The organism is Ekhidna sp. (assembly GCF_040220215.1).
In the GTDB taxonomy this organism is placed as follows: domain Bacteria; phylum Bacteroidota; class Bacteroidia; order Cytophagales; family Cyclobacteriaceae; genus Ekhidna.
The window spans coordinates 57672-156028 of sequence record NZ_JAVJTR010000013.1 but is presented as its reverse complement, the minus strand read 5'-3'; the positions used below and the strand labels follow the sequence as shown (position 1 = coordinate 156028).

87 protein-coding genes (1 of these 87 only partly in view) are annotated in these 98357 nt (G+C 41.6%); 33 read left to right on the top strand and 54 right to left on the bottom strand.

Going from position 1 to position 98357, the window contains the following annotated elements; translation table 11 throughout:
* A partial coding sequence (locus RIC88_RS08225) for a hypothetical protein (RefSeq protein WP_350217055.1) occupies positions 1-3663 on the bottom strand: 3663 nt, incomplete at its 3' end.
* 173 nt (positions 3664-3836) lie between these two features.
* Positions 3837-4982, bottom strand: coding sequence for a BamA/TamA family outer membrane protein (locus RIC88_RS08220; protein WP_350217054.1), 1146 nt, complete (start codon positions 4980-4982; stop codon positions 3837-3839).
* An 88-nt stretch (positions 4983-5070) separates the two neighbouring features.
* Between RIC88_RS08220 and RIC88_RS08215 the strand changes: the two genes are divergently transcribed.
* Complete coding sequence (locus RIC88_RS08215) at positions 5071-5826, top strand: EcsC family protein (RefSeq protein ID WP_350217053.1); 756 nt, start codon at positions 5071-5073, stop codon at positions 5824-5826.
* Between the two features lie 126 nt (positions 5827-5952).
* Positions 5953-6807 carry a hypothetical protein gene (locus RIC88_RS08210; RefSeq protein WP_350217052.1) on the top strand — a complete coding sequence of 285 codons (855 nt, stop codon included), beginning with the start codon at positions 5953-5955 and terminating at the stop codon, positions 6805-6807.
* A 14-nt stretch (positions 6808-6821) separates the two neighbouring features.
* Here the strand turns inward: RIC88_RS08210 and RIC88_RS08205 are convergent, their stop codons facing one another.
* Complete coding sequence (locus tag RIC88_RS08205; protein ID WP_350217051.1) at positions 6822-9020, bottom strand: molybdopterin cofactor-binding domain-containing protein; 2199 nt, start codon at positions 9018-9020, stop codon at positions 6822-6824.
* A gap of 22 nt (positions 9021-9042) precedes the next feature.
* Positions 9043-9504, bottom strand: coding sequence for a (2Fe-2S)-binding protein (locus RIC88_RS08200; RefSeq protein WP_350217050.1), 462 nt, complete (start codon positions 9502-9504; stop codon positions 9043-9045).
* 112 nt (positions 9505-9616) lie between these two features.
* Here RIC88_RS08200 and RIC88_RS08195 point away from each other — a divergent pair, with 112 nt between their 5' ends.
* Genes RIC88_RS08195 through RIC88_RS08185 form a run of 3 tightly spaced genes read left to right on the top strand, consistent with a single transcriptional unit; the run spans position 9617 to position 12485 of the window.
* Positions 9617-10741, top strand: a complete 1125-nt coding sequence (locus RIC88_RS08195; RefSeq protein ID WP_350217049.1) for a cysteine desulfurase family protein — start codon at positions 9617-9619, stop codon at positions 10739-10741.
* Positions 10738-11895, top strand: coding sequence for an XdhC family protein (locus RIC88_RS08190; RefSeq protein WP_350217048.1), 1158 nt, complete (start codon positions 10738-10740; stop codon positions 11893-11895). The genes RIC88_RS08195 and RIC88_RS08190 overlap by 4 nt, the downstream gene beginning before the upstream one ends.
* Entirely contained in the window at positions 11892-12485 is a 594-nt protein-coding gene (locus RIC88_RS08185; RefSeq protein ID WP_350217047.1) for a nucleotidyltransferase family protein, read from the top strand. The genes RIC88_RS08190 and RIC88_RS08185 overlap by 4 nt, the downstream gene beginning before the upstream one ends.
* A gap of 275 nt (positions 12486-12760) precedes the next feature.
* Here the strand turns inward: RIC88_RS08185 and RIC88_RS08180 are convergent, their stop codons facing one another.
* From RIC88_RS08180 to RIC88_RS08135, 10 genes are all read right to left on the bottom strand, one after another.
* Entirely contained in the window at positions 12761-13072 is a 312-nt protein-coding gene (locus RIC88_RS08180) for a DUF7009 family protein (protein WP_350217046.1), read from the bottom strand.
* Positions 13073-13275: 203 nt separating this feature from the next.
* Entirely contained in the window at positions 13276-14457 is a 1182-nt protein-coding gene (locus tag RIC88_RS08175) for a molybdopterin molybdotransferase MoeA (protein WP_350217045.1), read from the bottom strand.
* Between the two features lie 255 nt (positions 14458-14712).
* Entirely contained in the window at positions 14713-15465 is a 753-nt protein-coding gene (locus tag RIC88_RS08170; RefSeq protein ID WP_350217044.1) for a sulfite exporter TauE/SafE family protein, read from the bottom strand.
* Complete coding sequence (moeB, locus tag RIC88_RS08165; protein WP_350217043.1) at positions 15462-16466, bottom strand: molybdopterin-synthase adenylyltransferase MoeB; 1005 nt, start codon at positions 16464-16466, stop codon at positions 15462-15464. The genes RIC88_RS08170 and moeB overlap by 4 nt, the downstream gene beginning before the upstream one ends.
* Positions 16463-17047 (bottom strand): molybdenum cofactor guanylyltransferase, encoded by a 585-nt coding sequence (gene mobA / locus RIC88_RS08160; RefSeq protein WP_350217042.1) that lies wholly within the window; start codon positions 17045-17047, stop codon positions 16463-16465. Before mobA ends, moeB begins: the two co-directional genes overlap by 4 nt.
* On the bottom strand, positions 17031-17501 hold the full coding sequence (gene moaC / locus RIC88_RS08155) for a cyclic pyranopterin monophosphate synthase MoaC (RefSeq protein WP_350217041.1): 471 nt from the start codon (positions 17499-17501) through the stop codon (positions 17031-17033). The genes mobA and moaC overlap by 17 nt, the downstream gene beginning before the upstream one ends.
* Positions 17498-18478: a GTP 3',8-cyclase MoaA gene (gene moaA, locus RIC88_RS08150; protein WP_350217040.1), complete on the bottom strand. Its 981-nt coding sequence runs from the start codon at positions 18476-18478 to the stop codon at positions 17498-17500. Before moaA ends, moaC begins: the two co-directional genes overlap by 4 nt.
* On the bottom strand, positions 18478-18894 hold the full coding sequence (locus RIC88_RS08145; protein ID WP_350217039.1) for a molybdenum cofactor biosynthesis protein MoaE: 417 nt from the start codon (positions 18892-18894) through the stop codon (positions 18478-18480). Before RIC88_RS08145 ends, moaA begins: the two co-directional genes overlap by 1 nt.
* A 3-nt stretch (positions 18895-18897) precedes the next feature.
* Positions 18898-19128, bottom strand: coding sequence for a MoaD/ThiS family protein (locus RIC88_RS08140; protein WP_348284750.1), 231 nt, complete (start codon positions 19126-19128; stop codon positions 18898-18900).
* Between the two features lie 474 nt (positions 19129-19602).
* Positions 19603-19902: a GIY-YIG nuclease family protein gene (locus RIC88_RS08135; RefSeq protein ID WP_350217038.1), complete on the bottom strand. Its 300-nt coding sequence runs from the start codon at positions 19900-19902 to the stop codon at positions 19603-19605.
* A 234-nt stretch (positions 19903-20136) separates the two neighbouring features.
* On the opposite strand from RIC88_RS08135, the gene RIC88_RS08130 reads away from it, so the two are divergent.
* Both RIC88_RS08130 and RIC88_RS08125 read left to right on the top strand, forming a co-directional pair.
* Positions 20137-22377, top strand: coding sequence for an FdhF/YdeP family oxidoreductase (locus tag RIC88_RS08130; protein WP_350217037.1), 2241 nt, complete (start codon positions 20137-20139; stop codon positions 22375-22377).
* A gap of 1 nt (position 22378) precedes the next feature.
* Positions 22379-22813, top strand: coding sequence for a GNAT family N-acetyltransferase (locus tag RIC88_RS08125; RefSeq protein WP_350217036.1), 435 nt, complete (start codon positions 22379-22381; stop codon positions 22811-22813).
* Position 22814: 1 nt separating this feature from the next.
* On the opposite strand, the gene RIC88_RS08120 is transcribed toward RIC88_RS08125, so the two are convergent.
* Positions 22815-23075, bottom strand: coding sequence for a hypothetical protein (locus RIC88_RS08120; RefSeq protein ID WP_350217035.1), 261 nt, complete (start codon positions 23073-23075; stop codon positions 22815-22817).
* Positions 23076-23561: 486 nt separating this feature from the next.
* On the opposite strand from RIC88_RS08120, the gene RIC88_RS08115 reads away from it, so the two are divergent.
* The 6 genes from RIC88_RS08115 (at position 23562) to RIC88_RS08090 (ending at position 30504) form a co-directional block, all read left to right on the top strand.
* Positions 23562-24380 carry a LytR/AlgR family response regulator transcription factor gene (locus tag RIC88_RS08115; RefSeq protein WP_350217034.1) on the top strand — a complete coding sequence of 273 codons (819 nt, stop codon included), beginning with the start codon at positions 23562-23564 and terminating at the stop codon, positions 24378-24380.
* Positions 24381-24486: 106 nt separating this feature from the next.
* Entirely contained in the window at positions 24487-25104 is a 618-nt protein-coding gene (locus RIC88_RS08110; RefSeq protein WP_350217033.1) for a dioxygenase family protein, read from the top strand.
* Positions 25097-25738 carry a YceI family protein gene (locus RIC88_RS08105; RefSeq protein ID WP_350217032.1) on the top strand — a complete coding sequence of 214 codons (642 nt, stop codon included), beginning with the start codon at positions 25097-25099 and terminating at the stop codon, positions 25736-25738. The genes RIC88_RS08110 and RIC88_RS08105 overlap by 8 nt, the downstream gene beginning before the upstream one ends.
* Before the next feature lie 92 nt (positions 25739-25830).
* Positions 25831-26163 carry a PadR family transcriptional regulator gene (locus RIC88_RS08100; protein ID WP_089358425.1) on the top strand — a complete coding sequence of 111 codons (333 nt, stop codon included), beginning with the start codon at positions 25831-25833 and terminating at the stop codon, positions 26161-26163.
* A gap of 2 nt (positions 26164-26165) precedes the next feature.
* Positions 26166-28796, top strand: coding sequence for an FtsX-like permease family protein (locus tag RIC88_RS08095; RefSeq protein WP_350217031.1), 2631 nt, complete (start codon positions 26166-26168; stop codon positions 28794-28796).
* A 160-nt stretch (positions 28797-28956) separates the two neighbouring features.
* Complete coding sequence (locus tag RIC88_RS08090) at positions 28957-30504, top strand: S1C family serine protease (RefSeq protein ID WP_350217030.1); 1548 nt, start codon at positions 28957-28959, stop codon at positions 30502-30504.
* A gap of 143 nt (positions 30505-30647) precedes the next feature.
* On the opposite strand, the gene RIC88_RS08085 is transcribed toward RIC88_RS08090, so the two are convergent.
* A complete protein-coding gene (locus tag RIC88_RS08085; protein WP_350217029.1) occupies positions 30648-31229 on the bottom strand; it encodes a TlpA family protein disulfide reductase in 582 nt (193 codons plus the stop codon).
* A gap of 150 nt (positions 31230-31379) precedes the next feature.
* On the opposite strand from RIC88_RS08085, the gene RIC88_RS08080 reads away from it, so the two are divergent.
* Positions 31380-31928 (top strand): hypothetical protein, encoded by a 549-nt coding sequence (locus RIC88_RS08080; RefSeq protein ID WP_350217028.1) that lies wholly within the window; start codon positions 31380-31382, stop codon positions 31926-31928.
* A gap of 78 nt (positions 31929-32006) precedes the next feature.
* The gene (locus RIC88_RS08075) at positions 32007-33059 is read left to right on the top strand and encodes a DUF4407 domain-containing protein (RefSeq protein WP_350217027.1); all 1053 of its coding nucleotides are present in this window, start codon (positions 32007-32009) and stop codon (positions 33057-33059) included.
* A gap of 14 nt (positions 33060-33073) precedes the next feature.
* Here the strand turns inward: RIC88_RS08075 and RIC88_RS08070 are convergent, their stop codons facing one another.
* Positions 33074-33589 carry a hypothetical protein gene (locus RIC88_RS08070; RefSeq protein ID WP_350217026.1) on the bottom strand — a complete coding sequence of 172 codons (516 nt, stop codon included), beginning with the start codon at positions 33587-33589 and terminating at the stop codon, positions 33074-33076.
* A 115-nt stretch (positions 33590-33704) separates the two neighbouring features.
* Here RIC88_RS08070 and RIC88_RS08065 point away from each other — a divergent pair, with 115 nt between their 5' ends.
* Genes RIC88_RS08065 through RIC88_RS08055 form a run of 3 tightly spaced genes read left to right on the top strand, consistent with a single transcriptional unit; the run spans position 33705 to position 36504 of the window.
* Positions 33705-34493, top strand: a complete 789-nt coding sequence (locus RIC88_RS08065; protein WP_350217025.1) for a CocE/NonD family hydrolase — start codon at positions 33705-33707, stop codon at positions 34491-34493.
* Between the two features lie 4 nt (positions 34494-34497).
* Entirely contained in the window at positions 34498-35595 is a 1098-nt protein-coding gene (locus tag RIC88_RS08060) for a CocE/NonD family hydrolase (RefSeq protein ID WP_350217024.1), read from the top strand.
* Between the two features lie 24 nt (positions 35596-35619).
* Complete coding sequence (locus RIC88_RS08055) at positions 35620-36504, top strand: dienelactone hydrolase family protein (RefSeq protein ID WP_350217023.1); 885 nt, start codon at positions 35620-35622, stop codon at positions 36502-36504.
* Between the two features lie 183 nt (positions 36505-36687).
* Here RIC88_RS08055 and RIC88_RS08050 read toward each other — a convergent pair whose 3' ends face one another.
* From RIC88_RS08050 to RIC88_RS08035, 4 genes are all read right to left on the bottom strand, one after another.
* Positions 36688-37377 carry a metallophosphoesterase gene (locus tag RIC88_RS08050; protein WP_350217022.1) on the bottom strand — a complete coding sequence of 230 codons (690 nt, stop codon included), beginning with the start codon at positions 37375-37377 and terminating at the stop codon, positions 36688-36690.
* A 2-nt stretch (positions 37378-37379) separates the two neighbouring features.
* On the bottom strand, positions 37380-37901 hold the full coding sequence (locus RIC88_RS08045; RefSeq protein WP_350217021.1) for a hypothetical protein: 522 nt from the start codon (positions 37899-37901) through the stop codon (positions 37380-37382).
* A 120-nt stretch (positions 37902-38021) separates the two neighbouring features.
* Complete coding sequence (locus RIC88_RS08040; protein ID WP_350217020.1) at positions 38022-40649, bottom strand: ABC transporter permease; 2628 nt, start codon at positions 40647-40649, stop codon at positions 38022-38024.
* Positions 40646-40969 (bottom strand): PadR family transcriptional regulator, encoded by a 324-nt coding sequence (locus RIC88_RS08035; protein WP_350217019.1) that lies wholly within the window; start codon positions 40967-40969, stop codon positions 40646-40648. Before RIC88_RS08035 ends, RIC88_RS08040 begins: the two co-directional genes overlap by 4 nt.
* A gap of 154 nt (positions 40970-41123) precedes the next feature.
* Here RIC88_RS08035 and RIC88_RS08030 point away from each other — a divergent pair, with 154 nt between their 5' ends.
* Positions 41124-41576, top strand: a complete 453-nt coding sequence (locus tag RIC88_RS08030; RefSeq protein WP_350217018.1) for a YybH family protein — start codon at positions 41124-41126, stop codon at positions 41574-41576.
* A 4-nt stretch (positions 41577-41580) separates the two neighbouring features.
* Here the strand turns inward: RIC88_RS08030 and RIC88_RS08025 are convergent, their stop codons facing one another.
* From RIC88_RS08025 to RIC88_RS07995, 7 genes are all read right to left on the bottom strand, one after another.
* Complete coding sequence (locus RIC88_RS08025; RefSeq protein ID WP_350217017.1) at positions 41581-42297, bottom strand: hypothetical protein; 717 nt, start codon at positions 42295-42297, stop codon at positions 41581-41583.
* 109 nt (positions 42298-42406) lie between these two features.
* Positions 42407-43735: a sensor histidine kinase gene (locus tag RIC88_RS08020; protein ID WP_350217016.1), complete on the bottom strand. Its 1329-nt coding sequence runs from the start codon at positions 43733-43735 to the stop codon at positions 42407-42409.
* Between the two features lie 24 nt (positions 43736-43759).
* Positions 43760-44437 carry a DUF6989 domain-containing protein gene (locus tag RIC88_RS08015; protein ID WP_350217015.1) on the bottom strand — a complete coding sequence of 226 codons (678 nt, stop codon included), beginning with the start codon at positions 44435-44437 and terminating at the stop codon, positions 43760-43762.
* Positions 44430-45728, bottom strand: coding sequence for an oxygenase MpaB family protein (locus tag RIC88_RS08010; protein ID WP_350217014.1), 1299 nt, complete (start codon positions 45726-45728; stop codon positions 44430-44432). The genes RIC88_RS08015 and RIC88_RS08010 overlap by 8 nt, the downstream gene beginning before the upstream one ends.
* 86 nt (positions 45729-45814) lie before the next feature.
* Complete coding sequence (locus RIC88_RS08005) at positions 45815-46183, bottom strand: response regulator (RefSeq protein ID WP_350217013.1); 369 nt, start codon at positions 46181-46183, stop codon at positions 45815-45817.
* A gap of 79 nt (positions 46184-46262) precedes the next feature.
* Positions 46263-46637, bottom strand: a complete 375-nt coding sequence (locus RIC88_RS08000; protein ID WP_350217012.1) for a response regulator — start codon at positions 46635-46637, stop codon at positions 46263-46265.
* 9 nt (positions 46638-46646) lie between these two features.
* Positions 46647-48455, bottom strand: a complete 1809-nt coding sequence (locus RIC88_RS07995; protein ID WP_350217011.1) for a YfiR/HmsC family protein — start codon at positions 48453-48455, stop codon at positions 46647-46649.
* A gap of 284 nt (positions 48456-48739) precedes the next feature.
* Between RIC88_RS07995 and dinB the strand changes: the two genes are divergently transcribed.
* The 5 genes from dinB (at position 48740) to RIC88_RS07970 (ending at position 60783) form a co-directional block, all read left to right on the top strand.
* Positions 48740-49945 (top strand): DNA polymerase IV, encoded by a 1206-nt coding sequence (dinB, locus tag RIC88_RS07990; protein ID WP_350217010.1) that lies wholly within the window; start codon positions 48740-48742, stop codon positions 49943-49945.
* 66 nt (positions 49946-50011) lie between these two features.
* Complete coding sequence (locus RIC88_RS07985) at positions 50012-52996, top strand: DNA polymerase III subunit alpha (protein WP_350217009.1); 2985 nt, start codon at positions 50012-50014, stop codon at positions 52994-52996.
* A gap of 80 nt (positions 52997-53076) precedes the next feature.
* A complete protein-coding gene (locus RIC88_RS07980; RefSeq protein ID WP_350217008.1) occupies positions 53077-57426 on the top strand; it encodes a tandem-95 repeat protein in 4350 nt (1449 codons plus the stop codon).
* Positions 57423-58340, top strand: coding sequence for a PorP/SprF family type IX secretion system membrane protein (locus tag RIC88_RS07975; RefSeq protein WP_350217007.1), 918 nt, complete (start codon positions 57423-57425; stop codon positions 58338-58340). Before RIC88_RS07980 ends, RIC88_RS07975 begins: the two co-directional genes overlap by 4 nt.
* Position 58341: 1 nt before the next feature.
* A complete protein-coding gene (locus RIC88_RS07970) occupies positions 58342-60783 on the top strand; it encodes a carboxypeptidase regulatory-like domain-containing protein (protein ID WP_350217006.1) in 2442 nt (813 codons plus the stop codon).
* A gap of 106 nt (positions 60784-60889) precedes the next feature.
* On the opposite strand, the gene RIC88_RS07965 is transcribed toward RIC88_RS07970, so the two are convergent.
* Positions 60890-61861 carry a GlxA family transcriptional regulator gene (locus RIC88_RS07965; protein WP_350217005.1) on the bottom strand — a complete coding sequence of 324 codons (972 nt, stop codon included), beginning with the start codon at positions 61859-61861 and terminating at the stop codon, positions 60890-60892.
* 147 nt (positions 61862-62008) lie between these two features.
* On the opposite strand from RIC88_RS07965, the gene RIC88_RS07960 reads away from it, so the two are divergent.
* The 4 genes from RIC88_RS07960 to RIC88_RS07945 are packed head-to-tail and all read left to right on the top strand — an operon-like array spanning position 62009 to position 63630.
* The gene (locus RIC88_RS07960) at positions 62009-62431 is read left to right on the top strand and encodes a VOC family protein (protein ID WP_350217004.1); all 423 of its coding nucleotides are present in this window, start codon (positions 62009-62011) and stop codon (positions 62429-62431) included.
* Between the two features lie 4 nt (positions 62432-62435).
* Positions 62436-62843 carry a VOC family protein gene (locus RIC88_RS07955; RefSeq protein WP_350217003.1) on the top strand — a complete coding sequence of 136 codons (408 nt, stop codon included), beginning with the start codon at positions 62436-62438 and terminating at the stop codon, positions 62841-62843.
* Positions 62844-62866: 23 nt separating this feature from the next.
* Positions 62867-63250: a DoxX family protein gene (locus tag RIC88_RS07950; protein WP_350217002.1), complete on the top strand. Its 384-nt coding sequence runs from the start codon at positions 62867-62869 to the stop codon at positions 63248-63250.
* 2 nt (positions 63251-63252) lie between these two features.
* Positions 63253-63630, top strand: a complete 378-nt coding sequence (locus tag RIC88_RS07945; RefSeq protein ID WP_350217001.1) for a nuclear transport factor 2 family protein — start codon at positions 63253-63255, stop codon at positions 63628-63630.
* An 86-nt stretch (positions 63631-63716) separates the two neighbouring features.
* On the opposite strand, the gene RIC88_RS07940 is transcribed toward RIC88_RS07945, so the two are convergent.
* Positions 63717-65378 carry a SulP family inorganic anion transporter gene (locus RIC88_RS07940; protein WP_350217000.1) on the bottom strand — a complete coding sequence of 554 codons (1662 nt, stop codon included), beginning with the start codon at positions 65376-65378 and terminating at the stop codon, positions 63717-63719.
* Between the two features lie 98 nt (positions 65379-65476).
* Entirely contained in the window at positions 65477-65803 is a 327-nt protein-coding gene (locus tag RIC88_RS07935; protein ID WP_350216999.1) for a hypothetical protein, read from the bottom strand.
* Between the two features lie 151 nt (positions 65804-65954).
* Here RIC88_RS07935 and RIC88_RS07930 point away from each other — a divergent pair, with 151 nt between their 5' ends.
* Positions 65955-66740 (top strand): DUF481 domain-containing protein, encoded by a 786-nt coding sequence (locus RIC88_RS07930; RefSeq protein ID WP_350216998.1) that lies wholly within the window; start codon positions 65955-65957, stop codon positions 66738-66740.
* A gap of 62 nt (positions 66741-66802) precedes the next feature.
* Here the strand turns inward: RIC88_RS07930 and RIC88_RS07925 are convergent, their stop codons facing one another.
* The 19 genes from RIC88_RS07925 to RIC88_RS07835 form a co-directional block, all read right to left on the bottom strand.
* The gene (locus RIC88_RS07925; RefSeq protein ID WP_350216997.1) at positions 66803-67588 is read right to left on the bottom strand and encodes a hypothetical protein; all 786 of its coding nucleotides are present in this window, start codon (positions 67586-67588) and stop codon (positions 66803-66805) included.
* A gap of 176 nt (positions 67589-67764) precedes the next feature.
* Positions 67765-68133, bottom strand: coding sequence for a LytR/AlgR family response regulator transcription factor (locus RIC88_RS07920; protein WP_350216996.1), 369 nt, complete (start codon positions 68131-68133; stop codon positions 67765-67767).
* Positions 68134-68153: 20 nt separating this feature from the next.
* Complete coding sequence (locus RIC88_RS07915) at positions 68154-68711, bottom strand: hypothetical protein (RefSeq protein ID WP_350216995.1); 558 nt, start codon at positions 68709-68711, stop codon at positions 68154-68156.
* 2 nt (positions 68712-68713) lie between these two features.
* On the bottom strand, positions 68714-69145 hold the full coding sequence (locus RIC88_RS07910; protein WP_350216994.1) for a hypothetical protein: 432 nt from the start codon (positions 69143-69145) through the stop codon (positions 68714-68716).
* A gap of 28 nt (positions 69146-69173) precedes the next feature.
* Positions 69174-69554 carry a SiaC family regulatory phosphoprotein gene (locus RIC88_RS07905; RefSeq protein WP_350216993.1) on the bottom strand — a complete coding sequence of 127 codons (381 nt, stop codon included), beginning with the start codon at positions 69552-69554 and terminating at the stop codon, positions 69174-69176.
* 74 nt (positions 69555-69628) lie between these two features.
* Positions 69629-70090 (bottom strand): hypothetical protein, encoded by a 462-nt coding sequence (locus RIC88_RS07900; protein WP_350216992.1) that lies wholly within the window; start codon positions 70088-70090, stop codon positions 69629-69631.
* A gap of 281 nt (positions 70091-70371) precedes the next feature.
* Positions 70372-70761 (bottom strand): hypothetical protein, encoded by a 390-nt coding sequence (locus RIC88_RS07895; RefSeq protein ID WP_350216991.1) that lies wholly within the window; start codon positions 70759-70761, stop codon positions 70372-70374.
* 413 nt (positions 70762-71174) lie between these two features.
* Positions 71175-72932: a response regulator gene (locus RIC88_RS07890; RefSeq protein ID WP_350216990.1), complete on the bottom strand. Its 1758-nt coding sequence runs from the start codon at positions 72930-72932 to the stop codon at positions 71175-71177.
* Between the two features lie 6 nt (positions 72933-72938).
* Entirely contained in the window at positions 72939-73397 is a 459-nt protein-coding gene (locus RIC88_RS07885) for a hypothetical protein (RefSeq protein WP_350216989.1), read from the bottom strand.
* 174 nt (positions 73398-73571) lie between these two features.
* Positions 73572-77303 carry a sigma 54-interacting transcriptional regulator gene (locus RIC88_RS07880; protein WP_350216988.1) on the bottom strand — a complete coding sequence of 1244 codons (3732 nt, stop codon included), beginning with the start codon at positions 77301-77303 and terminating at the stop codon, positions 73572-73574.
* Positions 77304-77362: 59 nt separating this feature from the next.
* Complete coding sequence (locus RIC88_RS07875; RefSeq protein ID WP_350216987.1) at positions 77363-78001, bottom strand: response regulator; 639 nt, start codon at positions 77999-78001, stop codon at positions 77363-77365.
* A gap of 10 nt (positions 78002-78011) precedes the next feature.
* Entirely contained in the window at positions 78012-79781 is a 1770-nt protein-coding gene (locus RIC88_RS07870; protein WP_350216986.1) for a hybrid sensor histidine kinase/response regulator, read from the bottom strand.
* 36 nt (positions 79782-79817) lie between these two features.
* Positions 79818-80264: a response regulator gene (locus RIC88_RS07865; RefSeq protein ID WP_350216985.1), complete on the bottom strand. Its 447-nt coding sequence runs from the start codon at positions 80262-80264 to the stop codon at positions 79818-79820.
* Between the two features lie 2 nt (positions 80265-80266).
* The gene (locus RIC88_RS07860) at positions 80267-82735 is read right to left on the bottom strand and encodes a PAS domain-containing sensor histidine kinase (protein ID WP_350216984.1); all 2469 of its coding nucleotides are present in this window, start codon (positions 82733-82735) and stop codon (positions 80267-80269) included.
* An 80-nt stretch (positions 82736-82815) separates the two neighbouring features.
* On the bottom strand, positions 82816-85137 hold the full coding sequence (locus RIC88_RS07855) for a PAS domain-containing protein (protein WP_350216983.1): 2322 nt from the start codon (positions 85135-85137) through the stop codon (positions 82816-82818).
* Positions 85138-85355: 218 nt separating this feature from the next.
* Positions 85356-86246 carry a mechanosensitive ion channel family protein gene (locus RIC88_RS07850; RefSeq protein WP_350216982.1) on the bottom strand — a complete coding sequence of 297 codons (891 nt, stop codon included), beginning with the start codon at positions 86244-86246 and terminating at the stop codon, positions 85356-85358.
* A complete protein-coding gene (locus RIC88_RS07845) occupies positions 86233-88071 on the bottom strand; it encodes a DUF8459 domain-containing protein (RefSeq protein ID WP_350216981.1) in 1839 nt (612 codons plus the stop codon). Before RIC88_RS07845 ends, RIC88_RS07850 begins: the two co-directional genes overlap by 14 nt.
* A 123-nt stretch (positions 88072-88194) precedes the next feature.
* On the bottom strand, positions 88195-88620 hold the full coding sequence (locus RIC88_RS07840; RefSeq protein ID WP_350216980.1) for an FKBP-type peptidyl-prolyl cis-trans isomerase: 426 nt from the start codon (positions 88618-88620) through the stop codon (positions 88195-88197).
* A gap of 179 nt (positions 88621-88799) precedes the next feature.
* Positions 88800-89156, bottom strand: a complete 357-nt coding sequence (locus tag RIC88_RS07835) for a hypothetical protein (RefSeq protein ID WP_350216979.1) — start codon at positions 89154-89156, stop codon at positions 88800-88802.
* 109 nt (positions 89157-89265) lie between these two features.
* Between RIC88_RS07835 and RIC88_RS07830 the strand changes: the two genes are divergently transcribed.
* The 3 genes from RIC88_RS07830 to RIC88_RS07820 are packed head-to-tail and all read left to right on the top strand — an operon-like array spanning position 89266 to position 93351.
* Positions 89266-90699, top strand: coding sequence for a pyridoxal phosphate-dependent decarboxylase family protein (locus RIC88_RS07830; protein ID WP_350216978.1), 1434 nt, complete (start codon positions 89266-89268; stop codon positions 90697-90699).
* Between the two features lie 37 nt (positions 90700-90736).
* Positions 90737-91132 carry an LIC_13387 family protein gene (locus RIC88_RS07825; protein WP_350216977.1) on the top strand — a complete coding sequence of 132 codons (396 nt, stop codon included), beginning with the start codon at positions 90737-90739 and terminating at the stop codon, positions 91130-91132.
* Between the two features lie 56 nt (positions 91133-91188).
* Positions 91189-93351 carry a B12-binding domain-containing radical SAM protein gene (locus tag RIC88_RS07820; protein WP_350216976.1) on the top strand — a complete coding sequence of 721 codons (2163 nt, stop codon included), beginning with the start codon at positions 91189-91191 and terminating at the stop codon, positions 93349-93351.
* Here the strand turns inward: RIC88_RS07820 and RIC88_RS07815 are convergent.
* From RIC88_RS07815 to RIC88_RS07800, 4 genes are all read right to left on the bottom strand, one after another.
* The gene (locus RIC88_RS07815) at positions 93348-94427 is read right to left on the bottom strand and encodes a BamA/TamA family outer membrane protein (protein ID WP_350216975.1); all 1080 of its coding nucleotides are present in this window, start codon (positions 94425-94427) and stop codon (positions 93348-93350) included. The genes RIC88_RS07820 and RIC88_RS07815 overlap by 4 nt on opposite strands.
* A gap of 14 nt (positions 94428-94441) precedes the next feature.
* Complete coding sequence (locus tag RIC88_RS07810; protein WP_350216974.1) at positions 94442-95059, bottom strand: FISUMP domain-containing protein; 618 nt, start codon at positions 95057-95059, stop codon at positions 94442-94444.
* Positions 95060-95103: 44 nt separating this feature from the next.
* Positions 95104-95676 (bottom strand): RidA family protein, encoded by a 573-nt coding sequence (locus RIC88_RS07805; RefSeq protein ID WP_350216973.1) that lies wholly within the window; start codon positions 95674-95676, stop codon positions 95104-95106.
* 69 nt (positions 95677-95745) lie between these two features.
* The gene (locus RIC88_RS07800) at positions 95746-97380 is read right to left on the bottom strand and encodes a M28 family metallopeptidase (protein WP_350216972.1); all 1635 of its coding nucleotides are present in this window, start codon (positions 97378-97380) and stop codon (positions 95746-95748) included.
* Between the two features lie 120 nt (positions 97381-97500).
* Here RIC88_RS07800 and RIC88_RS07795 point away from each other — a divergent pair, with 120 nt between their 5' ends.
* Positions 97501-98357, top strand: the 5' portion of a protein-coding gene (locus tag RIC88_RS07795; protein ID WP_350216971.1) for a DUF8614 domain-containing protein. The gene runs 781 nt beyond the window's last position; the window shows 857 of its 1638 coding nt (coding positions 1-857); its start codon is at positions 97501-97503; the stop codon falls past the right edge of the window.

Here is a 98357-nt window from a genome sequence, read left to right as displayed (position 1 = left end):
CGCGTCATTGGTCACCGTGAAGGTCAGTGTTTGACCACTCTCGTTTGCCGCACCCTTGTCGATGCTGGTCGCCCAACCATTGACCGTCTGTGCACCGGCATCTTCTAAAATACTTTCGTTCGCTCCCTTCACAAAGCTTGGTGCATCGTTTACTGCCGTTACATCAAATACAATAGCAGAAGCTGAAGCACTATTCTCCGTGCCATCGTTCACGAAGAAATTGAAGCTGGCATAGCTCGTTCCATTTTCATCTGAAGCTGGGCTGAATTTCAATAGGTTGGCATCTATGGATGCTTTGGTAATTGTTTCTCCATCAGCAACTTCTTCTCCCACATCATAACTTCCGTTTTGAGGTGTGTCATCAACATATAAAGTACCAGCAGCAGGTAAGGGTAGCTCGATCTCGATGTGTGTCATTGGATCTGCATCCCCATCTGCATAACCTAAATCTGAAAAAACAATGGTTACCTGAGTATCTTCATTGGTTGTTACAGTAGAGCCGGTGGCTGTCGGCGCAGTATTTGTAATCTCATCATCCTCATTCGTTACTGCTACATCCGGAGCATCCAGTCCATTGTAGACATCATCAAGCGATGTGGCAGGATCTGTGATAATATTGAACGCAATATCCCCATCTGATAACGCATCGTCCAGGCCAGTGATTGTGACCGTCTGAGGTGAACTCCAATCTCCAGTACCAAACGTCAATGATGTGGGTGAAACACTCCCTTCAGTGGCATCATCACTGGAAAGCGTAATAGTAACATCATCTATTGGTGCTTGGAGCAAAACCACATCAAAGGTGGCTGTAGTGCCGGTTTCATTTACCACCAGCCCTGATGTTGGGGTAACACTGATATTTCCATCCCGGTATAAGCCGAAGTTTTGAGTGACAACATTCCCCCATTGATTTGCCGGCAGATTAATGGTTTCTTTTAGATCTCCGGATTCAGAAATGTTATACCCATCTGATGGCACTAATGGAGTGATATCCGATAGAGTCTTATTATCATCAATGATGATATCATACGTTCCTGCTAAAAGCCCCATGTCTAAGTCGAAGCTCCCGTCCACTGCAGGATCAATCTCGATGGCATCTCCCGCCGTAGTTTCTCCTGAAACTATGTATTTTACAAATAGCTTGCCCCCATAGCTTAGCGGAGAAGTTTCCCCCCCATCCTTCGTGCTGTTGATATTGGTGTCTTCATATACTGAGCCGCTAATTTTCCCACCAAAACGAGGTGCAGAGGCCAGGTCGGACAAGAATGCAGGGGTTGAAGGTAAGATTAAGGTACTAGGGCCATTATTCTCTTTCAAGTCTTTCCCTTCGTATAAAAAATAAAATAACTTATCCTTGGTATCTGAAACCTGAAAAATAGTGAAAGCACCACTGTTTGGTTCGGTCAGTAATGTCGCACCCAGAATGTCAGATTGTCCTTTTGAAGTGATTTCCGTCAAGGCATAAGGAGCTCCAGCATCCAGGTCTGTCTTGCTGATTTTGTAGATTTTTAAAGATGTCAGGATTAGCATATCTCCGCTGGGACTGCTAACCAAATCACCAGCATTTCCTGATAAGGTGAGCGCCGTTGTTTCTGTAACTGCACCGGTAGCAGAATTGATTCGGAGAAAATTATTACTATCATCGAGACCAAAAAGGTTACCATCCTGATCAAAAGCTAAGCCTACTATCTCACTGGAATGACTGGTATTTCCTATTGAAGTATTTGTGCCATCAGATGGGTCGAATGAGTATAGTGCTCTCTGACCAGTCTTGTGGGTGTAATATAGGAGGTTGTCTTGATTTTTATATGCCAGGGCACTAGGTGATACACCTGATGGAGTGGATCCAAGACTCGTAACAATGCCATCATTTATACCAACCTCATAAATGAAATCATTCCCATCAATGATACCATAGAGCGCTTGCTCATCATCAATATTGGAGATGGTAACTGTTTGATCTGCCAGCGGATCAAACAAGTCGTCGCTGGAAGCGTCTCTTACGCGTACACGCACATCATAAGCGATAGCACCATCATTTAGTGCATCATCTACTCCTTCTACCGTCACGGTTTGAGCAGTAAACCAATCAGCTGACGTGAATGTCAAATCAAGTGGATCTGAAGGGGTAACCTGTCCCTCGGTTGCGTCCAGGCTTGTGATTCTGAGTACCACATTGGACAATGGCTCATCATCCAATACTACCGTAAATGTGGTTGTACCACCACCTTCAGTTGTGCTGCCGGTTGCTGAAGTATTCAATGTAAAACCTGCCACTTCATCGTCTTGGTTAGTTACTGTAACTATAGCATCAGGCACGGAATTGTAATCGCCATCTGCATTCCCCACTCCTGTATTCACAGCCAATGTCACATTGTAATCGACATCCCCATCCACAGGAGTGTCGTCGACAGGGGTAACCGTCACTGTCTGAGGAGTATCCCAGTTAAATTCATCAAAGGTCAATGAAGCCGGGCTCACCGTTCCTTCAGTCATATCACCGGAAGTCACATCGAGTTGAACCACCTTACCTGACGCTGGTTGTGATCCAATCACTGCATCGAATGTTTGGGTTGATCCATTTTCAGATGTTGTTAAGGTCGTTGCTGTGAGATCAATTCGTGGGAACTCACCATCGTTTTGATTTACAACACCTACATCCGGAGTTGGCACTCCACTGTAATCAGGCGTACTTGCAACTGGCGTAGAAGTGGTTGTGGTGATCGTATAAAATTGTGGTCCATCATCGACTCCATCATCAACGGGAGTTACTGTGACTGTTTTGGCCCCCATGTTGCCAATGTAAAATTCTACAAAGCTGGGGGAAACCGTTCCCTCACCTGTATTACCAGAGCTAAGATCTACTCTAACAGTTCCTAAGGTAATCGGTGTTGCTAACTCTACAGTAAAAGAATCGGAGGTTCCGCTTTCGGTTGTGACAGTATTTCCTCCTGTTTCAGTGATAATGACCTGTGCGCTTGACGCGGAATCAGAGCAGCTTCCGGATGCACAACTAAAATCGCCCTGATCGCCATCCCATGTTTGCGTTTCAATTGAGTTTCCTGAGCCATCAGATGTAATTGTTCCATTTGACCCATTATCAATTTTAGAAGCACCATCTACAATCTCAATGGTACTTCCATTGTACATTTCAAGTTCAGAGGAGCTGTCTGCTAATATTCCATTGCCTGAGGAAACTGTTAGATACCCCCCATTTAAAATTATTTTAGAGGAGGCCTTTATTTCAAAGCCTCCATCTACAGTCACATTACTGTAAATTTCCAGCGTGCCGCCATCTACAAGTATTCCATTGGAAATGGAGTTGATGTTACCATAAAGGATAAGGGTTCCTCCTGATTTAATGTTGATTTTATCAGAAAGGCTTGTGATATTACCATAGATAGTGAGTGTTGCGCCATCATTGATAAGAATACCACCATTTACCACACCTAGATCGTCAAATAATTCAGCACAAACACCGTTGGCAATTTCAATTCCGTCCGATTCGGCATCACTATCAGCTACTCCTCCTCCACAGGTAGGCACTTCAGTAGCCATACCTGTAACGGACAGGTAAAAAGCCAATACTGATATTACAGCACTTTTTAACATCGGATAGTTGGTTGACGCCAATGGGATAAGTTCAATTATTCCCTTTCTCACTATATACAAAGTAACACATCTAATGTTATCAATTGATAACCTTTTCTACCAAATGGGATACATTCAGGATGGAATATCCTATTAATCGGTTATAAAAAAAATGCATGGAAAGGAAAGGCTTTCCATCTTTTAAGAAACATCCAAATTGAAGAAAAATTACTTTCTAAAGCTATCTAGAATGCCTCTCCAATAAAGAAGTAATAACCTAAACCATCCTCGGAAACTGCGACATCAAACCTGGTAAAGATGTCTTTGCTACGGAAGATCAAAAATCGAACACCCGTTCCACCTGCAACCTTGAGTTTACTCATGTCCAACGATTGAACACCATCGCTGACTGTACCCACTCCTACAAAAGCTGCAGCACCCCAGCGTTCGCTAAAAGAGAAGGGCAAAAATCGATATTCAGTTTGGGCCGCTAATAGTGTCTGATCGCGAAATCTTCCAAGATAATACCCTCGCATAAGCGATTCTCCCCCCATCAACGAAAGCTGACTGAAAGGTGCATTACCCTGAACTTCAGAGAAATATACTTGAGAAGCGAATACTTGAGAGCTGGTTACCGGAAGGTAGTAGCGAGCATCAAAAAAATAAGAAGTGAACTCGAAATCACTTCCCCATCTATCATCGTATCTGAGAAAACCTGTTTCTCCAAAAAATCCTTCGCGAACATTTAGCACATTGTGTCGACTGTCATACACCAAGCCTAATCCAAGACCAATATTGCTGAATTTTTGAAGGCCAACAGGCGTTTCATATGGTTCGTTTGATAGCGAGGTTAGACTCACATTCGATAGCCGATGAAAATCTGATTCAAATCCCAGATACAGGTTTCCTTGAATCTTCCGTAACACACGTTCACGGATACTTATGCTTCCGGCATCAATCTGAGCCAGCTCCTCTCCATCAGTATCCGGACCTGTCCCAAAATAGAGTAGTGGAAATTGCTGTAGTCGAATCCGTCCAAGAAAAAACCATTTACTCTTGTCACTATACAGTGCGTGATCCATCCAGAGTCCATATTGCTGTTCCTGCGTGATAAAACTAAACGCATTGATCTCGCTCAGCCTGTTTTTGATATCCTGATTGGCGTAATACACATAAACAGCACTCAAGCCAAACTCCCATTCAGTTTCAGGTGAATATGCTACGGTTGGATAAGCTATCAGTTTAGGACGCTCAATTGAGGTGGTATCGTTGAAAACGGAGTTCCAAACACGCTTGACCAAGTTGGTTTCCTGGGCGTATATTGGCAGAATCAATCCGATACAAATGGAAAAGGTTATAATTGATCGGAGGTGGGATAAATGAATCGGCATTTTTGATGGATTGAAAACGTAAATATGATTCAATTTGTTTGACAATTTCGCTCCCTTATTTTGTTTCAATTAGCTTTATATTCAACTGATGTTAAATACCCATTCCGTTTATGAAAAGATCGTAGCAACTGAGCTACATCAATGGCAACATGCCATGCGGAAGAAACCATCCTTTTGGAACCGTACGACCAAGAAGGTTCAGAAAAAGATAAATACAATAATTCCGGAGAAAGTACATAGGGCCATTACCAAAGCGATCAAGGAAATCACTAGGGGCGTACTTTTTGGTTCGGGGTTTACTACTCGCAAACCACGAGAAGTCCATTCATTGGAGGAAACAGAAGCTAAAATCAAAGAGCGAATCAACTTCTACTCTTCCTCTGCCGCAGTTGAAGGTGCCGCTACTGGTTTTGGTGGATTCCTTCTCAGCCTGGCAGACTTTCCACTCTGGCTAACCCTGAAAATGAAGATGCTTTTTGAGATCGCCTCCCGATATGGCTATGATACCAAAGACTATAAGGAACGAGTTTACATTCTTTACATTTTCCAACTAACCTTTTCCAGTCAAGCACACCGAAATGCCATTTTCGAAAAGATGGAAAACTGGGAGCTAACCCATGAACAACTTCCGGATGACCTGAACACCTTTGACTGGCGTACCTTCCAGCTGGAATATCGGGACTACATAGATCTGGCCAAACTACTCCAACTCATCCCCGGCGTGGGAGCTATTGCAGGGGCATTTGTCAACCACAAGCTGACCAACAAACTAGGTAAAAATGCAATAAACGCCTATCGCATGCGCGATAAGCGTTTTAAGGATGTGAAATTACTGAATGGTTAGGCTATTCTGTCTTTCTGTCTCTTTTTCGAGCTATAGGTTTGATCACTCCGAATGATTAATTTCATATAAGATTTTATCGGATTCAGATTGGCATTTAATACTTAATGAGCACTTGGTGCTTTTATCATGAAGCAATACCCTATCGTTTTTACGCTGATCATTTTTCTCTGCCAACATTTTTCATTCGGACAGGAAATGGACTCCATTCCTTTTGAAAAGGTTAGCATGGTCAAAGGTGAATATGAGTTGCAAAACACTTCCATCAGAAGTATCGTTCTTACATCCAAAAAACCAGTTCCTTTTGACAAAAATGAACTGAAATCAGAAGGACGGGCAGCAAGCAGTGTATGGACCCTCCTGACCGGGATGCCTACCGGATCCATTAATGAATCTGCCTGGATTTTAAATAACCAGGTTCAAATTCAAGATGAGCAGTTTTATTTACCGGTAATGGTGAATGGAGCTTTCCATAGAGATAGGGAGCGGGTAAAAGACGAGGAGGGAAATCGTACAATAGAGACTACCGAAACTGTTGAACTATACTGGAAAGAGGGTGCATGGGGTTGGATCATCCAGGAAAACGACACGCTTGGCAAATTCCAACTCGAAATAAGAACTTCACAATCGGATCCTGAAAAACGCTGGCAAACCTATACTGATGTAAATATTAACTGGCTCAGGTCTAAATTAAAAAAGCATGGAATCTACGAAAACCCCTATGATTTCTTAATTAAAGGTAGTATAAATGGCCAGGATTTTATACTTCTATACAGTGGCCGTTTTTTTCGGGAGGCTTTGATTTCGGAAGACAAATTAGTCGGGTTATGGCAGGACAAGCCATATGTGGTCATGCTATCTAAAAAGCACCGAATCTATCCTTATGTTTTATTGCCTAAAGAAGCTTCACTCGAAAAACAGAAACAAAAACTTCTCCTGCTGGGTTTGGGGCAAACCATGGCTCGTAACCTGATGAGTTTATAAATACTCCATAAACATTACCCCACCATCTCAACCAGTACCTGCTCAGCACTTGAAAACGGCTGATGGTAGTAGCGCTGACCAGTTGCTTTGTATAAAGCATTGGCCAATGCGGCTGATATAGGTGGCAAGGATGGTTCACCCAGTCCGGTTGGATCGATTCCATTCTCTACAAAGAAGGTTTCAATTTCCAACGGAGCTTCACTGTTTCGAATAAGCTTGTAACCATTGAAGTTTTCTTGCTGAGGCTTTCCATCTTTGAATGTCAGTGTACTATACATCGCATGACCTATTCCATCAATGATACCTCCCTGGATTTGATTCAGGGCACCCTCCACATTCACAACAATACCACAATCCACCGCGCACCAAACTTTCTTGATTTTAAGGGCATTGCCGACCTTCTCGAGATCTACCACTTGTGCCACATAGGAATTGTGGCAGTAATAAGCAGACACGCCTCTAAATACTCCGGGCATCTCGGTTCCCCAGTTTGATTTCTCCCGAACGAGCTTCAACACACCCGCATATCTTTCCGGATCATAATCATTGGTTTCTCCAACCGGATCTTTAATCGCTCGATCAAATAGATTAAGTCTAAATTCTATCGGATCCTTTCCTGCAGCTTCCGCCACTTCGTCCATAAAAGATTGCTCAGCACCTGCAATGAAATTAGAACGCGGTGCTCGCCATGCTCCTGTTGAGATGTTTGTTGGTATACCTACCCGTTCGATTTTAAAATTGTCCACCGTTCCAGCCGGAAATCGATGTGGAAATAATGGATCGCTTGGGATTCCGGCACCTTTCGCCTGCCAGGAAAGCAAATTACCATTGTCATCCAAAGACGCCTTGTAAGCCACACGATAGGCCGGTCGATATGTACCCTGAGTCATGTCATCCTCACGGGTGTAGACCAATTTAATTGGGGCTTGCATTTTCTGTGATATAGCTGCTGCTTCCAATCCGAAATTTCCATACAGTCTTCTTCCAAAGCCTCCTCCCATTCGGGTCATCTGAATCGAAACCTGGTCTTCAGTCATCCCCAGAAGATCCATCGCTGAAAGCCGCAGATATTCCGGTGTTTGGACAGGTCCAACCAACTCGGCTTTATCGGCTGTTACATTGGCAAAGAAATTCATTGGCTCCATGGTATTGTGAGCCAGAAAAGGAGCACTAAAAACACTCTCCACCACTTTTGCAGCTTTCATTGAAGCCTTATCCGGGTCACCATCTTTTCTTATTTCCTCTCCGGGTTTATCCAAAGCTTCTGACAATAATCTTAAATGATCCTCAGTGTTCTCAGCAGGTGTGTCCTGCTCCCATTCTACTTTCAATGCCTTTTTAGCTTTCATCACTTGCCAGGTAGATTCTCCAACTACCGCGATCAGTTCAGTAAATGCATTGGTATCCGACCATTGCTTCTCCTTTGGTTCTGTATTGATCACAATCACATCCTTAATACCAGGCATTGCTTTGGCTTCTGAGTCGTCGTAAGACTTTATCTTCATACCAAATGCCGGTGGGTGAACAATCATAGCTATGAACATACCTTTCTGCTCATAATCCAGCCCAAAGAGTGGCTTTCCGGTTACAATTTTCTTTGCGTCAACATTCTTAATATTTCCTCCTATTAGCTTGAAGTCTGCATTGTCTTTTGTTTCTACTTCAGCAGGAATCTCCAAAGTTGCTGCCAATGAAGCCAATGCTCCATATCCAATTTTTCTATCACTTGCAGCATGGATCACTTCCCCCATACTGGTGGTTAATTCACTCACCGGCACTTCCCATTGTTTTGCGGCAGCCTCCATCATCATCCTGCGCCCGGTAGCTCCTGCCATACGAAGGCTTTGCCATCCATGACGGATCGATTGACTACCTCCGGCCAGCTGACGATTGTATTTAATGGTGTTCAAATCTGCCTGCTCTACAATGACATTTTTCCAGTCGATATCCAATTCCTCTGCTACAATGACAGGCATGGAGGTTTTTACATTTTGTCCGATCTCCGGATTGGGTGAATAAATGGTGACCGTTCCATTCTCCCCTATTTTGATATATGCATTGATATCAAACCATTCTTCAGGTATTTGTGCATATTTTTCCTTAGGTGATGAGCATGAAGCCAGCCAGCTGAATCCCAACATCATCCCGCCTCCTGCTGCTGCAGAAAGTTTCATGAATGAACGTCGATTGATTTGTGTTCTAATGAGTGTCATAATGAATTTCTTTTGAGGTGAGTTAGGACATTTTAGAGGCTGCAGTCTTTATCGCCTGATTGATACGGATATAAGTACCACATCGGCAAATATTTCCATTCATTGCCTGGGAAATTTCCTCGTCAGAAGGGTTTGAATTCTTATCAAGGAATGCTGCGGCATTCATAATCTGACCCGCCTGACAATAGCCGCATTGTGGCACGTCATGCTCCAGCCACGCTTCCTGAACCGGATGATCTCCGTCCTTTGACAATCCTTCTATGGTAGTCAATTCCATGTCTTTAACCGCCGATACGGGTAGCGAACACGAACGAATCGCATTGCCATCTGCATGAATGGTGCAGGCACCACATGAAGCGATTCCGCATCCAAATTTCGTTCCGACAAGTTTTAGATGATCTCGCAAAACCCATAAAACGGGGGTATCCGAATCTACGTCTACCTGATGAGTTTTACCGTTTACTTTAATTGAAAAAGCGGCCATGTTGATATCATTTTGGTAAGGCCATACAAATTAGTGAATTTCTATTCCAATGTCCAGACCACTTATGTGGACGGTTAATCAATTGTAGTATTTCGGTTTAATTTTAATTTCAATGATTCAAAGAGCTTATCTGGACAATAACGCAACTACTCCTACTGATCCACGCGTGGTGGAAGTAATGCTTCCTTACTTTTCTGAGAAGTTTGGGAATGCCTCCAGTCGCAACCACGCCTACGGATGGGAGGCGAAGGAAGCAGTGGATCACGCCCGGGAACAGGTAGCAGAATTGATTGGCGCCAATCCAAGTGAGATCATTTTTACCTCAGGAGCCACCGAATCCAATAATCTGGCTTTGAAAGGACTATTAAATAAAGGGGATCATTTCATCACCTGTACAACCGAGCATAAAGCCATTCTTGATCCGGCAGAATCGTTAGCAGCTAAAGGAATTGATGTTAAGGTACTCTCTATACAATCAGATGGATTGCTTGAAGTCAATGCATTTGAAAAGGCGATTTCTGAACATCCCCGATTGGTCAGCATCATGATGGCCAACAATGAAACGGGATGCATTCAACCCGTAAAGGAGCTTTCAGCTATCACTCATTCCAATCAAGGGTTGTTTCATTCCGATGCAACACAGGCAGTGGGTAAAATACCCGTTGATGTAAATGAATTAGGGATAGACCTCATGTCTTTTTCAAGTCACAAAATGTATGGCCCAAAAGGAATTGGAGCGCTTTACATTCGAAAAGGAACTAAGGTTGGGTCGCTCATCGAAGGAGGCGGACATGAACGAGGGATCCGCTCAGGCACTTCGAACGTTCCGGCTATCGTAGGGTTCGGCAAAGCATGTGAATTGTGTAAACAGGAAATGAGAGAAGAGACTAGCAAAGTTAAAAATCTAAGAGATAAACTTGAGCAATCCCTACTATCCATCGAAGGAACCCAGCTAAATGGTGGAATAGAAAACAGACTACCCAATGTTACCAATATTGCTTTCTCAGGTGTTGATGGTGAACGATTGTTGCTTTCACTCAATGGGCTGGCTGTTTCTCAGGGATCGGCATGTACGTCCGCTGTTGTTAAACCTTCACATGTATTAAAAGCCATGGGCATTCCGGATCACTTGGCAAACTCCTCCCTTCGTTTTAGTCTCGGTAGATTTACTACCGAAGAAGAAATTGATTTCGCTATTGAAAAAGTTACAGCAGCCGTCAAAAAGCTGAGCACATGAGAGAATTAAAAACCATCATCGAAGCGTACAAGAAAGCTACTTCAGAAGGAATCAAAACTGTGCTTGCAACAGTGGTTCATGTGGATGGCTCGTCATATAGAAGACCCAGCGCAAGGATGTTAGTAGACGAACATGGAATCACGACCGGAGCTATAAGTGGTGGTTGTCTGGAGGGTGATGCGCTTAGAAAAGCCTTGCATGCATTGGTTCAAAATAGAAATGTACTTATCTCGTATGACACAAGCGATGAAGCAGATGCGGTAGTTGGCGCTCAGCTTGGTTGCGAAGGAATCATTCAGGTGCTTTTTGAGCCACTTGATGCTAAAGATCCAATGAATCCGCTAAAGCTTTTGGAGCAAATCATCGATTCACAAAAACCTTATGTGATGGTCACCCTTTTTAATCTCAAAGACAAAAGAGGAGAACAACCAGGATGTACTTTACTCCTTGAGGAAGGTGAAAAAATTACCGGATCGATCGACAATGAGAAACTGTACGATTCCATTCTTAAAGACGCAAACATCGTCTTTGAAGAAAAACGATCGCTTTTCAGGGCCTACGAAGAAGACCAAACAACTCAAAACGCATTTATTGAGTACTTCGCACCAGCTGTTTCGTTAGTAATTGTTGGTGCAGGGAATGATACACAGGGGTTGGCACTCATGGCAGAAACGCTTGGATGGAATATCTATATCGTGGATGGCAGACCATCTCATGCGTCTGAATCACGCTTTGTCTCCTCCTGTCAAATCATTGTAGCCAAACCGGAAGAAGCCCTTCAAAACATCCCCATCAATGAGCAGACGGTCTTTGTGCTCATGACGCACAATTATCACTATGACCTTTCTATTCTCAAGTGCCTACTTCCATATGATCAAGTTCCTTACATAGGAATTTTAGGACCGAAGAAGAAGTTCCAGCGTATGGTGGATGAACTGAAAGAAAAAGGCATTGAAATCACACAAGAACAACAGGATCGAATATATGCGCCTATCGGCTTGGAAATCGGTGCTGAAACACCCGAGGAGATAGCTATTTCTGTGTTGGCGGAGATCAATGCAGTTTTGAATGGTACCAAAGGAACATTCCTAAGGGATAAGCAAGGACCAATCCATACGAAAGAGAATACTCAATTTGATACCCTGAAGATTTGAAAGCGAACGGAGATATCGGGCTCATGGTTTTGGCCGCCGGTGCTTCCAGTAGGTTGGGTCAGCCAAAGCAATTGGTAAAATTTGAAGATAAGCCACTACTCCAGCACATTTTAGATATCGGGCAAAAAGTCAATGTGATTGAACGAGTACTTGTCCTTGGAGCGAAAAGTGAATTGATTCAGGAAGTTATAATTCCGGGAGCATTTAGCATCATTCATAATTACGATTGGGGAAAAGGTATGAGTACTTCCATTCACGTCGGGTTGAAAAGCCTTCAAGGTAAGCTCACCGACCTTAAACATGTGATCATCATGTTATCCGATCAGCCGTATGTCACTATTGAAATCATCAATCAATTGATCGCCAGTCAGGATGCAACTGAACCATGTATAACGACTTGCTCATATGCCAATCAAATGGGTGTTCCGGCAATTTTCAGCCATCATTTCTTTAAAGATTTGATGAAGTTGACCGGAGATCAGGGAGCCAGAAAACTCATTCAGCAAAAACTAGATCATGTGCGTACGATTCCTTTCTCCAAAGGAGCCATTGATTTAGATACACCAGATGATCTTCAATATTTGGAATAGGTAGCTCATTTTTATTCGATCACTGTCCTCGAACCGGACGGGTTCTTCATTTTTGGCTTAGCCCAAAAACGAAGCAAAAAACCCAAGGCTATGAATAAATTCCTAAAATTCAGTCTGTTAGGTATCATAAATCCAAACTCGCTGCGCTCAAACAGTGGATTTATTTTTTGAGCTTTCATTAGACTGAATTTTTGACGGAATTGATTCAAATGCCATACGTAAATCTTAAAAGAAGATCTTAACAGAAAAAACAATAATCGTAGACAAGCAGAGAATTATTGTAAGTCATGCAAATCTTTCTCAACCAATAAAATCAATTCATCACCCTCATTTCGCTCTAGTTTAGTCTCTATTGCGAGTTTCTCAGAGTTTAACCAATCATCTGATTCATCCTTCGGAATGGTGACGATCAAATGGTTAGTATCTAAAGAAGCATGAAAGGACCCACCTATTTCAAGTTTGTAGGTCAGCTTTTCACCACCCGGGAAAATAAGCTCGTTTCTCACACTTCCATGTTCTTTGAGTTCCTGAATGTCCTGCTTACCTAAGCGAATACGAATGGATGAATGATTGATTCTTAGTTTCATTATGAGCTAAGCTTGCTAGCAGTTAGTCAATATCCCCTTCAGGGGATTATAGGGGTGTTTTTGAATATTCATAATGAGTAAATAAACTATAAAACACCCTCCTAACCTCCCTCAAGGGAGGAATTTCATCTTAAAATCTTTTAATGGACCTTCTGATTGTGTAGTTTCTACATTTTATTTCGTAGGGTTTACGTTTACTTATGCTAAAACAAATAAATCGGATACACTTCCCCTTCTTTAAAAATGGACTTCTCCGCTGGCAACTCAATGAAGCCATCTGCCAATGAAAGACTGACGAGATCCCCCGATCCATTGCCCTTTATGGGGGTGGCGATCAGTTCACCTAATTCGTTTTTAACAGAGACCGAGGCAAAGAATGTCAGCTCTTTTTCAAACTTGATTTCTCTACCCAATTTGGCATGCTGATTTTGGACTTTCATTTCCAATGATGATTGCAACCAATGCCTGCAGTAGACCATGAAGCAAGCAAGCGTAGACACAGGATTGCCCGGGAATCCGAATACGGTAGTGGATTCATTACTACCAAACCAAAGTGGTTTTCCCGGTCGTTGCATCACCCGATGAAAATGCTTTTTCACGCCCAGTTCTTCCAACACTTCAGGGATATAATCTCTCTTCCCTTTTGAGACCCCTCCACTCATCAGAATAAGGTTATAGGATTTCAGTATCTCACCAATCTCACGGGCGATCTCTTCCTTAGAGTCATTGATGTGGAATATGGTGAAATCAATGCCTGCTTTCTCCAATAGCATGGCGAGGGTATAAATATTTGATTTACGAATCTGATGCGGTAAGGGGGTTTCATGGGGCTCGACCAACTCATCTCCCGTAGAAATCAAGGCAGCTTTGGGCAATCGCCTGACCTTCACTTCCACTTTGCCAACAGAGGTCAAAATACCTACATCACCAATGGTGAGTTGTTTTCCGGCAGGAATCAAAATCGTTCCTGCCTCTGAATCAACCCCTTGCGGATGGATGTTTTGCCCCTGACTTACCTCTTCAATATTAACAGATGCCTTTCCATCTTCAATGGTTACATCTTCATATCTGATCACCACATCAGCTCCTTTTGGCACCACTGCTCCTGTCATGATTTCTAAACACGTTCCGGGAGTTAATTCCTGCTGAGGCGCACCTGCAAATTGCTCGCCGCTCACCGGAAACGATCGCATTCTCTTTCCCCAGTCGCTCCATGAAATCGCTATCCCATCCATGGCCGCCCGATTGAAAGGAGGAAAATCCCGATCTGCCATCACATCCTCATCCAATATCCGTCCCACGGACTCGTCAAAGGGTATCACCTCCGATCCAAAGGATCCTTTGTGTTGTTCAATGATGGCTAATGCTTCTTTTACTGGTATCATGCTTTTTAAATCATAAGTGAAAACTATAAAGTAATCCTTCGTAATGGAGGGTGGGAATGAAAGTTTGGCGGGCCAGCGAAGGCTTTAGGGCTGATAGCTTTCAAACTTTCTTGACCTTTTTGACGGTTCGCCGTTGCGATTCGTTTTTGGGTCAAGCCAAAAATGAAGACCTAAAAGAGCAATAGAGCATCTATTTAATTTACCACAGATGCTATCTAAATTCATAGAATACTTCATTCATGACCATTTTCAGTTCTAAATCACTATATCAAAACCATGTAACAATACAATCCTCACCCCCACATACAAAACAAGAATAGCCGTAAGCCTTCGAATGATGTTGAGGTTCATTTTGATGGAAAGCTGAGAACCAACTAACCCTCCTAGCATCACCGCAATGATAATTCCACCTGCGAATGAAGCATTCAACTGAAACGTATCATTCACAACTAATCCCATAATTCCGGCCAAAGAATTAACCAAAATGAAAAAAGAGGCCAGCGAAGCAACGGTAACGGCATTTTGCCATTTCATCAAATTGAGAGTGGGTGACAGAAAGATCCCTCCTCCTATTCCTACCAAACCGGATAACATGCCAATGGCTCCCCCTAAAACCATTCTTTTTGAAGCGTGGAGATTAGTTGACATTCCCTTTTTGATAATGGACTGAGCAAGTATGGCCATAGCAGCAAGGATCAAAGCGATTCCTAAAATGATAAAAAATACCTGTTCTGTCAGTCTAAGTTGAGCACCAAAGAATGCCATCGGAATGCTTAACAACAAGAACGGCCAGAATAATGACCAGTTGAATACCCGTTTCCTTAAAAATACGATCGTTCCAATGGTCACCACGAGTACATTGAGTACCAATGCCAGGGTTCTGATTTCATAGAAGTCGGTCAGCATCAAACTCAAAATAGCCAGGTAGCTGGAGCCTCCTCCAAATCCAATGGAGGAATAAAAAAGTGCGATTAGAAAGAACAACCCCAGGAGTACATACTCGTTCATCGCGTGCTGTACCCCCCTTTCATTTGAAACACTTTGATTTCCGGATTTTGAGCTGCTATCAATACTGCAGTTTGACGGGTAGCATTTCCTTTATTGCAGACCAGGATTACATCTTTTTGAGCTTTGAAAGTAGTCAGTTCATTGATTGGTCGGTTTTCAAATCGATCATCGTGGTTTTGACTGTACTCAACCTCTGAACGCACATCGATTAAATGATATTGATCCAGGTTCATTTCAGTCAACTCTTGCCAGGTCAGCCAGGAATCTTTACTGGTCTCCTTTTTTGGTTCCGGCTTGGTGATTGGAGCTAATTCAAATACATGGTGTTCCGTATTGATCGCATCCACCACCAATAATTTCCCAGCCAAAGTTTGTCCAATTCCTGTCAACACTTTCACTGCTTCCATGGCCTGGTACGTGCCAATGATTCCGGGTAACACACCCAACACGCCGATTTCGTTGCAATTATCCACTTTCGCTGAATCATCCGGATAGACATCCCGATAGCTGGGACTGCCTTGGTAGTTGAACACACTAACATGTCCCTCATGTTTGTAAAGAGCACCATAAACGAATGGAATCTCATTGGATACGCAAGCATCATTGATAATGTATCGTGTTTCAATGTTATCGGTGCAATCAATCACCAGGTCACATGCCGAAATCAAGTCTTTCGCATTGTTTCCATTGAGCATTTGAGTCGTCACTTCAATGGACACTTCAGGATTCAAAGCTTTTAACCGCTCCTTCGCCACCTCTGCTTTTTTCTTCCCCACATCAGCGGTAGAGTAAAGTACCTGACGCTGCAGGTTGCTAAGCGAAATATCATCTCCGTCAACAATTCGGATCGTGCCTACGCCCATACCCACGAGATACTGGAGCACCGGAACGCCCAGCCCCCCGGCTCCAACCACGACCACTTTGGCATCCAACAGTTTCTGTTGTCCCTCTGCTCCAAAGTCAGGGAGCACAATCTGCCGTTGGTAACGATCAGTGTTCATTGAATCAAAGACTTGGCAAACTCGTATTCGTCCGGATTATTCGCATTATATAGCTCCTGATCATCCCGTGGATGTGCCAGATGAACTTCATGATTCATCATGAATTTGCGTGGACACCTCATGTCTTGTTCAATATGAAATTCCTCCAAAACCGGACGAGCATGTGATTCCCAAATAGCTATTAAAGGCTCAGGCAATCCGGTCTCCCGAGTAGCCAGTGAAGTTCCCAGGGCAGTTTGATCACGATTTTTGATCAACTGATCTATTGTCTGCTCGGTCACAAATGGTAGATCAACTGCGAGCACCAGCCATGACTTATCCGGGTGTGCACGCATGGCACTAATAATGCCATTGATCGGACCTTTGGTATCCAGACTATCCTCAATTATACGATCAGTAAACGCAACAGATTGTCCCTTTCGAACCGAAACGAATGCCTTGGAAAGCTTAGATTGAAGTAGTTCGAACAAATACTCCACCTGTGGCTTGCCGTGATAATTGAGCGCAGACTTATCCGTCCCCATGCGGGAGCTTTGCCCGCCCATCAATACCAATCCATATAGTTCATCGCTTGAAGTCACGCTTCCCTCCTTTCTTTTCTTGCAATTGAGTTGGTCCAATGATAATGTCGTGAGACAAAGCTTTACACATATCATAAATGCACAATCCGGCAACTGAAGCTCCTGTTAAAGCTTCCATCTCCACACCGGTTTGCCCGGTCGTTTTTACTAGGCAGCTAATCTCAAATCCATTTTCAGTTGGCTGAATATCAATATCAACTTTTGAAATGGGAATGTTGTGACACAATGGGATCAAATCAGATGTTTTCTTGACAGCTCCAATCCCGGCCAATACTGCCGTCTGGATCAGGCTTCCTTTTTTGGTGTTAAACCCATTCGCTTTGATGGTTGCGAACGCTTCTATAGGAAATTCAACATGGGAAGTAGCCACAGCAATACGCTCAGTGATCTCCTTTCCACTCACATCCACCATGTGGACGTTCCCCTCTTTGTTGATATGCGTTAACTCACTCATCCTCCTAATTTGGTCATGGATAAATACTCTTTTTCATTTTCTTCCGCTGCAGCGAATCCATCTTTGGGTTTATTGGCTACCGCAACCATCAATGCCTCTTTCACTTCTTCTCTAGAAGCACCGGATCGTAATATATCTCTCAAATTCAACTGGCTATGTCCATAGAGGCAGGTGCGGATTTCTCCGGTCGCCGACATTCTTAATCGATTACAATCCCCGCAGAACGTTCGACTAAAAGATGGAATCACACCAAAAGAACCTTTAAACCCTTCAATCTGATAATTCTGAGAAGTAGAATGTGGACCATCGATCATTTTTGTAAAATCGTGTTCTTTCTCTATGACTGAAAGAATATCTTTATAATTCATTGGGGTTTCCACCTTCCCTCCTGAGCCATTAAAAGGCATTTCTTCCAGGAATCGAACAGAGACAGGATGCTCTTTTGCAAGTTCAATCAATGGGAGGATCTGATCCTCATTGACTCCCTTCATCACCACGCAGTTGACCTTCAGATTGAAGTTCCTTGCTATCATTTCATATAAAGCACCGGAAACCTCCTCATATTCATCTCTTCGGGTGATCTCTTTAAACTTCTGTCGATCCAGGCAATCCAGACTCACATTGATGTCCTTAACCCCAAGTGATTCCAGTTCATCCAAATGAGGACGAATCAATGTCAGATTAGAAGTGATACTGATTTTATCGAGATAAGACTTTTTAGACAGCTCCTTGATGAAATACATCAGGTCAGCTCTCACGAACGGCTCTCCTCCGGTCAACCTGATTTTGCTAATCCCCATTTCACCCATCACATCCACAAGCTGAAGCAACTCCTCGTAGGATAAAATATGCTCTTTGGGCTCGAACACCATTCCCCGCTCCGGCATGCAATAGGTGCACCTCAGGTTACACCGGTCGGTCACCGACAGCCGGAGATAGTTAATCTCTCTTCCGAATTTATCTTGCAGCTTTTCCATTACGGTGTAGGTGAAACCCAGTGACTACTGTCGGTAAAAAATTCTTTCTTCCAGATGGGGACTGATTTCTTCAATTCATCAATCAGAAACTGACAGGCCGGAAACGCTTCTTTCCGATGTGATGACGCTACCCCTACTGCTACCACCGGCTCTCCAACTTGCTTCTTTCCCACCACATGGATCATGACCGCTTGATGCAAACCCCATTTTTCGATGGCTTGTTGCCGGATCTTTTCCATCTCAGCCAGTGCCATTTCATCATACGCTTCAAAACGCAAATCAGTCACCTCCGCATCTTCGCGTTGCGAGGTGTGGTTTCTCACCGTACCTACGAATACACACGTACCGCCTGCTTTTGTATCAGCAAGCAGCTTATACACCTCATTGAGGTCAATATGTTCAACTAATTGTACCAATTTTTACCCTCCGGATACTGGTGGTATCAGGGCGATTTCATCGCCGGGGCTAATGGGGTCCGGGTCCTGCACATACTTCTTGTTTACAGCTATCGCAACCGTGGACCATACAATGGTGGGGTACTCGTTACCTAAGTAATCTCGCAGTGATTTTACATCGATCAACTCCCTATTTACCAACAACTCAGATCCCAATACCTCCTTCACATGACCAAAAGCTTTCACCACTATCATATAAAGTAAAAATAGGCATTAAAGAACGAAACATGCAGCCGCTGGTGTAATGATTCCTTTATAAGAAGAGAACATTTATCAAGCCTCGGATCAGGCGCTCCCGCTATCCGCTGTATCTTTTGCGCCACCCACTCCACAACCCAATGCAAAAGGATGCCACTCCTATCGGGTCTAGGTGGAAAGGGTTGTGCTTCGATCAACCCAATTCCCTTGCGACTGAGGAACGAAGGAGACTTGGGAATATTAATAAACTTTACTTCTATCCTTCAAGAGATTCCCATGACTCAAATGGCTAACGCCATTTTCCCAAGGGAATACGGAAGTAAAAAGGACACTATTTAACCACTTCCCCTATTCCCTTGCGAACGAGGTACGAGTGAGACTTGGGAATCTTATAACCATATAGACGAATCATCATATGAGATTCCCATGACTCGACCTCCTTTCAGTCGGCCTCCCAAGGGAATACGGTGCTTATTGCAGATCGCTTACCTCCTCAAAAAGATCTTTAAGAGTTGGATTGAAATCCTTAATTAATTTGTCCTTCCAGTCACGGTTCCACTTTTTGATCTTATGCTCCCGCTCCCTAGCTATTTCAATACGTTCATAAAACTGATAATAGATTAGATCTGTGCAGTTATACTTTTTTGTAAATTCTGACCCAAAGCCATTTTTATGTTGGTAGGCTCGATTATATAGATTATCCGTGGAACCGACATAAACCACACTTCGACTCTCGTTCGACATGATATAAACGTAACCACCTTTAGCCATTTGTGTCCTAAATCTAAAAATTCTTTCCTTTATTCCTTGTATGTGAGCAATGATCAAAACACCACAACACATCCCTATTCCCTTGCGAGTGAAGTATGAGCGAGACTTGGGAATCTTTTATACACAAACCCAGTAACAAGGAGATTCCCATGACTCGACCTCCTTTCAGTCGGCCTCCCAAGGGAATACGGATATTTGACAGACTCTCCCCAAGGATTCCTATCTTTATCTCCTATGCCAGCGCACAAACATCTACATATAAAAGACAAGCCCAAAGTCTCTGTCGGACCAAAATCCGTTACCAATGCCAGTCGGATGATCTTAAAAGCCATGCCACCATGGAAAGCATTGAAACTATTGCGAAAGCTGAACCAAAAAAAGGGCATTGACTGCCCGGGATGCGCCTGGCCCGATCCTGATATGCGATCCAAATTGGGCGAATTCTGCGAAAACGGGGTAAAAGCCATCGCTGAAGAAGCCCAGCATAAGTTGGCTGGAGAAGCCTTTTTCAAACAGTACACCATCGAATCACTTCGGAAACAAAGTGACTATTGGCTTGGTCAGCAAGGCAGGCTTGCCCAACCGATGATCAAAAAAGAAGGCAGTCCACGCTACGAACCGATTGAATGGATTGAAGCTTTCAAACTGATTGGTGATCATCTAAAATCTCTCCCACACCCCGATGAAGCGGTTTTCTATACCTCCGGACGGACCAGCAATGAGGCTGCTTTTCTTTATCAACTCTTCGTTCGAAAGTTTGGAACCAATAACCTCCCCGACTGCTCAAACATGTGCCACGAATCGAGCGGCGTGGGGCTGACCGAAACCCTTGGCATAGGCAAAGGATCGGTGACCCTTGAGGATTTTGAGCATGCAGAAGTCATTCTGATCTTCGGTCAAAACCCGGGTACGAATCATCCCCGAATGTTGAGCTCGCTGGAGAAAGCCAAGCGAAATGATGCCAAGATCATCGTCATCAACCCTTTAAAGGAAGTGGCATTGATGAAATTCAAAAATCCTCAGAAAATCAAGGGCTGGATTAGTAAAGGAACTGATATCGCCGACTTATATCTACAGATCAAGATTAATCAGGATGTTGCCTTACTCAAAGCCTGGCTGAAGCTGCTTTTGGTAGATGAGAGATGTCTGGATCGAAAATTCATTGCAGCTAACACCGAAGGATTTGAAGCCTTGCAAGCTGACTTAGAGAAATATTCATTGGATGATCTGATTAGCCAAACGGGCCTCTCCAAAGAAGATGTACTCTTAAGTTCACATTGGCTGGCAGCCAGCAAAAAGATCATTGCCTGCTGGGCGATGGGGCTCACCCAACATGTAAATGCAGTGGATAATATTCGTGAGATTGTTAACCTGCTCTTGCTGAAAGGAAGTATTGGTAAAAAAGGAGCAGGTACTTGTCCGGTCAGAGGGCATAGCAATGTACAGGGCGACCGTACCATGGGCATTTGGGAGCGACCTACCAAAGCCTGGACGGATAAACTGAAAGATGCTTTCAATTTTGATCCTCCAGAGTCACCCGGCTATAATGTGGTAGAAGCCATCGAAGCGATGAATGAAGGGAAAGTGAAATTCTTCATGGCACTTGGGGGAAATCTTTTGCCTGCTGCACCTGACACCTTGCTCACGGAGCAGGCCTTAAAAAAATGTGAGTTGACTGTGCATATCAGCACTAAACTCAATCGAACACATTTAGCTCCCGGTAAAACTTCGTTGATTCTGCCTTGCCTGGGTCGAACAGACAAACACATTCAGAATGGAAAGGAACAGGTAGTAACCGTTGAAAACTCCATGGGTATTGTTCATGGTTCGCATGGCAGCCTTACTCCCCCATCCAAACATTTAAAGAGTGAGCCGGAAATTGTGGCTTCTATGGCAGCAGCTACATTGGGTAACGATGATATCAACTGGTCAGGATTGATTGAAGACTATGACAACATCCGTGACTTGATAGCTAAGGCCATTCAGGGATTTGAGAACTACAATGAGCGCCTAAAAAACGATAATGGCTTTGAACTACCTAATGGTGCTCGCAATGGAGAATTTAATACGCATTCTAAAAAAGCCGTTTTCACCGTCAATCAACTAGCCGAATCCATTCCAGAAGGACATAAATATGTGATGATGACCATCAGAAGTCACGATCAGTTCAATACTACCATTTACGGGATGGATGATCGATATCGAGGCATATTTGGTGGGCGAAATGTCGTCTTCATGAACGAAGGTGATATGAAAGACGAAGGTCTTGAAAAAGAAGACGTTGTGGAACTATCTAATCATTACGGACTGGAACGAAAAGTCGCCGGATTTACCGTAGTGCCTTATGAAATACCTCAGGGTTGTGTAGCTACCTATTTCCCGGAAGCCAATCCATTGGTACCCCTGCATTTAACCGCCAGAAAAAGTCATACGCCTGCATCCAAGTCGGTGGGAGTGAATATTAAGAAGATTTGATATGGTTGAATTAGTGCTGAAGATCGCTGATGAATCTGACTTAAAAGCCATGATTGAATCTGGAGATTCGCTGTTTGATTATCCAATCAAACTCGACAGAGCAAAGGAGTTTTTACAAGACTCCAGACATCATTTAATCCTGGCATATTTTGATGAAAAGCTGGTCGGCATGGTTTCCGCTTTCGATTATGTCCATCCTGATAAGAACCCAACGCTATTTATCAATGAAGCAAGTGTAATAAAAGATTTTCAAGGACAGGGTATTGGAAGAAAACTTATTGAATCCATGTGTGAACATGCTAAATCAATCGGGTGTAATGAAGCTTGGGTTGCCACTGAAAAATCGAATATGGCAGCCAGAAAAGCTTATGTAAACGCCGGAGGAAAAGAAGATGAAGAGGATGTTGTGCTTATTGAGTTTGATCTAAATAATTGATTCAGGCTAGATTCCCATACCCTATCTGATCCCCATCATTGTCGTACAGATTATAGGTAGGCCCGTCTTTTTGCATTGCATGTGAGGTGATTTTTCCATCGAGATCATAAATGTTAAATCTATGATCATCCAATCTTTTACCATAACCCAACTGATTGCCCTCCTGATCAAAAATTTTGAAATTTTTATCATCGGTCATCCGAAGATAAGAAATGAGATTTCCTTTCAGATCATAATTATTGTATCGTTCATCTGCTTTCACTGCAATTGATTTTACGACAAAATTAAAGGCAGGATACATCCTGCCTTCAAGGTTGGTAACAGTATCTGAAATACTCCAAACCTGTATTCCAACAACGCTTTCTCTATGATGTTCTACTTAAAGAACATTGTAAATATCATCATTGATCCTAATCAAAAACATGATCAAAATCACACGAAACAATATATTTTGTCATTTGCTCTACACTTCAATCCAGAGATGGGATCTCTAGCCAACAATAAGTGTGATTGCCAATATGGTGAGGTACACCACTAGCAAAACTTGTTTAGTCTTCATTACATTGAATTTTTAGTCCTGAGTTAGTTTAATACGAAAACCACTAAAAGAGTTTCATCTTTTTGACTAAAGGTGAAAAATTGTTGTTAAAAAGTCTTTACATAACCAAAGCCTTTATACTTATTCGAAATTGTACTTCATAAAAGTATATCTTAAGGAAATGGAATCGGCATCCTTCGAAACATTATAATGGAAAGCCTCATAAAAAAGATCAACAATATCCAGGTTAACATTACAGCTTCTCAGCTATTGCGGAATCTTTATGTTCAAACCTTCTTCTGGGTCCTTATGGCACTGCTTGTATTTATTCAGGATTATGTGGATTCAAGCATGAATGAAAAAGGCTACTTTGTTTCAGACTCATTATTATTTAAAATCTTTTGGTTGCTATTCATACCCTGTTCAATGGGTTGGTTTTGGCTACACGACTTCATTAAATCAAGTTTTAAGATTAGAATTTGGATCGCCTCTATCATTCTTTCACTTGTGGTGAGTCTAGTACACCTATTAAGCTTCGCCTCATTAGTTAGTTTTTTATCCAATACGCTGACAGCTTACGGATGGAGTTTCAAAGGATTATTTTATGAGGTACTCTCAGGTAGAGCCTATATTGTCGTGATTGTTTACCTATCCTATGCCGGCATTTACCCATTACTAAAAGAAAGAGAATCCAGCTCACATTCACGCAATGAGATTAAAGTAAAATCAGGGACTAAATCCTTTATTATCCCAACTAATGAAATCTGCTGGATTGCTGTAGAAGATGCGATCACTAGAATTAAAACTACTTCACGAAAGTATATCTATAATGGTAGCCTTAAGAATGTCATCGATCAGCTTGATCCTAAGGACTTTAAGCAAATCCATCGATCCACTGTCATTAACCTTAATGAGGTCGATCAACTAACATCCCGTTTGAATGGAGATTACGATCTATTGATGAAAGACGGAACGAAGCTGCGATTGAGCAGAAACTATGTGAAGTCTGTCAAAGATCGACTACTCTAGTCCTCCACTCAGCTTATAAACTCCTCAGCTTAGCAAAAAAGCACCATTTCGTACAGAACCAATCCTGCCTGATCCGTTTAGCTTTATTAGAAATCAAAATAATAACATGAGATACATTTTTATACTCTTAAGTATATCCTGTCTGCAGGCCTGCGGACAGAAAACAAATTACAGACTAATCGATAGTGGACGGTGCGATGGATGTGAGGCTGTATTGGAATTTGGAGATCGAAAGCTAAATGCGGTTGATACCCTCCCACTATTTGAGCAGACAAATCCAAAAATAAAGGTGTTTGGTACCGTTTATCAGCCGGACGGCACTACACCTGCAGAGGGTGTAATTCTTTATTTATATCATACCAATAGAGATGGAATTTATCCCAAACGCGGAGATGAAAAGGGCTGGGCGCGAAGACACGGATACATTCGGGGCTGGGTAAAAACAGACCAAAATGGACAGTATGCCTTCTATACTTTTAGGCCGGCATCTTATCCCAGTGGTACAGAAGCTGAACACATTCATATTACTGTGCTTGAACCTGATGGTAAGTATTATTGGATCGGAAGCTACCTGTTTCATGATGACCCATTGCTGACTGATCGAGATATTGATAAGACACCTCGTGGTGGTTCAGATGGTGTACTCAAACTGACCAAAGAAGGAAATCTTTTGACAGATCGTAGAGATATTGTTTTAGGTAAAAATGTCCCTAACTATGATTAAAAACTTATTGTTTTTAGCCACTTTATCATTGGCTTGCGGGAGCCAAAGTGCAACTGAGAGCAAAGCTGTTTTTGCTACTAGTAAGAAATCTTCAGCGTTAACTCAACCGGCGGGCTCTCAGGAAATTCCTATTAACCTGAACAAATCTGTGATAGGCTGGAAGGGAACAAAAATTACCGGTAAGCACGAAGGCACTGTCAGTTTCCGGGAAGGCCATCTTACCTTTTTGGAAGGCAAACTCATTGGCGGTGAACTAATCGTAAATATGGAATCCATTGATATTTCTGACATCCCTGTGCATGAAACAACAGCTCGGAGAAACCTGCTAAACCACTTCATTGAAGAGTTTACAATCAATAAGTTTTCAAATTCATCTTTCACTTTTACTGAAGTAAATCATTCAAGTGCAGATCGAATAGAAATCGCAGGGCAGCTTAGCATTCGAGGAATTTCCAATCCGATTAAAATCTTTGCTAGTAAAACCAGGGGTGGTTATACCTCTGAGTTTTCATTTAACCGCTTCGACTGGGGAATTGGTGAAAATGGAAGTTGGTTTGAAAAGCGATTGGTAGATGAAATGATACAACTGAAAGTGAAATTGGTGCCGGTGAGTAATCAGGCCTTCACTAATTAACTCAAACACTCAATTTACAACACTTATTATCGACAAATCAGAACATTATAATTTAATCTCCGTATCATAAAGTCGACAAATCAGAATTTTATATGCGAGGAGAACATCTTGGAGAGCTTGAAGAGTTAGTACTACTCACTGTAGGATCACTTTACCCTGAAGCTTACGCCCCGGCCATCAAAAAGGAACTGGCTGAAAAAATGGATCGGAAAGTAGTGTTGAGCTCCATTCACACAGTGCTTACCCGGCTTGAAAACAAACAATTTGTGAAAAGTGCTTTCGGAGAATCTACACCTGAGAGGGGCGGAAAGCGAAAACGCTTTTTTGAGATCACACCACAGGGATTTCAGGCACTCGAGGCGCTCAAGTCCAAGCGTGATGCACTTTGGGGCAATATGCTACAACTCATGCCTAACCTTTCTTAAATATGGCATCCCCACCAAAATTTCCAACCAGGCTTCTCTCTTACCTTGTCAGCCAGGAATTCTTTGAAGAAATCTCCGGTGATCTGGCCGAGGAGTACCAAGAATATTTACAAACCAAAGGAAAACTCAAAGCCAATCTCCTATACCTGACAGAGGTCATTCGCTATGTCAGGATGTATCGTTCAGAGAGAAATTACCAATCAACAAACTCAGTAAGTATGCTTCAGAACTACATCAAAGTGGCTTTCAGAAACCTGGTCAAGCACAAGAGCTATTCCATCATCAACATCAGTGGACTTGGTATCGGGCTGGCCTGTGTATTCATGATCTTCCTGTTTATTAAGGTGGAAACCAGCTACGACAAGTTTCACGAAAATGGATCAGACATCTATCGATTACAGCATGTTTACGGATACATCAACGCGCAAGCTGCTCCCACTTATGAACGTGATTACACTGAAGTAATCAATTCTACCAGGATCAACTTTTGGAAAACGAACAAGCGAATTTCGTTACCAAATGAGGAAATCTACTATGAGGATGTGTTGCTGGCTGATTCTAACTTCTTCAGCTTTTTCTCCTTCCCATTAATTCGTGGAGATAAGAAATCTTGTCTGAACGATAAAAGCAGCATTGCCATTTCACAATCCTACGCGAAGAAGTTTTTTGGTGAAGAAGACCCAATCGGTCAGGTGATGCAGGTTCAGGACATGATTAATGGTCGGGACCTTCCATATAAAGTAGCTGCCGTTTTCGAAGATGTTCCGTTCAACTCCCACCTGCAATTTGATATGGTAGCGCCATTCTCTATCATGTACGACGACCCTTCCATCAACATCCTTGAGCTCTGGCCCAACGATTGGATTGGAAGTTACATCCAGCTGAAGCCGGGCACAAATCCTGAGTCTGTAGCAGATAAGTACCAGGAAATGTATAACAAGTATTACGATGCTGAGGCAGACTCGATCACGATCGATTTAATGCCTTTAGAAGACCTGTATTTAAAATCCTACGACCTCCGGGCAGATTACGCTGATCATGGAAATATCAATCAGGTACGCATATTCTCAGCTATAGCGATTATCATTCTTCTCATTGCATGTATCAACTTCATGAATCTTGCCACTGCCCGCTCTTCGAAACGATCCAAAGAAGTGGGTGTACGGAAAGTAATGGGTGCTTTCCGTAAGCAACTCATCATCCAGTTTTTTGCTGAGTCTACGATCATGACGGTTCTGGCACTTATTCTAGCTTCCGTGATTCTGGTAGTGGTCATCCCCCCTGTCAATCGCATTGCTGATATCAATTTGCTTTTAGGTCTGGATCAGATAGTCCCGATCATAATCGGAGTTATTTTATTAACGATTATCACCATTCTTATCGCAGGTAGTTATCCTGCTCTATTTCTTTCGTCATTTCAACCTGTTTCTATTTTATCTGGAAACGCTACCGGCAATGGCGGTAAGGGAGCCATCCGAAAAGCATTGGTCATATTTCAATTTACCATCTCCATTGCCCTTATCATTGGCGCTATGGTGGTGTACAATCAAATGCTTTTCGTGAAACAGAAAGACCTTGGCTTTGAATCCGAGAATGTGGTGGTTATGAATTTTGGAAACGCAGAGGAGTTTGGACGAAAATGGCACAGGGTTAAAAGCCAGGTACAATCCATGCCGGGAGTTAAATCCGTAATGGCCGGACGTATGGTTCCGGGAGACAATGCCTTTTATTGGGGTTATAAATTTGAGGACTTCACTGAATATGAGGATCCGTATGGTGATGCCTGGAAAGGTTTTTATATCGGCTACCATACACTGGATGGCCTGGGAGTTGAGGTGTTAATGGGACGTACATTCTCGGAAGATATCCCAACAGATAGCACCGCATTTATCTTAAATGAAAGTGGCTGGAAAAGAGCCATTGAGGAGTATGGAGAAAGCTGGAAGGAACCGATTGGAAAAACCATTGAATACTACACCACTCATAGTGGTGACTGGGCGATGGATAAGAAAGGTGTGGTCGTAGGGGTAGTAAAGGACTTTCATCACCATTCGCTGGAGCGTGAGATTGATCCGTTGGTCATTCACAATGTGCCCAGCAGAAAACTGATGGTGAAGGTGGAAGCAGACAAGACCAATGAAGTCATTGCATCTATTGAAAACCTGTGGACCGAATGGAATGTGCCAACGACTTTCAATTATCAGTTTTTAGATGAAGAATTTGAAGCGGCCTATCGGGATGAAGATCAATTCAACCAATTCATTTTGATCTTCTGCATGCTCGCAATAGCCATTGCTTGCATGGGACTTTATGGGCTTTCTTCCTTTGTGGCAGAGCATCGAATCAAGGAGATTGCGGTACGTAAGGTGTTAGGCGCATCCGAGAACAAGATTGTCGGAATGCTTTCCATGGAATTCCTGAAACTTGTCGGAATCTCCGTGCTGGTTGGAACCCCGGTTGCTTACTATTTCATCAATCAATGGCTGGCAAACTTTGCCTATCGAATTGATCTGTCATGGTATTATTTTGTCGTTGGAAGCATTGCCGCAGCAGCTATCGCCATTTTGACGATCAGCTACCATTCCATCAAAGCGGCTACATCTAATCCCGTAAATAGCTTAAGGACAGAGTGAATTGCAAGAATCTGGAGTGTTATTGAGCACAGACATGTTTAGGTAAATTGGAGGTCAAACAATTACATACATCCGCTATATTTGAAAGGTAGATAAATGACATGTGTCGTTTATCCGGATATTATCAATAATCTTGGAATTACTTGAAATCTTATTTTAAATGAACTTATCTAAATTTCCTTTTTATCTCGTCTTGACATTGGTTTTAACATCATGCGCATCCATACTAAATAGTAAAAAGCAGACAGTTCTTCTTAATTACGATAAAGACTCAAAAGTGATTGCAGATACTGAGGAAGTGGATGGACGAGAAATAAACTTATCACGAGATGGAAAGCCTAAAAAAATAACAATCCAAAAAGATGGGTACAAAGACGAATCCAGAGTTGTCGTTCAGTCCAGGCACTCTCCTTTAAAAATACTATCCTACGTTCCCTTTGGGATTTTAGCTTGGATTCCGCCAACATTTGATGTCGGAGAAAAAAGCTATAATTATCACAAAGAATATACCTTATCGAGTCGCTTTAAGACTATCCCTGAAAAGACGCTCAACAATAAATTAATCAAATTAACAAAAGTAGCAGCAGATATAGATGAGGATAAAATGCTTATTAGAGAATACTCATCATATAAGGATTTTGTTAAGAATGGGGACTCTAAGAAGGCTAAAGTCTTAAAGAACTCCAGCTCTGTTAAGCTTGAAAACACGATTTTTCCATCCCTCATAAATGATTTACTAAGAGACAAGGGGTATGTAGACACTACAGCAAATTTGTTTAAATACAATTATTCAAATAGCGTAATTATTGAAGGGGTGATCAATGGTTTTACCATTAACAATGTATCCACTAAGATCAATAACTATTATATAGGATTTGTATTCACTGATTTGAATCTAAGTTGGGAAATCAAGGATTATTACAACAATCTTTTATTTGCGGAAGGAATTACCGTAACATCTGGCGAATTCCCTATTTATTCCTACACCGATCAATCAGAAGTAAGTGAGGCTGTCAACAGTTCAATAGTAGATGCTTTTGAAGGTGGCTTGTTGAATTTCTTGAATCATGACGCAGTAATTGAAATTCTTAATACAGAAACTGATGAAATTGATTTAGATGAATTAGTTATTCAAAGTTCAAGTCGATATGCGGTAGAACTTGAGGATGCCATGAATGCAACTGTAACTATTAAAACTACCAAAGGGCATGGAAGCGGTTTTTTTATCGATGAAAATGGTCTATTAGTAACTAGCTATCATGTAATCAGTGGATCAGAATCTGAGATTACACTAATCTTATCCAATGGATTGGAATTTGAAGGAAAGATGGTTCGAAAGAGCAAAAATGCAGATGTGGCACTGATCCAAATAAATGCACCTGAAGTCACGACTCCTTTAAAAATAAGCCAAAACCAGCCTAAGGTCGGTTCAGAAATATATTTGATCGGAACACCAAGCGCATCTGATTTGGGACAAACAATATCTAAGGGAATCATATCAGGAATCAGAAAATCTCAAACAGCAAATTATGTCCAAACCGACGCAAGCATTAATACAGGAAATAGTGGCGGCCCAATGATTGATAAGAATGGTAATGTCATAGGAGTAGTGAACTCTAAATTATCAGGCATCTCTACAGAAGGCTTGGGGTTTGTCACGCCATCCAACCTAGTAATTGAATCATTAAACTTGCAATACTCAGAGTAAATTGATAACAAAATGTATGCGACATAAAAACGGCGCTTACATCGACGTAGTGCTTCTTGATTCACCCCATGCACCACTTTCGATCTCCATCATGTAAATTTCAAAGTCCGGTGCTGTTGTGAATAGTTTACGGTCAGAGTAGGTCAATCTGTATTGTCAATAAAGCTTAATATCCTTTTCTCATATTCATCCTGGGTAATTGGATGAAAGATTGGTGTGATATAATTAGCAATTACTTTACCATCATTACCTACCAAGACATGCCTTGGAAACAAGCTAAACTTGAATAATTCTTCACAATTTTTAAATCCTCCCACTGAAATAATATCATCATAGTAATTGCCATATTTCTTGATAACTTTCTCTATTCCATTCTCTGAGGTAGGAGTAATTGCTACAAATCGAACCCGTGAGTCCTCTTTATATTTTTCAATTATTTGCTTTATATAGGGTTTTTCCTGGGCACATCCACGGCACCCTTTAAACCAAAAATCTACTACAGTAAGTACATAATTGGAATCTACAAAACTGAACTCATCTCCATTGATGGTTATAAAGGTTGAATCAGAAAAAATTTCTCCTACGGGAATCCCTTTTTGGAATTCATCTTCCATTTCATGATCAAGTAGACTTCTATAGTACTCGTCAGGGATTTGTGATTGTCCGTCCTGAGCAAGGATAAAAAACCAACTTGCAAAACATAACAGGGATAAAAAAAGCCTCATTAGGTATCACGTATTTTCTTGAAAAATAAGGTTTTACATTGAATTTCGGACTGAAAAAGCATCTGATACCCTTTTGTACTTTCATTTCTGGCATCATTTTTTCCTATATCATAATCAATAAGTCAAATGTTTCACCAAAAATGAATCACGATGAAAAGGCTATATATACTCTCTCTGTTTGCATTAATCGGACTTTCAAGTTGCTACCGTGGAGAAGGCATACCCGGCCCGAGGGGTTATGATGGAAGAGACGGGATTGACGGGATAGATGGTGAAGAAAGCTATGCGTTTGAATATGAATTTAGCTTTACCGCACCTGACTATAGTGTGTTGCTAAATCTTCCTAACGATTTTGAAATGCTGGATTCGGATGTGATGCAGGTCTACTTTCTGTGGGAGGTGACCAATGACAGAGTAGAAGTTTGGCGAGCATTGCCTCAGACACTTTTCTTCACATACGGCATGCTCCAATACAATTATGATTATACAAAGTTTGATGCCCGGGTATTTTTAGATGGGACAGTAAACCTGGATGGATTAGGCGCTGATTTAACAGACAATTGGATCGCGCGGGTAGTAGTGATCCCAGCACAGTTTACCGGACGTATCGACTATTCAGATTATAACGCTGTAAAGGCGCATCTCAATTTATCAGACTCGAAGTTAGCAAGCTCAGATTATCCGACAAGACCTAATTAAATTCATTAAATAATGACCGGGTTAATTGATTCTAACCTGGTCATATAACATTCAAACAAGCACTTCGTTGAATTTTCAATGAATCGCTTAAAAGAATTTTTCTGGCTATGTGCCGGAGTGAATAAATCCATTTTGTCCAATTGCCCCTCTGAATCCAGCAAATATGTGGGCATTGGAGCTACCATTTTTTTCACAGGTGTTTTTGCAGCGCTGGCCGGCGGCTATGCGCTTTACACCATTTTCGATAGCTATTGGATAGCCGCAATATTTGGAATCATCTGGGGGTTGATGATCTTTAACCTTGACCGGTTTATCGTTTCCAGCATGCGAAAGAATGGTGATTCCAAACAGGAATGGATCAGTGCCATCCCACGGCTTATCCTTGCCATTATCATTTCAGTAGTTATCGCTAAACCACTTGAACTTAAAATTTTTGAAAAGGAAGTAGAGGCTGAAATATCTCATATGATCCAGGAGGACTTAGCTACTCAGGAACAAACAGTGAAAATGCGATTCAATGAAACAAGGGAACGATTAAATGCCGAAATTCTGGTGCTTAAAAACGAGATAACTCAAAAAGCTAGTAAAAGGGATGAATTGAGAAAAATCGCTCAAGAAGAAGCCGATGGAACCGGAGGATCCAAGCAGCGCAATGCCGGGCCTATCTATCAAATTAAAAAAGCTGATGCGGATAAAGTAGAAGCTGAACTGAAGGCATTGACAACTACCAATAGTCAATTGATCAATGAGAAAGAACTGGCATTGGCGGAGTTGGACGAACAACAAAAAGCGGCTCTTGGAGAAATGAAAGAGAGTCAGCTAACAGGGTTAGCCTCGCGAATCGAAGCACTGGATCGATTAACAGATAAAAGCAGTGCAATATGGGCTGCTCACTGGTTCATTTTACTCCTATTCCTTGCTGTAGAAACGGCCCCTGTGTTTGTGAAACTCATTTCACAAAGAGGCCCCTATGATTTTGTCTTAAAGAAAGAAGAATATGGTGTTGAGGCTTCCTACTATGAGGACCTGGCGAAAGTCAATGCCATCATTAAAAAACGATCAACACGACTTACAGAAGAAGAAATCGATTATGTTCAAAATCGCCTTTCACTGAGCCTTGAGAAGACTTAAAGGTTACTTACCAGTTACTTCGGCAGATACTTATCAGGAATTGGATTGTCTTCGCGCTCCCCGGTCCAGTAAATATTAACCACCCACCATCTCTCTCCATCATTCATGAGTTGAATGCTGTTGATGCCTCGAGTAAAGGGTTTTTCATCTGACTCACTGCGGTAAGATTCATACGTACTGAAAATGTGAGTAACAGAGCCGAATGTTTCAGTCACTCTGAATATCTCTTTTTCAAAAAAGCCATTCTCTTCCAACCATACACCGGATGAACCAATGTAGTCTTCAGGTGTCATTGCTCTATACCCAATCTCTCCATCTTCATTCGGACCGGACGGAAGCAACATGGCATCATCGGTAAACAGGTACTTGAACAATTCCCAGTTCCTCTTTTCACCAGCCTCACCGGAAATGACATCATAGAGTGTTTCAATCGTGCTATCAAGGGTTTGCACTTTGCTTAGGTATTCATCTTGCGCTGAAGTCATAAAAACAATGCTCAAAAAGAAGATTAGTGTTGCTAATTTTTTCATCGTTCCTTTTTAAGCAAGTTATAAATAAAAAAATCAGCCACTCATATCAAATCACCCTATCATGATTAAGAATATGTCTAACTTAAATGTTCCTAAACCTAACCTATATCTAAGTATGAAAGCTCTTAAGTTCTTTATTCTAACTATCTGTTTTTCTGGCCTGCTCAATGCGCAATCCATTCGCGAGCAGCTGGAAGAAATCGCAGTAATCGATCAAAAAGTGATGATGCCCATGCGTGATGGAATCCGTCTTGCCACGGATATCTACCGACCAAAGACCGACCAAAAAGTACCTATCATTTTCTCACGTACTCCTTACAATTTCAATTCATGGGGAGATGGAGAGGAACGAACAAGAACCTATGAAAGAGCATTTGAAGCAGTGAAAAGAGGATATGCCTATGTGGTTCAAAACGAACGGGGAAGATATTTCTCTGAAGGAGAATGGGACATTTTAGGTGTACCGTTGACAGATGGCTATGATGCCTTTTCCTGGATGAAAGATCAGGCATGGAGCAATGGAAAAATAGGAACGTTGGGTTGCTCATCTACCGCTGAATGGCAGATGGCAGTCGCTGCTTTGGATCATCCGTCTCATGCTGCAATGGTGCCACAGGGTTTTGGAGCCGGAATCGGCACTGTGGGCGATTATTATGAACAAGGTAACTGGTACCGAGGTGGTGCATTTCAAATGCTGTTTGCATCATGGCTATATGGTGTAGAGCATGATAAATTCAAACCGCGTATTCCGCAAGGAGCTACACAGGAAGACCTCATCCGAATTTCACGATTCTATGACCTGGCGCCTGAAAATCCTGAAGTGGACGATATGTTGGCGGCCATGTCGCATCTGCCTGTACAGGACATGCTGGTAAATATGGGGGGGCAAACGAGAGATTTTTGACAAAATGATCCGGAGAAAACCCAATGATCCGGCCTGGTTTGAGGGCGGACTTTATCATGACGATATGGAAATCAAGAAGCCGGGATTTTGGTTCGTGTCCTGGTACGACGTTTCTGTAAGTCCAAACATTGCGCTCTTTAATCACCTGAGAAATAATAGTGAGCCTGGAGTAGCCGATAACCAATACCTGGTGATTGCCCCTACGCTTCATTGCGGATACACCAGAGCGACCGAGAATACGATAGTTGGGGAAAGAAGTGTAGGCGATGCAAGGCTCAACTACGACGAGCTGGTTTATGGTTGGTTTGATCATTGGTTGAAAAAAGATGGAAAGAGTGACTTCCTGGATGACCTGCCTCGTATTCAATACTATCTTATGGGTAAGAACGAATGGAAAACGGCCGAAACCTGGCCTCCGAAAGAAGCCAGCATGACTTCATTCTATTTGGATAGTGATGGAAACGCAAACAGCCTTTTTGGTGATGGGAAGCTTACCCTTTCGCCTCCTGCTGAGCCTAACCAGGACAATTACACCTATGATCCAAACAATCCGGTCTACTCTTATGGAGGAAATGTCTGTTGCACAGGGAATGCCATAGAAAATGGAGCCAGGGACCAGAGAGAAATGGAAACACGAAGCGATATCCTGGTATATACTTCTGATCCACTGACGGAGGGGATTGAAGTTTCAGGTTTTATTGAAATGTCGCTGTTCGTATCATCAGATGTAAAAGACACGGACTTTACGGTGAAGATCATTGATGTGTATCCCGATGGTACAGCATACAATCTAGATGAGACTATCCAAAGAGCTAGATATAGAGAAGGATATGACAAAGAAGTATTTATGGAAGAAGGTGAAGTTTATCAAATCGATTTAACGCCGCTTTCTACCAGCAACTATTTCGAAAAAGGGCACAGAATCAGAATCGAAGTTGCAAGTAGCAACTTCCCACGATTCATGCGAAACCTGAATACCGGAGGAAACAACTATGATGAAACTGAAGGAATTGTGGCTCACAATACGATCCATCATTCAGCGGAGTATCCGTCACAAATTAAGTTGCCTATTGTTGGAAAATTGAAGATTGAAGACCGATAACGTAGATACTATAACTCCACAATTATGAAAAAGCTTAACAAAAACGACATTGACCCTAAAGTATTTAAGCTCTATGATGATTATGCTCACAACCGGATGGAGCGCAGAGAATTCATTGAAAAGCTTTCATTGTATGCTGTTGGAGGATTGACTTTGACTTCACTCATGAGTTCCATCATGCCGAACTATGAAGCCATTCAAATAGCTCAGGATAATCCGAAGCTCAACACTGAAACGATAGTGTATGAATCTCCCAAAGGTGGCGGTACCATCAATGCTCAACTTTCCCGACCGAAAGACGCGAAAGGAAAGCTCCCGGGGATTGTGGTCGTTCATGAAAACCGAGGCTTGAATCCACACATTGCAGACGTAGGAAGAAGAGCAGCTATGGCCGGTTTCATTTCAATTTCGCCAGATGCATTAACTCCACTGGGTGGCTATCCGGGCAATGATGATGATGGTAGAACGATGCAACGAAAAAGAGACCGAAACGAAATGCTTGAAGACTTCATCGCAGCATTTGAGTATCTAAAAAATCACGAGGAATGTACCGGAAATGTAGGGGTTGTAGGCTTTTGCTTCGGCGGTTGGATCTCGAATATGATGGCTGTGAAAGTGCCTGGCTTGAAAGCCGCAGTTCCTTTTTACGGTGGTCAGCCAGATGCGGAAATGGTCCCTGATATACAGGCACCTTTATTACTTCATTTTGGTGAATTGGATGAGCGTGTGAATGACGGGTGGCCAGCTTATGAAAAAGCACTGAAGGAAAACAACAAGGAATATCAGGCCTACATTTATCCGAATGCGAACCATGGATTTCACAATGATACTACGGCACGATACGATGAAGAGGCAGCTAAATTAGCATGGAATCGTACGATTGAGTTTTTTAGAGAGAATTTAAAGTAGCCCTAACAAAAACCGTCATTCTGAAGCTTCTCGAAAGGCTCTCAGACTTGAGAAGCTGAAAGAATCTCCTTAATCAAGGGGGCTCTCGCGCCTACACCAACACTCTTGGCCATCACCTGAAGGCTCAGAGTGACGTAACGGTTTTTGTTGGGATTAAATGGAATTCAGGTAATCCTATAATTTTTAATACAACAATCCCGCAGCATCCGACTGCCAATATTCTTTGGTGTTGATATCCATCACCGTGAGTTTGCCATGCCATCCTGCTCCGGTATCCAGATTCCAGACATTGAAAGCCTGCATTGGCGTATCCTGTTGCCACTTAATTGTCGGTGTATGACCAATATAAATTTCATTAAATGCATTCAATAAATCCGGCTGCTGGCCGGTTATTCGCGCTTTCATTGACGTCAACCATAAGCTACGGTCCCAGTAACAATTCGAAGATGGTTGCTCAAAAGCCGGTCCTTTCGGATTGGTAAATCCTGCATGAATGAAAACACGATTTTCTTCATCAACATGAAAATCAACCTGGTTTTCCAGAAATGCCAAATGTTTAGACCTGTCGATTTTATCACCGGCCTGGATGTAAGATTGAATAGTGGAGATACCTCCGTTATCCGGCCATGCCGGGTTTACTTCTTCGCTTCTCAACCATTCTTCCAGCCATGGATCGTGATTGCCGCGGATGGCTATCAGGTTTGGGATTTTGATAAGTTTTTCAACCACCAATGCAGTATCGGGATGTCGGTCGCATACATCGCCCAACTGGATCAGTTTGTCATTCTCTAGATCAAATCTGCACCGCTCCAGGCACTGTTCTAAGGCTTTCAAATTGCCGTGGATATCTCCCATGACAAGAGTCCTTGCCATGGCTAATTAAAATCTAAATGATGAATGTGTTCGTCAATGATGTCAATACGATAGGTGATGCTGTTGAGGTATTTTACCAGCTCTTTCTCAAATTTTCGAATATCCTTTTCGTATTGCTTTACTGTCTCCTTATCAAAATTATCCTGGATCACTTTCAGTATTCCACATTCTTCGGTGATGAAAGACTTGAAATTTGCGGTGGAGTATTCTGTTTCTAATTTTTCGATATCCTCCAGTGTAGCGGCGGCCTCCTTATCCTTGCTTGTGTCAAACTTCTCCTGAACAATGAAATACAAGGTTGTATCCCAGTGATGGATGTCGTCCAAGAGTTCAATCGTTTCATATCGAAATTTTTCCGTTAGGCAGAATTCCTGTATGCCCTGATAGTTTTTCATTTTGATAGCTGTCTCATCCCAACGGACAGTCAAGTCGTCAATGATGGCAACAATATCAACTTCAGATTTTTTTTGCGCGGCTGCTGATAGACCACACATAAGGAATACTATATATAGCAAGTTTTTCATGATGGTTTCTAAAGATATTAAAATATCACTGGTTCTTAAGCAGAACAGACAGACAGTTTTAAACCCTATTTAGACAAAAGTGAAAGAAATATACTCTTTCACGCAACCTTAATGAGTAAATCACTCATCCCTCAAGCAATCAACCGGATTCAATCCTGACGCTCGAATAGTGTGATATGAAATGGTCATTAATGTGATAACCGCTAGTGCCGTAAATCCGGCCACATAATACAAAACACTAAAATCAATGCTGTACGCAAAATTAGAAAGCCACTGATCGGAGAAGAAGTAAACAATTAATCCCGATAGTAGAATAGCCGGGACAAACAGTCGAATATATTCTTTTAAGAAAAGATAAAGTATCTGTACTCTGCTGGATCCCATAATCTTTCTGATGCCAATCTCTTTTGCTTTACGCTGAGTTGCATAGGTTATTAAGCCAAGGATACCCAAACACGAAAGAACAATAGCAATGATGGAAAAAAGAGACATGATGCTCCCTTGCCTGATTTCATTTTCATATTGGCGATCCAGTTCATCATCTACAAAAGCAAATTCGAATGGTTTGTTTGGGTTGAACTCCTGATACAAGGATTCTAAACGCTCAATTTGCCCAACCAGATTTCCCGGTTCTAAGCGCACATTCAGATACTCGGTATAATACTGGTGCTTATTTATGTATATAACCAATGGTTCGATTTCCTTATAAAGTGATTCAAAGTGAAAGTCATCAACCAGACCAATGACCTTTCCAAACCGTTCCACCCTGCCACCAGTGTAAATGGTGAGCTGAAAATCTTTGTTAATCGGATCATTCCATCCAAACTTCTCAGCAGCTGCACGATTCAGGATAAAGGCAGACGCTTCATCAGATTGAATTTCTTTACTGAAATTCCTTCCGGAAAGCAGCTTTATTTGATAGGTAGGCAAAAAGTCCTCATCCACCCCCAGTGTCTTCATGCTAATGGGTTCGATATTTTGCTTTTCTGAGGTTGATGCATCAAAATCACTGTAATTTCCATCGCCCGGGAAGGTAGACGAAATTGCAGCTGCCTCTACAAAAGGCTCGGAGAGGAGCCTGTTTTTAAATACTTCATAATTCTTAGCATCATGTTCATCCACCATTTTTATGGCTACAAGATGAGAAACATCAAAACCCAGGTTCTTACTTTGGAGAAACTTGCTTTGCTGCAAAATCAATAAGGTTAGCAAAATCATAGTGCCCGAAATGGCGAACTGGAAAAACACCAATCCCTTTCGTAGGAAAGAAGATCCTGATGTTGGAACCTTTTGGCGGAATGAATCCAATGGACGGTATCCACTCATAACAAGCGAAGGGTAAAATCCTGTAAGAAGCACCAGCAAAAGAAAAATACATGGCACCCAGGCAATTAATGGCCACTCAAATAAAAACCAGTAGTCCAAATTCAATTGCATCTTTTGCCTGAAGAACACGAAAAACACTTTTACCAAAGCCAAACTAAGGAGCACTGCAATCATCACATTGGTTAAAGCCTCCACCATAAATTGAAAAATGAGCTGTCTCTTGTCCGCCCCAACCACTTTTCGCATCCCAACCTCTTTAGCCCTGACCACCCCTCTTGAAACAACTAGGTTTACATAATTGACAATGGTAATACTCAAAATGAGAAATGCGACAATAATGAAAATCTTCACGTAGACCATGCTACTATTTACTTTCCAGTCATTCTCATAAGTTGATTTGAGGTGGATGGACTCAATATTCTGAAACTTGACAGACTGTATTTGAGAGTGATAATGTTCCGGTGTATTGGTTCGAAGAAAGTTATCAAGCGCAGCTGTAAGTTGTGTGGTGTCAGACACGTTTAGTTTCACATAGGAGTATAAGTGAGGATAGTGCCAGTTATTGTACCATGGCATTATCTGCTCCAGACTTTGCATAGAAGCAAAGAAATCCGCTGTTAAATGGGTATTGGCAGGAAGATCCTTCAAGACCCCTGTCACTGTAAAATCAGCTGTTTCAGAGTCATCCTCAAAGTATAGTTTTTTCCCAATGGGAGACTCGTCACCAAAATATTTGGTAGCTATTCTTTCGGTTATTACCAGCTTCAATGGTCCGTCCAATGCAGTTTGTGGATTCCCCTGAATCATCGAAAAATCAAACACATCGAATAAAGTTGAATCTGCAAAAACAAACTCAGCCTCACGGTATTTCTTTTCTTTATCAGCACTTATAAAACAGGGATAGGGATACATCCTTGCTCCTACTTCCATTTCCTTAAGTGCGCCTGTTAACCTTGGAAGTAATGGAACTGCTGAAGTAGAAACTGCTATTATGTTGTCGGCCACTTCTTTTTCAGTGACCAACCTAAATATCTTATCCGAATCTTTATATCCTTTATCAAAATCAAGCTGCTGATAGGTAAAGGCCATTAGGGTGATAAATGTGCTTATGCCAATAGCCAGTCCAATGCTATTGATGAGCGAGTGTCCCAGGTTGAGTTTGTACTGCTTCAGTGCATACCTTATACTTCTAATGAATAATGTAAATTTGACTCCTTCCATTTTTCCGGGCGTTTTGAGATTTGACCATCTAAAAAATTTCAGTACATCAAAGAAGAAAGTTCGCTTAGCAAAGTCCGGGCTTTTACTTATCGATTTCAGATAGAATATCTCGTATAAGTCCCCTTCAATTTCTTCCAGGTAATCTTTTCTACAAAACCATCTAAGAAAATGCAAAGCCCATCGCGGAGGTGAAACATTCATGACATGGAAGGTCTGATTCGTTTATACAACGCGCTACGGATTTCGTACGATTGATCCAGAGTTGCCTGACCCGCATGCGTTAACGTATATATACGTTTTCTCCTACCCCCTCGTTCATTTGTTGCTCCTCCTAATCTTGATTTCAAAAATCCTTTGTCTTCCAGCCTTCTGAGAACGGTATGGATTGCTCCAATATTCATTTCTCTTCCGGTTGTTTCCTTGATTTCTGCAACTATGGCCACTCCATAAGCTTCTTCATTAAGCGCAGCAGCAGTCAATAAAATCAATTCCTCCAGTTCACCTATAAATGTTCCCTTCATTCTTCAATGATACTATATATCATACAAATATAAAACTAATAATTATTTCTTTTATATTTGTATGAGTAATTGTTGAGAAATTTTAAACAAGGAGTTGGTTTCATCATTGATGCCATGAAAGTTTTATCTTTAGAATGGAATTCAACGATGAATAATGAAAAACTTAACCAAATACCTATCTCCATTACCCATCATTTTAATGATTGCTTGTGAGGGCACTCCCGATCAATCAAAGATTGATGAATGGAAGCAGGAGATTATGGAAGTGGAAAGTGAATTCTCACAAATGGTCGTTGAAGAGGGGGTTCCTGCTGCATTTCTGGCATTTTCTGCAGAAGATGTGGTGCTGATGAGAAACAACCAACTCACAATTGGTAAAGATGCTTTAAGAGAAAAGTATTCCAATTTGGATCCCACTCCTGGAACCTCGCTCACCTGGAAGCCTGATTTTGTGGATGTATCCAAATCCGGGGATATGGCCTACACATATGGAAAGTATGTCTACTCTCAAACAGACTCACTTGGAAATATCAAAAGTGATACGGGCGTTTTCCACACTGTCTGGAAGCGTCAGGAAGATGGAAGTTGGAAGTTTGTCTGGGACTAATGTCTTAATATTTTCTCTGCCAGGACTTCAAATAATGGTCATCGTAGCGGTAGGGATTATTCTTTTTAACTAGTGCGTTGTATTCCCTGGCAATACGAATAAGGTCATCCTCCTCATTTCGATAGCCTATGATTTTGTTTTTGATCTTTTTTGCTAATTCAGGATATTCATCCACAAGCTTAGCCGCTTTCTTTTCGAATTTTCCTAAATGGAATGTATCATCTTTTTGTCCCTCTATATATATGGCAAATATGGATTCAATATTATCCCTTGTGATCGGATTGGTGATGTACTCCCGATAGATACTAAGCGGACCTTCTTCATAGACGATCATGAAATCACCCTCTATGGCATTTCCAGGCATTGGGTTTTTAAACAGATACCCATCAAAAACAATATATGTGACATTCGCTTTTTCATAGAGCTCAAAGTCCATGTCCTTAATAGCTTCCTTTTTGTTGATTAGACTGGCGAGCCCACTGTATGACCAGTTTAATTCTCTTGTACCGCCATCCAAATAGACCAATAGGATAGGATAAGAGGTATAGTATGTATAGGTGGCATCTACATCCCAAAAAGTTTCGTCATCGATTAAGATGGCTTTTTCCAAATAGGGTCTCTCGGTGAAAAAGGTCTGCCATTTTTCCGTTTTAAGAAGTTCCTGTGAGAAGGCAATAGAGAATATGAATAAGCAAGAAAATAAGATCAGAAGACGTTTCATTCTTCAGTGAGATTTAATTCAAAATTTGTCGTTCACTATTAAGAACGGTAGCAAAATAATAAACCCTACAAAATCAATCTTTTAATAACTATACTTTTTGAGGCAAAAGCTACTGATGAATAGTCGGCAACTCAACCACAAAAGTTGCTCCCTTAGCGGCATCCCGATCGTACCAAACCTTACCCCCTATTTCCTCCACATATCGTTTAACAAGTGATAGGCCTAAACCTGAAGAGCCCTCCTCTCCTGTTGGACGTGCGCTTAGCTTCGCGAATTTTTCAAACAATTGACTCTCTTCTTCCGGCATGATTCCCGGTCCCTCATCCATGACGCTTACCCTGGCATTGTATCCATTAGAAGCAATATCAATCTTGATATTTTTCTCTTTAGGTGAGAACTTAACTGCATTCGAAATCAGGTTTTCAAAGATCAAAAGCAGATAGGTATGATCAGTATTCACCATTACATCCACACCTGACATGGAAAGTTGAATTTCCTTTTGCTTTGCTTGTTCTGAAAGTGATTCCACAGCCTCCTCCACAACAGATTTTAACGGCAGCACTTCTTTCTTCAGCTTAATGGCACCTTGCTCCATTGTAGCCATATCCAGCACATTATTCACTAAGCTTTGCGCCTGAGCAGATACTTTTTCGATCATGGCAATGAACTTCCTCTGCTGATCAATTTCCTCCTCTTCCTTCAAAATATTTGAAATAGTAGTTATATTGGCCAAAGGGTTTTTCAGGTCATGAGCTAATATCCGAATGATGTGATCTTTATCATCAATAAGCTTTTCCAGCCTTTGGGATTGTTCGGCAATCGTCTCCTTCTGAGTTTCGAGTTTTTCATTTTGGCTTTGTAAATTTTTGAGGGCATTGGTTTGTACAGACTCAAACACCGCCGATATAACCATGATAATAAGCAATAATCCCGGCAAAACCGACACAAACCACTCCGCTTTCAGGTCAGTATTATACTGAAGGGGTAATTTTTCTCCCTGAAGTTCCAGCCACCCAAACCAAAGCATGATCAGGAATGCCAAAACACCCCATATAATTCCATAGGTACGATTGACCACCAATAGTGCCAAAACAGGTATGGAAATAATCCAGGGATAAACTGCTGACCAAACTCCTCCGGAATAGTAGGTGAGCAAAACAACCGCCGACCCTCCAACAAAAACATACAAGTTGGTAATGATCAAAATCGGAATGCGGGTTTTGACAAGTAAAGCCAAAATTACAAACCCGGCCACATTGAAAATCATTAGATAGACTCCCAGATAAAACTCAAACAGTAGGCTAAACCAGATATAAGAATTTGAAAACAAACTTGTGAGCAATGCAGCTCTTACAAAAAGTCGTGCTTTTCGTAATGCCAATTCATCCTCATGGTAAGATGGATGGATAAAAAAATCTACAAGTCCCGAAAAATTCATCTTATTGATGCAATAAAGCTAATTTTAGTGTGCAATAGTGAAAGCAATGAATACACTCAGCAAAATCCATACACCTTCAATCATGCCTAAATAAACGGTTCGCTGAGGCTTGTTATGCTCCGCATATGAAATCAACAATGGCAAGGATAACGATATTAAAGCTTCACAAATAATCACATAAACAGGTGCATTGAAGATCATCTTAACATTATCCTGATACCACCACCAGCCGGCATCTTTGGCCAGATGTTCGTAAAGTGGGATGTACATTCCTCCGGCAATACATAAGATAATTGACGCAACTAAAATCCCCTTCTTGTTTGTCAGTAAGACCCCTACAAAACTTAGCTGCAAAAGCACATTTGACCATGCAAAAGGCATATACATTGGCGAGCTCCAAACCATAGCTTCATTACCCGGATAAACCAGACTTTCAATCGTACTCACCAGATAATGATCAGTTGCTAGCTCCAGTATTCCGGCAATAGTACCAAAAATGACTAATCGAAGAATCAGTGGATTTTGAAATTTCAATGCATAAAACCAGTAAAAAAGGTACAGCCCATAGGTAATTATGCTTGCTGAAAGTGGTCCGGCCTGAATCAAAGATGATACGAGAGACCATGCAATGAGCACTCCCGATGAAATTAAGATGACTCGTGTGGTACGTGAGTCAAGACCTGGTATTTCTACATTATTCATGATTGTTAGGTTTGATTTTTCGCTGAAGTGCCAATCTATTTCCGAAAATACCAGGCGAGGCTATTCTATTCTCCCACTCATCAACTAAACCCCAGTCTTCCTGTAACGAAGGAGGAATGTAGAACTGCACCTCTTTGCCATCATTGAAATGATGGATGATACCTTCAAGTAGTTTTTTATTAAAGCCGGAAGTGATTTTTTGAATAAGCTCATGCTCCTCCAGATGACTTAATTCGCCAATGAAGAATTTAGACAGGCCTAATATGATTCGGTCCTTTTTGCTTGCCTGACCGGCTACACCAATACATGGAGCCAAATTCATTTCAGTGGATGCTGCAAAATCCTTTAGGAAGTATTCAATGAAATATGCAGGGACGTCATTAAAAGCATTCCCGGGTACCAATGAATTCATAAATTGAATGCACGAGGTAGTCAATGCTTTTCCTGCCTCTGATTCTGCAGCCTGATGCTTTAGAATTTGAGTTGCTAGTTCAAAACCATCTGCATAACTATCAGGTAGCAGTTTTTCATCGATTCCCATTAAATGACCAACCACCTTCCAGCAGTGCATATAATCTGATATCTGCTTGTCAGTTAGCTCAATATTCAGCCTTTTCATTCCGGCAAGGATCACAGGTCCAAATGACATGAGTGTACCCGCCAAATCTTCCTGGTTGATCGGCTCACCAAACTTATCAACATCCCAAACTGTCTGATGATATTCGCCGGCCATTAGAAAATGACGAATCGAGGCGTGAATTAACCTCACTTTCTGAAGTGTGACAACTCCTTTCCCTCTATCAGAGAGACCGCCCTCTGCCATCACATTGACCACCATTTGAGCCGTTTCCATTAACCTTCTGGCTAGTGGATCAATGTTTCCATTATGCGATAAAAGCCTACCAGTCTCATAGAGTACTTGTGCCCCTTTTGCGCATGTATAGCACATCGGCAATGAGCTGACATTGAGAAGCATGAAAATTTCAGGACCGTAAAGTGAAAACAATTTCTCGCCACCACTGATCTTAGCAGAGTCAGCCCAGGATGGAAGTTTTCCAGATTCCTCTATATAGTCATCTAAAATGTTGGAAAGATCTTGCCCAAGGGAAGTGAACATTCCTTTTTGAAAACCATCATTTCTAAAAAGTGTCATCATCATCTGATTCACTTTTTTCTCATCGCCTGAATCGATGATTTTTGAGACGACAGTATCCGCTAAAGAGTCTGTTTTTAAGCGAAAATCGGCTAATATCCGGGCATCAATTTCCGAAACGGAAAAAGTTGAGTTCATCCTTCTGTGGTTAGGTTGGTCGATTGTTTTGTAATCTAACACCTTTACAGAATTGATGAAAGATTGACCCGCCTATAAAAGGGATTTTATATCGTGCTTATTACTTCTTTTAGCCCCTGGTAGGTCCAGGGTTTATCTATGAATCGATCAATGAGTTGTCTCTCGATTGCCTCACTTACTTCCCCCTCGGCTGCATATCCTGAAATCATTACTTTTTTAACAGACGTAGTAACATTCAAAGCTTCCAATTCTTTCAAGAATTCAACGCCGGACATCAGAGGCATTCTTTGATCAGTAAAGACGTACTCTACATCATTATTTTTAATGAATTCAATTGCCTCCTCCGGATAAGTTGTTGTGAATACTTCAAAATCTTTTTTAAACATCTCCTTGAAGAGTAGAAGATTGATTTCTTCGTCATCTAGGTAGATTACTGCCGGTTTGCTTTCACTCATATTCAAAACACTGATTGAACTTCAAATTTAAACGATTCAAAATTTAGTTTGTACAACAATTAATCAGCTTTTCGATGAATTACACTTGAGTGTTGAGTAAAAGATCTTTTAAGTTTTGATAGGACCATGGTTTGCTCACAAAATGGTCGATCAGCTTTGTTTCCAGGGCTTCATCAACTTCTCCCTCTTGTGTGAATCCGGAAATGATCACTTTGGTGGATTTTTCTGATGCACCTAAAGATTTAAGCTCTTTGAGGTACTCTACACCCGTCATAACGGGCATCAGCTGGTCGGTCAGAATAAAATCCGGGCCCTTGCTCTTCACATGTGCTATCGCCTCATGCGGAGAAGTAGTCGTGACAATGTCAAAATCACGCTTAAACATCTCTTTAAACAGGATCAAATTTATTTCCTCGTCATCCAGGTAAATCAATGATGGTTTGGTCTCATTCATGATTTGATATTAGCTATCTAGCGGTAGTTTAATTATAAATTCAGCCCCTTCATGCACCTTGGAATTAACCGTTATTGTCCCTCCATGGCGTTCTACAATTCCATAGGTTATGGCAAGTCCAAGACCTGTTCCTGATCCTACTTTTTTAGTGGTGAAAAATGGATCAAATATTTTCAGTTTGTCCTCCTCTGTCATTCCTAATCCGTTATCTTTTATCGCCACTTCAACATTCTTCCCATTCATTGACGTGGTTATGTCAATCTCCCCTCCTTTTCCTTTCTCTGTAACAGAGTCTATCGAGTTATTGATAATGTTAAGAAAAGCCTGGCTTAGCTGTCCTTTAAAACCCTGAATCGATGGCATATTCTCTGAAAAATGCTTATTAATCTTTACAGCATCTCTGTGGCGACTGTTGAGGAGTAATAAGGCTACATCCAGATCATTGTGAATATCAATCTTGGTTTTCTTCTCAGTTTCGGACCTTGAGAAAATTCTTAGTCCTTTTACAATTTCAGTAGTTCGTTCCGCCCCAACCTTAATACTGGAAATCATTTGGTCAATGATACCTTGAGCCTCATCATATCCTATTTCTTCACGTTCTTTAATCAAATTCTTAATTGATCCTTTCAGATTTTTATCATCTTCTTTCAGTTCGGTAACATGTGAAATTACTGGTCTTATTTCAGTGAATTTATCACTTAAGACATGAATACCTGAATATACGAAGTTGATGGCATTGTTGATTTCATGTGCGATTCCTGCTGTCAATGTACCCAGTGAAGCCATCTTCTCCGACTGAACTAGCTGAGATTGTGTATCCTGTAATTCATCCAATAAACGAGCAAGATCTTCTTTCTGCTCTGCCAATTTTTTTGCAGCTCTTTTTCTTGCACGATAAGCAGTGAAAATCAGGAATAGGAAAACAACAACAACTACCAGGAACAGAATCAAAAATACGAGTGCGCTTTGCTGAGAATTTACCACATTAGACATTTCATCCAGTTGTTCTTCTCGTTGGGAGATAGCCTCATTCTGTTTAGCTATTCTTTCTTGTTGCTCTGCCAGAATCTTGTTCCCCTCCTCAACATTTTCCTTCTGCAAGGAAATTTCCTCACCCAATATAGCCAACTCCTCTTCGCGTGAATCAAGTATAGCTGTCAAATCAAGTAGTTTTTTCTCTGACACTGCAAATTCATCCCTTAGACTGTCAAGTACGGCAGTTTGCTTATCTATTTCGGCTTGTTTTCGATCTATTTCATCATTTCTTTCTCGAATAAGAACCTGCTGCTGCCTCATTATTCCCAATGCTGCTGCTACATTCAAATTCATGGAGTCAAATTGAACTTTAAGTGCCTCTGCCCTTAATTCCATTGCCCTCACAGAATCACGAACCTGCTTAAATATTTTTGCCACATTCACTTCCGAGCCACCCAAATCACTCATTCCCGGCTTGACTTTCAGTCCCTGATTAGACACATTGGCGCGATTGATCTCGAAAGTCAGATCACTGCTGCTTTCACCAAGAAAGTTGATCATGACATCTCGCTGTATGTCATATCTGTCAGTTATTAAAAGAACCGTGGATCCTCCAATTCGATCCAGCAACGTAGGAATGGTAGTGTTGTATCTATTCGTAACAAAAATCACATCCACATCCTGCTGCACCATGACGTAGCTGGTGAAAGTAACAATTACACTTTTTCCGGCAATTTTTTGAGACTGGCTGGTGATTCGGAACTCATTTTTCAAATCCTCATCTGTCGTGATTATGTGAATCTTGAAGGGGGTGTCTTTTTGTGGCCACTCAATGTTCTTCATAAAAGAATATGTATTGGCAACCATTTCCTTTTGACGATCTGTTTGAGCGATCGCAAAATGGCACGACAAAAACATTATAAGTAAATATATTATTCCCTTTCTGATTTTCATTATAGGACTGGTGACAGATCGAAATATAGCGATTTTAACTGGCTTCATACAAGCAATTAGATAAGTCTCCATGTAAACTAGATGAAAAACGATATAACATAGAAATAGATTTTACTAAAAATATTAGTAATTTTAAATCGTAAAATAAACATGACCTAAAAACGGTTAAACACATGGATAATTCCTTCATTTTGCATTTGGATTTAGACACATTTTTTGTGTCTGTGGAGCGGTTGAGAGATGATCGTTTGAGGGGAAAGCCCATTTTGATAGGCGGTTCCAGCGATCGGGGCGTGGTGGCGGCATGTAGCTATGAAGCAAGGAAGTTTGGTGTTCATTCAGCCATGCCTATGCGACTGGCTATGCAGCTATGCCCGGAGGCAATTGTGATTAAGGGCAGCCATGCAGATTACACTAAGTTTTCGATGGAAATATCCGAAATCATTCAGGAGCGTGTTCCTGTCTTTGAAAAAACCTCTATTGATGAATTTTATGCAGACCTGACGGGTATGGATCGTTTTTTTGGGTGCTACAAAATGGCCTCCGAATTAAGAGAAAAAGTTATCAAAGAAACCCATCTTCCTATTTCGTTTGGGCTATCCATCAATAAAACTGTTTCGAAAGTAGCCACTGGGGAAGCTAAGCCTAACAATAAAATATGGGTGAAATCCGGGACTGAGAAACCCTTTCTCGCCCCCCTTTCAGTCAAGAAAATCCCTATGATTGGCAGCAAAACCCAACAAACACTACGCGGATTGGGGGTGCGGAAAGTGCAGACGCTTCAGGAAATGCCCAAGGACATGCTGGTACAGATCTTTGGGAAGAATGGTGCCGCAATGTGGGAAAAAGCGAACGGCATAGATCATTCGCCGGTAATCCCTTATTCTGAGCGAAAGTCCATTTCTACCGAGCAAACATTTAATAAAGACACTACGGACATCACCAGACTCAAAAACATCATCCTGGCCATGACAGAGCATCTGGCTTATCAGCTCCGAAATGAAAATAAGCTCACTGCCTGCATAGCAGTGAAAATCAGGTATTCGGATTTCAACACCTATTCACAGCAGCTTCGCATTCCTTACACCTCTGCAGATCACATTTTGATTCCTAAAGTGATCGCTTTATTTGACAAACTCTATGATCGAAGATTGCTGGTCAGGTTGGTAGGAGTCCGCTTTAGCAGTTTGGTACATGGCAATTATCAGATCAATCTATTTGAGGATTCCGGGGAGATCATCAACCTGTATCAGGAGTTGGACTGGCTCAGAAAGAAACACGGCGACCGATCCATCGTGAGAGCCAAGGCATTAGGAGTAAACGCCATGCGCACTTTCAACCCTTTTAAAGGAGATATGCGGGTGGCTAAAGTGGAATAAATACTATAAGGATACTGTGTCCCCGCTGGCGGGGGACATCCACTCGAAGTGAGTTTTTATAATATCATGTACCTCAATACCCACACATATTACAGCTTCAAATACGGCACCCTCTCCGAAGAGGATCTGCTGACTACTGCGCGGCAATGTGGCATCCGGGAGATGGCGCTCACAGATATCAACTCCACCGCCGGAAGCCTGAATTTTGTGCGATTGGCCCCTGAGTTTGACATTCGTCCAATCCTGGGAATTGACTTTAGGAATGGTTCCAAACAACAGTTTATTGGGATTGCCAAAAACAATGATGGCTTTCAGGAACTAAACACATACCTCTCCCAACACCTGCACACAAAAACAGCCTTCCCTGAAAGGGCTCCTAAATTCAAACAAGCATACATTATTTATCCTTTCCATTTTGATTTCAAATTATCCCTTCGTAAGAATGAATTTCTAGGCATCCGTCCACGGGATATCATCAAACTTCCGATGACCAAATGGAAAAACCATCTGAACAAACTGGTGATTTTGCAAACAGTATCTTTTCGCGAAGGGCAGGAAAACAAAATTCACTTTAACATGCACCGTCTTCTGCGAAGCATTGATAAAAACATGCTACTGAGCAGACTACCAAAAGAAGAAGAAGGTAGCCCTGATGATGTAATGCATTCGGTAGGAAAGCTCTTTGAGTGCTACAAAGACTATCCGGAGATCATTGTCAATACGAAGAAATTACTGGGACGGTGTTCCATCCAATTTCAATTCAATAATCCGGTCAATCACCAAAACATGAAAGTCTACTCCGGGTCTGAAGAGGAAGACATGCAGATGATCACTGACCTTTGCTACAAAGGGCTCCCCTATCGCTATGGAGAAAATCCTGATCAGGAGATCATCGATCGGCTGGAGATGGAACTAAAAATGATCAAAACGAAGGGATTTGTGTCTTACTTCCTTGTCAACTGGGACATTCTCTGTTATGCCCGAAAAAAAGGCTATTACTATGTCGGACGGGGAAGTGGAGCTAACAGTGTAGTGGCCTATCTCTTGCGCATCACTGATGTTGATCCCGTTCAGCTTGATCTCTATTTTGAGCGATTTATCAACCTTTTCCGCCAAAACCCTCCCGATTTCGACATTGACTTTTCATGGAAGGATCGGGACGACATCACCCGATACATCTTTGAACGGTTCGGGAAAAATGGTCAGGTATCACTTCTGGCTACCTACAGCACCTTTCAACAGCGCGCTATCATCCGTGAGTTGGGAAAAGTATTTGGTCTTCCACCCCATGAGATCGAAAAAGTGGGACAGACCGAAGAAAAGGATCTGGATCAGATCGGACGTTTAATTCGAAGGTACGGTACTCGCTTAACCGATTTTCCAAGTCATCTAAGTATACATGCAGGCGGTATATTGATAGCTGATCGGTCTATCCATTACTTCACCGCTACTTCCCTACCCCCAAAAGGCTACCCTGTTACACATTTTGATATGATCATAGCTGAAGATGTAGGGCTTTTCAAATTCGACATTCTGAGTCAGCGGGGGCTTGGTAAGATCCGGGACTCGCTTGAGATCATTCATAAAAACTGCCCGGATGATCCTGAGGTGGATATTCACAATTTCAAGTCTTTCAAGGATGATCCAAAGCTGAACAATAAGCTCCGCAATGCGGATGCGATCGGATGCTTTTACATTGAATCTCCCGCCATGCGCATGCTCATGAAAAAGCTTCAGGTGGATGAGTACCTGGGGCTGGTGGCTGCAAGCTCCATCATCCGTCCGGGAGTAGCTAAATCAGGCATGATGCGGGAATACATTCTCCGCTATCGATACCCGGAACGCAGGAAAGAAGCACACCCGATTCTATGGGACATCATGCCAGACACATACGGTGTGATGGTTTATCAGGAAGATGTGATCAAGGTAGCTCACCTATTTGCAAAGCTGGATTTGGGTGAGGCTGATATGTTGCGAAGAGGAATGTCAGGGAAATATCGTTCACGTGATGAGTTTCAGAAAGTGAAAGACAAGTTTTTCCAAAACTGTAAGGACCTTGGGCATACCTATGAACTAACTGCCGAAATATGGCGGCAGATCGAAAGCTTCGCCGGCTATGCCTTTGCCAAAGGACATTCCGCTTCTTACGCTGTAGAGAGCTATCAGGCACTCTACCTAAAAACGTATTATCCACTGGAATACATGGTCGCAGTAATCAACAACGGAGGTGGGTTTTACCGCACAGAATTTTACGTGCATGAAGCACGGATGAATGGCGCAGAAATAGAAGCTCCGTGCATCAATCACAGCGAGGGGCTTACTGTTATCTATGGGAAGACCATCTATCTGGGCTTTGGTATGGTGAAAGATCTGAATCAGACCACTATAGAAGCGGTGATACTTGAGCGTGAGCGGAATGGTCAGTTTCTGGATCTGGACGACTTTATCAACCGGGTCAATGTCTCACTTGAACAAATCAAGCTGCTGATTCGCATAGGAACTCTTCGTGAATTTGGCTCTAAAAAAGACATCCTTTGGCAGGTGCACTTTTCGCTGGGTGCCGGAGTAAGTCGTACAAAAAGCGGACTCTTCAAAGTGCCGATCAAACAATGGACGCTTCCTCCCCTTCATTATGACAAGCGTGAGGATGCACTGGACGAAATGGACCTGCTGGGCTTCCCGCTCTGCAACCCGTTTGACCTGGTGGAGCTGGATCGGACGGGTGTATTATCCAAGGATTTACCCAACTGTGAAAACCGACGTGTGGAAATGTATGGCTACCTGGTGGCTATCAAAAACACAGGGACGTCCAATGGTAAGCGCATGAATTTTGGCACGTTCATCGATCGGGAGGGTCAGTTTATTGACACGGTGCACTTTCCTCCTTCGGCTGCCCGTTATCCATTTCGGGGAAGGGGTGTTTACCAGCTCGTTGGAAAAGTGGTGGAAGAATTTGACTTCTACAGCCTGGAGGTAGATCGAATGGAGAAGGTCAACTACGTGAATCTGGAAGATGAGTCAAAAGAGATGATTCGGGCGGTTTCGAGGTAATTATTCGATGAAGCATAGGGTATAAACCTCTGAAATAGAAGTATTTTAGCTAAATTATAGCCTGTAAAACTTACTCTACAATGCTTAACTTCCGCCAGCTGTTAACTGTTTGTATTGCATTGTATGCCTTCAATGCTACCGCACAAAGGGGAAAGATCATTACCACTGCTGCAACCAGTGTGATGGATCCCAATGGGGATGGATACATATCTCTTGATAATACCGGCTTTTCCAACGACGGATACTACGTAGACGAATTTGAGATTCCTATGTTTGCGCTCCCTGTTTTCGGAGATGGGGACACTTTGAATGATGCCCAGGCCGGAGGTAATTGTGGAGTGACTGACTTAACTGTAGATAGCACCGGAGCAGCAGCATATGCTGCGTTGGATGATAATAATAATCTTATTTTCAGATTACGTCTTGCCCAAGAGCGCAGTAGCGTTCAAGCTTACACTATTTTGATTGACACTGATGGAAAGCTAGGAGCTGCGGATCCCAATAGTACTGGTGTAAATGCCGGATTTGAAATCGACATAACCCTTATTAAGAAGCAAGGGGTTTATGTATATGATATTGATGGAATAGATAGCTGTCCTACAGAAGTACTGTCATATGATGTAGATGATTACTCACAGGTTTCTATTGCAGACATTGTCAGCTGTGGCGATAAAGATTACTTTATTGATTTCTACTTGCCATTTGGGGATTTAACCACCGAATTTGGAATTACTGAAGACAGTGAACTTCAATTCATTGTTGTCACCAATATCTCAGGGACTTGTGCCATGGCAGGAAAAATATCCGATATTGGCGGTGTTGACGATAATGAATATGATGGATGCATCACCTGTGCGTTTGAGGATTTAGCTTCAAACCAATGCCCGGTTCCATTTAGTAGTTTGAGTTCAGGAGGCGGAGGTTTCCTTTCAGGAGCTACGCCAACACCAACAATGGAAACTCCTCTTAAGGAGGGGGATAATATCATCCAGGGGACTGCCGGGCCGACTGCTGAGCTTACCTTAGAAATTTTTGACTTAAATGATAATCTAGTTAGCACAGAAACTGCAATCGCAGACGCAGATAGTATCTGGGTGATAAATTTAGGAACTCCTTTGGTTCAGGGGGACTCGGTAACCGCCGTAGCTCAGATAGCAGGGAGTTGTGATTCAGGTGTCACAGGATCTCAGCTAAGTTTTGCAGTGGTAGTGCTGAATACCGCACCCGTCTTAGCCGGAACAGGAGGAACTCTAAATTATACCGAAAATGATGGAGCTGTACCGGTAGACCCTGGAGTTATAGCAAGTGACAATGAAGATCTGGATTTTGTTTATGCAACCATTCAAATTTCTAATGGGTATGAAGCAGCCGAAGATGTTTTGAACTTCACAGACCAATTGGGTCTGACCGGAAGTTATGATGCCGGTAGTGCAACTATGACCATCACAGGAGATGCTACCGTCGATGACTATAACACTGCTATTCAGAGTGTGACCTACAGCAATAGTAGTGAGGATCCCGTGGAATCTACTCGCACGGTAACATTCATTATCAATGACGGAACTGTAGATAGCAATCCAATTACCCGGGACATTCTAGTCTCTAGTGTTAATGACCCTCCAGTGCTTAGTGGAACATCAGGATCTACTGAGTATACGACAGAAACTCCGCCATTCGTGGTTAATTCCACTTTTTCAATTACGGATGTAGATAACGCCCAGATGACCTCTGCGGAAGTTTTCGTGGTACAGTCTAGCAATAACACCTTCGTTGATGGGGATGAGCTAAGCTTTACAAATACAACTGAAATTACAGGCTCATACAACTCAACCTCGGGTGTGCTGACACTTTCAGGTTCAAGCTCACTGGCTAATTATGCTGCCGCATTAAATAGTATTGAATTTGAGTATAATCCACCAGGCACGGCAAATGAGAATACAAGGAAAATATCCTTTAATGTCTCAGATGGAGCAAATAACAGTAACTTTATCAACCACTTTATCACTTTTGCTACAAGTACGAACTTTCCTCCGGAAGTCATTGAGGTAAATGGAGAGCCTGTTGTTGGGGCAGTTGATTTGACTACCAATGAAGACTCCTCTGTCGAAGTTTGTTTAACAGTTAATGATCCGGACGGTGATCTGGTAACTGTGACCATTACAACACCGCCTACGAATGGAACGGCTGGCACTATCAACGAAGTAGATGGTGAATTTTGCTTCAATTACACTCCAAATGCTGATTTTAATGGCACAGAGACCATCGTATTGCAAGCATGCGATGCACTTGGCGAGTGTAATACCGCAAATGTCACAATCAATATTGATATCTCACCCGTTAATGACCCGCCAGTAATAGCTCCTTCAACTGTATCTGCAGACGAAAAAACCACCACCGAATTATGTATTAACCCGGCTGATATAACTGATATTGAAGGGGACACGCATGAATTTACCTCTGGAACATCTGCTAACGGAGGAACAGTAGTGGATGGAACAGTAGATGACTTATGCTTTGATTACACACCACCAACTGGTTTTATTGGGACTGATCAAGTAGAAGTGACTATATGTGATAGCAATGATCCAACGGTCTGTTCTACAACCACTGTGGATGTAGAAGTGGTAGAAGTCAATGACAGTCCAATTATTTATGTGAATGGAATTGACTCTGAAACTATGACCGTGGAGACGTTTGAGGATTCAGTAAAAGTGTTCTGTTTTTCTGTAGTAGATGTAGATGGTGATAATGTGAGCACCAAGTCAATTGTTAAGGTTTCCGGAAATGGAACATTGATCGAAGATGTAACAGAGTTTTGTTACGAATACACTCCTGTACCAGACGAAAACGGAATTCCTTCCGTATGGGAAATTACCATCGAAGATGATGGTACAGGAAATCTTACAGATATGGTCACTGTGACTCTAAATCTGACCGCTGTTAATGATTTTCCAACTCTTGCAGACATCACAGATCCAACTGCCATCGATGAAGATGCTGGTGAACAAACGGTTAACCTCAGTGGGATTTCTGCAGGCGGTGGGGAGACACAGGCACTCTCTGTGACGGCTACTTCAAGTAATACTGCTTTGATCCCTGATCCAACGGTGACTTATACCAGCGCCGAGGCAACAGGATCATTGGCTTACACCCCGGTGGCTAACCAGTCCGGAACAGCTGTCATCACCGTAACCGTCAATGATGGTCAAGCGGCCAACAACACCGTATCCAAAACTTTTACTGTCACCGTCAATGCGGTCAACGACCAGCCAACGATTGATGATATCACAGTGGATGTTTATGAGAATGTCACAAGTCAAGTATGCATTGGTGTTACAGATGTAGAAAATGATTCACATAAATATATCTTCGGAACATCGCTAACGACTGGTGCAACCATTTCAAATGGAACAGATACGGATTTATGTTTTTACTATACACCTCAGGAGGGTTTTATAGGAATAGACGAAGTGGAAATAACTATATGTGATGTCAATGATCCGGATGTTTGTGTCACCGATGTAATCAATATCAATGTGCTCAATGTGAATGACGCTCCCATCATAATGGTAAGTGGTGTTCCTGTAAATAGTCTTTCAGTACATGGACTGGAGGATACTACCACAGACTTTTGTTTTGAAGTTATTGATCCGGATGGTGATGAATTGATTGCATCGGTAATTAGTAATATTGTTGGAGATGGGAAGTTGGAAGCTAACGGTGAATTCTGCTACCGCTTTAGTCCTGAATTAAACATGTTCGGCCTTTCAACCTGGCAAATAGAAGTTTGTGACAATGGTAGTCCTTCCCTATGCAGTACGATTTTTATTGACCTGAATATTACGAATGTCAATGATGCTCCGGAGACTCAGCCTGACACTTTAATTGTTATGAGAAAGGAAAGAAAATCCATAAATGTCCTTTCTAATGATTTTGATTTGGACGGGGATAACCTTCAGCTTAGCACGACTCTAGAGAAACGACCTATCGGAGGAACAGCTACAATTTCTCAGGATGGAACAATTACTTATTTCTCCAATGCAAATTTCAGAGGTGTTGATTCTTTGACATATATCGTAGAGGATTCAGGAAATCCATCGCTTACTGCGTTTGGAAAAATGATTATCAGAGTTGATGATATTCCGTTTACCATTTATCAGACGATTTCGCCCAATGGAGATGGAATGAATGACTACTGGCACATTGAAGGAATTGATTATTATCCAAATAATACTGTAAGTCTTTTTGATCGGTATAATAACCTGGTTTTTGAAATTAACGGATACAATAATGAAGATAAAGTTTGGACTGGAAATTCAAATAAAGGGTCAAACAGTACTTTACCAGAAGGGACATATTTTTATCGTATAAATGCTGGTGAAGGAGGAACTTTTGGAGGATTTGTTGTACTAAGAGGGACTGAAAATTGATTAGAAAAAACTTATTCGCCTGTCTTCTTTTATGCTTGAGCTATGCTACAATAGCTCAGCAGACAGCCAGCTTTGCTCAATATATGTTTAATCCATTGGCGATTAATCCTGCCTTTGCCGGAGCGAATAATTTACTCAGCGCCTCTGTAATTAGTAGGTTCCAAAATGTTGGGTTGGAAGGAGCGCCAAATACACAGACGCTATCTATTCATTCACCGCTCTGGCAAAAGAATTTAGCCGGTGGTTTCCTGATCATTCGTGATAAGATTGGAATCATCAATAATACCGGAATTCATGCCGCTGGAGCCTATCGAATCTTTTTTGATAATAATGGTGAACATTCCTTCTCTTTCGGAATGCAATATGGGTTGATCAACTACAATGCAAACTATACCAGTTTGCAAAACCGTAATCCTGACGATCCCTATTTCAATTCGGATATTAATCAAACACGGATGAACATTGGTGCCGGCACTTTTTACATCAACAAGTATTTCTTTTTAGGTGTTTCCATGCCTCATATGATGAACAACGTTTTCGATGGCAAGCAAGATTCTACCACGGTTTTTCAGTCCGTTCCAATTCTCATTCATGGGGGGTATGTTCATGTTGTAAATCCTTATGTAAGAATCAAGCCTAACTTTTTAGTCAAAGTTACAGACGGTAGAATATCAGACCTGGATCTTAATTGCAATGTCCAATTAGAAGAATTGCTTTGGGTGGGCCTTTCCTACCGATTCCCCGGCATAAACTTCCTGACAGAAATAAAACTATCCGATCAGTTATTATTAGGATATGCCTATGGAATAGGCAATGGTGCATTAAGAGGAGTTGGATTAAGTACTCATGAGCTTCTTTTAAACTTCAGGTTCAAGTTCACTAAGTATAAATTAATAAGCCCAAGATTTTTTTGATATGGGGAAACTAGGGATCTGTCTTGTACTTAATCTATTTTGTTTTTCACTCTTTGCTCAGGGCAAAACCGCATTGGACTTGATAAAAGGTGATCAGGTCATCGGAGATGAATACTTTGATCGAATGGATTATAGGAATGCCATCACGCATTATGAAAAATCCTTAAACAAACACCCTGATAATACGGATGTGAAGTTTAAAATTGCTCAATCCTACCTTAAACTTAATGAACCGGCCAATTCTGAGATTTGGCTGAGGTCTCTTGTCTCATATTCTGATGCTTCTAAAGAGATGATTTATCTCTATGCAGAGGTATTAATGAGAAATGGTAAATTGGATCAAGCTAAAACCTGGTATGAAAATACGCTTAGAAAGAGTTGGGATGCAGAAACCGCTTCAAAGATTAAATTCATTAGTCAGATCGATTCATACAGAAAAACCTCGCAATACAGAATTGACAACCTCGAAATCAACTCAGAATTAGCTGATTTTGCAATACACCCGTTTTCGGAAGGAGTGATTTTTCTGTCATCACGTCAGGTACTAAATTATATTCAATATCAACCGGCAAACGCCGCACGAGAAGATGAAGGAATGATTCGATTTTTTATCAAGCAGGATAATTCTGAAATAAGTCCACTTGTTTACAGCGAGGAAGTAAAGCCCTTTTACCATGACGGACCATTCTCCTTCTACCTGGACGGGAACATGGTGGCATTCACCCGAAACGACCTAAGCTCAAAAACAAAAGATCATGGCTTTGTAAATCTTAAGATTTTCTTCGCAGACTGCAGTGACTTGAAGGCATGGAAAAATATCATTCCATTTGAACACAATAACAAGAAATATTCGGTTGGGCACCCTGCACTTTCCAATGATGGTAAAACCCTCGTATTTTCATCGGATATGCCAGGGGGAAATGGAAACTCTGATCTTTACATCAGTTATCGGCAAGGGAATTCGTGGACTAAACCGGTAAATCTAGGTCCGGAAGTTAACACATCCGGAGCAGAACTTTTTCCATATCTATACAACGATACTACACTTTACTTTTCCTCCACGGGCCTTGGAGGATTTGGAGGACTTGATATCTTCAAAGCGAAACTTAAAGGCTTTGAAGCGAAGGAACCACTTAATTTAGGTGAGCCGATTAATTCTTTTTCAGATGATTTCAGCATCTATTTGAATGAGAATGGAAATAGTGGCTACTTTTCATCAAACAGAGAGGGAGGAAAAGGATTAGATGACATTTATACTTTTCAAAGTACCTCTGCATCACTCATTGTTAGACTTACCCTATCTTCTGATCAGCCGATTAGTGATGTCAGGGTAGAAATTTCTTCGAAGGCTAATGATTACAAACAATCTACCCTATCCAATGAATCTGGTTATTTGCAGTTTGATGTGCCTTTTGATAATGATTTTAAATTAAACGTAAGCGACAATTACTATTACGCTTCAGACAGCATCTTTTATTCAAATAAAAATGCTGATTTAACAACCGATACGCTTCTGATTAAATTAGAAAAGTATCAATTAATCGCGCAAGGGTTTTTAACAACCAAAGAAGCAGCACCAATTTCAAATGCATTGGTCGTCCTTAAAAGTCAAAATCAGGAAAAAATTGATTCAATGAGAACAGGTGAAGAAGGATTTTTCACTTTTCAAGTTGAACCTGAAAACAACTATACGATCACTGCAGCCTGTAATGGCTATTATTCGGGTCGAATTGATTTCAATACGGTTAATATCTATTCAGGCAGCATTGTAAATAACATCGTACTGGAAGATTCTATTGTTAAACCAGTATTATATGACTTGTTCGTCAAGGGCAGATTGTACAGCAATGAATCACATGAACTGCTGCCCGGCGCACTTGTGCTTTTAGACAACATCTCAATGGGCACCAGGGATTCGGTAAGAACTTCCTCTGATGGCTCCTATTCATTTAGACTCACTCCTGACAAACAATTCAAAATAACCGCATTAGAGAATGGCTTTATACCCAATGGTTACTCCATCAATACACATGATCTTTATGAGGGTGTGTTGCTAAATGACATTTTGTTGGAAGAGGAATATGAAGATAAACTCATTGTGTTTTTTGATTTTAACGCAAGGGAACTAAATAATAGTTACGAAGAATCACTTCAAAAAATGCTTAAAATTCTATCAGAGAATCCAAAATCCACATTGAAAATAACGGCTCATGCAGATACGAGAGGTTCGGCAGATTATAACAAACAGCTATCCATTGACAGACTCAACTCAGTAAAACAATACTTTATCCAACGAGGCATCTCGGCAAACAGACTAGAAGGTATCTCATTTGGTGAGGAGCTCCCACTAAATCAATGTAGTAGTGGCGTGGACTGTCCGGAAGAAGATCACTCACAAAACAGACGAGCTGAGCTAAAAGTGCAGATGCACGCTTCTGGCTAAGTCATCAGTAATAAATCCAAAAGCCAGCCTAGTTCGTACTTGTCATACCTCTTTCAAACTTTGATAGGTTTTAATGATAGCCGGCTCGTGAGGACGAGTCGGTTTTTTATGCGACCTGCTGCATTCGAGTATACCTTTCTTTATAAGCTACTGGTGTCATACCGGTGATCCGCTTAAATATCTCACGAAAAGCTTTCGTGTCATTGTATCCTACCTCAAACATCACCTGGGAAACAGTTTTTACTCCTTTTTCCAGTTCTGTCTTTGCTGCTTCTATCTTCACCCGCTGGATGTACTCGAAAATCGTATTGGTCGTGGAGCTTTTGAACCTACGCTCAAACGTGCGCCTGCCTACACCTATCTCGTCACATAAATCTTCCACACTGATCTTGTCCTTGAAATGTGTTTCGATGTATTCCTGAGCCTTCAGTACTTCCTGATCCTCATGAGATTTTTGACCCGAAAACATCATAAACGGTGATTGGCTGGTTCTGTCCACATCAATCATGTATGCTTTTGCTGCAGCAATAGCCACCTCACGTCCGGCATACCGCTCGATCAGGTAAATTAAAAGGTTAGTAAATGCCAGTGCGCCTCCGCTGGTGTAGATCCGGTGAGATTCAGAAACGATCCGTTCGTCTTCCACGATAACCTCGGGAAAGAGCCTCTTGAAATCTTCTGCTGCTCCCCAATGCGTTGAGCACCGCTTTCCATTGAGGATGCCCATGCCACCGAGGAAAAATGCACCTACACACATGCTCACCAGGTCTGCCCCATTCTGATATTGCTTTTCCACCCAGGGAACAAGTGCTTCATTCTGCTCCATGAGTTCCTGAGGATCTCCAAACATCGCCGGAATGATTACGACATCCGTGTGTTGTATTTCATTAATTAGACAGTCGGTTTTCACCGTATACAACCCTCCTACAATATTCGCCTCTGAGGATAAACCCACGATTTTAAGATCAAACAAAGGAGTGGGTAGATTATCATTTACCCAGGTAAATAGTTGACGGGTAAGATCCAGGTTTGTAATACTGAATTCCCCGTTCGGGACAATTAGTGATACATGTTTCATAAGATAAAAGTACTGAAAGTGCTTGTCGGGATCAACCCCACAGTTTGCCGTAATTGCACTTTACAGGAGGCGAGATTCGTCCCTAGCTTTGACTTATGTAAAATTAATTCTGTCCTCATGGATCGAATAAAACAAAACATTAACATTATGGACCAAGAACTATGGCTAAACTTACCGGTTAAAGATTTAGAGAAAAGCCAGGCATTCTTCACCTCATTAGGTTTTGAATCCACTAGAGATTCGCCAGGTATGATCGGTTTCGTGATTGGCAAAGTGCCTGTGATGATGGTGGAGGAATCTCAACTGGAACAGTACACAGAGAATAAAATATCTGATACCTCAAAAGGAAGCGAATTTCTCATTTCGGTTAGTGCTCCGGATCGAGCATATGTAGATCAGATCACTGAAAAGATCAAAGAGGCCGGAGGAGCGGTCTATTCAGAGCCAAAGGAAATACAAGGGTGGATGTATGGCATGGCCATGGTAGATCTAGATGGTCATCGCTGGAACATTATTTATATGGACCTGTCTGCACAACAGGCAGGTTGGGACAAAATGCCTAAAGGATAACATCATGAAAAAACAACTATACGTGAACCTTCCGATCCAGGATCTGAAGCGTTCAAAAGACTTCTTCTCAAAACTTGGATTCACTTTCAACGAGCAATTCTCAGACGATTCTTCAACAGCGATGATTGTAGATGAGGGTATCATTTTTATGCTCCTTGAAATAGAAAAATTTCAATCTTTCATTCCTCATAAAACAGTAGCTGACACAGCTAAATACTGTGGAACTATCAATGCGATTCAAGTAGCCAGTAAAGATGAAGTCAATGCCGTAATTAAAAAGGCGGTGGATGCCGGAGCTGATGAATACAAAGAGGCGCAGGACTATGGCTTTATGTATGGCAGGAGCATAGAAGACCTTGACGGAAATTGCTGGGAATTCTTCTGGATGGACCCAAGTCAAATGCCTTCCTGATTTTTAACTACAACCAGACTATTATGAAAAATAAGTTTTTATTCATTCTCTCCCTGCTTTCCGGGCTCATGTTCATCAATGCGGGCCTTAATAAGTTTTTTAATTACATCCAAGTACCGGAGGATCTTCCGGAAGAGGCGATGAATATGTTCATGGCGATGATGGAGATCGCCTGGCTCATGCCATTGATAGCCGTGTTTGAGATCATAGGTGGTGCGCTTTTTATAATTCCCCGATTTCGTGCTTTTGGCGCAATAATGCTCACTCCTATTATGGTTGGAATTGTTGCGCATCATCTCACACTTGGGTTTGGTTTACCAATCCCTCTGGTGATGGCTGTAATACTTGTATGGGTTATCATCGAAAATAAGGACAAGTATCTATCTATGATCACTAAAAACAACTAGCTATGACAAAAATCACAATCAATGCAGATTGCAATAACTCACCTAAGAAAGCATTCCTAAAAGACTTTAATGTGGCCTTTGCCACAGGAGATGCTGACTTTATCATTGACCATGTAAGTGATGACATCCATTGGGTGATGTATGGTGATAAAGAGCTTAAAGGCAAGAAGGATTTCGCCAGGGAAATCAACATCATGAAGGATTATGTGGCGGATGAAATGACGGTTCACTCCATCGTGACACACGGAGCAGAAGCTGCCTTAAATGGAGAAATAAAAATGGGCGGGAAAACGTATGCTTTTTGTGATGTGTATCGATTCAGTAGTGCAGGCTCAACGACGATAAAAGAGTTAAAATCCTACATTGTAACAACCAGCTAAAAACAAGCCGACCCGCCGATTGGCGGGTCGGTCTTAATTTATTTACACAGTATAAAGCTGCTTATACGCTTCCGGATGCTCAATGCTCAGTCTTCATCGGGCACTAAACTTGAATGATGGGAGATGATTTTTCCATCTTTTATCACAAATGAAAATCGCAGTTTGTTGCGCTTTTCAAACCCGCCTGACTTCCAAATTAATTCGTAAACCCCACTGTCTATCTTGAGTCCATCAACTCGGTGTGTGACCACATCAACCTGAGACACTTTAACATCATCTTTCTCAAACAAGTCCTGATATAAGTCCTTCACTTCATCTCTATTCTTTCTTACGCTGGAAGAAAATGCCGGGATCATTATTGCATCATCTGCGTAGAGATTCATAAGTGCTTCCAAATCATGCTTATTTACTGATTTCAGCCACTTATTCAAAACAGGCACTTGTGGCTCCTGCATCATATCTGCAATTTCCATTTCAATATGTTCATCCGGTTTAAAGGTCTCCCGAAACTCCAACCAAATATCCGCAGTAGACTTTCCAAGTCTACGCATAAAAACAAACTGAATACCTGCATGAACCCCCAGCAATAAGAGTAGTCCTTCAAAAATCCCAAGCTCAAAAACCAGTAATCCACAAACGGCTGCCATGATTAGTGCGTATCTTCCTTCTGATCTTACGTTGGCTATATTGGCGATCATCTTCCATCCGGAATAGACCATGATAATACCAAGCGCATATTCCGGTAAATGAGCCAGAATAGATGGAAAAGTGACTACAAGTACAAGCACCAATGACGTAAACAAGTTTGAAAGTTTGGTCACTGCTCCAGCCACAGTATTCGTAGTACTCTTTGCCAGACCATCCAGATTTGTCATCCCGCCAAAAAAGGTTGCTCCCATATTGGCAATCCAAATCGGTAAGAGACCGTTATTAGTGTCTGCTTTCCGTTTTCGTGGATCAATCTTTTCAATCGCTACATGACTCATCACTTGCTCAATGACATCTATGGTGCCAAGCATGAGCGCAAACCCTACCATTTTAAAAAGCACCCATAGTGTTTCTTGCCGATTCATTCCATCCAGGTGTGGCAGTGGTGCCTGTAACTGAAACGGTATTGAATCAATAGTAACCCGGGGTAATGGTAAAACAAAACTGAGTAGAAAGCTGGTGACCATGATCACAAAATAAGGAAGTGCAGGCATCCGCTTTTTGTAATACTTGTATAGCATCACAAACATCACAAAAGAGACAATGCTAAGCGCAATGACCATCTCCCGCTCCCAATTAAGCCATGTGTCTGTTTCATGTTCAATGTCATACAGGAATGGTACAAACTTGAGGGCTATTTTAAGCCCTACACCGGCTAGCAATCCCTCTACCAAATAGTGTGGTACGACTCGCAGGATATACTTTTCCCATTTAAACTTCCATACGATTGCCTGAAATATGGCTGTAAGTGCAATAACGAATGGCATGTTTTCCATACCAAAAGTGCTCACACCCAAAGCCAACGCCGGAGCTAACCCTGCTGCCACTCCGGGCATTCCGGTAAAGTTTCCCGGACGGAACAAATAGGTAATAAAGCTGATTACTCCGGCAAAAATGACGGTATACAAACCGGTCATAATTGGATAATCTGACATTAAACAAATGCCTACAGTCAATGGTACCGCCATTACACCTGTAACCGTACCTGCAAGTGCATCCCTTTTCAGATGCACGAATATATTTTTCGTTTGTTGATTCATTTCTGTTAATTCTTTTTTGATGGATAGGAAAATGGGTGTTGACTCTGACACCAAAAGGTGAGAGCAACAAGTTTGATTTCAGCTAAATGCTGAATGAATTAACAGAAGGGTATTTTCAAGGAACAAAACAGCACAACCAGAGATACATGATCCGTTGATCTTCGTGGCTGTTTTAGTAAATAATCGTGTGGAGAAGTAGATAGGAATCTAAATACAAATGGGGTAGTAAATGAAAGATCGAGGTTGGCTAACAACAGGACTATTTCCCGCTCACCTTCTTTTTCTTTTACTTCTTCCTTGAGCTCACGTTCTTCTTTGGTTTCTTCTGCCTGCTCATCGGAAAGCAGCAAGCAAACCTCTGACACTGTAATGAGTGTCATCATTAGGATGGCGAAGTACTTTATGAGGTGCTCTAACCGGAACATGATAGTTCACAATTGCTTATGATAAAGCTAGAACTCTTCTAATGGAAGAAAAAACATTTTCGATCAATATGGATTAAATATAGTTATTGAATCAATCAGATTTGATTCATTTGATCTTCCAATTCAAAAATCCGCACCTAAACATAAAGAAATGAAGAAATTCCTATTCCTATGCTTTTGGCTACCGCTAATCGCCCAATCCCAACTCCTTTTCCCAGAAAGCTTTGTGGTCATCTTTGATAGCACCAGACACTTCAAAGGATCTGTTGCTCCTTCATTGGAAATAAAAACCCAACGACAGCTTTATGTGGAGATTACAAACAGGGCTGACATGGCTTTCCGGTTTAAGAACCATGGGATTACGGTTGCAAACAAATTTGAACTAACCCGGGATGGTGACCAAACCATATTAAGTGGTGGTTTTATTTATGGAAAGTTCAAAACCTTCTATGACAACCCGTTTGTGCTGGAACATTACGCTCAATATCAATGGGCTGAAGCCAGGGGATTGCAGCAAAAGGTAGCACTTGGATCCAACCTTAGGTACAAGCTGTTCAAAAGTCAAAAGGGAGGTGCTTTCGCTGGTGCAGGGGTTTTCTATGAATACGAACTTTGGAATTACCGGGGAGTACCGGAGGATAGACTCCCTACAGAAACACCAAATGTTGAGAACAAAAAGCTAAAGCTTAATGTATACCTAAGTACCAAACGAGACCTTTCTCAAAAAATACGTTTTGAAGGAGCCATTTATTTTCAGGATGATTTTGAACCATTGTTTGAGAATCCCAGATGGGCCGGAGCAATAGCCCTATCCTATTCCTTTACTGAAAACATCGCTTTTGCAGTGAATCTTCAAACCATTTATGATTATGCTCCGCTGGTACCCGTTGATAAGCTTTGGTTCAATACGTTCTCAGCACTGGAGGTGACTTTTTAAGCTGATCAAATGGAAATGCCCACCAATATGATTGGTTGGCTTTTTCAGTTTTGACTATTTAATTATTCTGCCGTCAGTTGTACAACCAAGGGATCATCAAAAAAAGCTTTCATCTCAGCCTGAGTATAGCTTGCCGTATTTGTTATAAATCCAGGCTTAGATACCGATATGCTATAATTGACATATCCATCATTCAATTTTAGTTGAGTGGTTTCTGATGCTATATTTTTTGAATAGATGGGAGAACCATCCCCAGTGATTGAGACTGTGGCATCTGTCAACTGCCAGCCGGTTAACACCCCATCATATTTCATTGCTGATACTAGCATATCAAAGGTTTCAATTGTGGTAAACGTAATGCTTGCATATCCAAAATCAGCTGCGGATAGCAATGCAGTACTGACTACCTCAGGGGCAATGGATGTCACCTGATCTGCCACAATGGTGAAGTCTATTGCCAATGGCATTGAAACAAGATAGGCTACATCACTACCTGACAGTGGTGCCGCATAGATTGTTTCTTCAGAAGCATTTGTCACAAGGAATGCTGTGACCTTATAGTTTCCAGGACTCAGTGTCAATGGATCTGTAACATAACTGCCACTAAACTCCACCAACAGCAATTCCTCAGCCGTGTAAACTGCCGTACCTGCAGCGTCTTCAATGGTAATAATTACTTTGGCTGGTGTGCTGCCGCTCTCTATTCTTCCTTGATCTGGCGCTGGAGATTGAAACGAGAATTGTACCTCTCCGTCATTCAGTGGCTTAAAATCATCCTCTGAACAAGAGGAGAACGTTATCCCAATAATTGCTATAGAGACAACAAAGATATGTTTTATGGTTTTCATAATGTTTTTTATGGTTATGCAGACAAATTTGGAGTTTGATCAAGGGCTATAAGAGAGCAAAAGGCTTATTTTAGAAAATCGGCAAAAGGCTTAATTCTTCTACGTAAAACGCGTAGTAAATAAAAAAGAGTGACCCTATCCAGAGCCACCCTTTTACTAACCACCAAAAAACATGTCTATTTCACCCAGGGGATTAGCGAGAGCAATTCCTGCTTATTGTTTCTACTTATCGGAATATTGGTATCATCAATTTCTACATGTTTGGGGAATACTTTCTCAATTTTGTCCAGCCGGATGATGTATGACTTGTGCACCCGATAAAAATCCGTTGAAGGGAGAATCTTTTGGAGATTCTTCATCGTGACATGCACCGTGTGACTTCTTTCCTTACATTTTACCTTCATATAGTCTCCATACCCCTTTATATATTCAATTCTTTTTAGAGGGATGCGTTGAATTTGTTTTCCCACATTGAGGAAAATGCTTCCCTCGAATTGCTCAATTCTGTCATTGATATTTGGTGTTTCTGTTTTTAGTACTTGCATGGTGGTAGTTGTTTTTGGTTTCAGTATTTATTTAGTATTTGAATCAGTATATCATGAGGTGCTACTTCATTCCCTCCGAAGTAGGGAAATAGCATATAGTAAAGTCCTTTGCTGCATAGTGCTTCTCTGGTCATTCGAACAGGGTTATGTCCCTGTAGATAAAAGACATAGTGATCATCTGTAATTTGAAGCTCGTAATCAGTCGGTTGGTTTAGCTCCACATCGCCTATGTATTGGGTGATACGCTCACCATCTACATAGACATAAGCGTGTATTTCCAGTTTTCCATCCAGCCACCTCCAGCCAAACCGTGCGCTGTTTTCATGGTGCATAGAATTGCAATCTGAAAACCCCATCAGCTTATGAATGTCATGCTGATTTTCCTTCGTTGCAGCTTCATAGATTGCTGACTGATCAAAGATTGCTGAGAAACTAAGTGTCTTTGATTGCAGGGATTGCAGCTTCCAGATATTGGCATGCTTCCCTTCCGGAATGATAAAGTTTTTATATGGATCTTCCATTGCTGGTTCGCATGAGAATAGTCCAGCCAAAATCGGTATGATGAGTAATTTTTTCATTTTTAGAAATGAGCAAGCAGTTTGATTCCAGTGGAAGATTCCCTGGCACGTATGCCGGCTGTTATCGCAGCTGAGAATGTATTGGTAATCTTGATTTCAGTCTCTACTTCCGGGATCAGCACAAAGAAATCTTCGCTGACAAATCCGGCTTTTGGGGTGAAGAAGAAACGCATGTTACCACATTTAGTGAGTGGAATAATCGTTTCGATTCCGTAGAAAGCATAGTCTTCATTCAGTCCTTCACTTTTGCGGTTTAGGTTTGTCTGATAAACCATTCCCAGACCCAGACCTTTATCTGTTTGCACTCGTAGGCCTATTCCCCTCTGAAGACCCATAATGGTATTTTGCAAATAGGTTTGCCCGGTGATTGTCTGCGCAGAGCAGGAAAACCTGGCTCCTAATAAGAAGAGTGAGATGATGAGTAGCTTTTTCATGGTTTATGAATTAGTGCTTTTAGAAATATTATGCTTCAGTAATCTGAAAGTTGAAATCGCTCATGCCGGCTAAGTCAAGCCCGGTTTCTACCATCTCATTTCCGAAATCAGTAGATGAGCAGCTCCAGTATATTTTTACATTTTTACCATCTGTATGTGCCAAATTCAGTCGTTTGATGATCTTGAAGAGATACCCTGCAGAAGAAGTGTTAATTATCTCCAGCTTGAAATAGATTTTCAATTCTTCATTCCGTTTCAGATGGAGTTCAATGTCAGCCAACATCTGGCAATACTTGATCCAAGCATCATCTGTAATACTCCATCCAACTGCTGTAATCAAATTGAGTGAATTCAAGTACCGAACGTTGAATATTTTCAGTTCGCTTTTCACCACTCTTAGTGGACTCATTTCTGGATTGCATTCTATAGGTAACATTTGCGCACTCATTATATTTTTATTTATTAGGGTTGTAGAAGACTCTTTTAAAAAGCGAAGGATACAGATGCTTGTAGTGTAGGACGGAATGCTCGAGAGCCTACGCCCATCCCTATGCGCACATGTTTCATTGGCTTGTAGTCTGCCAAAAGCGATGGTGTGATGACGAAGTTTTCACCATTGGATACACCCGTTCTTACATTGGCTTTCAGGACTATCTGCTCGCGTGATACCACCGGTACTGCGAAGTAGATTCCGGCAAATTCCTTTTCATACTGATGTGGTAAAGACTCTTTGTCCTCTTCGCTCATCATGAAAGATTCCATTAAGGAAGCTTCCTGAAAGAATGCTCCGTATTCCCATTGGAATTGATTTTCGAAACCAATGGAGGTTCCTGTCTTAGGACTCATGTGAGTCTTTTCTATGTACGTTCTTACGATTACTTTTTGTGCTGATGCTGTTCCTAGAACGGCTGCAAAAAGAAGAAGTAGTATCAGTTGCTTTTTCATTTTCTTAATGTGTTTTTGTTTGTTTGATAATTCAAAAGTCAGAAAAAGCATACCCCTGTGTGAGAGGGATTTTCGGATTTGGAAAGATTCAGAAATACCCGCAAAAAAGTCCGTGAGACACCTATGCAGGAACTACGTAGCGGGTTAAGTGAAACGCGTAGTAGGAAATACGGAGGCAGGTATTTCCATTTTTAAAGATGCAAAAGACATTAATTACATTATATGCAAAAAACCCATCATTTACATGATGGGCTTTCAAAAAAGAGGATTTACTAAATATCTTAAATGCCATTGAATGAGTGCCGACCACTGACCACAGATGCAGTCATAATGGTTTTGATTTCCTGGCAACCATAGTAGTAGACAATGCGATCGCCTATGCGATTGATCTCCAGACAATCAGGTACCATATCCGGACGATCCAATACATAGACGTAGCTGTTGGGATTTCGACGAATCACTTTGAGGATTTTAAGTGACACAGAATCATTGATGAAAACATACTTTGGGGTAATGTCTATGATGTTAGCTTCCGTAGTAAGGCATTCATCATACAATTGGATAGTGCTTTCCGTTTTCAATGTGGCATAGGTAGGATTCTGGATATACCGTGAAGCTCCACATGAGGAGAGTAGTATGACTATTAAAAAAGGTAAGATTAGCTGTTTCATTGCCTTGACTTTATTGAATTGATAGTCCAAAAGTCAGGATATGGGGGCTCGGAAATGAGAGTAAAACTCGGGTTCAGAAAGATTCAGAAATATCCGCAAAAATGTCCGTGAGATGCGTATAGGGGAAGTGCGTAGGTAGGATTGAGTGAATCACGTAGATTCTAGCCGTTGCTCTTTCTTCACAATAAAAAACAAAATTTAATAACTTACCTGCTCGTATTCCCCTGCCTACCTGCAGACAGGCTTGGGAAGATAGCGTTAGCTATCCAAGTCATGGGAATCTCTATAAAGAGGTAGAATAGGCTCAACAAAAAAAGCCCATCCACCAACTGGCAGACGGGCCCTCACCTAATCACTGCCTCAAGTAGAGGCAACTCACTAACTACTATACTATGAAATTGTTTCCTTAATGATTAACTCACTGGGATCTTCACCATCACTTTGGTGCCTTCACCTACTTTGGAATTGATATCAATGAGTCCATTGGATTTTTTCACACGGTGTGTAATATTCATCAAGCCGTTCCCCAACTCATTGTTTTCCATTTCAAATCCATTTCCATCATCTTCTATGATCATGCTCAGGATACTTCCTTCATGCTCAAGTAAAATATTTAGATTTTTTGCCTCACTGTATTTGATTGCATTATTTACTGTCTCCTGTACCACACGGAAGACCTGGCGCTTTACAAATCGATCTACGCTGGACTCATCAATGTTACAATTAAATGTGAAGTTCATCCCCTCAGGTAAATAAGAAGTCAGTTTTTCCAATGCATATCTCAAAGAGATGTCATCGATGTGTTTCACTGAGATATTTGAAAGCAGCCTGCCCAGGTCATCTATCCCCTCATGTAGCAGGTCGGTGCTCTTCTCTATAATAGGTGCACAATCAGTGCAATTAGCTGCCTTACCCAGGTATATAGATACGGCATTAAGCTTTTGACCCAGATTGTCATGTAACTCTCTGGCTATTTCGTTTCTTGACTCCTCCTGGTGTTCTATTCGGGATCTGCTTTCTTTTGATTTTAACGTTACGTCGAGTACTGTACCATAAAAGGTATTGCCGGTCTCATCCTTAAAATCCGGTCGGAAAAGAATCTCAAAATGTCCCTGATTAACTTCATTAATCTTGTAGCGATGTTCGGCTCGGTATTCTTTCTTCTCTTCAATACTAATGTTAATCCCATCAAGAAACATAGATCTGTCTTCCGGTTTAACCAACCGAACCAATCGTCCCAGCGAGATTTGATTGGAGTGGGTTCCCAACATTTTAATCATGTTCTTAGAGCAGGTTACCAAATCCAGATCTACATCATATTCGAAACTCCCTGAAAGTGTTAGCTCCTCTGCTTGTTGCAGAATGTGCTGAGATCGCTCCATTGTGGCAATGGCATCCTTTCTGTCCGTTACATTTTTGGCCTGGCCTAAAATGCCCGTGATCTCTCCATCAATCAAAATGGGATTCTTGGTTACCTCCAGCCATATTCGTCCGCCTCTGTCATCAATGTAGCTTGTATCGTATTGGGATGAAATGCCTTTGTTTAGGATGCTGGTATCGTCCTGATAGTACATTTCGCTCTGCTGCATCCAGTCCAAATCGTCATCTGTCTTCCCGATGATTTCAGCTTCACTGCGCTCGTATAGCTTACAGAATGCTGCATTTACTCGTACATATTTTCGTTCAGCATTTTTGAGAAAAACCGGGTTAGCAAGGCTATCAAACAGGTTATCAAACATCTGCGTGGTTTCCTCAAGCTTTCGAAGACACTGATCGGCCTGCTTTTTCCATTTTGCTTTAGAAAGTGACTTGGTCATTGCCACCGGAAGCTTCTTCAAAAAAGATTTCTTAATAAAATCGTCTGCACCTGCTTCTAGCAGGTCAATTCCCAATTCTTCTGAGATAGAACCGGAAACACTGATCACTGGTACATCTGAATGTCTTTTGATGTAATTGATCGATCGTAAACCATCGTAATCAGTAATACTGTAATCACACAATACAATGTCATAATCATCAAGATTTTCAGATTTTAGTTGTTCTTCTGTGTCGATTACTTTCATGATGTAATCGATTTCTGATCGATCCAGTACCAATTTTGTCAATTCAACATCGTCAGGATTATCCTCCAGCACTAAGATTCTAATCTCGCGTTCCATTACCTTGTTCATTTTTTGCTAGTTAGTCGTCATTTTCATTTGGTTGTGGCAATGGCGTGATGGATTGTGTTTAATGGTGTACGATTTAAGCCATTCGATAGCCAGCTTCCGTCCCTGAAAGACTATTGCCGGGTATTGAATTTTATTTAATCGTATGTGTTGTTTCATAAAAATCAAATCCGCCAGGTTGTTCACCACATAGGCTTCAACCAGACGGTGATCATTCAGAAACTCGCTTTGACCCCATTTTTTCAGAGCATCAAAACTGAGCACACTTTCAGATGTTGTCAGATCTATCAAAAACGGGAGCTTCCTGTCTCCAAGAAAGTGGTGTATAACTTCCAGGTGTTCTTTGATCATTCTGCTATCTATCATAGGACATCCAGCAGGGATCATAAACTTTGAATGAAATATCTGATCTTCAGACACCCAGTGTTTACCCGTTTTTAATTCGATTTGATTTTTATTATCAGTCACGAAATGCCTATACCAACAGGTGTGCCAGTTTTTAAATATGAGGAAAATAAGTACTTAACTAACTGTAAATCAGAGACATTAAATTTAATTAAGTAAAATACTTAGCATGAAAAAACCACGGAAAACCGTGGGTAAAACCGTTAAATATTGACTAATCGCGGTATACCGTGGGGATTAATTAGGACGTTTTATGCTAAATTTTCTCATTCGGTCACGAAGTGTGCTTGGTTTGATCTTCAACTTAGCAGCAGCACCATCTCCACCCTCTACTTTCCAGTCACATTCTTTTAGTACTCTGCGAATGTGATTTTCTACGATAACGTCTAACGAATTATCATGCTCCCATTGTTCCTGAGAGGTTGTGCTATCCACCACTTCTGGTAAGTGTAATTTTTCATTAGTGGATAAAATCACCGCACGCTCAATGGTATTTTCCAGTTCCCTCACATTTCCCGGCCAGGCGTAGTTTCTCAGGTAGTCCATCACAGGCTTTGGAATTATCTTGATCGGATTGCTGTACTTGATTCCATACTTTTCAATAAAGTGCTCTACCAGAATAGGTATATCATCTGGTCTGGAACGTAGTGGTGGAATTTCGATTGGGAATACCTGGAGCCTGAAGTAAAGGTCCTCCCGGAAATTGCCCTCTTTCACCGCCGCTTTCAGGTCTTTGTTTGTGGCGGAAATAATTCTTACATCTATTTTCTTGGTTTTGGTGCTTCCCAGTCGTTCTACCTCCCCCTCCTGAAGTACGCGAAGTATCTTCACCTGAAGATCCAATGGCATATCACCAATCTCATCCAGGAAAATTGTTCCCCCATCAGCTAGTTCAAACTTACCCGGCTTTTCAACAGATGCGCCCGTAAATGCACCTTTTTCATGTCCAAATAGCTCACTCTCGATTAGGTCTTTAGGAATCGCTGCGGTGTTTACTTTGATCATAGGTTTTTCAAAACGCTTACTTACATTATGAATGGCTCTTGCGATCAATTCCTTTCCTGTTCCTGTTTCCCCTGTGATAAGCACAGTAGCATCCGTCTGTGCTACCTGTTCTACCTTTTTAAGTACGTCTCTAAATGCCTTACTCTTGAAAACCATGTTTTCAAAGTCATTGGCCTGCTTAATCTCCTCCCTTAGATAAACATTCTCCAGCTCCAGCTTATCCTTTAACTCCCGCACCTCATCTAGGGCTTTTTCGAGTTCATTTCTTGATAGAACAATATCTGTGATGTCTCTGGAAGTGGTTAGCAGATAGCAAACTTCACCTGACTCTTCTACTGGTGTAACTTTCGTTTCAATCGCATAATAAAATTCATTGACAGTGGTATCAGATACGTAAGTAACTGTTTTTTTGCTCTTAATAGCTTCATGGTACTTCAATAAGTGGAAGTCTATCGATGCTTGATCATAACCCACATACTTATTAAAATATTCATTCAATTCAAGCCCAACCAAATCACCTTCCGAAACATCTACTCCTGATTTTTTAAAGCCTTTTAATGTTTCCTCGTTCACACTTTCAATGAAAAATTGCTTTCCATCGAATTGAAAAAGTACCATAAAGTCATTGGCATTATCGTAAATAAGAGACAGCCTCTTTTCTCGCTCCTCAATCTCTTTTTTGGCATTTTTCTCTGCGGTCATATCGGTAGCCTGAACCAAAATATTCTCTAATTCACCATCGCTATTCTTAATTATGCTGTAAGAGGCCATAGCCCAATGCGTCTTTTTTTCCGGACCGTAATATGGGTCTTCAACGGTTAGGGTTTCACCTGTCTTCTTAGCAAAGAGCACCTGGCTTTTGATCTTCTTTTGCCAATCTTTGTTTCCTTCCCAGCCTGGGGCATCCCAAAAATACCTCCCAAGGTAATCTTCTTTTTCCAGCCCCTGCACTTTTAAAGGAAGATCATTGATATGAACAACTTTTCCTTCCAGATCCAGGAGGGCTGTAAATTGAAACTGTTGATTAAAAACGTTTCGATAGCGTTCCTCGCTATCTTTCAGTGCTTTTTCGGCTTCTATTATCTGTGTAATGTCTGCACCAACACTTTGGTATTCAACCGGATTTCCTGCCTCATCAAAAAAGGCGCGATCTTTCCATCTTTGCCATCCGTGGGTACCGTCAGGAAGCAATACACCATGCACATTCTCTCGTGAAGGGTTCGTCGGTGTAAGTGCTTCAATTTCTAACTTTACTCTTTTACGATCTTCCGGAGAAATCAGATCATAAAAGCTTGTGCCTAGTACCTCTTCTTTTTTTTGTCCATAAAAATCAAGATATGCCTGATTCACAAAGGTTCGTATGCCTCCCGGCTTCCAGCGAACGATCATTTCATCCTGATCCTGCACGATGGAACGGAACAGGTTTTCACTCTTCTCGAGCTCCTTCTTTATTTGAATCTGCGGAGTGATATCCATGATAACCGAATCCCAAATCACACTGCCATCCGCTTCTTTTTTTGGTTGCCCGGTCCCCTGCACCCAACCAATAGTCCCATTGGCCAAATAGACTCTCCATTCCCCATACCATCTTGTCATATTCACATATGACTCCTGAATGGATTGCTTTACTACCTCAATATCTTCCGGATGAAACTTTGACCAGACATTGTTGATATCGGAAATAGCATCAGCTACCTCTACTCCTAAAAGGTCACGCACACCATCACTGACAAATTCAAGTTCGTCGGTAAAATCCGGATTTAACTTATAGCGTAAAACTACTCCCGGAAGGTTATCAGAGATCGCTTTTAATCGCTGTGACATCAGCAGATGCTTTTGTTCATTTTCTTTTTGAACAGTAATGTCTCTACCTACACTTTGATACTCAATTACATTTCCTTGTTTGTCAAAGTAGGCACGGTCTGACCATTCCTGCCATACCATTTCACCACTCCCCATTGGTCTGTGTATTGTGGTGGTTCTTACCGGGTCTTCAGGAGTTAAACCCTCAATTTTCTTTTTAATATCATTTTGCACTGACTTTTCCATACCAGCAAACACGCTTTCGCCTATCGCTTTTTGGGAATCCAGGTCAAATGCTTCACAATAGGCTTTATTCACAAACGTGCGGTATCCACCGGGTATCCACCGAACGATCATTTCCTTTTGATCCTGAATAATAGAGTCCAGAAGTTCTTCATGCTCTCTGAGTCGCTTTTCTGATTCTCTCAACACCGAGATATCCTGGGTAGTACCCAACATTCGGATCACCTCACCTTTATCATCACGAATCATGCGACTATAAGCCAGCAGGTGTTTCACCCTCCCATCAATGACGATACGGTACTCAATACGATTATGATCAGGACCTTTGGGTTGTAGAGATTTTTCGAAATCACTACTTGCCCGGTCTATATCATCCGGATGGATGACGCTGAAAAAATGGGCATTGAGATCGATCTTAGCATTGGGGTCGATCTCAAAAATTTCATATAAACGTTTATCCCAGGTGAGTTGATCGATCTGTGGGAACCAATCGAAGGTGCCTATTTCTGCTGATTCCAGGGTTAAAATAAGCCTGCTTTCACTAGCCCTCCGGCCGATGCGGTTTTTATCTTCCTTGTGAATGATGGTGCCTCTTACCAGGTTACGATCAAACGGCGGAATTCGCATCAGACGAACTTCACATGGGAACTCTTTCCCACTTTTGTCTATATGCACCCAGTCAAAAGCGGGGTTTGCACCAGCCAGGGCCTCTTGAATGAGTTGGCGACTATATGTTTCAGCATCTTGTCCGTAGACATTGGAGGGACTTAGTTTTGAAGGGCTCGTTTGCAGGAGCTCCTCTTTGGAAAGGCCAAATAACCTGAGTGCCAGATCATTGCAATCAACAAAATGACCTACATCCATGTCCATGATAACGACAGGATCGCTAATGCTATTTATGATTTGGTGGTGGTCCATACTGTGTATCCCCGTTCGTTAGGGATTTTAAAACTCGTTTTCTATACCCTGCTATTCTCTTAAACCAAATTGCGCTCAACCGCATACATTACGAGCCCAGCCACATTTTTGCAACCGGTTTTTTCGAGCAAATTTCTTTTATGTGTCTCCACCGTACGAATGCTGATAAAAAGCTTGTCTGCGATTTCCTGATTCGTGTATTCATTGGCAATGAGCACCAACACTTCTTTCTCCCGATCCGACAGCTCTGCCTCAAGCGTAAGTCGTTCCTTTGGCTTTCTCCCTGCTATATTCCCGATGATGGTTTTGTATACCTCATCAGAATAATGATCCTGCCCGTCCAGCACTTTCTTGATGGCGGATACCAGCTCCCCTTTATCCGATTTTTTCAGGACATAGCCATTAGCACCAAGGGCAATCATTTTATTGATATAGCCGGCCTCATTGTACATGGACAGTACCAGCACTTTTTGATCCGGATAATTTTCCTTCAGGCTTTTCATGAACTCCAGCCCGTCCATTTTAGGCATATTGATATCTGTGAGGATAATGTCATATTCATTGTCCTTTAGCAGCTCCAGGGCTTCCAGACCATTCTCAGCCTCATCCTTGATGGCGAATTCTTCATCACCTTCAAAATAAAATCGGATACCATCCCTGATGATCTGATGATCATCTACTAATAATAGTGTTCGCATTTTCTTTATTTTAACTAACCGGCATTTTCACGGTCACCCGTGTGCCCTTTCCTTTTTGTGAATCAATATTTATTAATCCATTACTGCGTCTTACACGGTGAGTAATATTCTGGAGGCCATTGCCATTTAATACCTCCTCTACAGCAAATCCTTTCCCATCATCTTCAATCTCGAGGCTCAATACTCCGCCACTCTGTTTTAAATTCATTTTTACCGAGGATGCTTCACTATACTTAGCAATATTGTTCAGCGCCTCCTGTATTACCCGATATATTTGAGACTTAACAAATGGTGAAAGTTCTTTCTCTACAATCTCATAGTTCTTATCCACTCGAATAGGTACTGGCATATAGCTCACCAGCTTGTCAATGGCATAATCGAGACTATGCTCCTCTATCTGCTTGACTGAAATGTTATTAATGAGATATCCCAGATCATCGATCGTTTCATGAGCCAACTCTTTCACTTTTTTCAAATCCTTATTGTCCGGCATATCATCTGATATTTTGCTAATGAACATAGAGATACCGTTCATTTTTTGTCCCAGATTGTCGTGTAGCTCACGGGCCAGTTCTTTACGATCCTGCTCCTGTTTATTCATAAGATAGATTTGGCTCTCATGCTCAGCTGTTACATCCACAATGGTACCATAGAAGCGGGTACCCCCATCATCTTTATAATCAGGCCTCAATACGATTTTAAAGTAACCGATGATCGACTTGTTAGCTGGATTGATGATGAATCGGTGTTCATTGTAATACTCTTCGTAATTATCGATTGCTTTATTCACCCCTTCATTGAATATGGGTTGGTCTTCTTCTTTGATCAATTGTGTGAATTTTCGAAATGAAATGGTATCTCCGGCTATTTGAAGTTTCAGAATATGCTTGAAATTGGAGCTGCAGCTAATGAGATCCAGATCAGCATCATATTCAAAACTGCCTGATCGGGTCAGCTTTTCGGCCTGACTTAGGATGGATTTCGACTTAATAACGTCTTCCAGCAAAAGTTTATTAGCCGTTATATCAAGACATTTCCCTACAATACCCGTTACCTCTCCATCAATAACCAGTGGCTTTTTATTAATCTCAAAGATCGCTCGCTGACCATCATTTTTTATCTCCATTTCATAGGTGACAGGATTCCCTGAAAGCTTTGCAAACTCATCATTTTCATTTGCCTTATCAGCCACTTCTTTAGGAAACAGATCGTAATCAGTCTTCCCTATGATTTCTGTATCATGAAGCTGGACATACTCACAAAATGCTCGATTGACCTTTAAATATTTCCCATCAGCATCTTTTAAGAAAATCTGATCCCCTGAGGTATCAAAGATGGTATCCAGAATCAAATTCTTTTCTACTAATTCCCTTTGGAATCGCTGTTTTTCTCGAGCTATGGATGCCTCATGCAGTACCCGTTCAATAACAATAGGTGCCTTTTTGAGATTTGATTTTAACACAAAATCATTGGCTCCCGCTCGCAACAAATCTGCTGCAAGCTCTTCCCCAACTGTTCCTGAAATAAGGATCACCGGTAATAGAGGTTGCTTCAACCGTGTATACTTAATTGCCGATAAGCCGTCGTAATCTCTGAGATTATAATCCGTAATGATTAAATCATAATCCGATAAATCTGCCTTCAGAAATTCATCCTTATTTGCTACGTCATCTATCTCTACATTAAGATTCGACTTCCTTAAAGCAATCTTTAAAAGCTCAACATCATCCGCACTATCTTCCAGGTGAAGTATCCGTACCTTTTCCTTCCATATGGTCATGCTAATTCCCTTTAATGTTCAAATCTCCTTTATATCTCACTCCTCAGGAATTTGGTTAATCAATACCCAATACATGCTGATTTCTTTGGTTACTTCCATGAAGTTTGAGAAATTAATAGGCTTCACCACATAGCTGTTCGCTCCCAGCTCATAGCACCTATCCAAATCTTTATTCTCCTTGGAAGATGTCATCACTACAACAGGTATTTTTTGTAGGTTCTCATCCTTTTTGATTCGCTCTAAAACCTCCAAACCACTCAATTTTGGAAGCTTCAAATCCAGTAAAATCAATCTAGGCTTAATTGCCGTATCTCTTTCTGCGTACTCTCCTTTACCTTGTAAATAGTTGATCGCCTGCTCGCCATCTTTGAGCCAAACCACCTCATTGACGAAGTTAGAGTTTTTAAGCGAACGCATGGTCAACTCCGCATCATCGAAGCTATCCTCTATTAAAACAATTTGCACGTCATTGGTGAGTCCCATTTCTAAACCTCTTTTTTAAACCGTAAATAAAAAGTTGTGCCCTCTCCTTTTTCGGAATCAGCCCAAATTTCTCCATTGTGGGCTTTTATGATTTTTGCACATAGTGACAATCCTACACCCGTCCCTTCAAATTCCGACTCACTATGCAATCGCTGGAACACATTGAATAATTTATCATAGTACTCCATATCGAATCCTACGCCGTTATCCTGAATGGATATCGCATAGGAGGTGGCTTCCTCCACAAAAGATATACAAATTTCGGGCTTTTCTTCATTAGAACTATACTTTATTGCATTTGATATGAGATTTGAAAAGACCTGGGCAAGCATTTCTTTATCTCCGATTATCTCAGGTAACTCGTTTATTGTTATAGAATTCTTCGAATCAATGAATAAATCATCTATTAGCCGGTTTATCAAATTGTTAAGGTTGACCGACTGATAGTCTACTTTCTTGCGGTTCATGCGACTAAACTCCAATAAGTCGTCAATTAGTTTACCCATCTTTTGACTGTTAGAAGCAATTCTTGACAGATACTGATTTGCATCATCTGGTATTTCGCTGCTATAGTCCTCAATCAATGCCTCAGAATAGCCATTTATTGCCCGCAATGGAGCCCGTAAATCATGCGAAACAGAATAAGAGAATGCCTCGAGTTCTTCATTCGCTTTCTCTAAAGCAGTGGTTCGATCTATTACTTCTTCTTCGAGTCCTTTATTTGACTGCTCTATTTCCAACTCGTATCTCTTTTTCTTATCAACGTCCTGGAATAGTCCCTGAAGCCTGGAGACCTCACCATTTTCGTAAACGGCTCTACCAATGGCTCGGGTCCACTTTTCATTGCCTTTTGCCGTGATGATCTTTAATTCCAGATCCCATGGCTTTTGATTGGCAATTCCTTCCTCCACAGCTTTAGAAATTGTATCACGATGATCCGGATGGTAATAATTGATTCCGGCTTCCAGGGCTATTTCTTTTGCAGGATCCTCCTCGTGAATGCGATACACCGTATCACTCCAGTAGCACTTGCTTTCTTTTATGTCCACTTCCCAAGAACCAATATTGGCAACAGCAGAAACCTCTGCCATCATTCGGTCCATGTCTGCATTCTTGATTTTTGCTATTTCAGCTTCTGTCAGGTCTTCCACAAGAGCCATGGCATACTTATTATCAGTACCCTCGTTCACCATGGTTACATTTAGCTTAACATACTTCACTTCTCCTGACTTGGTGATATATCGTTTATCAATGGTATAACTATCTATTTTATTTTCTATTAAGGCTAGATATCTATCCATATCTTTTTTAACGTCATCCGGATGCGTAAACTCTTCAAAACCCATACGTGTGAGCTCTTCTTCGGTGTATCCCAGTAACTTACTAAACTGATTATTGACTAAGAAAGGCACACCACCATCCCCTACAAGCGCAATGGCAAATTGTGCTTTATTAAAAATATTTGTAAAACGTCGCTCACTTTCGCGCAGTTTCTCTTCCTGATTAACCTCCTTTGTAAGGATTTCTGTAAATATGATAAACCCTCCAATGTTGCTATCCTCAGCATACCATGGCTCTAATTTCCAGCGGAAATATTCCGTTCTTCCATTGCTTTCGTATGAATCAAGCTCCTTTGATAGATGTTTACCTTTAAGAACCTGATTAAATCTTTCAAGCCACTCAGATCCTTTCAGCTCAGGGAATACCTCAAGCATGGTTTTACCAACAATCGCTACCCCCTCTATTCCATAGGCTTTATGATATGCATCGTTGGCTAACACAAAACGCATCTCTGAATCTAACATGGCGGTCGCCCCCGGAGAGTATTTCACAAATGTTTCAAACTGGCTTTGTAATTTTTTACGCTCGTCTATTTCTGCCTGAAGTTCTTGCGGACTCTTGTATTCCAAAGCTTTAGGAATGACAAAACCCAACACAGTAGCCGTAGCTAATGAGACAACTCCTGTAAGCAATTTCATAAACCCACTGAGGCGATAGACCGGCTCCCAAAATAGCACCACATCTATTAGGTGTGTGAAACCACAGAGCAATATAAATGCTGCGAATAATATTACTAAATTTCTTCCTTTTCCGATATCACGATTTCTGATATACCAAAGCAGTATGATTGGAATGGATAGATAGGCCAGAAATATGGAAAGGTCGGCAGATATATACATCCACCCCTCCACTGAGGACCAGTCACCACAGGTCCAACGGGCGGGCCAGTTTTCTGTGCTCAGAAGACCTGAAAAGTATGAGGTAAGAGTGGGGTTTTCGATCGAAGCTGAAGGTGCTTTGCAAATCGATATGCTGCTTAGATCAATCGGCTCAGCTTGCTCCACGAATGAATTAGATTCTTTTGCAGAAAGGAAAAAAAATGGAGCTGCTATAACTGCAACCGTTATTAAAAATTTGATCATTAGGTGGTCAAAGAAGTAGAAATCAAAAGAAATTTGATTCTTGACCATTGTTAAGACAAATTGTTTTAACCTTATCGATGAAACGTTCTTTTTATTCGATAAAAAATGCAGATCCTCCCTAAACCCTATTATTTATTGAACTTCAGATAAAAAACAGCCCCTTTATCTACTTCTGCCTCTGCCCAAATTTCAGCATCATGTGCTTTCATGATTTTATGACATATAGCCAGCCCTATCCCTGTTCCTTCAAACTCCTCCTCTGTGTGTAAACGCTGGAAAACCTGGAATATCTTATCGTAATAATCCATATCAAACCCTACTCCATTATCTTCGATGGAAATGACATAAGCTTTCTCCTCCTCTTTGGAAGAGATGATAACCTCTGGTTTTTCTTCTTTTGAACTGTACTTGATTGCATTCGATATCAGGTTAGAAAAAACCTGCTCCAACATTTGTTGATCACCGTGAATCGTTGGAAGACTATCTAGTTTGACTATTCCCATTGAATCTTCGTATATCTCATCAATCAACCTGGTCACCAACATAGAGAGATCAATTACAGAGTGATTTACTTTCTTTCGATTCATTCGACTGAACTCCAGCAAGTCGTCAATCAACTCACCCATCTTTCTGCTATTGACCACAATACGATCGAGGTAGCTGACAGCTGTCTCCGGCAGTGACTGATGGTCTTCCTTCAAAGCCAGCGAATAGCCGTTGATTGCACGAAGTGGTGCTCTCAGGTCGTGAGATATAGAATAAGAAAATGCCTCTAGTTCTTTATTCACCTTTTTTAGTTCCTCCGTTCGTTCTTCTACTTTTTCTTGCAGGTTCGCATTAAGAGATTTAATTTCTTCTTCCTGTGCCGCCTGATCTGTTATATCCCAGTTAACCCCCAGCATTCTTACAGGATTGCCATCTGGGTCGTTAATGACCTTCCCCATGGCACCAATGTGTCTTACTTCACCTGATGGCCATATCACCCGAAAACGGGTGTCAAGTTTTTTTCCTGTTTCCAAACACTCCTGAACTTCCTTATTCGATCTTTCCCGGTCCTCAGGATGAACTCCTTGATACCAGGCTTCATAGCTGTTTGAAAAATCCTCTTTCTTCAGCCCATATATGTCATATAAGTAATCATCCCATTCCAATTTATTATTTGGAATATCCCAATCCCACACGCCAAGAGAAGCCGCATCACGAGCGATCGTAAATCGTTCATTCAATAGCTTCAACTTTTCTGCTCTATCCTCTATCTTTATTTGGTTCTCTACATTGTCATTGATATCCTGAAAAAGTCCCTGGAGTTTGGTCAACTTCCCACCCTCAAAGACCGGTCTGCCTATAGCTCGAGTCCAGATTTCACGACCTTTCGCTGTGATCAGCTTCAATTCCAAATCATATGATTCTTTATTTTCAATTGCATTATTAACCGCCTTTTCCAGTGTTTCCTTGTAATCAGGATGGAAATAGTTGATGCCATCTTCAACTAATATTTTCTTTGACGGATCCTCCTCATGAATCTGATAAACCATGTCACTCCAGTAACATTCCTGTGTCTCAATATTTATTTCCCAGGCACCTATTCTGGCCATTTTGGAGACATCCTCAAACAGTTGATTGAGTGACTTGATCTTTTGTCGTGATTCATTTTGTACCGTTGTGTCCCGAAAGATGGTGGCAAATTCACCCTTTGACGGGCTGTAGATATTCATCCGAAACCATCTTTTCAGTACTTCCGAATACTCTTCGATTTCACATGATTTGCCCGTAGTGGCTACCTCATTGAAAATATCAAGCCACTTTGGATCAGCTTCTATTGCTCCGGGTATAGCATCTGACACTTTCTTGCCTACCAGTGTTTCGGGTGGCACGGGAACATAGTTTTCTAATCCCCTGCCTACGTTTAGATACTGCCAATCAATGGGTTTCCCGTTTTCATCTCTCAAAATCCTTGCATGTGCAAACCCCTCCTCCATCTCATTCAACAACGTCTTCAATACATTGTCGTGCTCTTTACGTCTTCGCTCGGCAATCTCCTTTTCAGACTTCACCTCAGTAAACATGATGATGCCCCCTATGACACCATCGGGATGATACCAGGGCTCAAGTTTCCAATTCAAGGATATGTTTTTATCGCCAATTTGAAATGAATCGAAATCGGCACTTAGGCTTTCTCCAGCAAGTGCTCGTTGGTGGTAATCGAGCCATTCTGGTTTCTCCTTGACTTCCGGAAAAATTTCATAATGTGATTTGCCTATTATATCATTTCCTTTCAAGCCATAGTCACGATACCAGCCATCGTTGACCATGAGGTATCGCATTTCAGTATCCACCATGGCTATTGCACCGGGTAAATACTTAACAAAAGCTTCAATTTGATCTTTTGGCGTATGCGACATATCTCCTGAATGAGACTTCAGGCTCCTTTCTTTCAGCTCGTTCTCCATATGTTTTCAATAAAGTCTGATTCTGCCCTCCTATTATGCGAAATAATTTTTACATAACGAAATAATACAGGACTTTACTTAATCGGTGGTAGTGCAAAAATACATGAGTAATTATCTGCTTTAACGCGTATAACGCACATAATTATGTGTAGTAATAATGCTTATTTATGATCTCAGAGATAGACGTAAACTCTCTGTATTGAAGGTGACTTTTAAAATTATTTTTTAAGAGATACTTCCGGCATACCTACTAGCTCAAAAGTGGCGGAAGCGAGAATGACTTTACCCTGAGATTTATCCACTGAACTAAGTATTTCTTTGAAGATTTCATTCTTTGTGATTCTACGTTTTTTGAAATCCACAATGTAGCGGAGTGTGAATTCCACCCAGTTATCGTTGGCTACCAAAGAAACCATTGGATTGATATTTGCAGATTCAATCAGATACTTTTCTGTCATCTCTTTCCATTTCCCTTTTGCTTCTTCGGCATAAGTTCCGGTTATTTTATCACCAGCTTTTTGAATCAACTCTTCGGCTAACTGATAATCAGATCCGAATTTTACCGGGATCTTAACCTCATCCCATAAAAAAGGAAAGTCTGCTGAGTAATTAAATACAGGTTCCTTGAATACAAAGCTATTTGCGATTCTTACGATACGGCCATTATACAAATCACCGTCTACCCATTGGCCAAGCTCCATTACCGTAGTTCGAAGTACACCTATATCGATCACATCCCCTTTGATACCCCCTAATTGCACCCGATCACCCGTTTTATAAAATCCTCCAAAAAGAATAGCAAGCCAACCGGCCACAGATGCAATCACTTCCTGTAAGGCAAAAGCTATTCCCGCTCCCGCGACACCAAGAGCTACCGTCAATCCTCCAAGTTTATTACTATAGACAATACTGAAGTAGATTATAATAGCCAGCCACGCCAGAAAAGACCCAAACTTTTTTGCCTTATATCGGCTATCGGTATCCTTAATTTTGGAGAAAACTTTGTTTTGAATAAGCCTGCCAATGGACCAGATGATAATGGCTCCAATGATAAAAGCCACCACTTTCCCAATCGTATCATTAAAAAGAAGTTCCTCAATCTTTTCCATCAGGCTCCTTCGGAATAGTTATAGCATTTCCATCCCTTACCGCACGGTAGTGTGGAGACATGATCTCAACCCCGGCTTCATTGAATTTATCCTGGATATTCGCATGAAGCTCCGAATAAATGCGAGGCATAAATTCCGGTGTATCAGTATAGGCGTTTAGCTGATAGGCGACATACCAGTCATCCAGGCTTGTCTGTAATACAAAAGGCTCTTTACTTATGTTGACACCATTGGTTGCTACTGCCGCTTCAATAAGCAACTCATGAACCTGACGCCATGGTACGTCATAGCCAATAGTTACTGAGGTGTGAAGTACTAAACCAAGTTCCTTGCTGCTTGAAGTATAATTAATGGTGTGTCCGGAAAGTATCGAGGCGTTCGGGACAGTGATATCTTCATTTTTTGTGGTTCGAACTCTCGTCACTAGCAAAGTCTTTTCTATTACCTGGCCGGTTACTTCGCCAATTTTCACCCGATCCCCTAACCGAAATGGTCGCATGTAAGTAATGACCAAACCAGCTACAGCATTAGCTATTGCGGAAGATGATCCGAGTGAAAAAAGAATACCCAAAAACACGGATACTCCTTTAAAAATGTCTGAATCAGATCCGGGCAAGTATGGAAAGATGACCACAAACATGAAAGCATAAACCAGGAACTTCACGATGTTGTACGTAGGCATGGCCCAGTCCTCATGAAAGCCCTTAATTTTCAAATTGCTGGTTTCTATTTCATGAGAAATGAACTTAAGAAACCGCACCAGGTACTTGGTAATCACATAAATAACCCCAATCGTAAACGCGTTAGGAAGATAATTCCAGAAGGATAAAAGGATGCTCTGAGCCGGACTGAGTATCCAGCCCATCAAAGTCTCAGCCCAGTTTTTGGTAAAAGGAAATAATCCGAAAATGATCGGCAATGTGAAGTAAAGTACCAAGGCAAAAAATGCCCATTTTAAAGCCCCAACTACACGAACACTTACGTCTAATTGTCTTTCCGGAGGTAAAAATTCATAATTCCCAACTTTAATCCCGGCAAAATATTTTTTCTTATTCATGACCATCCAGCCCTGAATACCGGTAAACAATCGGTTTAAGAAATAGACGATGAGAACGGCCACACCTAAAATCAGAAATACTAATCCAATCCGCGCAGCAATATTTTTGACAGAACTACGATTGCGTTCTGAAATTACAAATTCGTTAATTTGATCTCTATAAGTCTTTGCAAGTGTTTCTTTTGATATTCCATCTACCCACAGGGCATCCCACTCCGAGACGCTTGTAACGATCAGGTTTTGATACATCAAATCAACAGTTCCATCATGAGCCTCTGTGTAGAGAGAATCTGGCACGAAATAGTCATCCCTGATTAATAACTCAATCTTTTCGGCCACATTAGCTGCCCGTTCCTGAGCCATAACAGGGCCTAGTTTTGTATATATGCTAAAAAGGGAATCTCCCAGAGGGGTCACCGGAAAGCCTTTATTACTTTCCTTTAGTTTTAAAATTCTATTTTTTTGTTCAGCATTTCTGGCTGAATCTCGTTGTTCTATTTCCCGGATCTGCTCTCTTAATGTTGCCTGACTCACAAGATCCCCCTCCTGAAGTAACTGAATTCGTCTCATCAAATCTACCCTGGCCAATGAATCCTGCTTCCGTTTTTGTTTGTTTTGCAGAAGGAGTCTTTCATAAGTTTCCAACTGCTGGCTCAAGCTGCTAATTCTACGCTGAATGCTGTCAGCCTCAAGGTTTTCCGCACTGGTTTGACCAAAAGTTATAAAAGCCAGTAGAGTGAATATGAATACAAGAAATTGATTCTTCATGGTTGTAAGTTGCGCATTCAACGCGGAATTTAGGGAAAGGTTAGATTGAATTTACAACAAAAACTATATAAAAAAAGAGGTCTTGATTTGAGACCTCTTTTCAATAAATAAATTAAGTCTTTACTATCCGATTTCCACCAGCTGAATATCGAATACCAGGTCTTTTCCCGCTAACTCATGATTGGCATCTACAGTAATAGCTTCATCGCTTACTGCGGTGACATTCACATACGTTTGATGACCAAGATCGTTCGTAGCAACTAACTTCTGTCCAACTTCCGGTTGCATGTCCTCTGGAAGCTGATCTTTTGGAACGTCTTGGATCAATTCATCTCTTCGCTCTCCGTATGCTTCTGCAGATGGAATTTCAACGGTTTTCTTCTCATCAATGGCCATCCCGTTTACAGCTTCATCAAAACCTTTGATCATTTGTCCGCCTCCTACTGTAAATTCCAATGGGTCCCGTCCCTCGGAAGAGTCAAAAACCTCTCCGGAAGTTAGTTTTCCTGTATAGTGCACTTTTACCTTGTCGTTAGCTTTAGCTTTCATTACTATTCTTTTCTTGTGAAATAATACCGCAAAGGTATAAAAAATATAAAGGGATGATTTTTAAGGGGTTGATTTTACATGTAATTACATTTAATGTAACTACGAACAAATATAAATTTGTTCATAAAAAAATGAAAACAGTAATTTCACAAAGCAAATCATATTAAAATGGTTTTTGTTTACGCTACCAAATAATCCTTTGCCTCTTCCAAGTCATCAAATAACTTAATGTTACCCCCGACAATATTTGTGTATGCTTTGAAAATGAGTTTTTTCAAACCTCCTATTCCTACAAACGCCCTTTTCTCAGCTCTGTCTTTGAAATAGGTCCTGCCGTATTCTTTCATTTTGGAGCTTACCACGGCATTTACATAGGCACCTTCGGAGTTTACCAACACAAGTAGTTTGTTGGTAGCCTTGAGGTAAGCATCTTTCGTTTCTTCCAACAGCTCAAGAGAACGTTTTTCAGATTTGGATTCCGTCAAATCAATGTATAAAATCTCTTTTCCTTTGTGAGTGATGTAGCTAACCGGCATGCTTAAAAGATTTAGTTTAAGGTAACAAAAAATAATGTAAACTCAGAATGATAACCGATCCTCACATTCTACTCGGCGCTCTGAAACCTCATAAGTACCTTTGATATCCATGATAGACAAAATCAAATCTCTGGAAATTATAGCTCGTCTGCTGGAGCCTGATAAAGAGTCACAAGCTACACTCACTCAAAAAGTCCTGAATCATGCTTCTTCATTTATGGAGGAATTGGATGATGCAAACGCCTTTTTTCAAAATCCTGAACCGAACAATCAGGAGACTGTTTCAGAGGAACCATCATCTATTGATGACCTGCTCCACTTTATTGGAAAAGAAATCGAAAAAGACGGCATCAATGCCGCTTCCGGTGGACACATGGGTTATGTACCCGGTGGTGGACTCTACCCTTCTGCACTTGGAGATTATTTAGCCGCCATCAGCAATAAATATGCGGGTATTTACTTCCCAGCTCCTGGGGCAGCCCGTATGGAAAACATGCTCATCCGATGGATGAATGAACTCATGGGCTTTCCATCTAATGCTACCGGAAATCTAACTTCAGGAGGATCCATTTCAAACCTCATTGCCGTAGTAACTGCCCGTGAAGCTAAAGAGGTAAAGGCCAAAGATTTTGATAAGCTGGTAGTCTACCTCTCCGATCAGACGCATCATTCCATACAAAAAGCCCTACGTATTGCCGGGTTGGGTGAAGCTCAACTTCGTTACTTACCCATTGATGATTCGTTCAAAGTGGATGTTTCCAATCTGGAAAAATACATTCTGAAAGACAAAGCATCAGGGCTAATTCCATTCTTTATTAATGCCTCTCTTGGCACTACCAACACCGGAACCATCGACCCCATCGAAGAGATAAGCACCATCGCCCAAAAACACGAGATTTGGTTTCATGTGGATGCGGCATATGGTGGTTTTTTCCGAATGCTACCTGAGATTCAAAAGTGTACCAAAGGAATTGAAAAAGCTGATTCCATCACGCTAGATCCACACAAGAGTCTGTTTCTTCCCTTTGGAACCGGTGCTGTCTTGATTAAGGATTTAACCTCGCTTTACAAGGCACATCGATATACTGCTGATTACCTGCAGGATCTGGTAGATTCGGATAGTGAGGTAAATGCTGCAGATGTTTCACCTGAGCTGACCAAGCATTTTCGTGGGTTACGAATGTGGCTACCACTGAAGCTTTTCGGTCTTAAGCCTTTTCGAGCAGCACTGGAAGAGAAGATGTTGTTGGCTCGATATTTTCGCCAGCAAGTGGAAAGTGTGGAAGGCTTTGAAGTTGGGCCTGATCCTGATTTATCCATCACGGTGTTTAGGTATGTTCCTCTCTCGGGAGATGCTAATGCTTTTAATGAAAAGCTTATTAAAGCCATTCAGGATGATGGACGAATTTTCCTTTCATCCACCATGATTCATGGTGTCTTCTGGATCAGGGTAGCTATTGTAGTATTTCGCACGCATCGGTCAAAGGTTGACCTTCTACTAAAGATCGTGCAGGAAAAAGTGAATGAATTATCTGAGAAATGAATTTCTATTCTTAGTTTTAAACTTAAATAAACGGACCATGAAATCGAGTAAAACATGGATTAAGGCTGCCGGAGTATCTCTTACTTTACTTGGCGCACTGCATTTGATAGCTAACTTTTTAGGTCCTAAAAGTGCAGAAGTACCAGAAGTCATTCGACTTATGGAAGCTTACGAGATTGACATGATGGGAACGCACACGTTACTTTCATTTCATAAAGGGTTTAGTCTAATGACCGGACTTTTTATGATTGCAATTGGGGTTATCCAACTTGCTCATGCTTCCAAGATTGATCGTTCCATTCTTCGCACACTCATTCTATTCACCTTCTTATCCTTGGCGGTTTCATTGTACTACTTTCATCCTCTGGCTTATGGTCTAATTCTAATAGGCTTGATTTTTCAGCTAGTGGCATTTGCCAAAGTGAAGAGTTAAAAACATCTCTCTTGTCTTACTCTCTCCGATGAGGCTCTATCTTTGCCCAAAAACCATTGGCAGAACTTCTCCTCATCACGCCCCCGTTTACCCAGCTAAACACACCCTACCCTGCCACGGCGTATCTGAAAGGTTTCTTCAATACCCAAAATACACCAGTTGATCAGCAGGATTTGGGTATTGAAGTGATCCTGGAATTGTTCTCGAAAGATGGATTAAAAGCTCTTTTTACGAAAGCTGGAGCTTTTGACACCCCCTCTGAAAATACCGAACGAATGCTCAACCTGAGGGAGAGCTACTTCACCACCATCGAGCCTGTCATCGCTTTTTTACAAGGGAAAAATCCAGCACTCGCACGTCAGATTTGTGCGGATCCCTACCTGCCACAAGCCTCACGCTTTGAACAACTGGAAGAAATGGATTGGGCATTCGGAAGCATGGGCATGCAGGATAAAGCGAAGCATCTGGCTACTCTTTACCTTGAGGATTTGTCTGATCTCATTGTAGAATGCGTCGATCCACATTTTGGGTTTAGTCGGTATGCTGAACGGTTAGGTCGAAGTGCCAATTCCTTTGACGAGCTGGAAAGTGAATTGCAGCGGCCTCCCACTTTCGTGGATGAAATCACCCTCAGGCTACTCGAACAAAAAATTAAAGAATCCGATCCGTCGATCATTGGGTTTTCGGTTCCTTTTCCCGGCAATTTGTACAGTGCATTCCGATGTGCACAGCACATCAAGTCTAACCATCCACACATGAAGGTCACTATGGGTGGTGGCTTCCCGAATACCGAGTTGCGGGATCTGAAAGATCCTCGTGTCTTTGACTATTTCGATTTCATCACGCTCGATGATGGTGAACGACCGATGCAGCTTTTGCTGAATCATATTCGAAAACCGCAAGAACCATCTTACCTGAAGCGTACCTTCTGTCGAATCGAAGGCAAGGTGACGTATGTTAATAATGCTTCCGAATCAGATATTAAGCAAAGTGATGTAGGGACACCTGATTATACCGGACTACCACTGGAAGATTACATCTCAGTTATTGAAGTGGCCAATCCCATGCACAGCCTTTGGAGTGACGGACGATGGAATAAATTAACAATGGCACACGGATGCTACTGGGGCAAGTGTACGTTCTGTGATATCTCGCTGGATTACATCAAAATCTATGAACCGATAGCAGCCAAAACGCTGGTGGATCGCATGGAGCAACTCATTGAGCAAACCAGTTTTTCCGGTTTTCACTTTGTGGATGAGGCGGCACCCCCCGCTTTGATGAAAGAACTGGCATTGGAAATTCTGAGTCGAAAGCTCTCCGTCACCTGGTGGACAAACATTCGGTTTGAAAAGAGCTTTACTCAAGACCTTTGCATTCTATTGAAGGCCAGTGGATGCATTGCTGTATCGGGTGGATTGGAGGTAGCATCTGATCGCCTCCTCAAACTCATTGACAAAGGGGTGACCGTGGAGCAGGTGGCGCGAGTGACCGATCATTTTACGCAATCCGGCATCATGGTCCATTCGTACCTGATGTATGGCTATCCAACACAGACCGTTCAGGAAACGATAGACAGTCTGGAGATGGTGAAACAGATGTTCGAACTGGGAATCATTCAATCCGGTTTCTGGCATCAGTTTGCCATGACGGCCCACAGTCCGGTGGGATTGAATCCCGAAGCTTTTGGAGTGATTCCTCAGCAAAATGACATTCAGTTTGCCAATAATGACATTGCCTTTACCGACCAGACCGGAATCGATCACAGCGTTTTCAGTTTTGGCTTAAAGAAGTCATTGTACAACTACATGCATGGCGTGGGTTTCGACTGGCAAGTCCATGAATGGTTTGGGGAGCCAATGCCTAAAACGACCATCCAACCAACCTTCATCGAAGAAGCTTTGAATCAACCCGAAGATTACCTGATCAAGCCAACTGCGCGCATCGTATGGCTGGGTGGTAAGCCTGCTATTCAGGCATCAAAGAAGGGAAAAATGAAAGTGCAGTTTCATTCAAATACGGAAACTTTTCAGCTTTCCATCCCCACAGAACAAGGTCAATGGTTGCTGGATAAATTAGAAGCACTAAGCCCGGATCAACCAGCCACTTCTTTTAAATCACTGAAAGAATCGTTCGAAAAGCAATTCGGGGATTTTGAACCTTTTTGGTACAGTAAGCCGATCAATGTGCTGCGAGCAAATGGACTGATTGCGGTTTAAAACGCTTCACTTATTCCTACATAAATCCCGTTTTGCCCTCCTCTTCCAAAACCCAGATCTAATCTCAGGTTTAATTTTCGCTCAGGGATAATCAAGAAGCGTCCACCAATCCCTGCCACATATTTAAACTCAGAAAGATTGAAATCATCCACATCGTAGGCCACATCACCAACTCCTGCAAAAACCGTTATCCCAAATCGCCAGAACAAAGGTCGTCGATATTCCATCTGAGTGTACATCATTTGTCTATCCCGATAAAGGCTTGCATTCTTTACGCCTCTTAAACGCTCATCACCACCCAATTGTGGGAGCTTATAAAAAGGTACATCTGTTCCAAAAGTCAACCTCGTTTGAAACTGGAAAGCCAGAATATGCTTCTTATCCTTGAGGTCGATATATTTTCTAAAATCAGCCAGGTAGCTGGTATAATTAAAATCGCCGATTGCATTGAAAATCAACCTGCTGGCAATGAAATATCCACTTGCAGGGTAAATGGTATAATCACGTGTGTCATATCGGAAAGCCGGACCAACGCCAAAAATATTTCCACCATTTGATCCGACTGGGTTGTCGGTTTCAAGCAACCCTTCGGAAATGACCTTTCTAATACTCGTGAAATGAGCGTCAAACGCAACTCCTACAAATACCTTTTCATTAAGTGGGTGAAGAAACTGACCTTCAAGTTGCACAAATCGATTGGTGTATAATTCTGATACATCAGGGTCATTGTCGTTCCCAATCCCAAAATAAGAATCGGGGAAATTGTAGTATCTAATTGATGTATTTAGGTTTTGACCTTCCGGAAAGTAATAGTCCAGATTAATAACTGCTATGGATTGCTTTTTGAGCGTATAAACGAAATAGGGGGTTATTGTAGACTGCCGTTGGAAAGTTGATTGAGTTGTTCCAATATCTTTCAACACCCAAATGCCTACAGCACCAATCTGAAGGCTGGTCTCAGGGGCATAACTTATTGCAGGAAAAGCTGCAAAAGATCCTTCATTCTTAACAGAATCGGACTCTTGACTAAACGATAAAGACGGTAAAAAAAGTAGTGTAAATAATATTCGCCTCACCCAATAACCCTTCATCAATTATGAAATTGCACACATCTACAACTCAAATAGTGGCTATCTCCTACTTTAGAATGATAGATGTCTTGGTCACCTTTTTTAAGTGTTATGATTCCAGCTGAATTGGTATCTTTCATTTCATTGTCCCACCAATTTCCATGTTCACCTATTCCCTGAAAAGTACCATCAGGTTGTCCAAATCCACCCAAAAGCATATCCATATCACTTTCCTTTCCAGCTATCAAATATTGACCGGAATGATGCCAGCCTCCAAAAAAATGAAGCAAATGTTTCCACTCATGAATAGTTGGAACGTGCCACCCCTCTGGACATGCCCTATTTGCTTGTTCATAATTATATAGTCGCCCGTAAGTATTTGCGTATTCATTAGTGTTTTTGTAAACCTTAGACCCTGGTACATTAAATTTCACATTTTCGGCATACCACGTTCGCTTTATAAACGCCCCGTGATGTTCCCGAATAAAGGTAATGGTCTTGTAAACCTGACCATCTCGTGGATCTGTGTAGGTACCCATCTTATGGGAAAAATGCGAATTCTTTTCTTCCCGGCTTTGAGCAGAAAGCATTGTACAAGCAACAAGTAAACAGACAGAAATTAAAAATTTGGCTTTCATGGCGTTTGGTGATTAAGATTTGAATTTAAACAATTCTTTAAAATCTAATCCTGCACCTCCACAATCATCTCAATCTCCACGGCGATATTTCTGGGCAATGAGGCCATGCCTACTGCAGCACGTGCATGCTTTCCTCTATCACCAAATACTTCTACCATGGTGTCCGAAAAGCCATTGATCACTTCCGGTTGATTGGCGAAATCCGGTGCACAGTTTACCATTCCTAAAACCTTAACAATTCGCACTACTTTATTCAAATCACCAATTTCGGCCTTTAGAGCAGAAAGTTGAGCTTGAGCTACAAGCTTAGCTGCTTCATATCCTTCTTCTACCGTTAGGGTTTCACCCAATTTTCCGGTCACGTATCCACCTTCTGGGAGATTCGGTCCTTTCCCCGCCATAAAAACAAGGTTTCCTGTTCGTACCGCATTTACATAGTTGGCTACAGGTGCAGGTGGTTCGGAAAGAGTTATCCCCATATCGGTGATTCGGGCTTCCACGTCATAGTCATATAGCTCCGCTTTTTCCTTTGGTTGATCTTCATGTGTGTGTTCATGACTGTGCTGACAGCCAAAGACAATAGCTAAGATTGTCATTGTTAGGATTAAGTTTTTCATTGCTTTTCAATTTTAGATGTCATCTTGAGCCTGTCGAAAGAAATACACTTCGACAGGCTCAGTGTGACGTTACTTCATACTTTCTTCCCGAATCGCTTTAAATTCTGACCCTTCCTTCCATGAAGGCCAGTCCTTCGAGTTTGCAACCTTCATTCCTACCTCCATCAATAATTCACCATCCAGTGCCATACCATCAAAGGTCCATGATGCTGCGTCATATTCGTCTTGAGGTCGATGATATTTTGAAGAAAGATAGATTTGATTCAGACTATCTACATAGTCAACACCTTTTGTCATATGCTCATATCCGCCTGAAGCATAGAGAGCAGGTATTCCTACTTTAGCAAACTGGAAATGATCTGACCGGAAGAAATATCCTTTGCCCGGATCAGGGTCAGCAAGAATATATCGTCCTTGTTTTTTCGCAACTTCTTCTGCGATATCCTCTAACTCCGATTGGCCATATCCGACAACCGTCAAATCTTTCATCGGCCCCCAGGCAGTAATACCATCCATGTTGATATTTGCTACTGTCTGCGCCGGAGGATAAATTGGATTTTGTGCGTAGTGTTTTGAACCTAGCAAACCTTGCTCCTCGGCAGTTACTGCAAGGAATATCACTGTTCTTTTAGGTTTCTTTTTCATTTTCGACATTGCTTCCGCAATACCCAACATGGTGGCAGTCCCAGAGGCGTTATCGTGTGCTCCATTGTAGATGCTATCACCATCTATCTCCTGCCCAATTCCCAGGTGATCCCAGTGCGCAGAATAAATGATGTATTCATCTGGCCTTTCAGCCCCGGTGATTTTAGCAATCACATTTTGAGATTGATCTCGTTTGATTTTGTTCTGAACACTTACAGAAGCATTTAATCCAAGACTAAAGGGCTTGAAATCCTGACTTCTGGACATCTCCGAATAGTTTTTCATATCCTGCTCAGAAGCTTCAAATATTTTGATAGCTGCATCTCGAGTAATCCACCCAAGCACATCCGGCTGATAATTACCTCCGCTTTGGTCTAAATACAAGCTCGCTCCTGACCAGGAATTTCTAACTACAAGCCATGGATAACCTGCAGGCACAGTCTCGTGAATAATCAAACAACCTGCAGCTCCTTGTCTTGCAGCTTCTTCAAATTTGTAAGTCCATCTGCCGTAATAGGTCATGGTCTCACCCTTGAAGAACGTGGAATCACCGGATGCAAAGCCCGGATCATTTACCAACACCACAACGGTCTTGCCTTTTACATCCAGACCTTCATAATCATTCCAACCATACTCAGGAGCTACTACACCATAACCGGCAAAAACCAGCTCTGAAGCGTCAAGCGATGTTTGCTCAACCACCTGTTCTGTGTAAGCAACAAAATCATCAAGAACATTCAAGACCACATCTTCACCTCCACCTGTAATGGTCATCGTCTCGGATGGAACAGCAGTCAGTTCCACCAATGGTACTTCCTGAATGTAAGAATCTCCATTTCCCGGTTCCAATCCATATTCTTTAAACTGATCGGTCAGATAGTTTACGGTTTTGATTTCTCCTTGGGTAAAAGGTTTCCTTCCCTGAAAATCATCAGATGAGAGAACCTCAATATGAGTCCTTAATGATTCCTCCGAAATATTGGATGATGAACTTTCTCCGGTATCGGAACAGGAAAAAACGGTGGCGCCAACGGCCAGTAGTACTAATATTTTCTTCATTGTTAGATTGATTTCTTGTCCGCCAATTTAGTTGAAAATAAAGAAGTGTCCACACAATCAATACTCGCATCCAAGAATCTTCTTAACTTCGATAGTTCCTAACTTGAAATAACATAAAAAATGAAAAAGATATTAAGCATCGGTCTTATAGGCCTTCTTTTCAGTCAATGTACTACACCTCAAAAAGAAGAGGAAACATCTACCGAGCTAACTCCCATGCAAGAGAAAGTAGCTATCTACAAGAATGTAAAGCTGACCACTGACATTAGTCAATTAAGCGAAAATGAAAAGCAGATGATCCCTTTGATGATTGAAGCTTCAAAAATCATGGATGAACTCTTTTGGTATGAAGCTTATGGGAAAAAAGACTCCCTTCTTTCTTCTTTGACGGATGAAGCAACAAGACAATATGTCAACATCAACTATGGCCCGTGGGATCGGCTGGCTAATAATGAACCATTCCTTGACGGAGTAGGTCCTAAACCCGAAGGCGCCAACTACTATCCAGTGGATATGACCAAGGAAGAATTTGAAGCCGCTGACCTGGAAGGTAAAACAAGTCTTTACACGTTCATCCGAAGAGATGAAGAAGGAAATCTGATCACCATACCCTACAATGAAATGTTTGCAGAACAAGTACAGCGTGCTTCGAGTCTACTCCGTCAATGTGCTGAACTTGCTGAGGATGAAGGCTTGAAAAATTACCTAACACTAAGAGCTGATGCTTTACTGAATGATGAGTACCAGCCAAGTGATATGGCATGGATGGATATGAAAACCAATGGATTGGATTTTGTAGTTGGACCAATTGAAAACTATGAAGACAAGCTGTATAACTACAAAGCAGCGCATGAGGCTTATGTACTGGTAAAAGATAAGAGCTGGAGTGAACGATTGGCTAAGTATGCAGCATTCTTACCCGAACTTCAGGAAGGTCTTCCGGTTGCCGATGAATACAAAGCGGAAACACCGGGTAC

Coding starts and splice junctions, on each gene's coding strand:
- RIC88_RS08220 (WP_350217054.1), bottom strand. CDS start 4,982: ATGCCGATTCATTTATCCCACCTCCGATCAATTATAACCTTTTCCATT.
- RIC88_RS08215 (WP_350217053.1), top strand. CDS start 5,071: ATGTTAAATACCCATTCCGTTTATGAAAAGATCGTAGCAACTGAGCTA.
- RIC88_RS08210 (WP_350217052.1), top strand. CDS start 5,953: ATGAAGCAATACCCTATCGTTTTTACGCTGATCATTTTTCTCTGCCAA.
- RIC88_RS08205 (WP_350217051.1), bottom strand. CDS start 9,020: ATGACACTCATTAGAACACAAATCAATCGACGTTCATTCATGAAACTT.
- RIC88_RS08200 (WP_350217050.1), bottom strand. CDS start 9,504: ATGGCCGCTTTTTCAATTAAAGTAAACGGTAAAACTCATCAGGTAGAC.
- RIC88_RS08195 (WP_350217049.1), top strand. CDS start 9,617: ATGATTCAAAGAGCTTATCTGGACAATAACGCAACTACTCCTACTGAT.
- RIC88_RS08190 (WP_350217048.1), top strand. CDS start 10,738: ATGAGAGAATTAAAAACCATCATCGAAGCGTACAAGAAAGCTACTTCA.
- RIC88_RS08180 (WP_350217046.1), bottom strand. CDS start 13,072: ATGAAACTAAGAATCAATCATTCATCCATTCGTATTCGCTTAGGTAAG.
- RIC88_RS08175 (WP_350217045.1), bottom strand. CDS start 14,457: ATGATACCAGTAAAAGAAGCATTAGCCATCATTGAACAACACAAAGGA.
- RIC88_RS08170 (WP_350217044.1), bottom strand. CDS start 15,465: ATGAACGAGTATGTACTCCTGGGGTTGTTCTTTCTAATCGCACTTTTT.
- moeB (WP_350217043.1), bottom strand. CDS start 16,466: ATGAACACTGATCGTTACCAACGGCAGATTGTGCTCCCTGACTTTGGA.
- moaC (WP_350217041.1), bottom strand. CDS start 17,501: ATGAGTGAGTTAACGCATATCAACAAAGAGGGGAACGTCCACATGGTG.
- moaA (WP_350217040.1), bottom strand. CDS start 18,478: ATGGAAAAGCTGCAAGATAAATTCGGAAGAGAGATTAACTATCTCCGG.
- RIC88_RS08140 (WP_348284750.1), bottom strand. CDS start 19,128: ATGATAGTGGTGAAAGCTTTTGGTCATGTGAAGGAGGTATTGGGATCT.
- RIC88_RS08135 (WP_350217038.1), bottom strand. CDS start 19,902: ATGGCTAAAGGTGGTTACGTTTATATCATGTCGAACGAGAGTCGAAGT.
- RIC88_RS08130 (WP_350217037.1), top strand. CDS start 20,137: ATGCCAGCGCACAAACATCTACATATAAAAGACAAGCCCAAAGTCTCT.
- RIC88_RS08125 (WP_350217036.1), top strand. CDS start 22,379: ATGGTTGAATTAGTGCTGAAGATCGCTGATGAATCTGACTTAAAAGCC.
- RIC88_RS08115 (WP_350217034.1), top strand. CDS start 23,562: ATGGAAAGCCTCATAAAAAAGATCAACAATATCCAGGTTAACATTACA.
- RIC88_RS08110 (WP_350217033.1), top strand. CDS start 24,487: ATGAGATACATTTTTATACTCTTAAGTATATCCTGTCTGCAGGCCTGC.
- RIC88_RS08105 (WP_350217032.1), top strand. CDS start 25,097: ATGATTAAAAACTTATTGTTTTTAGCCACTTTATCATTGGCTTGCGGG.
- RIC88_RS08100 (WP_089358425.1), top strand. CDS start 25,831: ATGCGAGGAGAACATCTTGGAGAGCTTGAAGAGTTAGTACTACTCACT.
- RIC88_RS08095 (WP_350217031.1), top strand. CDS start 26,166: ATGGCATCCCCACCAAAATTTCCAACCAGGCTTCTCTCTTACCTTGTC.
- RIC88_RS08090 (WP_350217030.1), top strand. CDS start 28,957: ATGAACTTATCTAAATTTCCTTTTTATCTCGTCTTGACATTGGTTTTA.
- RIC88_RS08085 (WP_350217029.1), bottom strand. CDS start 31,229: ATGAGGCTTTTTTTATCCCTGTTATGTTTTGCAAGTTGGTTTTTTATC.
- RIC88_RS08080 (WP_350217028.1), top strand. CDS start 31,380: ATGAAAAGGCTATATATACTCTCTCTGTTTGCATTAATCGGACTTTCA.
- RIC88_RS08075 (WP_350217027.1), top strand. CDS start 32,007: ATGAATCGCTTAAAAGAATTTTTCTGGCTATGTGCCGGAGTGAATAAA.
- RIC88_RS08070 (WP_350217026.1), bottom strand. CDS start 33,589: ATGAAAAAATTAGCAACACTAATCTTCTTTTTGAGCATTGTTTTTATG.
- RIC88_RS08065 (WP_350217025.1), top strand. CDS start 33,705: ATGAAAGCTCTTAAGTTCTTTATTCTAACTATCTGTTTTTCTGGCCTG.
- RIC88_RS08060 (WP_350217024.1), top strand. CDS start 34,498: ATGATCCGGAGAAAACCCAATGATCCGGCCTGGTTTGAGGGCGGACTT.
- RIC88_RS08055 (WP_350217023.1), top strand. CDS start 35,620: ATGAAAAAGCTTAACAAAAACGACATTGACCCTAAAGTATTTAAGCTC.
- RIC88_RS08050 (WP_350217022.1), bottom strand. CDS start 37,377: ATGGCAAGGACTCTTGTCATGGGAGATATCCACGGCAATTTGAAAGCC.
- RIC88_RS08045 (WP_350217021.1), bottom strand. CDS start 37,901: ATGAAAAACTTGCTATATATAGTATTCCTTATGTGTGGTCTATCAGCA.
- RIC88_RS08040 (WP_350217020.1), bottom strand. CDS start 40,649: ATGAATGTTTCACCTCCGCGATGGGCTTTGCATTTTCTTAGATGGTTT.
- RIC88_RS08035 (WP_350217019.1), bottom strand. CDS start 40,969: ATGAAGGGAACATTTATAGGTGAACTGGAGGAATTGATTTTATTGACT.
- RIC88_RS08030 (WP_350217018.1), top strand. CDS start 41,124: ATGAAAAACTTAACCAAATACCTATCTCCATTACCCATCATTTTAATG.
- RIC88_RS08025 (WP_350217017.1), bottom strand. CDS start 42,297: ATGAAACGTCTTCTGATCTTATTTTCTTGCTTATTCATATTCTCTATT.
- RIC88_RS08020 (WP_350217016.1), bottom strand. CDS start 43,735: ATGAATTTTTCGGGACTTGTAGATTTTTTTATCCATCCATCTTACCAT.
- RIC88_RS08015 (WP_350217015.1), bottom strand. CDS start 44,437: ATGAATAATGTAGAAATACCAGGTCTTGACTCACGTACCACACGAGTC.
- RIC88_RS08010 (WP_350217014.1), bottom strand. CDS start 45,728: ATGAACTCAACTTTTTCCGTTTCGGAAATTGATGCCCGGATATTAGCC.
- RIC88_RS08005 (WP_350217013.1), bottom strand. CDS start 46,183: ATGAGTGAAAGCAAACCGGCAGTAATCTACCTAGATGACGAAGAAATC.
- RIC88_RS08000 (WP_350217012.1), bottom strand. CDS start 46,637: ATGAATGAGACCAAACCATCATTGATTTACCTGGATGACGAGGAAATA.
- RIC88_RS07995 (WP_350217011.1), bottom strand. CDS start 48,455: ATGAAGAACATTGAGTGGCCACAAAAAGACACCCCCTTCAAGATTCAC.
- dinB (WP_350217010.1), top strand. CDS start 48,740: ATGGATAATTCCTTCATTTTGCATTTGGATTTAGACACATTTTTTGTG.
- RIC88_RS07985 (WP_350217009.1), top strand. CDS start 50,012: ATGTACCTCAATACCCACACATATTACAGCTTCAAATACGGCACCCTC.
- RIC88_RS07980 (WP_350217008.1), top strand. CDS start 53,077: ATGCTTAACTTCCGCCAGCTGTTAACTGTTTGTATTGCATTGTATGCC.
- RIC88_RS07970 (WP_350217006.1), top strand. CDS start 58,342: ATGGGGAAACTAGGGATCTGTCTTGTACTTAATCTATTTTGTTTTTCA.
- RIC88_RS07965 (WP_350217005.1), bottom strand. CDS start 61,861: ATGAAACATGTATCACTAATTGTCCCGAACGGGGAATTCAGTATTACA.
- RIC88_RS07960 (WP_350217004.1), top strand. CDS start 62,009: ATGGACCAAGAACTATGGCTAAACTTACCGGTTAAAGATTTAGAGAAA.
- RIC88_RS07955 (WP_350217003.1), top strand. CDS start 62,436: ATGAAAAAACAACTATACGTGAACCTTCCGATCCAGGATCTGAAGCGT.
- RIC88_RS07950 (WP_350217002.1), top strand. CDS start 62,867: ATGAAAAATAAGTTTTTATTCATTCTCTCCCTGCTTTCCGGGCTCATG.
- RIC88_RS07945 (WP_350217001.1), top strand. CDS start 63,253: ATGACAAAAATCACAATCAATGCAGATTGCAATAACTCACCTAAGAAA.
- RIC88_RS07940 (WP_350217000.1), bottom strand. CDS start 65,378: ATGAATCAACAAACGAAAAATATATTCGTGCATCTGAAAAGGGATGCA.
- RIC88_RS07935 (WP_350216999.1), bottom strand. CDS start 65,803: ATGTTCCGGTTAGAGCACCTCATAAAGTACTTCGCCATCCTAATGATG.
- RIC88_RS07930 (WP_350216998.1), top strand. CDS start 65,955: ATGAAGAAATTCCTATTCCTATGCTTTTGGCTACCGCTAATCGCCCAA.
- RIC88_RS07925 (WP_350216997.1), bottom strand. CDS start 67,588: ATGAAAACCATAAAACATATCTTTGTTGTCTCTATAGCAATTATTGGG.
- RIC88_RS07920 (WP_350216996.1), bottom strand. CDS start 68,133: ATGCAAGTACTAAAAACAGAAACACCAAATATCAATGACAGAATTGAG.
- RIC88_RS07915 (WP_350216995.1), bottom strand. CDS start 68,711: ATGAAAAAATTACTCATCATACCGATTTTGGCTGGACTATTCTCATGC.
- RIC88_RS07910 (WP_350216994.1), bottom strand. CDS start 69,145: ATGAAAAAGCTACTCATCATCTCACTCTTCTTATTAGGAGCCAGGTTT.
- RIC88_RS07905 (WP_350216993.1), bottom strand. CDS start 69,554: ATGAGTCCACTAAGAGTGGTGAAAAGCGAACTGAAAATATTCAACGTT.
- RIC88_RS07900 (WP_350216992.1), bottom strand. CDS start 70,090: ATGAAAAAGCAACTGATACTACTTCTTCTTTTTGCAGCCGTTCTAGGA.
- RIC88_RS07895 (WP_350216991.1), bottom strand. CDS start 70,761: ATGAAACAGCTAATCTTACCTTTTTTAATAGTCATACTACTCTCCTCA.
- RIC88_RS07890 (WP_350216990.1), bottom strand. CDS start 72,932: ATGAACAAGGTAATGGAACGCGAGATTAGAATCTTAGTGCTGGAGGAT.
- RIC88_RS07880 (WP_350216988.1), bottom strand. CDS start 77,303: ATGGACCACCACCAAATCATAAATAGCATTAGCGATCCTGTCGTTATC.
- RIC88_RS07875 (WP_350216987.1), bottom strand. CDS start 78,001: ATGCGAACACTATTATTAGTAGATGATCATCAGATCATCAGGGATGGT.
- RIC88_RS07870 (WP_350216986.1), bottom strand. CDS start 79,781: ATGACCATATGGAAGGAAAAGGTACGGATACTTCACCTGGAAGATAGT.
- RIC88_RS07865 (WP_350216985.1), bottom strand. CDS start 80,264: ATGGGACTCACCAATGACGTGCAAATTGTTTTAATAGAGGATAGCTTC.
- RIC88_RS07860 (WP_350216984.1), bottom strand. CDS start 82,735: ATGGTCAAGAATCAAATTTCTTTTGATTTCTACTTCTTTGACCACCTA.
- RIC88_RS07855 (WP_350216983.1), bottom strand. CDS start 85,137: ATGGAGAACGAGCTGAAAGAAAGGAGCCTGAAGTCTCATTCAGGAGAT.
- RIC88_RS07850 (WP_350216982.1), bottom strand. CDS start 86,246: ATGGAAAAGATTGAGGAACTTCTTTTTAATGATACGATTGGGAAAGTG.
- RIC88_RS07845 (WP_350216981.1), bottom strand. CDS start 88,071: ATGAAGAATCAATTTCTTGTATTCATATTCACTCTACTGGCTTTTATA.
- RIC88_RS07840 (WP_350216980.1), bottom strand. CDS start 88,620: ATGAAAGCTAAAGCTAACGACAAGGTAAAAGTGCACTATACAGGAAAA.
- RIC88_RS07835 (WP_350216979.1), bottom strand. CDS start 89,156: ATGCCGGTTAGCTACATCACTCACAAAGGAAAAGAGATTTTATACATT.
- RIC88_RS07830 (WP_350216978.1), top strand. CDS start 89,266: ATGATAGACAAAATCAAATCTCTGGAAATTATAGCTCGTCTGCTGGAG.
- RIC88_RS07825 (WP_350216977.1), top strand. CDS start 90,737: ATGAAATCGAGTAAAACATGGATTAAGGCTGCCGGAGTATCTCTTACT.
- RIC88_RS07810 (WP_350216974.1), bottom strand. CDS start 95,059: ATGAAAGCCAAATTTTTAATTTCTGTCTGTTTACTTGTTGCTTGTACA.
- RIC88_RS07805 (WP_350216973.1), bottom strand. CDS start 95,676: ATGAAAAACTTAATCCTAACAATGACAATCTTAGCTATTGTCTTTGGC.
- RIC88_RS07800 (WP_350216972.1), bottom strand. CDS start 97,380: ATGAAGAAAATATTAGTACTACTGGCCGTTGGCGCCACCGTTTTTTCC.